105 protein-coding genes and 1 pseudogene (1 of these 106 running past the window's edge) are annotated in these 115,343 nt (G+C 48.6%); 58 read left to right on the top strand and 48 right to left on the bottom strand.

Annotated features, from left to right (window positions below):
* A protein-coding gene (locus tag B2U97_RS00820) for a sensor domain-containing diguanylate cyclase (RefSeq protein ID WP_110013523.1) crosses the window boundary here: on the bottom strand, positions 1-1,004 show its 5' portion. The gene continues 106 nt to the left of window position 1, outside the view; 1,004 of the gene's 1,110 nt are visible here — the first part of the coding sequence; the start codon lies at positions 1,002-1,004; its stop codon lies beyond the left edge, outside the window.
* Between the two features lie 88 nt (positions 1,005-1,092).
* Complete coding sequence (locus B2U97_RS00815) at positions 1,093-1,707, bottom strand: LysE family translocator (protein ID WP_110013522.1); 615 nt, start codon at positions 1,705-1,707, stop codon at positions 1,093-1,095.
* A gap of 98 nt (positions 1,708-1,805) precedes the next feature.
* Here B2U97_RS00815 and recC point away from each other — a divergent pair, with 98 nt between their 5' ends.
* Genes recC through recD form a run of 3 tightly spaced genes read left to right on the top strand, consistent with a single transcriptional unit; the run spans position 1,806 to position 10,902 of the window.
* On the top strand, positions 1,806-5,273 hold the full coding sequence (recC, locus tag B2U97_RS00810; protein ID WP_286823536.1) for an exodeoxyribonuclease V subunit gamma: 3,468 nt from the start codon (positions 1,806-1,808) through the stop codon (positions 5,271-5,273).
* Positions 5,270-8,983, top strand: coding sequence for an exodeoxyribonuclease V subunit beta (recB, locus tag B2U97_RS00805; RefSeq protein ID WP_286830139.1), 3,714 nt, complete (start codon positions 5,270-5,272; stop codon positions 8,981-8,983). The genes recC and recB overlap by 4 nt, the downstream gene beginning before the upstream one ends.
* Positions 8,980-10,902, top strand: coding sequence for an exodeoxyribonuclease V subunit alpha (gene recD, locus B2U97_RS00800; RefSeq protein WP_286823532.1), 1,923 nt, complete (start codon positions 8,980-8,982; stop codon positions 10,900-10,902). Before recB ends, recD begins: the two co-directional genes overlap by 4 nt.
* 7 nt (positions 10,903-10,909) lie before the next feature.
* Here the strand turns inward: recD and B2U97_RS00795 are convergent, their stop codons facing one another.
* Together B2U97_RS00795 and B2U97_RS00790 are read right to left on the bottom strand one after the other, a co-directional pair.
* Positions 10,910-13,213, bottom strand: coding sequence for a DUF2357 domain-containing protein (locus B2U97_RS00795; RefSeq protein WP_286823531.1), 2,304 nt, complete (start codon positions 13,211-13,213; stop codon positions 10,910-10,912).
* A gap of 3 nt (positions 13,214-13,216) precedes the next feature.
* Positions 13,217-15,055: an MrcB family domain-containing protein gene (locus tag B2U97_RS00790; protein ID WP_286823530.1), complete on the bottom strand. Its 1,839-nt coding sequence runs from the start codon at positions 15,053-15,055 to the stop codon at positions 13,217-13,219.
* Between the two features lie 302 nt (positions 15,056-15,357).
* Between B2U97_RS00790 and B2U97_RS00785 the strand changes: the two genes are divergently transcribed.
* The 3 genes from B2U97_RS00785 to B2U97_RS00775 all read left to right on the top strand — a co-directional run bounded on the left by B2U97_RS00785 (position 15,358) and on the right by B2U97_RS00775 (position 17,201).
* Positions 15,358-16,419 (top strand): alpha/beta hydrolase, encoded by a 1,062-nt coding sequence (locus tag B2U97_RS00785; RefSeq protein WP_235598962.1) that lies wholly within the window; start codon positions 15,358-15,360, stop codon positions 16,417-16,419.
* A gap of 93 nt (positions 16,420-16,512) precedes the next feature.
* A complete protein-coding gene (yafN, locus tag B2U97_RS00780; protein ID WP_286823529.1) occupies positions 16,513-16,806 on the top strand; it encodes a type I toxin-antitoxin system antitoxin YafN in 294 nt (97 codons plus the stop codon).
* On the top strand, positions 16,803-17,201 hold the full coding sequence (locus tag B2U97_RS00775; RefSeq protein ID WP_011235748.1) for a type II toxin-antitoxin system YafO family toxin: 399 nt from the start codon (positions 16,803-16,805) through the stop codon (positions 17,199-17,201). Before yafN ends, B2U97_RS00775 begins: the two co-directional genes overlap by 4 nt.
* On the opposite strand, the gene B2U97_RS00770 is transcribed toward B2U97_RS00775, so the two are convergent.
* The gene (locus tag B2U97_RS00770; protein WP_011235747.1) at positions 17,198-17,866 is read right to left on the bottom strand and encodes a hypothetical protein; all 669 of its coding nucleotides are present in this window, start codon (positions 17,864-17,866) and stop codon (positions 17,198-17,200) included. The genes B2U97_RS00775 and B2U97_RS00770 overlap by 4 nt on opposite strands.
* A gap of 191 nt (positions 17,867-18,057) precedes the next feature.
* Here B2U97_RS00770 and B2U97_RS00765 point away from each other — a divergent pair, with 191 nt between their 5' ends.
* Positions 18,058-18,546: a hypothetical protein gene (locus tag B2U97_RS00765; RefSeq protein ID WP_011235746.1), complete on the top strand. Its 489-nt coding sequence runs from the start codon at positions 18,058-18,060 to the stop codon at positions 18,544-18,546.
* A gap of 21 nt (positions 18,547-18,567) precedes the next feature.
* On the opposite strand, the gene B2U97_RS00760 is transcribed toward B2U97_RS00765, so the two are convergent.
* Complete coding sequence (locus tag B2U97_RS00760; protein ID WP_011235745.1) at positions 18,568-18,891, bottom strand: HigA family addiction module antitoxin; 324 nt, start codon at positions 18,889-18,891, stop codon at positions 18,568-18,570.
* Positions 18,892-18,902: 11 nt separating this feature from the next.
* Positions 18,903-19,196 (bottom strand): type II toxin-antitoxin system RelE/ParE family toxin, encoded by a 294-nt coding sequence (locus B2U97_RS00755; protein ID WP_011235744.1) that lies wholly within the window; start codon positions 19,194-19,196, stop codon positions 18,903-18,905.
* A gap of 204 nt (positions 19,197-19,400) precedes the next feature.
* Between B2U97_RS00755 and B2U97_RS00750 the strand changes: the two genes are divergently transcribed.
* Both B2U97_RS00750 and B2U97_RS00745 read left to right on the top strand, forming a co-directional pair.
* Entirely contained in the window at positions 19,401-20,681 is a 1,281-nt protein-coding gene (locus B2U97_RS00750) for an anti-phage deoxyguanosine triphosphatase (RefSeq protein ID WP_286830137.1), read from the top strand.
* Positions 20,682-20,683: 2 nt separating this feature from the next.
* Complete coding sequence (locus B2U97_RS00745; protein WP_011235742.1) at positions 20,684-21,391, top strand: ZIP family metal transporter; 708 nt, start codon at positions 20,684-20,686, stop codon at positions 21,389-21,391.
* Positions 21,392-21,405: 14 nt separating this feature from the next.
* Here the strand turns inward: B2U97_RS00745 and vapC are convergent, their stop codons facing one another.
* Together vapC and vapB are read right to left on the bottom strand one after the other, a co-directional pair.
* Entirely contained in the window at positions 21,406-21,855 is a 450-nt protein-coding gene (vapC, locus tag B2U97_RS00740) for a type II toxin-antitoxin system tRNA(fMet)-specific endonuclease VapC (protein WP_011235741.1), read from the bottom strand.
* Positions 21,852-22,082, bottom strand: coding sequence for a type II toxin-antitoxin system VapB family antitoxin (gene vapB / locus B2U97_RS00735; RefSeq protein WP_286823527.1), 231 nt, complete (start codon positions 22,080-22,082; stop codon positions 21,852-21,854). Before vapB ends, vapC begins: the two co-directional genes overlap by 4 nt.
* A 126-nt stretch (positions 22,083-22,208) precedes the next feature.
* Here vapB and B2U97_RS00730 point away from each other — a divergent pair, with 126 nt between their 5' ends.
* On the top strand, positions 22,209-22,865 hold the full coding sequence (locus B2U97_RS00730) for an epoxyqueuosine reductase QueH (protein ID WP_011235739.1): 657 nt from the start codon (positions 22,209-22,211) through the stop codon (positions 22,863-22,865).
* Positions 22,866-22,943: 78 nt separating this feature from the next.
* Here B2U97_RS00730 and B2U97_RS00725 read toward each other — a convergent pair whose 3' ends face one another.
* From B2U97_RS00725 to B2U97_RS00715, 3 genes are all read right to left on the bottom strand, one after another.
* Positions 22,944-25,085 carry a TonB-dependent siderophore receptor gene (locus tag B2U97_RS00725; protein ID WP_286830135.1) on the bottom strand — a complete coding sequence of 714 codons (2,142 nt, stop codon included), beginning with the start codon at positions 25,083-25,085 and terminating at the stop codon, positions 22,944-22,946.
* A gap of 72 nt (positions 25,086-25,157) precedes the next feature.
* Positions 25,158-25,628 (bottom strand): hypothetical protein, encoded by a 471-nt coding sequence (locus B2U97_RS00720; protein ID WP_011235737.1) that lies wholly within the window; start codon positions 25,626-25,628, stop codon positions 25,158-25,160.
* Positions 25,628-26,773: a PepSY-associated TM helix domain-containing protein gene (locus tag B2U97_RS00715; RefSeq protein WP_286823524.1), complete on the bottom strand. Its 1,146-nt coding sequence runs from the start codon at positions 26,771-26,773 to the stop codon at positions 25,628-25,630. Before B2U97_RS00715 ends, B2U97_RS00720 begins: the two co-directional genes overlap by 1 nt.
* A gap of 84 nt (positions 26,774-26,857) precedes the next feature.
* Here B2U97_RS00715 and B2U97_RS00710 point away from each other — a divergent pair.
* The 4 genes and pseudogenes from B2U97_RS00710 (at position 26,858) to B2U97_RS00695 (ending at position 33,470) form a co-directional block, all read left to right on the top strand.
* Positions 26,858-29,016 (top strand): annotated as a pseudogene (locus tag B2U97_RS00710) (TonB-dependent siderophore receptor).
* Positions 29,017-29,196: 180 nt separating this feature from the next.
* Positions 29,197-31,362, top strand: a complete 2,166-nt coding sequence (locus tag B2U97_RS00705) for a S46 family peptidase (protein WP_286823522.1) — start codon at positions 29,197-29,199, stop codon at positions 31,360-31,362.
* Positions 31,363-31,496: 134 nt separating this feature from the next.
* On the top strand, positions 31,497-32,333 hold the full coding sequence (locus tag B2U97_RS00700; RefSeq protein ID WP_286823521.1) for a putative RNA methyltransferase: 837 nt from the start codon (positions 31,497-31,499) through the stop codon (positions 32,331-32,333).
* Positions 32,334-32,336: 3 nt separating this feature from the next.
* A complete protein-coding gene (locus B2U97_RS00695; protein ID WP_034822860.1) occupies positions 32,337-33,470 on the top strand; it encodes a GNAT family N-acetyltransferase in 1,134 nt (377 codons plus the stop codon).
* On the opposite strand, the gene B2U97_RS00690 is transcribed toward B2U97_RS00695, so the two are convergent.
* Complete coding sequence (locus B2U97_RS00690; protein WP_011235729.1) at positions 33,467-35,242, bottom strand: SLC13 family permease; 1,776 nt, start codon at positions 35,240-35,242, stop codon at positions 33,467-33,469. The genes B2U97_RS00695 and B2U97_RS00690 overlap by 4 nt on opposite strands.
* A gap of 187 nt (positions 35,243-35,429) precedes the next feature.
* Between B2U97_RS00690 and B2U97_RS00685 the strand changes: the two genes are divergently transcribed.
* The gene (locus B2U97_RS00685) at positions 35,430-36,431 is read left to right on the top strand and encodes a virginiamycin B lyase family protein (protein ID WP_272989775.1); all 1,002 of its coding nucleotides are present in this window, start codon (positions 35,430-35,432) and stop codon (positions 36,429-36,431) included.
* A gap of 5 nt (positions 36,432-36,436) precedes the next feature.
* On the opposite strand, the gene B2U97_RS00680 is transcribed toward B2U97_RS00685, so the two are convergent.
* Positions 36,437-37,267, bottom strand: coding sequence for a DUF4198 domain-containing protein (locus B2U97_RS00680; RefSeq protein ID WP_114982314.1), 831 nt, complete (start codon positions 37,265-37,267; stop codon positions 36,437-36,439).
* A 2-nt stretch (positions 37,268-37,269) separates the two neighbouring features.
* Complete coding sequence (locus tag B2U97_RS00675) at positions 37,270-38,337, bottom strand: PepSY-associated TM helix domain-containing protein (protein WP_286823520.1); 1,068 nt, start codon at positions 38,335-38,337, stop codon at positions 37,270-37,272.
* A 143-nt stretch (positions 38,338-38,480) separates the two neighbouring features.
* On the opposite strand from B2U97_RS00675, the gene B2U97_RS00670 reads away from it, so the two are divergent.
* The 5 genes from B2U97_RS00670 (at position 38,481) to B2U97_RS00650 (ending at position 42,165) form a co-directional block, all read left to right on the top strand.
* Positions 38,481-39,263: a ferredoxin--NADP reductase gene (locus B2U97_RS00670; protein WP_011235725.1), complete on the top strand. Its 783-nt coding sequence runs from the start codon at positions 38,481-38,483 to the stop codon at positions 39,261-39,263.
* A gap of 59 nt (positions 39,264-39,322) precedes the next feature.
* A complete protein-coding gene (locus B2U97_RS00665) occupies positions 39,323-40,162 on the top strand; it encodes a patatin-like phospholipase family protein (RefSeq protein ID WP_286823519.1) in 840 nt (279 codons plus the stop codon).
* Positions 40,119-40,709, top strand: a complete 591-nt coding sequence (locus B2U97_RS00660) for a uracil-DNA glycosylase family protein (protein WP_286823518.1) — start codon at positions 40,119-40,121, stop codon at positions 40,707-40,709. Before B2U97_RS00665 ends, B2U97_RS00660 begins: the two co-directional genes overlap by 44 nt.
* A gap of 65 nt (positions 40,710-40,774) precedes the next feature.
* Entirely contained in the window at positions 40,775-41,491 is a 717-nt protein-coding gene (locus tag B2U97_RS00655) for a PepSY domain-containing protein (protein WP_286823517.1), read from the top strand.
* On the top strand, positions 41,488-42,165 hold the full coding sequence (locus tag B2U97_RS00650) for a PepSY domain-containing protein (RefSeq protein ID WP_286823516.1): 678 nt from the start codon (positions 41,488-41,490) through the stop codon (positions 42,163-42,165). Before B2U97_RS00655 ends, B2U97_RS00650 begins: the two co-directional genes overlap by 4 nt.
* Positions 42,166-42,174: 9 nt before the next feature.
* On the opposite strand, the gene B2U97_RS00645 is transcribed toward B2U97_RS00650, so the two are convergent.
* Entirely contained in the window at positions 42,175-42,636 is a 462-nt protein-coding gene (locus B2U97_RS00645) for a methyltransferase family protein (protein WP_273093306.1), read from the bottom strand.
* A gap of 36 nt (positions 42,637-42,672) precedes the next feature.
* Between B2U97_RS00645 and B2U97_RS00640 the strand changes: the two genes are divergently transcribed.
* The 5 genes from B2U97_RS00640 (at position 42,673) to B2U97_RS00620 (ending at position 45,899) form a co-directional block, all read left to right on the top strand.
* A complete protein-coding gene (locus tag B2U97_RS00640; RefSeq protein WP_114982320.1) occupies positions 42,673-43,212 on the top strand; it encodes a DUF1415 domain-containing protein in 540 nt (179 codons plus the stop codon).
* An 85-nt stretch (positions 43,213-43,297) separates the two neighbouring features.
* A complete protein-coding gene (locus B2U97_RS00635; protein ID WP_286823514.1) occupies positions 43,298-44,458 on the top strand; it encodes a sensor domain-containing diguanylate cyclase in 1,161 nt (386 codons plus the stop codon).
* Entirely contained in the window at positions 44,421-44,687 is a 267-nt protein-coding gene (locus tag B2U97_RS00630) for a diguanylate cyclase (protein WP_272989794.1), read from the top strand. The genes B2U97_RS00635 and B2U97_RS00630 overlap by 38 nt, the downstream gene beginning before the upstream one ends.
* A gap of 211 nt (positions 44,688-44,898) precedes the next feature.
* Positions 44,899-45,108: a cold-shock protein gene (locus B2U97_RS00625; protein WP_011235717.1), complete on the top strand. Its 210-nt coding sequence runs from the start codon at positions 44,899-44,901 to the stop codon at positions 45,106-45,108.
* Between the two features lie 134 nt (positions 45,109-45,242).
* Complete coding sequence (locus B2U97_RS00620; RefSeq protein WP_272989798.1) at positions 45,243-45,899, top strand: SDR family oxidoreductase; 657 nt, start codon at positions 45,243-45,245, stop codon at positions 45,897-45,899.
* Here B2U97_RS00620 and B2U97_RS00615 read toward each other — a convergent pair.
* Positions 45,873-46,730, bottom strand: a complete 858-nt coding sequence (locus B2U97_RS00615; protein ID WP_272989801.1) for a LysR family transcriptional regulator — start codon at positions 46,728-46,730, stop codon at positions 45,873-45,875. The genes B2U97_RS00620 and B2U97_RS00615 overlap by 27 nt on opposite strands.
* 114 nt (positions 46,731-46,844) lie before the next feature.
* Between B2U97_RS00615 and B2U97_RS00610 the strand changes: the two genes are divergently transcribed.
* Complete coding sequence (locus tag B2U97_RS00610) at positions 46,845-48,854, top strand: ligand-gated channel protein (protein ID WP_286823511.1); 2,010 nt, start codon at positions 46,845-46,847, stop codon at positions 48,852-48,854.
* Positions 48,855-48,858: 4 nt separating this feature from the next.
* Here B2U97_RS00610 and B2U97_RS00605 read toward each other — a convergent pair whose 3' ends face one another.
* From B2U97_RS00605 to B2U97_RS00585, 5 genes are all read right to left on the bottom strand, one after another.
* Complete coding sequence (locus B2U97_RS00605) at positions 48,859-49,887, bottom strand: phospholipase A (RefSeq protein WP_272990433.1); 1,029 nt, start codon at positions 49,885-49,887, stop codon at positions 48,859-48,861.
* Positions 49,888-50,003: 116 nt separating this feature from the next.
* Positions 50,004-52,616, bottom strand: a complete 2,613-nt coding sequence (locus tag B2U97_RS00600) for a TonB-dependent receptor plug domain-containing protein (protein ID WP_272990436.1) — start codon at positions 52,614-52,616, stop codon at positions 50,004-50,006.
* Between the two features lie 157 nt (positions 52,617-52,773).
* Positions 52,774-52,959 carry a YrhK family protein gene (locus B2U97_RS00595; RefSeq protein ID WP_272990438.1) on the bottom strand — a complete coding sequence of 62 codons (186 nt, stop codon included), beginning with the start codon at positions 52,957-52,959 and terminating at the stop codon, positions 52,774-52,776.
* An 11-nt stretch (positions 52,960-52,970) separates the two neighbouring features.
* Positions 52,971-53,423 (bottom strand): carboxymuconolactone decarboxylase family protein, encoded by a 453-nt coding sequence (locus B2U97_RS00590; RefSeq protein ID WP_272990441.1) that lies wholly within the window; start codon positions 53,421-53,423, stop codon positions 52,971-52,973.
* 47 nt (positions 53,424-53,470) lie between these two features.
* Positions 53,471-54,283, bottom strand: coding sequence for a helix-turn-helix transcriptional regulator (locus B2U97_RS00585; protein WP_114982327.1), 813 nt, complete (start codon positions 54,281-54,283; stop codon positions 53,471-53,473).
* Positions 54,284-54,385: 102 nt separating this feature from the next.
* On the opposite strand from B2U97_RS00585, the gene B2U97_RS00580 reads away from it, so the two are divergent.
* Together B2U97_RS00580 and B2U97_RS00575 are read left to right on the top strand one after the other, a co-directional pair.
* Entirely contained in the window at positions 54,386-55,510 is a 1,125-nt protein-coding gene (locus B2U97_RS00580) for a hypothetical protein (protein ID WP_286823508.1), read from the top strand.
* 300 nt (positions 55,511-55,810) lie between these two features.
* Complete coding sequence (locus B2U97_RS00575; RefSeq protein ID WP_114982329.1) at positions 55,811-56,677, top strand: AraC family transcriptional regulator; 867 nt, start codon at positions 55,811-55,813, stop codon at positions 56,675-56,677.
* Between the two features lie 90 nt (positions 56,678-56,767).
* Here B2U97_RS00575 and B2U97_RS00570 read toward each other — a convergent pair whose 3' ends face one another.
* From B2U97_RS00570 to B2U97_RS00515, 12 genes are all read right to left on the bottom strand, one after another.
* On the bottom strand, positions 56,768-57,949 hold the full coding sequence (locus B2U97_RS00570) for an NAD(P)/FAD-dependent oxidoreductase (RefSeq protein ID WP_272990445.1): 1,182 nt from the start codon (positions 57,947-57,949) through the stop codon (positions 56,768-56,770).
* Positions 57,949-58,440: a peroxiredoxin gene (locus tag B2U97_RS00565; RefSeq protein WP_272990448.1), complete on the bottom strand. Its 492-nt coding sequence runs from the start codon at positions 58,438-58,440 to the stop codon at positions 57,949-57,951. The genes B2U97_RS00570 and B2U97_RS00565 overlap by 1 nt, the downstream gene beginning before the upstream one ends.
* The gene (locus tag B2U97_RS00560) at positions 58,424-59,200 is read right to left on the bottom strand and encodes a class I SAM-dependent methyltransferase (protein ID WP_272990451.1); all 777 of its coding nucleotides are present in this window, start codon (positions 59,198-59,200) and stop codon (positions 58,424-58,426) included. Before B2U97_RS00560 ends, B2U97_RS00565 begins: the two co-directional genes overlap by 17 nt.
* The gene (locus B2U97_RS00555; protein ID WP_114982333.1) at positions 59,197-59,649 is read right to left on the bottom strand and encodes a GNAT family N-acetyltransferase; all 453 of its coding nucleotides are present in this window, start codon (positions 59,647-59,649) and stop codon (positions 59,197-59,199) included. Before B2U97_RS00555 ends, B2U97_RS00560 begins: the two co-directional genes overlap by 4 nt.
* Positions 59,646-60,518, bottom strand: coding sequence for a Dam family site-specific DNA-(adenine-N6)-methyltransferase (locus B2U97_RS00550; protein ID WP_114982334.1), 873 nt, complete (start codon positions 60,516-60,518; stop codon positions 59,646-59,648). The genes B2U97_RS00555 and B2U97_RS00550 overlap by 4 nt, the downstream gene beginning before the upstream one ends.
* A gap of 81 nt (positions 60,519-60,599) precedes the next feature.
* Positions 60,600-62,192, bottom strand: a complete 1,593-nt coding sequence (locus tag B2U97_RS00545) for an AAA family ATPase (protein WP_286823506.1) — start codon at positions 62,190-62,192, stop codon at positions 60,600-60,602.
* A 45-nt stretch (positions 62,193-62,237) separates the two neighbouring features.
* A complete protein-coding gene (aroB, locus tag B2U97_RS00540; RefSeq protein ID WP_286823505.1) occupies positions 62,238-63,311 on the bottom strand; it encodes a 3-dehydroquinate synthase in 1,074 nt (357 codons plus the stop codon).
* Positions 63,312-63,329: 18 nt separating this feature from the next.
* On the bottom strand, positions 63,330-63,863 hold the full coding sequence (gene aroK / locus B2U97_RS00535; RefSeq protein ID WP_011235696.1) for a shikimate kinase AroK: 534 nt from the start codon (positions 63,861-63,863) through the stop codon (positions 63,330-63,332).
* A gap of 137 nt (positions 63,864-64,000) precedes the next feature.
* Positions 64,001-65,284 (bottom strand): type IV pilus secretin PilQ, encoded by a 1,284-nt coding sequence (locus tag B2U97_RS00530; RefSeq protein WP_114982337.1) that lies wholly within the window; start codon positions 65,282-65,284, stop codon positions 64,001-64,003.
* Positions 65,281-66,108 (bottom strand): hypothetical protein, encoded by an 828-nt coding sequence (locus B2U97_RS00525; RefSeq protein ID WP_286823504.1) that lies wholly within the window; start codon positions 66,106-66,108, stop codon positions 65,281-65,283. Before B2U97_RS00525 ends, B2U97_RS00530 begins: the two co-directional genes overlap by 4 nt.
* Entirely contained in the window at positions 66,101-66,637 is a 537-nt protein-coding gene (locus B2U97_RS00520) for a hypothetical protein (protein ID WP_286823503.1), read from the bottom strand. Before B2U97_RS00520 ends, B2U97_RS00525 begins: the two co-directional genes overlap by 8 nt.
* A complete protein-coding gene (locus tag B2U97_RS00515) occupies positions 66,625-67,446 on the bottom strand; it encodes a hypothetical protein (RefSeq protein ID WP_286823502.1) in 822 nt (273 codons plus the stop codon). Before B2U97_RS00515 ends, B2U97_RS00520 begins: the two co-directional genes overlap by 13 nt.
* A gap of 190 nt (positions 67,447-67,636) precedes the next feature.
* Here B2U97_RS00515 and B2U97_RS00510 point away from each other — a divergent pair, with 190 nt between their 5' ends.
* Complete coding sequence (locus tag B2U97_RS00510) at positions 67,637-70,099, top strand: penicillin-binding protein 1A (RefSeq protein WP_286823501.1); 2,463 nt, start codon at positions 67,637-67,639, stop codon at positions 70,097-70,099.
* A gap of 38 nt (positions 70,100-70,137) precedes the next feature.
* On the opposite strand, the gene B2U97_RS00505 is transcribed toward B2U97_RS00510, so the two are convergent.
* Positions 70,138-72,579: a bifunctional aspartate kinase/homoserine dehydrogenase II gene (locus B2U97_RS00505; protein WP_114982342.1), complete on the bottom strand. Its 2,442-nt coding sequence runs from the start codon at positions 72,577-72,579 to the stop codon at positions 70,138-70,140.
* A 174-nt stretch (positions 72,580-72,753) separates the two neighbouring features.
* On the opposite strand from B2U97_RS00505, the gene metJ reads away from it, so the two are divergent.
* Entirely contained in the window at positions 72,754-73,077 is a 324-nt protein-coding gene (gene metJ, locus B2U97_RS00500; protein ID WP_011235689.1) for a met regulon transcriptional regulator MetJ, read from the top strand.
* Here the strand turns inward: metJ and B2U97_RS00495 are convergent.
* Entirely contained in the window at positions 73,074-74,318 is a 1,245-nt protein-coding gene (locus B2U97_RS00495; protein ID WP_034822770.1) for a malic enzyme-like NAD(P)-binding protein, read from the bottom strand. The two genes, metJ and B2U97_RS00495, sit on opposite strands and share 4 nt — an antisense overlap.
* Positions 74,319-74,565: 247 nt before the next feature.
* Positions 74,566-74,778: a 50S ribosomal protein L31 gene (gene rpmE, locus B2U97_RS00490; RefSeq protein WP_054490333.1), complete on the bottom strand. Its 213-nt coding sequence runs from the start codon at positions 74,776-74,778 to the stop codon at positions 74,566-74,568.
* 167 nt (positions 74,779-74,945) lie between these two features.
* On the opposite strand from rpmE, the gene priA reads away from it, so the two are divergent.
* The 5 genes from priA to hslU all read left to right on the top strand — a co-directional run bounded on the left by priA (position 74,946) and on the right by hslU (position 81,559).
* Positions 74,946-77,156: a primosomal protein N' gene (priA, locus tag B2U97_RS00485; RefSeq protein WP_272990185.1), complete on the top strand. Its 2,211-nt coding sequence runs from the start codon at positions 74,946-74,948 to the stop codon at positions 77,154-77,156.
* A 92-nt stretch (positions 77,157-77,248) separates the two neighbouring features.
* Entirely contained in the window at positions 77,249-78,991 is a 1,743-nt protein-coding gene (gene argS / locus B2U97_RS00480; RefSeq protein WP_153850163.1) for an arginine--tRNA ligase, read from the top strand.
* A gap of 6 nt (positions 78,992-78,997) precedes the next feature.
* A complete protein-coding gene (locus B2U97_RS00475) occupies positions 78,998-79,564 on the top strand; it encodes an SPOR domain-containing protein (protein WP_034822763.1) in 567 nt (188 codons plus the stop codon).
* Positions 79,565-79,647: 83 nt separating this feature from the next.
* Positions 79,648-80,205, top strand: a complete 558-nt coding sequence (gene hslV, locus B2U97_RS00470; RefSeq protein ID WP_011235683.1) for an ATP-dependent protease subunit HslV — start codon at positions 79,648-79,650, stop codon at positions 80,203-80,205.
* A 1-nt stretch (position 80,206) separates the two neighbouring features.
* Positions 80,207-81,559 (top strand): ATP-dependent protease ATPase subunit HslU, encoded by a 1,353-nt coding sequence (gene hslU / locus B2U97_RS00465; RefSeq protein ID WP_034822761.1) that lies wholly within the window; start codon positions 80,207-80,209, stop codon positions 81,557-81,559.
* A 24-nt stretch (positions 81,560-81,583) separates the two neighbouring features.
* Here the strand turns inward: hslU and B2U97_RS00460 are convergent, their stop codons facing one another.
* Complete coding sequence (locus tag B2U97_RS00460) at positions 81,584-83,656, bottom strand: putative bifunctional diguanylate cyclase/phosphodiesterase (RefSeq protein ID WP_034822759.1); 2,073 nt, start codon at positions 83,654-83,656, stop codon at positions 81,584-81,586.
* A gap of 160 nt (positions 83,657-83,816) precedes the next feature.
* Between B2U97_RS00460 and rraA the strand changes: the two genes are divergently transcribed.
* Both rraA and B2U97_RS00450 read left to right on the top strand, forming a co-directional pair.
* Positions 83,817-84,302 (top strand): ribonuclease E activity regulator RraA, encoded by a 486-nt coding sequence (rraA, locus tag B2U97_RS00455; RefSeq protein WP_034822757.1) that lies wholly within the window; start codon positions 83,817-83,819, stop codon positions 84,300-84,302.
* Entirely contained in the window at positions 84,299-85,348 is a 1,050-nt protein-coding gene (locus B2U97_RS00450; RefSeq protein WP_286830129.1) for a formimidoylglutamase, read from the top strand. The genes rraA and B2U97_RS00450 overlap by 4 nt, the downstream gene beginning before the upstream one ends.
* Here the strand turns inward: B2U97_RS00450 and hutI are convergent.
* Positions 85,299-86,525 carry an imidazolonepropionase gene (hutI, locus tag B2U97_RS00445; protein WP_011235678.1) on the bottom strand — a complete coding sequence of 409 codons (1,227 nt, stop codon included), beginning with the start codon at positions 86,523-86,525 and terminating at the stop codon, positions 85,299-85,301. The genes B2U97_RS00450 and hutI overlap by 50 nt on opposite strands.
* A 123-nt stretch (positions 86,526-86,648) precedes the next feature.
* Between hutI and hutC the strand changes: the two genes are divergently transcribed.
* Genes hutC through hutH form a run of 3 tightly spaced genes read left to right on the top strand, consistent with a single transcriptional unit; the run spans position 86,649 to position 90,575 of the window.
* The gene (hutC, locus tag B2U97_RS00440) at positions 86,649-87,350 is read left to right on the top strand and encodes a histidine utilization repressor (RefSeq protein ID WP_011235677.1); all 702 of its coding nucleotides are present in this window, start codon (positions 86,649-86,651) and stop codon (positions 87,348-87,350) included.
* A gap of 3 nt (positions 87,351-87,353) precedes the next feature.
* The gene (gene hutU / locus B2U97_RS00435; protein ID WP_034822753.1) at positions 87,354-89,030 is read left to right on the top strand and encodes a urocanate hydratase; all 1,677 of its coding nucleotides are present in this window, start codon (positions 87,354-87,356) and stop codon (positions 89,028-89,030) included.
* A gap of 9 nt (positions 89,031-89,039) precedes the next feature.
* Positions 89,040-90,575: a histidine ammonia-lyase gene (gene hutH, locus B2U97_RS00430; RefSeq protein WP_011235675.1), complete on the top strand. Its 1,536-nt coding sequence runs from the start codon at positions 89,040-89,042 to the stop codon at positions 90,573-90,575.
* 9 nt (positions 90,576-90,584) lie between these two features.
* On the opposite strand, the gene B2U97_RS00425 is transcribed toward hutH, so the two are convergent.
* Genes B2U97_RS00425 through B2U97_RS00415 form a run of 3 tightly spaced genes read right to left on the bottom strand, consistent with a single transcriptional unit; the run spans position 90,585 to position 92,840 of the window.
* Complete coding sequence (locus tag B2U97_RS00425; RefSeq protein WP_011235674.1) at positions 90,585-91,487, bottom strand: bifunctional GNAT family N-acetyltransferase/hotdog fold thioesterase; 903 nt, start codon at positions 91,485-91,487, stop codon at positions 90,585-90,587.
* 5 nt (positions 91,488-91,492) lie between these two features.
* On the bottom strand, positions 91,493-91,930 hold the full coding sequence (dtd, locus tag B2U97_RS00420) for a D-aminoacyl-tRNA deacylase (RefSeq protein ID WP_011235673.1): 438 nt from the start codon (positions 91,928-91,930) through the stop codon (positions 91,493-91,495).
* Between the two features lie 55 nt (positions 91,931-91,985).
* Entirely contained in the window at positions 91,986-92,840 is an 855-nt protein-coding gene (locus B2U97_RS00415) for a virulence factor BrkB family protein (RefSeq protein ID WP_011235672.1), read from the bottom strand.
* A gap of 69 nt (positions 92,841-92,909) precedes the next feature.
* Here B2U97_RS00415 and B2U97_RS00410 point away from each other — a divergent pair, with 69 nt between their 5' ends.
* The 5 genes from B2U97_RS00410 to B2U97_RS00390 all read left to right on the top strand — a co-directional run bounded on the left by B2U97_RS00410 (position 92,910) and on the right by B2U97_RS00390 (position 95,625).
* Positions 92,910-93,632: an SDR family NAD(P)-dependent oxidoreductase gene (locus tag B2U97_RS00410; RefSeq protein WP_011235671.1), complete on the top strand. Its 723-nt coding sequence runs from the start codon at positions 92,910-92,912 to the stop codon at positions 93,630-93,632.
* Between the two features lie 69 nt (positions 93,633-93,701).
* On the top strand, positions 93,702-93,941 hold the full coding sequence (locus B2U97_RS00405; RefSeq protein WP_011235670.1) for a hypothetical protein: 240 nt from the start codon (positions 93,702-93,704) through the stop codon (positions 93,939-93,941).
* Positions 93,938-94,588: a DUF2959 domain-containing protein gene (locus tag B2U97_RS00400; protein ID WP_011235669.1), complete on the top strand. Its 651-nt coding sequence runs from the start codon at positions 93,938-93,940 to the stop codon at positions 94,586-94,588. Before B2U97_RS00405 ends, B2U97_RS00400 begins: the two co-directional genes overlap by 4 nt.
* Positions 94,589-94,606: 18 nt before the next feature.
* Complete coding sequence (locus tag B2U97_RS00395) at positions 94,607-95,125, top strand: NADPH-dependent FMN reductase (protein ID WP_011235668.1); 519 nt, start codon at positions 94,607-94,609, stop codon at positions 95,123-95,125.
* A complete protein-coding gene (locus tag B2U97_RS00390) occupies positions 95,125-95,625 on the top strand; it encodes an MgtC/SapB family protein (protein WP_011235667.1) in 501 nt (166 codons plus the stop codon). Before B2U97_RS00395 ends, B2U97_RS00390 begins: the two co-directional genes overlap by 1 nt.
* Here B2U97_RS00390 and B2U97_RS00385 read toward each other — a convergent pair.
* On the bottom strand, positions 95,622-96,236 hold the full coding sequence (locus tag B2U97_RS00385) for a TetR family transcriptional regulator (protein WP_011235666.1): 615 nt from the start codon (positions 96,234-96,236) through the stop codon (positions 95,622-95,624). The two genes, B2U97_RS00390 and B2U97_RS00385, sit on opposite strands and share 4 nt — an antisense overlap.
* Before the next feature lie 180 nt (positions 96,237-96,416).
* On the opposite strand from B2U97_RS00385, the gene B2U97_RS00380 reads away from it, so the two are divergent.
* Together B2U97_RS00380 and trhA are read left to right on the top strand one after the other, a co-directional pair.
* On the top strand, positions 96,417-96,698 hold the full coding sequence (locus B2U97_RS00380) for a DUF3081 domain-containing protein (protein WP_011235665.1): 282 nt from the start codon (positions 96,417-96,419) through the stop codon (positions 96,696-96,698).
* The gene (trhA, locus tag B2U97_RS00375) at positions 96,695-97,363 is read left to right on the top strand and encodes a PAQR family membrane homeostasis protein TrhA (RefSeq protein WP_011235664.1); all 669 of its coding nucleotides are present in this window, start codon (positions 96,695-96,697) and stop codon (positions 97,361-97,363) included. The genes B2U97_RS00380 and trhA overlap by 4 nt, the downstream gene beginning before the upstream one ends.
* Before the next feature lie 75 nt (positions 97,364-97,438).
* Here trhA and typA read toward each other — a convergent pair whose 3' ends face one another.
* Entirely contained in the window at positions 97,439-99,280 is a 1,842-nt protein-coding gene (typA, locus tag B2U97_RS00370) for a translational GTPase TypA (protein ID WP_034822749.1), read from the bottom strand.
* A 310-nt stretch (positions 99,281-99,590) separates the two neighbouring features.
* Between typA and glnA the strand changes: the two genes are divergently transcribed.
* The 6 genes from glnA to B2U97_RS00340 all read left to right on the top strand — a co-directional run bounded on the left by glnA (position 99,591) and on the right by B2U97_RS00340 (position 106,657).
* Positions 99,591-101,000 carry a glutamate--ammonia ligase gene (gene glnA, locus B2U97_RS00365; protein ID WP_011235662.1) on the top strand — a complete coding sequence of 470 codons (1,410 nt, stop codon included), beginning with the start codon at positions 99,591-99,593 and terminating at the stop codon, positions 100,998-101,000.
* A 72-nt stretch (positions 101,001-101,072) separates the two neighbouring features.
* Positions 101,073-102,146, top strand: coding sequence for a nitrogen regulation protein NR(II) (glnL, locus tag B2U97_RS00360; protein ID WP_231378597.1), 1,074 nt, complete (start codon positions 101,073-101,075; stop codon positions 102,144-102,146).
* Positions 102,136-103,542 carry a nitrogen regulation protein NR(I) gene (gene ntrC, locus B2U97_RS00355; RefSeq protein WP_011235660.1) on the top strand — a complete coding sequence of 469 codons (1,407 nt, stop codon included), beginning with the start codon at positions 102,136-102,138 and terminating at the stop codon, positions 103,540-103,542. The genes glnL and ntrC overlap by 11 nt, the downstream gene beginning before the upstream one ends.
* Before the next feature lie 75 nt (positions 103,543-103,617).
* A complete protein-coding gene (locus B2U97_RS00350) occupies positions 103,618-104,298 on the top strand; it encodes a response regulator transcription factor (RefSeq protein WP_011235659.1) in 681 nt (226 codons plus the stop codon).
* 95 nt (positions 104,299-104,393) lie between these two features.
* Entirely contained in the window at positions 104,394-105,656 is a 1,263-nt protein-coding gene (locus tag B2U97_RS00345) for a sensor histidine kinase (RefSeq protein WP_227016379.1), read from the top strand.
* On the top strand, positions 105,653-106,657 hold the full coding sequence (locus B2U97_RS00340; RefSeq protein WP_011235657.1) for an alpha/beta hydrolase: 1,005 nt from the start codon (positions 105,653-105,655) through the stop codon (positions 106,655-106,657). The genes B2U97_RS00345 and B2U97_RS00340 overlap by 4 nt, the downstream gene beginning before the upstream one ends.
* Here the strand turns inward: B2U97_RS00340 and B2U97_RS00335 are convergent.
* Entirely contained in the window at positions 106,647-107,576 is a 930-nt protein-coding gene (locus tag B2U97_RS00335) for a cation diffusion facilitator family transporter (RefSeq protein WP_011235656.1), read from the bottom strand. The two genes, B2U97_RS00340 and B2U97_RS00335, sit on opposite strands and share 11 nt — an antisense overlap.
* A gap of 54 nt (positions 107,577-107,630) precedes the next feature.
* Here B2U97_RS00335 and trmL point away from each other — a divergent pair, with 54 nt between their 5' ends.
* The gene (gene trmL, locus B2U97_RS00330) at positions 107,631-108,095 is read left to right on the top strand and encodes a tRNA (uridine(34)/cytosine(34)/5-carboxymethylaminomethyluridine(34)-2'-O)-methyltransferase TrmL (RefSeq protein ID WP_011235655.1); all 465 of its coding nucleotides are present in this window, start codon (positions 107,631-107,633) and stop codon (positions 108,093-108,095) included.
* On the opposite strand, the gene B2U97_RS00325 is transcribed toward trmL, so the two are convergent.
* Positions 108,079-109,419: a hypothetical protein gene (locus B2U97_RS00325; RefSeq protein WP_016341407.1), complete on the bottom strand. Its 1,341-nt coding sequence runs from the start codon at positions 109,417-109,419 to the stop codon at positions 108,079-108,081. The two genes, trmL and B2U97_RS00325, sit on opposite strands and share 17 nt — an antisense overlap.
* Before the next feature lie 298 nt (positions 109,420-109,717).
* Between B2U97_RS00325 and B2U97_RS00320 the strand changes: the two genes are divergently transcribed.
* The gene (locus tag B2U97_RS00320; protein WP_034822746.1) at positions 109,718-111,394 is read left to right on the top strand and encodes a cyanophycinase; all 1,677 of its coding nucleotides are present in this window, start codon (positions 109,718-109,720) and stop codon (positions 111,392-111,394) included.
* Between the two features lie 102 nt (positions 111,395-111,496).
* On the opposite strand, the gene pyrE is transcribed toward B2U97_RS00320, so the two are convergent.
* Positions 111,497-112,141 (bottom strand): orotate phosphoribosyltransferase, encoded by a 645-nt coding sequence (pyrE, locus tag B2U97_RS00315; protein ID WP_034822744.1) that lies wholly within the window; start codon positions 112,139-112,141, stop codon positions 111,497-111,499.
* Positions 112,142-112,176: 35 nt separating this feature from the next.
* Positions 112,177-112,890 (bottom strand): ribonuclease PH, encoded by a 714-nt coding sequence (rph, locus tag B2U97_RS00310; protein WP_034822742.1) that lies wholly within the window; start codon positions 112,888-112,890, stop codon positions 112,177-112,179.
* 136 nt (positions 112,891-113,026) lie between these two features.
* Between rph and smrA the strand changes: the two genes are divergently transcribed.
* The 3 genes from smrA to B2U97_RS00295 all read left to right on the top strand — a co-directional run bounded on the left by smrA (position 113,027) and on the right by B2U97_RS00295 (position 115,329).
* Entirely contained in the window at positions 113,027-113,614 is a 588-nt protein-coding gene (gene smrA, locus B2U97_RS00305) for a DNA endonuclease SmrA (protein WP_034822740.1), read from the top strand.
* Between the two features lie 9 nt (positions 113,615-113,623).
* Positions 113,624-114,487, top strand: coding sequence for a YicC/YloC family endoribonuclease (locus B2U97_RS00300; protein ID WP_034822739.1), 864 nt, complete (start codon positions 113,624-113,626; stop codon positions 114,485-114,487).
* A gap of 182 nt (positions 114,488-114,669) precedes the next feature.
* Positions 114,670-115,329 (top strand): integrase arm-type DNA-binding domain-containing protein, encoded by a 660-nt coding sequence (locus B2U97_RS00295; RefSeq protein WP_272990154.1) that lies wholly within the window; start codon positions 114,670-114,672, stop codon positions 115,327-115,329.
* The last annotated feature ends 14 nt before the right edge of the window (positions 115,330-115,343 follow it).

Raw genomic sequence — 115,343 nt, 5'->3', positions numbered from 1 at the left:
GCCCCGGGCTTAAGAATGTAGCCCCCAATGCTTATGGTTAGATAATCTTCAACTTCCGAGGGCTTATGTTTTATCTTCAACTTCCGTACAGCTTCTAACAGCTGGTTCATACTTTCTTTCGTTTTTTCTTCATCGGTAGCCGAAATAACCGCAACGAACTCCTCGCCACCATAACGAGCCAGAAAATCGGTATTCCGCTGTAACTGATCAAACATGGCGTCAGCAACAGACTTCAGAGCCTGGTCACCCTGCAAATGCCCATAGTGGTCGTTATATGGTTTGAACTGGTCAATATCAATAATAAGCAAAGCTAATGGTGTTTTATGACGCGAGGCTCGCTGTATTTCGTTAGTAATACGCTCATCGAAAGCGCGGCGGTTAGCTATGCCGGTTAAGCCGTCCTGTGCTACTTGTGCTTGTAGCAGGCGGTTGGCCTTTTCCAATGCTCGTTGTGTATGGATGAGCTCGGAATAGGTGCGCTGGCGCTCCAGCGTATTCGCTACCATATCGGCAACCAGCCGTAGACGACGAATTTCTTCCGGTGTCCACTGCCGTTCTTGTCGCACCATGTCGCAACCGACAAAACCCAGCAGGTGCTGGTTTGCGACCAGCCCAACGCAAATAACTGATTTAATTTGCTCGCGCTCAAACTCGGCTCTTTCGGCTGTAGCCTCTGGAGGTAATAAATCAATATTATCTACAATGCATTTATGATGGGTTTTTATCTGCTCAAAAAACCAGGGAAGTTCTTCTAACGCAACCGATTGAAGATCGGTGATATGTGCTTGATAACCGTCTCTCACCCACTCATGGGTATTGGTCATATTTTGGATATTGTCGTCGAACTCAAATACGTAACAACGATCAGTGTCAGTGTAATTGCCGATAGCAGCAATTACCTCCTCTATACATTCGTAAGTTTCAGCCGGCTCGCTGTTAATAAGGCGGGTCGACAGTTCAGAGATAAGCTGATCAAAAGATATTTGCGCAGTTTTTGGATCCATGGCTCACCCCTGTTCTTTTCATAATCTTTCGATTAACCGTTAACGAGTTTAGCTTACATTGTTATTTTTATGTTAATCAAACAAAGATTTAAGCAAAATAAAATTGTAATATATCCTCTACGACAGGAAGCACAGAAAAGACCAGTAGTAAGGCCATGGAAATATTAAAAATTCTTTGTGCGGTGTGGTTGGTTAGCAATTGACGCAATCCGGCGCCTGCAATGAGCCAAATTCCTACACAAGGGAAGGCTACAGCCAAAAAGGCCGCTGTTATCTCTATTACTTCGGACCAAAGCGTTCCAGCTACGGTAGTAAATGCAGCAACCGCACCCGTTGCCATAACCCAGGCTTTACCGTTAACCCATTGAAACAACACCGCTTGCCAGAAAGTCAGGGGTTTGCGGTCGCCTTTTTCAATGGTTTTCGGTGTTTGTGAGCCAATAACCCAGGCCAGCCAGAGCAAATAAAGCGTGCCGGCAATCTTTATCAGTTGGTGCAGTAGTGGAAACTGTTCCAATATGGAACCGAAACCCATACCAACCACTAACACCATAGCCGGAAAGCCAAAACAGATGCCCAGAAAGTGCGGCAGGCTGGCTTTAATACCGTAGTTCACCCCCGACGACATGATCATAATGTTATTAGGGCCCGGTGTTATGGTGGTTGAGAAAGCGAAGAAAAATACAGCGATAAAGATTTCCATGAACTTGCCTTATTGCAACAGAATTGTTTAATGCTGGTTTCGTTTAAAAGATACGATACCATGGCTTTGTATGAAACCACATTTAGGGAGAGCAGCGAGTGAGTGAATTGACCCCCGGCTTTATTGTCGCGCATGGACATCGGCTGGAAGACCTAACCGATGTGGCGGTTACATTCACCCAAAACTACCCGCTGGCGCCGCTGGAGCAGGAAACCGTACTGGTGCAAAGTAACGGTATTGCCCAGTGGCTGAAAATTAATTTAGCCCAGGCCAGTGGCATTGCTGCCATGATAGATGTCACCCTGCCGGCAAGGTTTCAGTGGCAGGCATACAGAGCCGTGCTCGGTGACGACATCCCCAAAACCTCTCCCTTTGATAAAGACCGCCTAACCTGGCGATTAATGCGTCTTTTGCCTGAGCTTATCGAGCACAACCCACACTTTGCACCGCTTAAACACTATACCTCCGACGACAACGACGGTCGCAAGCTGTATCAGTTAAGCGGGCGATTGGCTGACTTGTTTGATCAGTACGCGGTGTACCGTGCCGACTGGCTGGATAACTGGGTGCGTGGTCAGGATGTGCTGGAGCAGGAACAACCAGTTGAAGCCGAACAGTTGTGGCAGCCGGAATTGTGGCGCGCAGTTAGTAACGACATTGGCATAGATGACTACTGGAATAACCGGGCCGAACTGCATCAGCGTTTTATTGATACGGCGCAGGCGCTGACTGAGCGTCCGGCGGGTTTGCCGCCCCGGGTGGTGGTGTTTGGTATTTCCTCGCTGCCGCAGCAAATGCTGCAGGTGCTGGATGCCATAAAAGGCTACACGCAAATTCTGTTGTGTGTGCATAACCCGTCGCAATACCACTGGGCCGACATTGTCGATGGCAAAGAAGCCTTGCGGCAGGCAGTCAAAGCCTCTTCGCGCTTAAAACACAAACCGGAACTGCCCGACGACCCCAATGACGACGAACTGCACCAGCTGGCGCATCCGTTGCTGGCCTCCTGGGGTAAGCAGGGTCGTGACTACATTCGCCTGCTGGATTTATACGACGAAACCCTGGCCAAACAGGAAGCGTTTAACACTATTAAACTGGAGCTGTTTGAGCCACATAATACGAACCATTTACTCGCCCAGTTGCAGGACGACATTCTAAATCTGCGCCCGGTTCAGGAAACCCGCGAGCTTTGGCCTACGCCGAATACCGCCGATAAGTCACTGCAATTTCATGTTTGCCACAGCCCGCAGCGGGAACTGGAAGTGTTGCATGACCAGCTACTGGACGCGTTTGCCAAAGACCCGGAACTCAAACCGCGTGATGTTATGGTGATGCTGCCCGATGTGAATACCTACGCGCCATACATTGATGCGGTATTTGGCCGGTATCACAACCGCTTTGGTGAGCGCGACCCACGTGCCATTCCTTATACCATTGCCGACCAGGGTGAGCGACATCAACGGCCGTTAATGATAGCGCTGGAACTATTGCTGCAAGTTGACCAACTGCGTTTTACTCAGACCGATTTATTCAATTTATTGTCGGTACCGGCGGTGCAGCAACGTTTTGACATAAGTGACGATGACCTGCCGCAGTTAAAGCGCTGGGTAAAAGAAGCCGGCGCACGGTGGGGACTTAATGCCGAGCAGCGCGGGCAGTTTTATATGCCGGCAGCAGAAGAAACCAACAGCTGGTGGTTTGGCTTAAAACGCATGATAGCCGGCTACGCCATGGGTGATTTGGCAGACGTTAATTTAGAAAACGATTCGCCCTGGGCCAATGTAGAGCCTTATACCGAAGTGGCCGGGCTAAGCGCCGCGCTGGTGGGCTGTTTGGCGGACGTGGTTCGCACCCTGGAACAATGGTGGCAGCACGCGCAGGGTGAACACACCTTACCGGAGTGGGTCACTCAGGGCGAGTGGTTGCTGGAACAGTTTTTCGAGGCCGAAGAAGACAGTGATCGCTTACTGTTAGCTAAGCTGGGTGATGAGCTGTATCAGCTGCGGGATATTTGCATAGAAGCGGATAACGAATCACAACTGCGCCTGCCCATATTCAAAGACGCCTGGTTAGAGCGCGTGGACCAGCAGAACCTAAACCAACGCTTTTTGGCGGGCGCGGTAAATTTTGCCACCTTAATGCCTATGCGGGCCATTCCGTTTAAGTACGTGTGTGTGCTGGGTATGAATGAAAGTGATTACCCACGTTCGGTGCCTCGCGTGGATTTTGATTTAATGACCGACCGGTATCGGCCGGGCGATCGCTCGCGGCGTGACGATGACCGCTATTTATTCCTGGAGGCTATGCTCTCAGCCCGCGACTGTTTTTACTTGAGCTGGGTAGGCTACAGCGCCAAAGACAACAGCGAGCGCACACCGTCGGTGCTGGTGGCGCAATTGCGTGATCACCTGCAACAGGGTTGGGAAGTGGACATTAACAGCCTGACCGTTGAGCACAAATTACAGCCGTTTAACCCCCATTACTTTAGCCAGGAAGACCCGGAATACTTTACCTATGCCAGTGAATGGGCGCAGGCGCATCAGGGCACGGTGGCTTCTACCAGCCGCGCGGCTTCGGAAACCGCCGCAGACGACGAGCTGGAACGCACCCTGAGCATTAATGATATTAAACGTTTTACTGAAGAGCCCGCCCGCCTGTACTTTAACTGGCGGCTGGATACTTACTTTAGCCGCAATAGTGAAGACCTGGACGACAGCGAAGCCTTTGTGATGGATAACCTGCAAAGCTGGTCACTGACTACGCGTTTGGTGGATGCGGGCAAGCGGGCGCTGCTGGCAGGGGCTGGTATTGAAGCCTCGCTACTAAAAGAGCTGAACCGCATAAAGCGCGAAGGGGCTTTAGGTATTGGCGCAATAGCTGAGCAAAATGGGTTTCAGTTGCTGGAGCAGTCGCAGGAGATACTGGAAACCTATCAGCAGAGCATTGCCGGTTACTCGGGTGTGAATGAGTTTCCGGTTGAGGTGTTTTTTGAGCACAGTGGGCTGACTATTGATGACACCCTAACCGGGCTGCATACCAATGAAAGCGGCGAGCGCCTATGGGTGGTTACCTCGGCCAGCAACATTGCTGCTAAAAACGGTAAAGGTATTAACAGCGGCGGCTGGAAGCACGCCAGCGCTTATTACCTTGGTCTGTTGTTATTGAATTTACAAAAGCCGACACGGCTTTTAATTGTGTCCAAAGGCGGGTGTCAGTTGCAGGTGGCACCAGTGCCGGCTGAGCTTGCGGTACAACAACTGGAACAAATACTGGAGCTGGTGGCTTTATCAGCGAGGCAGCCTCAACCTATGCATCTGGATGTGGGCATGGCCTGGCTAAGTGCAATGGACAAGAACGAGCATGATGAAACGCTGGCGCACGAAGCGGCGCGGCAGAAATACGAAGAAGAAGGGTTTCAAGACCCGGCGCTGGTCACCAAAAGCGATTATTGCGGGCGCGTTGCCGAAAGTTACCAGGCCATTCAGGCATCACCGCACTTCCGCCGCTTTATGGACGAACTTTATGACCCTATGCGCTTAACCCTGGTGCCGGAGGAAAAGTCATGAGCCAGTTACCGTCACATACCTCAGGACATACGCTAGAGAACCCGCTCGATTTTCCGCTGAACAGCAGCCGCTTAATTGAGGCCAGCGCCGGTACCGGTAAAACCTACACCATTGCTGCGCTTTATGTGCGTTTGGTTATTGGACATGGCTCGCATAACGGTACGGAAGAAACTGCGTTTGACCGCGAACTGGTGCCGAAAAACATTCTGGTCATGACCTTTACCAAAGCCGCCACCGAAGAGTTGAGTGATCGTATCCGCGCACGTTTAGCCGAAGCCGCAGCTTACTTCCGTGATCCGGAAGCCGTAGAAGGTGACCCTTTCTTAGCCAGCCTGCGCGACGACTGTGCAGCGCAGGGGCAAAACCTGATGCACTTGGCGCGTTTGCTTGATTTAGCCTCGCAGTCGATGGACGAAGCGGCGGTGAAAACCATTCACGGCTGGTGCCAGTCCATGCTGAAAGAGCACGCCTTTGCCAGCGGTAGTTTGTTCAGCCAAGACGTTGAAACCGACAACGAAGAACTGCGCCTTCAGGCCGCCGAAGACTACTTTCGGCGTTTTATTTACCCGGCCGATGCTGAACTCAGCAATCGATTACTGGAAGACTTTAAGTCACCCGAAACCTTGTTGGGGCTCACTTACAGCTTAAGCAAAAGCGGGCAGGCACCGGTCAATGGTGACTTGCACAGCCTGCTGAAGGAAGCTGAAAGCGCCCATCAGCAACGAATGGCCTCTATAAAGCAGGAAGTTGCGCCTATTGTGCAGGAGTTAGTCGATAAAACCTCGCAAGCCAAAGGCGCAGCAACCAAACTTAAGCAGTTTCAGAAATTTGCGGACTGGTGCGGAGATCCTGACCTAGTTGAGCCCGAAGCTACTGCAGCTAACTGGAAAAACATAAGCACCGGCGAGTTACAGAAGTTCGCCGATGCCAAACTCGGTGGCATGCCCCAAAGCTGGGCTATTTTAGGTGAGCTGCAGGATCGCATTAAACGTAGCAAAGTGCAGCAGCAGGAAGAGCTGGCCAAAGTAAAACAACACGCCGCTTTCTGGGTGAGCAGTCGCTTTGCCGAACTGCAAAACCAGCGTGCCGAAATGGGCCACGACGACATGCTGACCCGTTTACGTGATGCACTGAAGGGCCCTAGTGGTGAAGCCTTAGCTGCGGCTATTCGCAAGCAATATCCGGTGGCTATGGTGGACGAATTTCAGGACACCGACCCGGTGCAGTACGAGATTTTTAACCGCATTTATAACCTGGCAGAGCCGCACCCGGGCACCGGTATTTTCCTTATTGGTGACCCCAAACAGGCCATTTACAGCTTCCGTAACGCCGATATTTACACCTATTTAAAAGCCCGGCGCGATACCGAAGGCCGGCATTATAATCTGGCCCGAAACTTCCGTTCGTCGCAGGCCATGGTGGACGGCGTTAATGCGTTGTTTGAGCGCGCCGAAGAGCTGCCGAGCGGCGCGTTCCTGTTTAAAACCGAAGCAGAAAACCAGCTGCCCTTTAACCCAGTGGGTGCAAATGGGCTGAAGCGCACTTTCAAGCATTGCCTGTTATCCAGCAATTTAAAAACTGCACCGGCGCTCTTGTGGTCGGTGTCTGGCGAAGAAAAACGCAATAAAGACAGGTTCTTCCGCGCTGCCGCAAACCATCACGCTAACTTGATTGCCTCGCTGCTTAATGACCCGCAGGCCGGGTATTACAACGGCGACGACAAGCTCGAACAGCGCGTCAAAACCAGTGACATTGCAGTGCTGGTGAACAACTTTAATGAAGCCAATGCCATTAAAAAGGCGCTGAGCGACCGCGGACTGAAAAGCGTTTATTTGTCGGACAGAGAATCGGTATTTGCACAGCGCGTAACCAAAGACCTGCTGGCGCTGGTGAGTGCCTGCGCCGAACCACGCGACCCGTCGTTGATACGCAGCGCCCTGGCCACACAGGTGCTTGGCCTGCCGCTGAGTGAGCTGGAACATATTCACAGCCACGAGCGCGAGTGGGAACAGCGGGTAGAGCAGTTTTTAAGTTACCACGACCAGTGGCAGCGACAGGGCGTACTGGCCATGTTGCACAGCCTGTTACATGACCATCAGGTGCCGGCCAAGCTGATGGAAGACCGCATTCACGGTGAACGCCAACTGTCCGACGTACTGCACATTGCCGAGCTGCTGCAACAACAGAGCCTGGTGCTGGACGGTATTCCTGCGTTGGTGAACCATTTTGCCGAGCAGGTGAACGAACGCCATGGCTTTGGCAGCAACAGCCGCACCCAGAGTGACGAGCAGCAACTGCGCTTAGAAAGCGACGACGAACTGATAAAAATCATCACCATTCACAAGTCGAAAGGCCTGCAGTACCCGTTGGTGTTCATGCCTTTTGTGGCCTACACCCAGGCGGAAGCCTACCGGATAAAGCCACCGGCGGTGTACCACGATGAAAACGGTGAGCTACAGGTATTGTGGTCAAAAGACGACGACAATAAACAGCGTTTGAGTAATGAGATCCTCGCCGAAGACTTACGCAAAATGTACGTAGCCGTTACCCGCGCGCAATACGCGACCTTTATTGCGCTGGAAGCGGCGAAAGAGCATCGCAACAACCCGCTCTTTTACTTGCTGAACGGCGGCGAGTCATTAACCAATGAGCTGTACAACGAAGTTAGCGAGCGCTGGCAACGGGTGCCGCATACGCAGTTAACGCGACTGGAAGACGATGAGCCTTTAGTCCGTGCGCTGGAACAAGAGCAAACAACGCCTAAACTCACACCGCGCAGCATGCCCGCAGACCGTAAGCTGGAGCGCTGGTGGGTAGCCAGTTACAGCGCGCTTAAGTACGAAGGTGCCGTGACAAAAAGTGTGCAGGCACCGCAGTCGCCCGATGAAATGAACCTGTTGGACGAGCGCGATGATGACGACGTAGAAGTCGCCAGTGCCGCCGAGCCAAGCTCGGACAGTCTTCATCATTTACCCAAAGGCGCGGGGCCGGGTACGTTTTTGCATAACTTGCTGGAAGAGTCCGCCAATATCGGCTTTGCGAAAATCGCGAGTGACGCTGCCGAGCGTACCGGGCTGGTAGAGGGCTTTTGTGTCAGCCCGTATTGGCAGGAACACCAAAACAGCCTGGAGCATTGGCTGGATGCCTATTTGCACAACCAATTCCCCATTAATGACAGTGGTGACCGCATTAGCTTAAGCGCTCTGGAACAATACAAAGCCGAGCCGGAATTTTGGTTTGGTGCCAGCGAGGTTAACGCACAAAGGCTGGATGCTCTGGTTCGTGAACACATTCTGCCGGGGCACGAACGACCAGCGCTGGAGCCCAATGTGCTGAACGGCATGCTAAAAGGCTTTATCGATTTGGTGTTTGAGCACAAAGGCAAATACTACGTCGCGGATTATAAGTCCAACTGGCTGGGCGAAGACGACCACGCCTACACCGAACAAGCCATGCGCGAGAAAATACTGCACAGCCGTTACGACCTGCAATACGTCATTTACACCCTGGCACTGCATCGCCTGTTAAAGGCGCGGTTAGGCAGTGACTACGACTATGACACTCACGTAGGTGGTGCTGTGTATCTGTTTTTACGCGGGCACCGGGCGGAAACCGGCGGGGCATTTTGTGACAGGCCGCCACGGGAGTTAATAGAGCAGCTGGACGCACTTTTTGAGGGTAAGAACCTTTCAGATAAGGAGCCGGTATGACAGAAGTAACCTCGAACACCTTATTTGATGCCCTCCGTGAGTGGCGAGATGCCGGCTGGATACGCTCAATAGACCTGGCCTTTGTGGAGTTTTTGCAGCAAGCTGGAGAAACGCGCAGTGAGGTATTACTGGCCGCCCTGTGCGCCTCGCACGAAGCCGGCCGCGGGCATACCAGCACTGATGTCAAAGCGCTGCAGAATGAACCCGAAAGAGTACTGAATTTACCACCCGAGAACCGCTATTCACCAAACTGCGATACTCCCAGCGAGTTGTTCCGTCAGTTTGGTGCCGATGTGGAAACCGCATTAACCCAAAGCCACTGCGTAGACACCAACGGCAAAGGTAATCAGCCGCTGGTGTTAAGTGGCGGCAAACTGTATTTGCGTCGCTACTGGCAGTACGAAGCCTTTATAGAGAATGATTTACAGGCGCGCATGAGCGACCGGCCAGTTACCAACGACGACTTGCTGAAAAGCACGCTGGCAAAGCTGTTTGCTCAAGCAGGTGGTGAAAAGACGGATGAGATTAACTGGCAGCGTGTAGCCTGCGGGAATACCGTGCGCAATCGCTTTAGCGTAATAACCGGCGGGCCCGGGACCGGTAAAACCTATACCGTAGTGCGCTTGTTAACGGCTTTGCAGCATCAAACCTTATTCCTCGGCCTACCGCCGCTGCGCGTATCGCTGGCCGCGCCTACCGGTAAGGCCGCCGCGCGGCTCACCGAATCCATAGAAAGCGAGCTGAATACACTGCGGGGTGATGCAAAGCTCGCTAGCTTAAAAGACGCCTTAGACGCCATAAAACCCGAAGGTAAAACCCTGCATCGATTACTGGGTGTAAAACCGAATTCGCGCGCGTTTAAACACCACGCCGACAACCCACTGCGCACCGACGTGGTGATAGTTGATGAAGCCTCAATGATAGACATTGAAATGATGACCGCGCTGCTAAAAGCCACTCCCAAAAACGCGCGGCTGGTGCTCATTGGCGATAAAGATCAGCTGGCTTCCGTAGAAGCCGGCGCCGTGCTGGGCAACCTGTGTGAAGGTGCCGATGAAGGCCATTACCACAACGACACCGCTCAGTGGTTGCAGCAAGTAGCCGATACACCTGCGTTTCCAGACGACTTAATTGACGAAAGCGGCAAGCAACGCCTGCAACACGTCGTGAAATTCCGAAAAAGCTATCGCTTCAAAGGGCCTATTGCTGACCTGGCTAACGCCATTAACCGACAAGACAACGCCGTAACAAAACAGGAACTCGAAAAGGCTAGAAACGCTGATGAAGATTACCCAGTAAGCCTGTATGAAGTCAGCAGCTTAGACGATCCAGCATTCGAAGCTTTGGTTAAACGTAACCTGACGGCTTCGGGTAGCCTGACGTTCCACGTCAGGACCAATACCGAAACCACCAACGATGCCAACAACATCAACGATATCGCCCAAGAAGCCCTACAAAACCTAAGCAACTTCCAAATCCTGACCGCCCTGCGCGAAGGCCCCTGGGGCGTAAAAGCCGTTAACCAAAAAGTCGGCGACATACTCGGCGTAAACGCCAACACCTGGTACGAAGGCCGACCCGTTATGGTCACCAAAAACGACTACGGACTGAAGCTGAACAACGGCGACATCGGCCTAACCTTCAAAGACCCAGAACACGGCCACCTGCGCGTCGCCTTTCCCGACCAGAATCAGTCTGAAAATAACGGCGTGCGTTGGGTACTACCCAGTCGCCTAACCCATATAGAAACCGTGTACGCCATGACCGTGCATAAATCTCAAGGCTCCGAATTCAAACACACCGTCATGGTCCTGCCCGACCATGACAGCCCTGTGCTAAGCAAAGAGCTGCTGTATACCGGAATTACCCGGGCTAAAGAGCGGTTGAGTTTGGTGGGACAAAGATTTGAAAAGCTTTAAGCGTTTTTTAAATGAGTTCAGACAAAGGCTGAAACTTAAAATTATGGTGCTCCTGATCAAAATCAGTTGGCGGGCTCGTCAGTGCCTGCGGCTGACTGAGTTTGAATAGCCAATATTTTTCATCACGCTTTTTGCTAGGCGTTCCGGTGATCTCAGTTGTTAAGTCATGTCCTGATACTTCATCAACAGATTCGACATGCCAAACATAATTGGCTTTTAATTTGCTACCTTGCTCAATATCTGGGGCAGCAATAACAATAAACTGCATTTCCCTTATCTTGTGGTCGATAATATATTTTCGGGTAGATGCCTTTTTCTTCATGTGAAAAACCTTGGCTGAACCATTTAAAAATGACTCGTAATATCCAGGTTTACGCGGATCAGTTGCCGTTGAGGTAATTAGGGCTAAATCTGAGTGGCGGATACTCTTTAGCCCTGTCTGACTTATCCTTGCAGACTCTTGGAAAAAGTATCTATCAATATCCCTTTCGCTTTCTGCTTCTAGTAAGTTGGCTAATTGGTCAGTTAGGAAAGCTTTCAGCCAAGCATTCCCAGACTCATTCGATGCGCCGGGTAATAACGGAAATGCACCGACCCCAACTTCGTTAATAGCGTCCCAGTAGGGGTTAGCCGATATGTCCTCAGATGTTTGTGCGTAAAAACCTGGGTACAGTGCAAAAGCTCCAAAGACCGGCCTAGTCCTGTTGGTGCCTAAGCTATCGCTTTTAAGATAAATCAATGCGTCTCGGTATCTGTGCATTTGGTTAAGCGCATCAGTAGGAACACAATCCTTATCTGGTACTGTACTGTCGATGCGATATTTTGCATCAAACACCCAAACAAGGCGTTCTTTGTCACCAATGGATACCTCAAGGAAAATGTCGGGTTTTTGCATTGATGTCCAAGCCTTGTAAGGATCGCTTTGCAGGGAGATTCGAGGTTCATGGGCCACTCTTATGCTTACATCACCTTTTTTAAAGGATTGTGAAGAGCTTAATCCATCCTCGAATTCAACCTTGAGCCCTTTACGTTTTAGTTTGGGTTGCCCTGTATCACTAACCTTTTCGAAGCCTAGTTCTTCAACGATCTGGGTCACTTGTAAATAACACCAAACTTCATATAAGTCAGCGATAGAGCGCACGGATACCGAAGCATCAACACCAAACAAATCCAGGTACAGTTTAAGTTCTTGCCAGGCACGGTAAACTTTGGCGTATCCAGACTTCTGTTGCAGTACTAACGAGTCAGTATTTAATCCTCTAAAACGCCCGACTTCCTTAAAGAAAGGAGCGTTCAGGGCTTTGTTTAGAGGTTCGCACCACATCTCTAGCTTATTGAAAAAGTGATCCGACAAAATTTCTTTTTCTGGATCAACCAACTCGGCATCGAGACTGACTTGCTTGAGCTTAGCTACCAAGGTTTGAATGGCGAACTTTATAAATCTATTTTCAGGCGTGTCGACCTTTAACGTTCTTTGTTCGACCGCGTACCGCTTATCATAGCGCTTTTGCGCTAAACTCTCTTTAACTTGCTGCTCTAGTTTAGCTGATAATTTACCTTTAAGACGGTCTGCTTTTAAGTGCTTTGTCGAGTTCAGTAGCCTGGCGTGTGGCGAATGAGAAATACGCTTGATGCCATCATAAAACTGATTTCTTAAATGCTCAAAATGATTAAGCCACATGACGGGGAAGTGGCTGCGTTCAGTATTGTTTTGTGCGTCGTGGCTGGTCTTTTCCGTTAAGGTAAAACACCAGTCGCGGTATGGGTGTTGTAGTTGTTTTATAATGGATGTTAAGTCATCCCGCATATCCATTTTGGTGGGGAAAACTTCAAAGCTGACAGTATCAGTTTGTGCCGGCTGCCCTGGCAATTGATAACTGAGCGGTAGCTTTAACCAGCCCAAGCTATTACCTGTGTTCAGTGTGCCCCACAACACGTGTGTGTCACCGAACATCGAGTGATTAAACGATTCTGATACCGACTTTAAGTCATGCGTAATACGTGGTAGAAATTCATGAGCATTGGCTTTAAACGAAAATTCGAACCCATAGGTCGAGTTTTCGAACAGCACAGGGTGACTCAGTAAAAAGCTCGCGTCGAGCTTTTGCGAGCCATGAGCAAGGCTTTCCGTGTTATTACAGAAAACGGAGAACTCGCCAGCTTGTTCAGATAATATCTTTACCGAAGAGACAGGTATATCTTTTCCCCTGGCGGTTAATGCCTGCTTGAGCTGTCGGTATCGACTTTCGGTATGGTTAGATTTTACTGCCAAATCCCAAGTCGGTGTTTTTACCTTAATAAGTGTCTGCATGGACTAAGGCCAGAAGCTGGTGTATCCGTTAGTTCCCAAGCGACGCTGCATCCTCTCTAGTGTGCTAATACTCCGGCATCGTATCCTTTTAGCCTGTCCATCCCTGTCTTTCCTGAAAAAGTCTGTACGCTCAGTATCTACTATCTGTCGAAAGTTGGGGTGTTGCTTCAAAATAAGCTCTAAACCCGATAAAACGTTATCTGTACCGTTACCGGAGAGCGATAACTTGTCGCTGTCACCGTCAATACGAGGTAGCACTTTTGTCATTAAAAAATCATCCCAAACGGCTGTGAGTTCTTTTTCAGTCTTCGGATTAAAGCAATATACTGATACCAACAGTTCATTTAATGCCCTGAATGCTAGCTCGAAAGGGGTTCCTTTTAATACGCTATTCACTTCATCAAGAAACGAAACAGACTGATCTCGAAAAGCTTCGTTATCATCAAATAAGCCCGGCGCACGCGCATCAGAAACCGTCGAATAAGTTAGCGATTGAATATTTGGTTGCCCCTCAAAGAACTCATCAAAACGGTTCTCGAAAAAGAGCCCAAAGTCTATAGTGAATGCTCTATCTATGACTTTGCGTGAGAATCCATGTGTGGTTTCATCCATGTTTACAGTGCCGGCAATAATTAAATTAAACGGTAGTGGAATGCCGTGTTCTTTAAATTGCTCAAATAATTGGTCAGACACACCAAGTGCTTCTTTTAAGCTGCCTTCAGCTTTGTCTCCAAGTCCTTTGATGAGCTCAGACGATACGAGAGCATCGGAGCGATACCTAAGCGTTTCAGAGCTATGATCAAACTCACGTGTTTCCAGAACAGATAAATAGTCAGCAAAGTACTGTTCGACAGGTGCTAAATTCATCTCGTCAAGGCATAGCCAATAAGGGTTAACGACTTCCTTGGTTTGTGGGATCCACCACGCTCGACCTGACTCGTCCAACTCTATGGTTGGATTTAAATTAGCCCAGGCCTGAGCAATAAACGTGAGTACCTTGGTTGGCACGTATTCAGGTCGCTCGCCAAGCCGAGAAATATAACCCAGTAAATCTGAAGGCTCGTGCCAATCAGGGCGAACAGGAACAATCTCATAATTGTTTGTCCCTTGTCTGCTTGCTTTAGCTTGCTCGCGAACGAAGCGGGTTTTACCTGTGCCTGAAATACCGGCTAGGAGAAGAAAAGGTTTAGGTAGTGCTACCGAATGGCTAGTTGGCAAGGTGCTTTCTCCATCTTCTGAGCCCGGCAAAATGATGTCACCTGACAGAATGCTATCGACAAGCCTTTTATAAATTGATGTAAGTTCTTTTAAATCACTTTCAATGTGGTCATTGTTTTTCAGATCAGCTTGCGAGTAATACTTAGCTCCGGCAGTAGCCCAATTATAATTGGCACCGTTACGGTCAGGCTCGTTTACATAAACGTCTGAATTCCAGTGTGATAAGCCCGGGAGTGCCTTTCTAATTGTTTCTTTCCAACCCTTAGCAACTACTTTGGCTTCATTTAATCCATAAGTACGGATTAAAGTTGTTGCGCCAAAACCTAGTGATAGATATACCCCAGAACCATCAGCTTTGAACAAAAAGACCGGGTATACCCCGTTTTGTGCTGTTTCTGTGTACCGCCGATCAAAGATAGCGGACCACGGTACAGTCGCCCAATTGCCTTGGCCCGGGCTGCCAAAAAATTTTAAATTGACTATTTCACTCTCAGAGAAGGTTCCTTCTATTGAATTAGGTAAATCGTTTCTAATGCAATTAGCTATGTCATGGCCGGCAAAGGGTTGGCTTCGAGCTTCCGGCCAGGCATCTAGAATAGTAGAGAGGTTTTTACTTAATGACATGTAGTTACCTTTAACCACTTCCTGTGGATTTTTATCATTTTGATTACGATAACCTTTATCGCATTGTAGGAAAAGGATTACGACTCTTTACTACCAAATGCCAGATTTTACTCTGATTTAACTAATGTTAGGAATTCAAGTCAGCCTAAGTTGCTGCAAATCATTAATAGTTCTAACATACCCCCACGACCCAGTAACCTACTGATCTCATGCCTTTTTCCTTTAAAAGCCTAACCCGTTCATTTGCTTGTCTGCTCGTTCTATTCACCACTGCCAGCGTGTATGCGTCCGAAATCTTCACTATGGAATCTAAGCTCCTTGATGAAGGGATAACGGCGCGGGTCGCGTTGCCGGAAAGTTATGAGCATTCAGACAGTTTTCAGTATCCGGTGCTGCTGGTTATGGACGGTTCAACGCAGTTTGAGCACATAGCGGGTAATGTGAATTTTTTAAGTACGTTTTCTATTGTGCCGGAAATGATTGTTGTCGGGGTCAGTGCAAGGAACCGCTTAAAGCGTTTTACTCACACGAAAATGGAGGCCTACGCTGACCGCTCTGGCGGTGCTGAGCAGTACACCCAGTTTTTGCAAGATGAGCTGATGCCGGCGTTGCAGAAAAAGTACAGAGTGTCGCCTTATACAGTGGTTACCGGGCATTCGCTGTCAGGGCTCTACACCAGTTATCTGGCGACTCACCATTCAGATTTTATCAACGCGGCAATATCGGTTAGCCCAAGCCTTTGGTGGGATGACTTTGCGCTTATAAAAGACATAAAAGCGGTAGAGCAAGAGGAAGAAAAGCCGGCGGTACGTTGGTTTGTCAGTATGGCGAATGAGCCTAATGAAATGGCCGAGGCCTATGAACGTTTATTGAAGGTGCTTAAAGCGAAGTCGGAATCGGCTTTTAACTGGGAGTCAAAGCAGTTTCCCAACGAAACCCATGACAGCACGCCACTAATCGGCAATGTCGAGGGGCTTAAATCCGTTTTTCGTGGGTTTAACGCGGTGCCAAACATCGAAATTAAGTCGCTGGAGCAGTTGCAGGCGTTCTATGCTGATTACGAAAAGACGGTAGGTTACGACTTTCCTATGTCGGTTCAGCAATACAACGTGTATGGCTTAAAGGCCGCTTATGAAAGCCAAGTTGACTGGGGACAGGCTATTCTGGAGAAAGGTGTTGAGGTATTCGACCAGTCCGAAGTTTTATGGGACAGCCTGGCTACGGTTTATTCAATGAATGACAACAACGAGAGTGCGTTAAAGGCTTCGAATAAAGCCGTGCAATTCGCACGCGAGCATCAGTCAAAGTACATCAGTGAAATTGAAGCGCAGAATAGTGATTTGAAAAAACAGACAGAAAATTAAATTGTACATATTTATGTATATTATTTTGTTTGTAATTTCGTGTGTTTTGTGGCTATAATTTAGTCAATAGGTATAAAAGTGGTGAGGTAAAGTATGAACACACAAACTATATTGGCTGAAAAAACGGTATCTGCCAGTGACGTGCGCAAGCACCCCTGCCAGTATTTTGAAGCTGAGCCTGTGGCGGTACTTTCCCACAATAAAACCGCTGGTTACATGGTAGGTGCTGAGTTATTTGAAGCTATGGTGCGCCAGTTGGAAGCCTGTAACCCTAAAGTAGAGTCCCTTTTTAGGCCGACGACAGCGCGGCTAAAGGCTATTAGTGCCGACGCAGAGAAGCTTTTAGCTGAAGCGAAAAAGTCTGATCTGGATGACTTTGAAGAGTGATTCGGGTTTTTAAGAGCAAACAGATTCGTCAGCAATTAACTGATATTGAACTGGATGCATTAGTAAAAGACTTTAAGCGCTATAAAAGTGGCGAGGGCGTGCCTGACCTGTTCGGGCGCGATGAACGCTATGATCATCCAGATACCTTCCCGGTTCTTCGTGACAATGAAGTAATGCATTTGCATCTACAAGATCCCGATGAGCCTTGGCCTTTGCATTGCATTCAGTTTGCTAAGAAAAGTGATACGCACTTAGTCTATTGTCCGGCAGCTATGACGCCCAACTGCTATTTGCTTATGATAATTCTTGATCCTCCTGCTCACAACAAAGCATGGAGCAGTGCGGTTATGCTACCCCTAGGAATAATGGCAGAAAAATTCCGTAATCGGTATTAGACTTGCCGCAAAACGTCCAATACACCCTGGGCTAACGCCTTTTCCTGTGGTGACGCGTCGAAGTGTTCGTTGGCTTTGACGCGATCCTGCCAATGCTTCACAAAGTTCATGGGTTCATCCGGGTCAATTTGCTCTGGTTCTGACATTAAGGTGTTTTGCTGATCGGTTTTAGCCGTGTGAAAATCTATGCGATTGCGTTGCTGCGAGCTAATTGCACCGGCCTCAAACAACTGATTTGCAAGCTTACTCATGTCGTTAGGTGATATGTCCCGTGGGTTAAAGTCCTCGGTTATAATTTTTTGAATATCGCCAGGACTAACGGGTTGTTTACCGTCATTGCCGCCTTCAGCCTGGCGGCGCATAGCATCTTCAAAAAGCTGGTCTCGGGCTGACATTAAGCTTTCAAGTTTGTCCTTTTCTTCTTTGTTCAGGTTTTCTTTACTTTCCAGCTCTTCTATTTTCTGCTCAATTTCTTCGAGCTTTTCGGTATCAACACCCATGCGGTTCAGCAGCATGCTGCGATAAGCTTTGTCTATTAATGTCTCTTTCTCTTCTTGTGTTTTTTTCTGTTCAGCCTTGTTATCAAGTGGTTCTTGATTCGTTTCACTCTTAGTCATTGCAGGTGTTGACTGGCTTACGCTGTTGATTAATGAGTTAATGTTCATGATTCCTCCATACCAAAAGTTGCCTGCCGGGTGGCAAAAGCTTGCCTGTTTAGCGCATTATTTATGCGTTAACGGTGCTTTTGGATAAGAAACAGCAAGAGGTGTGCCATTAAACTTATGGTTGTCAATTGACAACCATAGGGTTGAGCTCTATTCTTCTGTTACTGAGATGATTAAAGGAGATGACGACAATGAATGAATATGACTTTACGTTGAAGTTTGTCATCCCTAAAGACTTGAAAACCGATGATCTTAGCAGCCAGATTTTTGCCGGCGGATGTGATGATGCAATTATTGGCGTGGGAGTTGCGGGTCGATTGGCGTTAAATTTTGTACGTGAATCAAGTAATGCAACAGAGGCAATTCGCTCTGCGTTATCTGATATTCGAAAAGTAATCCCTCAGGCTAAGCTGGTTGAAATAGGTCCGGATTTGGTTGGCTTGTCAGACGCTGGCGAGCAACTCAATATGAGCCGGCAATATCTGAGAAAAGTACGGGATCAGGAATTGGAAACGTTTCCTCTACCGGTGCATGAGGGCAACCCGTCACTTTGGCATTTATGCCACCTGCTTGAATATTTCCGTCAGGAAAAGCTACGCGATATTCCAGAATGTAAAATTGAACTAGCGAAAGCCGCTATGACACTTAATTACGAACAACAGAAGCAGCGGGTTTATTGAGGTTTTAAAGCCGCCGATCCCTCAAGCCTGCTGATAAGGCTTAGCGTGAGGTTTCAAGCGCTTTACGTTTTCAGCTTCTTGTTCGTATGCCCGGTGGCGTACGTCCCAGATTTCGACGGCGTGCTGAATGTTCAACCAGAACTCCGGGGTGTTACCCAAAGCGGCAGCTAATTTAATAGCCATAGGTGCGGTCAAGGCTCCTTTGTCATGAACAATTCGGCTGAGCGTGTTTCTGTGTACTCTCATGGCATCAGCGAGCTCTTTTATTTCAATGTTCATCGGTTCAAGAAACTCGGTTATTAGCATCTGGCCAACGGATACCGGGCGACGTTTTGTATCTCTCATAATTATCCTTTTTAACTTTGGTAAACGTGTGGATCCAGGTATGTATCTTGGGCGATACCGTCTTCCCAGTGGAAAATAAGTCGATACTGTTTGTTAACCCGGATAGAACAATACCCCGAAAGTTTTCCTTTTAAATATTCGAAGCGATTACCTGGGGGAACCCTTAAATCTGACTCCTGCGTTGCAGCATCCAAAATTTCGAGCTTCCTGAAGAGCGCTCCTTTGATGATCTTCGGTATTTTCTTGTGGCTGATATCATCTTCGTAGAATCGTTCTAGCCAATCGTCCCTGAATGTAACGGCCATGGTTTACTGATCACTTTGCATTTATTCTATGCACAACAGTGTTGTGCGTCAAGTTGGTGTATTTATACTAAATTTGAGTTCTTAAACTATCAATTGGTAGGGCATTGATATAAATGTCTTACATTGGCGGTATTAAAACTGGGCAAACCCGCAAAAATTTGTTTTGCTGTGAGTAACTGAAAAAACAAACGAAGACATTTTGCTATGCTTAAACGCCGCTCAGGAAAAATCACGACCTTTAATGCCGCTACGCCGGACAGCGATGCCCAGCGTGACAGGGCGCGTATTATTCATTCGTCGGCGTTTCGCCGCTTGCAGGCAAAAACTCAGGTGTTGGGTGTGGGCGAGAGTGCCTTTTACCGTACGCGCTTAACCCACTCTATGGAAGTGGCACAGATTGGTTCGGGCATTTGTGAGAAGTTAAAGCAAAAGTATGCAGAGAACGATGCTATTTCGACGCATATTCCGTCTTACTTTCAAATTGAAGCTATTTGTCTGGCGCATGATATTGGTCACCCTCCGTTCGGGCATGGTGGCGAAGTGGCACTGAACTACCACATGCACAGCAACGGTGGTTTTGAAGGTAACGGTCAGACGCTGCGTATTATTTCAAAGCTGGGTGAGTATTCCGACCACGATGGTTTGGATTTAACCCGACGCACTTTACTCGGTGTGCTTAAATATCCGGTTTTGCATAGCGAAGTTAGTACTTGCTCACTATCTGCCGAAGACCACTTAAGTGCTTTTAAACCGCCTAAATCCATTCATGACGACGAACAGGATGTGCTGGATTGGATACTGGAACCGCTGATTCCCAACGACAAAGCGACCTTTCGCTCCACTAAAATGAAAGAGGGTAAAACCAAAGCACAGTACAAAGCTTTTGATACCTCCATTATGGAGCTGGCCGACGACATATCGTACGGCGTGCACGATTTGGAAGACTCGCTGGCACTGAACCTGGTAACTGAAAAGCAGTGGCGCGAAGACGTACTCGCTGTTTTGGACGACAACAGCGTTATTATGCTGGAAGAGCGGTTTTATACCGAGGCGCTTTTTTCAGGCCAAAGCCGTGCGCGTAAGCACGCAATTAGTAAGCTTGTCGGGCATTTTGTCGATGCCATCGAAGTTGCAGAACAGAACCTGTTTGAATCTCCCTGGCTGGATCTGCAGGCGAGCCTTCCGGAGCATATTGAACATACTCTGCAAGTGTTGAAGGACTTTGTGTTTAAGCATGTTATTCGGAGCTCTTCGGTGCAGGTTTTGGAGTACAAAGGCCAGATGATGATCTTGAAGCTGTTTCAGGTACTGAGCGAAAACCCTGAGCAACTGCTGCCTGGCTCTACTTTGCAAAAGTATAAAAACGCAGAAAACCCCAAGCGCGTTATTTGCGACTATATTTCGGGCATGACGGACAACTACGCGACCAAGCTTTACAGTAAACTGTTCAGCCCAGACACCGGCTCTGTATTTGATAAGGTTTAGTTATGAATGTTTACATGATGCTGTTACTGGCCTGGGGAGCGGGGCTTTCTGCCTTTTTAGGTGGTGTATTTGCCCGTTACGAAGGCACGCCAAGAACTACCACGAAACGTGAGTTTATTCATGGCATTACCGCCTTTGGTGGGGGCATTTTAGTGTCCGCGGTCGCCTTTGCTCTGGTTCCGGAGGGAATGAAAGAACTGAATGCCTGGTCGCTGACCCTGTTGTTTGCGGGCGGTGGTATAGTCTTTTGCTGTATTGATGCGTGGTTGGCTAAACAGGGCGGAAATGCCTCTCAATTTCTTGCCATGCTAATGGACTTTGTTCCCGAGGCTTTGTCATTGGGGGCCGTTTTTGCGGTCAGTCCGCAGACTGGGATTTTACTCGCCGTGTTTATTGGCGCCCAAAACTTTCCCGAGGGCTTTAATGCCTACCGTGAACTGAAGGCGGCAGGGCTCACCAAAAAAATGGCACTGGGCGGGCTGTTTGCAGCCTCATTTTTCGGCCCTCTTGCAGCAATTTCGGGCTATTTATGGTTGAGCGACACCCCGGCAATTACGGCTATGATAATGAGTTTCGCCGCCGGCGGTATCCTTTACTTAGTATTTCAGGATATTGCCCCGCAAGCAAAAATGCGACGTCACTGGACGCCTTCACTCGGAGCTGTATTGGGCTTTATTATTGGCATGCTGAGTAAGCAGTTGCTGGGTTAGTCGTCCTGCTTAAGTCAACGATAGGCCGGAGTTGGCTCATTGATTGATGATTGCGGTGGTTGTTGCAGCCAGTTTTCGGTAATAAGTCCGGGAACTCGTTCAAATTCTTTGGTGTTATTGGTAACAACCGTGAGTCCATGGCATCGGGCATGGCCAGCTATCATCTGATCATAGGAACCAATTGGTGTGCCTTCCTGTTTCAGTTTGTGACGAATAAGTGCTGTGTGATAAGCCGCGTCAGTATCGTAATTTAATATTTTTAAACGAGCCAAAAAGCTGTCGAGTTTGTCGGCATTAGTTGTACGTTGCTGCGAGTTTTCGACACCATATTGCAGTTCCATTACTGTAACTGAACTGATGCAGAGCTCGCGCGAGTGCTCATCAAAAATAGGGGCTAAATATGTTGGCCTATTTTTCATAATATAGATGCAGATATTCGTATCGAGCATATAACGCAAGTTCATAGCGGGTCACGCTCCTGCTCCTCGGGCTGCTCGCGTTCAATCATAAAGTCATCACTTGCTGGTTCGCCGTTAAACCAGGATGCCCAGCTTGTTTTGGCTGGGGTAATAATTCGGCTTTCACCAACCACTAAAACTTCCACCTCTTTAACGTCTTCGGAAAAGGCAACGTCTTTTGGCAGCCTTACTGCCTGTGTTTGATTACTTTTAAATAAGCTTGTTTTAGTCATTGGTCTTCCTGTATATCCAAAATGGATATACCTATTTTAGTCTAAATTTTAATCTTGTCAAAACCGTGATCACCCCCGCCTGTTTGAGTTATAATTCGCACAAATTTCAGCCGCGAAGAGAGAATTATGGCTAGAAACAAGAAAGAATCCATTGTTTTGGAGACCCCGACGGGGTCTGATCATGTGCTGCTGCATTCGTGCTGCGCGCCATGCTCAGGCGAGGTTATGGAGCGCATGGCGGAAGCTGGGATTAAATTTACCATTTTCTTCTATAACCCGAATATTCATCCGGAAAAAGAGTATCTACTGCGTAAAGAAGAGAACATTCGTTTTGCTGAGAAGCTGGGTGTGGACTTTATTGACTGCGATTACGACTCTAAAAACTGGTTCGAACGGGTTAAAGGCCTGGAGTGGGAGCCGGAGCGCGGTGAACGTTGCACTGAATGTTTTGATATGCGCTTTGAGCGTACAGCGTTGTATGCCCACGAAAACGGTTTTGACACCATTACCAGTTGCTTAGGTATTTCACGCTGGAAAAACATGGACCAGATTAACGACTGTGGTAAGCGTGCGGTAGCACCATACCCGGGTCTGCATTACTGGACCTTTAACTGGCGTAAGCAGGGTGGCGCTGCGCGTATGATAGAAATCTCCAAGCGTGAACGTTTTTACCAACAGGAATATTGCGGCTGCGTTTACTCATTACGAGACATGAACCGCTGGCGCCTGAAGAATGGCCGTGACCGCATAGAGATAGGCGTTCAGTACTATACCAACGAATAAATGACACCTAAAAAAAAGCCCCGGACGCTGGGAAGAGAGACGCCCGGGGCTACACGTGAAACCTACACTCAGTAAGCTTTAAAAGTTATAACGGAAGTTCGCCATAATCGTGCGTTGCTGTCCGTAAAAACAATCGCCACGAGACAAGCACGAGGTTAATACGGTTTTGTCGGTCAGGTTGTCCACATCCAGGCTCAAACTGTAGTTATCCCAGTCGTATCCGATCATAGCGTCAAAGACAGTGTAGCTCGGAGTTTCTAAGTGCAGCTGATTGCCACTAAAGGTTACATAACCGTCGGAAGTATTACCGACATAACGCGCACCGGCACCAATCTTAAAGCCGTTCCAATTATCTGGCCGGTACGTGGTCCAGATAGATGCTTGATGGTCCGGTGTTGCGGATAAAGGCTTACCGACTTCAGTTGGCTCGCTGCTTTCGCTTATAGCTGCATCGGTGTGCGCGTAGCTGGCATAAACATCAAGAGAGTCCCAAGCCAGCTGAGCCTCCAGCTCTACCCCTTCGATTTCAACTTCTCCAACCTGAATTTGGCGATCTGGAAATGGTGCACTGCCGTCGTTATTCGGGTTTTTACGGTTTTTCTCGGTAATGCGATAGGCTGAAGCCGTAAATAAATGTTCTGTACCCTGGGGCTGAAACTTCATACCGGCCTCCCACTGCCTGCCTTCCAAAGGCACGAACGGGTTGTCGTAGGCGTTTCGGCCAATGACCGGAGAAAATGACTCGCTATAGCTGAGGTAAGGTGATAAACCACCGTCCATCAGATACATAAAACCTAAGCGACCGGTTGTTGCGTATTGGTCTGTTGCCAGGCTATCTTCCGGGTTATTAGTTGCACGGTCACGACGTAACGCTGCAGAAATAAGCCACTTATCATGTATGCGTAAGTTGTCCTGAACGTAAATTCCGATTTGATGAGTGGTGAGAGAAGGAAGGTCAACGAGATCTGCTTCTGTCGGTAGATCGGTCGCCTGACCGTATATGGGATCATATAAATCTAGAGCGTTTCGTTGATTTGTTCGTGTAACAGTATCTCTATCGGCATCGTTATCCGTGTACGCATCTTGATAGTCGACTCCAAAAACCACGTCGTGCTCAATTGCACCGCTGACAATGTTTCCATGAATTTGAACATCGCCGGTCCAGGTTCTGGCATCGGCACGATATAACGACGATATTCGGCTAACCGAGCGGTCATCCGGACCAAAAACAGGTGGCCATCCATACATGGTATTGTAATCGGCGCTGCTGTCGCTATAGCGGCCAGCAAACTTTATGCGCCAGTCCAGATTAATGTCGTGTTCAACAATCGCTGTTAGCGCGTCTTGTTCCGTATCGTATTTATCAAAGCCGGGTTCTGACACAAAAGTTGAGCTGTCAATTTGGTCAAATTCGTTTGGTAACAAGGTGCCCTGCCAGGGGAAAAATTGCGTGCTAGAGCCTGACTCATTGCGCTGAATGTTGCCAATTAAGGTAATTTTCGTATCTTCAGAGGCATGCCAGCTCAATGACGGATTTAGCACCAGGCTGTTATCCGGAACGTAATCGGTTTGCGTATCGCTGTCGCGGTATAAGCCTACAAAGCGGCCGGTTAACGAAGCATCATCGTTCAATGCACCAGTAATATCGCCGGCAACTTGCTTACGTGAGTAGTTACCCAATTGAGCCCAGAACTGGCCTTCAGTTTCTGCCTTCGGACGCTTACTTACCAGGTTGATGATACCGCCGGTAGAGCCTTGTCCGTATAGAACTGAGCTAGGTCCTTTTAAAACTTCAATTTGACCGAGAGAATAAGGGTTAACGCGAACGTTGTTGTAGTTACCAAACAGAGATTTAAGGCCATCAAGGTACTGAACTGGAGCAACGCCACGAATCTGAGCCCAGTCGCCACGAGTGTCAACGCCGTATGGACCGTTGTACAAGCCTGCAACGTAGCCGATAGCATCCTGCACGGTAACAGCACCTAAGTCCTGAATACGGGCTTCGGTAAGAACCGAAACCGATAAAGGCGTTTCAATAATTGGCGTGTCAGATTTGGAGCCAGTGGCACTAACGTAAGAGATAAGTCCGCGAGAGCTGACATTGATGGTTTCCATCATCTCTTCTTGCGTTTTTTCTTGTTTTTCTTCTTGTGCGTAGCTGCTGGTGGAAGCTAAAGCGGCCAGGATGCTAGCCGCCAATACAGTCTTTTGAATGTTCATGATTCCCCTCGAATCTTAGATTTGGTCTAAATCGAGATGGATCCTAAATGAAAACGATTCGCGTTTAAAGTGTTATTTCACCCAAGTTTCTGGAAGTTCCCAATGAGCTTGATGAACGTCACCATTCCAGGTTTGCAAAGTGACCCAAACGCGCTGTTGTGAATTGAGTTTTTGTGGCGCTATAGCATGTACGTGCTGCAATAACTCACTGCCGTGCAAAATGCCGACATCATCTTGTTGCAGTTCTTCAATAGCTATTGGCTCCTCGCCAATGTTCACGTAACCCTGACGAATATCTCTGACTTTTCCTTCGTTAACGTACGCTGAAAAGTCTTTTACCCAGTCTTCATGATGTGCGTAAGGCGCGTCATTATTGGCTGGTTGCAAGGCCACTTTAAATGGGCCTGCGGCCTTTTCATCCCAGACAGGAGGGAATTCAGGTGGCTGCAACTGCTCATATAAAAAGTAAAAGGGCAGAATAAGAATTAAGCCACTGAGCTTAAATTTATTTCGGTTCCAGAAGGTATTTTTACGGCGTGCCATTAGTTAGCTCCTTCATTCTGTAACGACTCTTGCAGCGGTGTGCGTTTGGCTTTTGCCGCTTTCACTGTGCGAGAACCCCAAATCAAAAATCCGGTAATGGACATGGCCGACAAAATAAGTCCAAAAATAAACCAGATAGCTTTAGTCCAGATACCGCCAATAGTGCCGTAGTGCAGCGGATCAACAATATGCTGAATGGTTTGCACGGTATTCATATTGTCGGGCGAAACGGCTCGCGCTATCTCACCATTCCACGGGTTAATATCCAGCCGGTAAGAGTATTGGTCGTAGAAAATGAAGTCGCCACCGCCCATAATTTTGAACATGTCACGGTTATGCTCAGGCATCATAATGAAGCTGGGACGGATATCAGGGAAGCGCTGCTCCGCTATAAGCAAAGCGTCTTCAAAAGACACCGGAGCCTGTGCTTTTTCTCCCATAGGAATGTCAGATACTTCAACCAGCGGAGCGTGTTCTTCAATATCAATGTCTGCGTGCCAGAGCACTTGCTGAGTAAAGTACCAGAGGCCAGTTAAACTCATAACAATGAGGAACCAGATGGACCACGCGCCGCCGTGCTTGTGTAAGTCGGTTAAGAGGGTTTTTTTGCCTTGCTTGGCACGAATTTTAGGTTGCGAGTAAGCACGCCAGAACCTTTTATAAATGACCAGGCCGGTAACCAGAGCGCCAATCATGACAAAGGACATGCCCGAAACCAGATAATAACCCACGCTGTAGCCGTCTTGCCAGGGGAATAGCAACCAGCTATGCAGTGAGCGCATAAAGTTAATAAAAGTGATGCCCTGATTAACTTCCTGAATTTCGCCGGTGTACTGGTTTACATAGGCAATGCCCATCGGGATGTTTTCATCAGAGAAAACGACAGCGTTAATAATATAAGGCTCAAAAGTCATTACCGTCGTAACGTTGGCCGTTGGAAACTGGTCTTTAACGGTAGCAACTAGCTCGGAAATTGGCTGAGCTGGCAAATTCTCGGGATTAACCGCGCGCGCATTTTCGTTGAACAACCAGGTTAGCTCGTGACTGAATACGGCGATGGTACCGGTAATGCAGATAAAGCAAAACAGGATCCATATTGGCAGCGAGCACCACCCATGTAATTTAAACCATTGCCTTTGTGTCATTCGAACTCCCCCGAGAAATTTTCCGAAATGATATTGTAAATACGAACAATTATCAAATACAATGATTTGGTAGGGAGGCGATTCATGAAGGCATTTGCCAGAAATTTCATAGCCACAGCGGTAGCATCCGCGCTGTTAAGCTCCGCTGCTGTAGCCGCACAAAACGAAGCTTCTGCTGAAGAAAACAAAGAAAAAGCGGGAACGCAGGAAAAGATTTTTGAACACATTAAGGTTACCGGCAGTTCTTTAGATCAGGCGACTACTGCAACAGGGCTGCCGCTAACACTGCGTCAGACTCCACAGTCGATTTCAATTATTGACCGCACCTTTATAGACAGCTTCTCACTCGATACGGTTGCCGATGTGATGCAGTTTGCACCGGGTATTCAGGCGCAACAGGCCGAAACTGACCGATTTTTCTTCCGTGCCCGTGGCCGCGATGTGACCAACTTCCAGTTTGACGGTGTGCCTATTGCGTACAACAGCTTCTTTAGTGAAGCATTGGCGGACTCCGTTATTTTTGAACGCGTTGAAATTGTGCGTGGCGCTACGGGTTTGTTAACCGGTGTCGGCGAACCTTCTGCTGCCATTAACCTTATTCGTAAGCGCCCTAAAGCGGAAGATGGTGGTTATGCGAGCCTGGGGATTGGCTCGTGGAGTAATTACAGATTAGAAGCTGATCACTCTCAAACTTTGTCTGAGGATGGAAACGTAAAAGGACGTGTTGCGCTTGCCTATGAAGAAGGTGACAGTTACGTCAATTTGTCCGAAAAAGAAAACGCGCAAATCTATGCCGTTGTAACTGCTGATTTAACGACACAAACGCGTTTAACCATGGGCGCTGATTATAGCGAGCGTAACCCCAAAGGAAGTATGTGGGGCGCACTGCCTCTGTTTTATGACGATGGTACGCAGGCTGATGATTTGCCAGTTAGTACAACGACAGCATCGACCTGGAATCGATGGGATAGAGAAAGTACTAGTGTATTCGTTCAGTTAGAGCATGCTTTTGATAACGGCTGGGATATTCAACTGGATGTTGAGCGTCGTAAAGATGATATGGACGGGTATTTGCTGTACTTTGAATTCTTCCCCGATAAGACGACAGGTAAGACTCCAAATTCCGACTTTCAACCCTCACCAAATCATTATGTTGCTGAACGTGAGCAAACGTCATATCGCTTTTTGGCGTCAGGTCCTTTCGAGCTATTTGGTCGTGAGCACCAATTAACCGCTGGTGCTTTGAGTTCTGAACAAAATGTTGATTCCGTTTCTTATAGCAGTGCTGACGCCATAGACGTTCCTAGTTTGTTTGACTGGGGGAATGGAGTCGATCCCATTAACTTTAGCGACACTCCCGCTTATGGAACTTATGAATCATATAAACAAAAAGGGGTATACGCTGCAGCTCAATTGAGTTTAACGGATGACTTAACTGCTATTCTAGGCAATAGAATTACAACCTACGATACCTTTGTACAATCACCGTGGTCGCCAAGCGATTATAAAAACTCAGGCGTTAACACCCCTTATTTCGGGCTGGTTTATGATGTCACAGACGTTATTTCAACCTATGCCAGCTACACGGAAATTTTTAAACCTCAAAGCGCGCGAAATGCAGACAATGAACTCATCGGTCCGGTGGAAGGTTCAAACGCAGAATTGGGCGTTAAAGGCGACTTCTTTAATGAAGCTTTAACAGCCAGTGTTGCCGTCTTTAAAGTGAAAGAAGATAACCTTGCAATTAGTGACCCCAATAATGCGGACTTCCTGCCAGGTACGACTATTCGCCCTTCTATTGGAGTCGATGGTGCCGAGAGTGAAGGTTATGAGTTTGAGTTAAATGGTAAGCCAACCGATTCACTGAATATTTTCTTCAGTTATACGCACAACGAGTCGGAAGATCGTGATGGTTCAGACTATGCGCCTTATTTACCCGAAGACATGGTGAAAGCCAGCGTACTTTATACTGCCACAGATGAATTGAAAGTCGGTGTGAACGCCAACTGGCAGAGCAAAATATCGTCTAACCCGAATATAGGCCCAAATGGCGAAACCTTTACTCAGGACAGCTACACCGTCGTGAATGCCATGGCCAACTATAAGCTAAGCCAAAACTGGGATCTGAGCTTTAACGTCAACACCTGTTCGATAAAAAGTACTATTCCAGCATCGACTTTTATAATCAGGGCTTTTTCGGTGCTCCGCGCAATGTGGAACTGAGTGTTAAATACGCTTGGTAAAAACAGCAAGCTTTACTTGTAAGAGGCTGTGCTTTTGCACGGCCTTTTTTGTGCCTAAATTTTGACACTGTTATTTTGTAACATTACTTGTCTGATTATTGACAAGTTTCGGCAAGACTATAACTATAGCTTTTATCAGAGTTTATTGTTCCCTCCCTAACAATTAACAGAAGAGATACTATGAAAAAGTTATTGATTGCTTTGTCTGTAGTCAGCTGTTTTGCGGCAGCCGACGAAGGTATGTGGATGCCCAAACAGTTACCGGAAATTGCCGATAAGCTGAAGGCGGCAGGTCTGACTATTGACCCTAATGATATTTCTAAATTAACCGAGTTCCCCGCTGCTGCCATTGTCAGCCTGGGTGGTTGCTCGGCCTCGTTTGTGTCACCAGACGGGTTAGTAGCAACTAACCATCATTGTGCTTACAACAGCATTGCTCATAACTCGACGCCAGACAACGATTTGCTCGCTAATGGCTTTTTAGCCAAAGACTTAAGTGCAGAAGTACCGGCGGCACCGGGCAGCCGCATTTTTGTGACTAAAGCGGTCGATGAAGTCACTAATAAGGTGATTGATGCCAAGGTAACCGAGTTAACGGGCAAAGCGCGTCTGGACGCGATAGAAGATAACCAGAAAGCTTTGGTAGCAGAGTGTGAAGAGGACGAAGGGCATCGTTGCACGGTAGCTGCATACTACGGCAGCCTCGAGTATTACCTTATTAAGCAACTGGAAATTAAGGACGTTCGCTTAGTCCATGCACCGGCAAGCGGCGTGGGGAAATTTGGTGGCGACACCGATAACTGGATGTGGCCACGTCATACTGGCGACTACAGCTTTTTACGCGCTTATGTCAGCCCGGAAGGTGAGTCAGCGGATTACAGTGAGGACAACGTACCTTATAAACCGGATTACCACTTAACGATAGCCAGTGAAGGCCTGGAAGAAGGTGACTTTGTTATGGCCCTGGGTTATCCGGGCCGCACGAACCGCCACCGCCTGCCGTCTGAAGTAAAAGAAACCTTTGAATGGAGCTACCCTAAAACAGTTGAACAGTTTCAGGATTCACTGGACATTATTGCCCGAGAAACAGCCGACGATAAAGATGCAGAGCTCAAGTACGCCAGCCGTGTTGCCGGCCTGAACAATTACCTGAAAAACCGTCAGGGTATGCTGGACAGCTTTGCGAACAGCGACTTGCTGGAACGTAAGCAACAGGAACATAAAAAACTGACTGAGTGGGTAAACAGCGACCGCACGAAAAAAGCGTTGTATGCCGATGGGCTTAATACCATTGATACGTTGCTACAGCAGCGCCATAAGAAAAGTCGTGCTGATTACCAACTGAATAATGCAACGCCGCGTTTGCTTTCTGTTGCCCGCGCTGTGCACCGTTTGGCTCAGGAAGGCACCAAGCCCGACGCCGAACGCAAAGCCGGTTACCAGGAACGTGATATTCCGCGCTTTGAGTCATATTTAGCGGGTATGGATCGCAATTTTGACGCTAAGGTTGAGAAGGCATTAGATCTGCACAATCTGAGCAGCTACATGGCACAGCCTAAGTCAGAGCGCGATGCCGCTTTCGATAAAGCTATGGGTCTGCGTGATGGCATGAGCAACGACGAGTTAAGCGCGTTAATTGATGGTTGGTATGAAAGCACTAGCTTACTTGACCGAGATAACCGTATGGCGTTGTTGGAATTTGACCCGGAACAGTTTGAGCAAAGCGAAGATCCGTTCGTTAAAGCCGCTGTCGCACTTTATCCTTCCGATTTAGAAGATGAGAAAAAGAGCGAAGAGCTTTCCGGTAAAATTCAGCAAGCCTACGCCGACTACATGCGCGCAAAAATTGCCTTTATGCAAAGTAAAGGAGAGGCCGTGTACCCTGATGCGAACAGCACGCTGAGAATTACTTACGGTAACGTTGCAGGCCGCGACCATGGTACCGAAGACGGTAATGCCTGGGCACCTTTTACCACCTTGCGTGGTGTAACAGAAAAAGCCACTGGTGAAGGGGAGTTTAATGCGCCGGAAGAACAACTGAAGGCGATTGAAGCCGGTGACTTCGGTCCTTATGAGAAAGCGGATTTAAATTCTGTACCTGTGAACTACCTTGCTACTTTGGATATTACCGGTGGTAATTCAGGTTCTGCGGTTTTGAACCATAAAGGCGAGTTTGTTGGTCTGGCTTTCGACGGCACGCTGGATTCCATTATTTCCGATTGGGATTTCAACTTGGAGAACACCCGTTCTATTCAGGTGGATACTCGCTACATGCTGTGGCAGATGGAATACGTTGACCACGCGGATAACTTGCTGAAAGAGCTGGGTGTTAGTACAAGCCAGTAGTTATTATTTAACGTATTAGCTATAGCAAAACCACCATCGTTAATTTTTAGCGGTGGTGGTTTTTTTGTTGTGCTGGCAGAAGGCGAGCAGGAAGAATAAGATGGTCGCAAAATAGCGTTGTAAAAGTAGATGGTATGCCAATAACAAAAATATCCGCCTTACGTTGCCCAATAGAGCAGTCACCTTTGCAGTTGGTGGACGGCAGCTGGCGCTGTGAAAATGGTCACAGCTATGATGTGGCTAAACAGGGCTACGTAAATTTGTTGCCGGTGCAGAATAAGCGCTCGAAAGACCCCGGCGACAGCAAAGCCATGGTGCAGGCACGGCGGGAGTTTCTGGAACAGGGTTATTATGAACCACTGGCGCAGGTTCTGGCTGATACTGTGTTAGCACAGGGTGAGCAGACGGTGCTTGATGCCGGTTGCGGCGAAGGCTACTACCTACGTTACTTGGTTGAGCAGGCGGAACAAAACGGTACCGATTTAAGCATGGCCGCTCTGGATATTTCAAAATGGGCAGTGCAGGCTGCGGCAAAACGCGATAAACGGCTCAGCTGGATGGTCGCTTCCAATAATTCTATTCCACTGGACGATAACAGTGTCGATACCATTTTGTGCGTGTTTGGCTTCCCTGTTGAAGCTGAATTTAAGCGGGTTCTAAAGCCCGGCGGACGGCTAATTATGGTAGACCCAACTGGTGATCACCTAAAAGAGCTAAAAGCCATTATTTATTCTGAGATAAAAAGTAAAAATGAGACCTTACCGATAACCGCCTCCGAATTTGAACTGATTTCCGAACAACGAGAGACTTTTCCGGTATCACTGACATCGAATGAAGCCATAAAAGATTTACTGACTATGACTCCGCACCTATACCGCAGCAGCGCCGAAGGCCGTGAACGCGCCGAAGCTATGAGCTTTTTACAGCTCACCGCTGATGTCTGGGTGCGGGTTTTTACTTTGAGCGCCTAACGCATGCGAGCAGTTATTCACGCAACAATCACCACTGTAGCTAAAAACGACTGGGATCGCCTATTCGGGAACCATTATCCTTTTACGCGCTATGATTTTCTGCTGGCGCTTGAGCAGGGTGGCAGTCTTGGGCTGCAGCGCGGCTGGTTGCCGCAATATGCTGTTGTTTATGATGATAATGACACCATGGTTGCGGCTATGCCGTGGTTTAAGAAAACGCATTCCTATGGTGAGTATCTGTTCGACTGGGCCTTCGCCGAAGCCTTTGAGCGCTATGGTTTTCAATATTACCCCAAGCTGATTAACGCCATACCTTTTACCCCATGTCAGGGACCGCGTTTGGCTATTAGCGAGGGTGTTAACCGCGGCGAAATGTTGTCCATTATTGAGTCGGAGTTGTTAAAGCAACATGACGTCAGTAACTTGCAGAGTTTGTACGTTGAACCTGACTTGAGCCATGCTTTCGCCGACGAAGGTTGGTGGCAGCGTTTTGATATCCAGTTTCTCTGGCAGAACCGGGACTACGGCAGCTTTGATGATTTTTTAGCGGCTCTGGTGTCGCGTAAGCGTAAGACGATTCGCAAAGAGCGGCAGAAAGTATCAGAACAAAATGTGCAAATGGGAACCCTGCAGGGTAATGAGTTAACTGCGGGGTTTTGGCAGCAATTTACTCTGTTCTACCAGCGTACTTATTTAAAACGTTCGGGGCATGGCGGCTATTTAACCCCTGCTACCTTCAAGCTCTGGGCTGAACATTTAGCCGATTATATTGTGGTATTCGCTGCCTACAAAGACGACAACCTGCTGGCTGCTTCTTTGTGTTTTAAAGGAGAAGATACACTTTACGGACGCTACTGGGGCTGCCGGGAAGAGCTTGAATTTCTGCACTTTGAAGCCTGTTATTATCAGGGAATTGAGTTTTGCATAAACCACGGGCTACAGTATTTTGACGCGGGCGCTCAGGGTGAGCACAAATTGCATCGTGGTTTTGAGCCTGTTCTGCGCGAAGGCTTTTACCGTTTTATGGAGGCGCCTCTTAGCGACGCCATTGAGCAGTATTGTCAGGATGAACGCAGTGCGTTACGCGAACACCTGAAAACACTGCAAACCTATCTGCCTTATAAAATCAGCGATTAATACAACGGCCATACCAGCAGTATCATGACCAGCGCAACCGCCGAAACCAGCAGGGACAACGGTAGTCCAAGCCGCCAGTAGTCGCTAAAATTGTAACCCCCCGGGCCCATAACCAATATATTCGACTGGTGGCCTATCGGGGTTAAGAAAGGCACAGCGGCACCAATAGCAACCGCCATTAAAAACGGATCCATACTGGCGCCGAAGCTGCTGGCCATACTGATGCCAATAGGCGCCATCAATACGGCCGCGGCGGCGTTGTTAACTATGTTCGACAGCAGCATCGTAACTATTAGCAGTAAGCCCACGGCAACAAAATCGGGTGACCCCTGACTCACATAAAGCACCGCGTTGGCAATGGTATCGGCAGCACCGCTGCGCTCCAGCGCAGACCCCAGTGGAATTGTCGCTCCCAGCAAGACAATAATAGGCCAGTCTATGGCGTCATAGAGTTCCCGAAGAGGCAGAATATTGGTAATAACCATAAGGCCGGCCGCAAGAGAGAACGCAACCGGCACTGAGATAAAGCCGAGTGCTGCTGCCAGAATCGCTGCCGAGAATATCCCCAGTGGCTGAATCAGTTGTTTTGGTGAGCCCAGTCGCAAGCTACGTTGAGCTAGAGGGAAGCAGCCAAAGCGCTGAAATACGTCATTAAGCACTTCAGCGTCGCCCTGCAGTAATAAAACATCACCCGGCTTAAAGCGAATATTCGCCAGTTTTGTTCCCAGCTTTTGGCCCTCGCGGGCAACGCCCAGTACATTAATACCGTAGCGGCTGCGTAATTTTATGTCGCCAGCCGAGCGGCCGATAAGGCGTGAATCGTGCCCGACAATCCCTTCAATAACGGTAATGTCGTCGGACTTTAAAAAGCGCTCGTCAATTTCTTCCTCGGCGTTAAGCTCAAGCCCTGTTCCGTCAATAACTTGCTGAATGGTCTCCGCGTTGGCTTCAACTATTAATACATCCTCAGGTTTCAATCGCAAGTATCGGGCCGGTGCAGACCAGCGCTTTTCGCCACGTTGTAGTGCAACAATTACAAAGTCCTCTTCGCTACGGTTTTCCAGCTCATAGAGAGTTTCACCAACAAAGTTAGAGCCTTCAGGTACATAGAGTTCGGTCAGGTAGCTACTGACATCGTAAAGTGACTGCGATTTGGATTTCCCAGCTTTTTCTGGCACCAACCAGTGACTTAGCAGCCACATAAAGAGTAAGCCCGCGATGGCGATGCTGAGACCAACCGGAGTAAATTCAAAAATACCGAAAGACTCACCCATAGCCTCGCGACGAATATCGGCAATAATAATGTTCGGCGGCGTACCCACCATAGTAATAGTGCCCCCCAGTAAGGAGCCAAAGGCCATAGGCATTAACACTTTGGAGGGGTTATTGCCACTGCTGCGGGCGAGTTGAAGGGCGACTGGTATCATTATCGCCATGGTGCCTGTATTGCTGATAAAAGCTGAGCAGATCGTAGTGACTGAGGTCAGGGCTATCATCTGTAACCAGCGTTTATCGCCTATGTTTTTCATAGCCGATGCCAGTGCATCGACAACGCCGGAGCGCCAAAGTGCCTGGCTAATAATCAATACCGCCGCAACAGTAATGACAGCAGCGTTACCAAAACCACTGAACACCTCGGCAGTTGGAACCAGACCAAGAATAGCCGCGGACAATAGCGCCATCATGGCAACCAGGTCGTAACGCCATTTATCTATGACGAAAAGCACCAACATGGCGACTAAGATTATTCCAATAAGCCATTGATCCAGCATGTAACAGGTACCGTTTAGTGTTTAAAGGTTGAAGATTGCACAGTGTTGGGTTTGAAGCAATAGCGTCTATACTGATAAATCAGTTAGTTGCCTGACATCCCATTGTAGTAGTCTGACGTTTACGTCAGGAGCGATATCTCACCTGACATGAATGTCAGGCTACGAAATTATTTACGGAGGCCATAAAATGAAATACTTAAGCTTAACAAGTGCGGTAATTATTGGTCTGGCGGGAATAAGCAGTGCGCCGGCTAACAGCGATGACCACAAAGACAGTGGACTGGCTAAAGCGGAAATTCAGGAGTGGCAGGTTCCCTGGGAGGACTCCCGGCCTCGTGACCCCTGGGTGCACAATAATACGGTCTGGTTCGTGGGTCAGGGAAGTGATTACGCGGCAACATTTAACCCCGAAACCGAAGAGTTTAAACGCTACGATCTACCCGATGGAGCGGGTCCGCATACTGTTATTGTCGATGATCGTGGCGCTTGGTACACCGGCAATCTTATGAACCATATTGGCTTAATTGATCCGGTTTCAGGCGACATTAAAAAGTTTGAATTACCCGGAGATGGAATGCGCGACAGCCACACCATGGACTTCACTAGCGATGGCAATATTTGGTTTACGGTGCAGGGCGGTAACCAAATAGGCTTTCTGGAAACAGATGACGGTGAAATAGAACTTTGGGATGTGCCCACGGATTCGGCCCGGCCTTACGGTTTAATTGTTGAAAACGACAAACCCTGGGCAACGCTCTTTGGTACCAATAAGTTGGCGACTGTTGAAAGCGGAAAGCTGCGGGAAATTGAGCTTGAACGGAAAGACAATAGGCCACGCAGGCTTGGTATGACTGACGACGGTACCATCTGGTACGTCGATTATAATAAAGGTTACGTGGGTAGCTACGACCCGGCTAGCGGTGAGAATAAAGACTGGCGGGCACCAGCTGAAGAAAATTCACGGCCTTATGGTATGGCGGTGGATAAACGTAATGACGTCTGGTTTGTAGAGACCGGTGTGCAGCCAAACCGGCTGGTGGGCTTCGATACCGAAACCCACGAGTTTTCAGAGCCAATTGAGCTGGAGAGTGGCGGCGGTACTGTTCGTCATATGTTCTATGATGAAGCTACCGATTCCATTTGGTTCGGCACCGACGCCAACACCCTGGGAGTGGTTCGTCTTCAGTAGCCAGGTTACATAGGCAGAACTTCTAATACGGCAACGTAAGAGCCCTGGCGTTTGGTAGCCGGGGCTTCGCCGTTGTCGTCAGCGTATTCTGCTTCTAACCAGTACATGCCTGGTTCATCCAGAGTGAAGGTGACTTCGCCTTTCTCGTTGGTCGTTAACTTGGTTGGTTGTGCCTGATCTCGGTAACGCTCACCGCCTTTTACCAAGAAAATTTCAGTTCTCGCTGCTGCGGCACCGTCAATATTGAACTTAAAGGTAATGTTTTCACCAGTGTATAAATCGTTCGGGTGGGTCACTGGTTCAAGTTCCAGACCTTTACCTGTTGGACCCAGGGTGTCATAAGTTGGTGCACCAGAAGTTACAAATGTTTCAACTCGACGTGAGCGCTCACTAACTTCTAACTCTTTAGCGTCCTGAGGCACTTCTTTGTAGAAGTCTTCATTGGTTTTTTGCGCACCACGTGGTGGCCAGTATTGGCGTTCACCTTCGTCATCTATCCAGCGCGCAGATAACCCTGAACTGGCTGAATAAATGGTGTAAGTGCCTTCTTTTTCCAGTTCAATATCAAATACCGAGCGGTATTTGCCTTTATGACCATTCTCCAGAGTCACATCGGAGCCGTCTGGCGCCATGGCTTTTACGTAATCCAGGCTAAGCGGGTAGTGATCTGGATAAAAAATGCCATTGGCTATAGCGGCATCAAAAGTCACCCATTCGGAATCGCCGGAAACGACGGTGGCGCTGGGTTTAATCCAGACCCGGTGAGCTTCACTGCTGGTGCTGGCAAATAAGGTCAGCACAGCCAGGCTGGTTGTAAGTACAGAAGATAATTTCATGATTAAGGCTCCAGTTTTAATGACACTCGGCCAAGCTCGTGCTCGCCGGTCTCTGAGATGGATATTGGGCTATCGATAGGTAAAGACAATGGCAGGCGCAGCATTTCGCGACCGCCGACTTCGCGCGCGGCTTCTACATACAAGTAGTACTGGCCGGGCTCAAGTTCCGGTAGTTTGGTTAATAAAGGCGTTAAGTCCACCTTGTGAGTGCCGGGGCGGCGAGTTGCACCCGATACACCGTCGATAGGCATGTCGGCCATACGACCACTGCGACGCCACCACTGGCGCATGTCTTTAAGCCACTTTTCGCCTTCGCTATCTTTTAGGTTAACGTCGTACCAGACTGCAATATCAGCTACCCGTTGGCTACGTTCATTTGCCAGCCATACCGCCAGGTAAGGTGCGTGATATTCAGCCACTGACAGGCGGGGAATTTCGACGTTGAGCTCGTTTTCAGCAGCATGTGCTGATCCCATAACGGCGAACAAAGGAATGATGAAGCCAGCCAGAACCAGTGGCCAGGTGGACTTGCGCCCCTTACTGTATTTTTTCAAAAGTAATAACCCCGTAATTGTGAATAAAATGCTGGCAACGGCAAATACGTCAATGAAAAGACTCCAGAGAAAACCGGTGTTGCGGGCTTTGTGGAGGTCATTGAAATAGGCTATCCAGCCGCGATCGGTGGTTTCCGAATAAAAAGCACCACTGGTTAAATCGACGCTGAACCAGCTGTCCCCGCCAGGGCGAGGCATGGCGACGTACAATTCGTAGTCACTCCATTCGATTTCGGCATTTGAACTGATGCTGTTTTGCGTCTTATCTTCGTACCAGCGGTGGAAAAAAGTTGGTAGAGCGTCATTCCCTGAAGCATTCGCCAACCGGTCCAATTCCGTTTGTGGGAGAGAGCTTTCATGGCTTTCGACGCTGGGTGCGGATTCTATCCAGCCAGCATGGTTTAGCGTTATACCGGTGACTGAAAACAACAACATGCCAATGAGGCAAACGGCAGAGCTTATCCAATGCCAGTCTTTTAAAGACCACCCTCTGCGGCCACCCGAACGTCGAGCCATTAACTTTTCTTCCTTTACAAACAACAGTGCATGTATCTTATATAAAAACCGTTCTCATTTTCAATAGTTAATGATAAAAATTCTCATTTAGATTTAGTTTTTTTATGTTATTATGCGCACAAAATCGCCAATGAGGAATTGTTATGAGAAGTATCATTGCGGAAAAAGTGACTCAGGTACGCCACTGGAACGACACCCTGTTTAGCTTTAGAACCACGCGTCAGCCAAGCTTTACCTTCGAAAACGGTCAGTTTGTAATGATGGGACTGCAACTGGAAGACAAGCCGCTGCTCAGAGCTTACAGCATTGCCAGCGCAAACCACGAAGAAGAGCTTGAGTTCTTTAGTATTAAAGTGCCGGACGGTGCCTTAACGTCACGCCTGCAACATATTAAGGTGGGCGACGAAGTGGTGTTGTCGACACGCCCTACAGGCACGTTAGTACCGGGGCACTTACTGCCAGGCAAAAACTTGTACTTGCTCAGTACCGGCACCGGTTTAGCGCCTTTTATGAGCGTTATTAAAGACCCCGACATATACGAACAGTACGATAAAGTCGTGTTGGTTCACGGTGTGCGCTGGGTGTCTGAGTTGGCGTATCAAAAGGAAATCTCTGAGATTCTGCCAAATAACGAATACTTTGGTGACTGGGTGCGGGAAAAGCTCATTTATTACCCGACAGTGACCCGCGAGCCATTCCGTGATGAAGCGCATCAGCAACGTATTACCGATTTGCTGGAGTCTGGTACCTTAACCAAAACCATTGGTATGCCAGATCTGAACCCTGAACACGATCGCTTTATGTTGTGCGGTAATGACGCTATGCTTCAAGATCTGATGGTTATTCTCAATGAACGAGGCTTTAGTAAAGCAACATCACGTAAGCAAGGCAGCTACGTGATTGAGCAGGCCTTTATTGAGAAGTAGAGAGTATTGAAAAATAAAGAGTATTGAGAAGTAGAGAGTATTGAAAAATAAGCAGGTGTATGACCCAGGAGCAAAGTAAAAAAGCACTAGTGGTAGAAGGTGGCGCCATGCGCGGTATCTTCGCCGCTGGTGTGCTGGACGGCTTTCTTGAAACCGGACAAACCGACTTTGATTTTGCAATTGGGGTGTCGGCAGGTTCAACCAACCTAATTGGTTTTCTTGCCGGCGACCACGGACGTAACCGTAAAATTCTCTTGCAGCATGCGCTACAGCCCGAGTTTTTGAACTGGCGACGCTTTTTAAAAGGCGGACATTTTTGCGATGTGAGCTGGCTTTGGCACGCTTCGTTTGAACAAGTACCACTGAATACCCGTCATTACCTGGAGCAGAACCGGCCTTTATACGTTGTAACGACCAATGTCGATACAGGGTTTCCGGTGTATACCAGGGTGACAGCCGATAACTTACACGAACTATTTCCTGCTTCCTGTGCTATTCCGCTGGCTTACCGCGAGTTTCCGGCCGTTGGTGGAGCGCCTATGACGGATGGCGGACTGGGTGACTCTATTCCGGTGATTAAAGCCTATGAAATGGGTGCGCTGGATATAACCGTTATTTTGTCCCGGCCGCGAGGTTTCCGAAAGAAGATAAGACCCCTGCCTAAGTTTACTAAGCGCTTTTTTAAACACCATCCTGCCTTATTTGACGCAGTAGCCCGCCGCTCGGCCGTTTACAATGACGCTATTAACTTTATTGATAACCCTCCTGCGGACTGTAAAATGACCGTTCTGGCTCCGCCGGAGGATTTCCCGGTAGGACGTTTCACTCAGGATAAAAAGCTGCTGGAGCAAGGTTATGAAATGGGAAGAGCCGCCGCATTGGCAACAAATTCTGCGTGATGTCCGTGCCTGTACCTTATGTGAACCAGAGCTGCCGTTTGGTGCCCGCCCCGTTGTTCAGTTGCACCCTAAAGCCAGAATTCTAGTTGCCGGACAAGCCCCCGGAAAGCGCGTTCATGCCTCCGGTAAGCCTTTCGATGACCCCAGTGGCGACAGGCTTCGTCAGTGGATGGGCATTGATAAAGACACTTTTTACAATGCCGAAGAACTGGCTATTATTCCTATGGGCTTTTGTTATCCGGGCACTGGTAAGTCCGGTGACTTGCCGCCCCGCCCCGAATGCGCGCCCACCTGGCGCGAGCAAATACTGCAACAGCTACCCAATTTAGAATTAACACTGGCTATTGGTCAATACGCGCAACAGTGGCATTTGCAGGAACCTAAGCGCAGCCTGACCGAACGTGTCAGAGACTGGCGAAGTTACTGGCCGCAGTTATTACCATTACCTCATCCGAGCCCCCGCAACAATATCTGGATGAAGCGTAACCCATGGTTTGAAACTGAGGTTATTCCGGAGTTAAGGCAAAGAGTGAAAGAACTGCTTTGACTTTTACAGGGCAAGTCGATAATTTTAGAGGCTTAACTTAAACGCAGCGGGCACGGATAACCCTGATGAAATTACGACAATGGCGTATCTGGCACCGCTGGTTATCTCTTCTTTTTGGCCTGCAGTTAGTGGTATGGAGCATTAGTGGCGCCTATATGGTGTTCTTTGATTTAAGCTTCATTCACGGCGACCATCTGGTGAAAAAGCTTGAGCAACCTATAGCTGAGAACACGTTAATTTCGCCGGTAAGCTGGGTCTTAGAGCAACATCCGCAAGCCACGTCGGTGCGACTTATGCGCCAGTGGGTAAAGGGCTCTTTGCAGACGGTTTACCGCGTTGAAAGCCAAACCGGTACGCAATTGCTGAGCGCCGAATCCTTGGAGCCGATCACACTTGACCGCATGGATATTGGCTACATTGCCCGTCAACATTACAGTGGAAATGAAGACGCAAAAGCCCAGGTTAGCTTTATTGAAGATCGTGCTCCGGGTGAGCTTAACTCCGCTTTGTTACCCGTATGGCGAGTAGACTTTAATGATTGGGCCGGTGCTACCTTGTACTTCTCGGCGACAACCGGGGAGCTGGTGACCAAACGACATAACTTCTGGCGAGTGTTCGACTTTTTCTGGATGCTTCACATAATGGATTACCAAGACCGAGTGGATATTGAAACCTGGTGGTTAAAGGCGTTTAGCATAGCGAATATACTTTTTGTGATAACTGGCACGGCTCTGCTTTACTTCCACTTCCGGCCGCGCAGAAGAAGCAGGCGAGCTGCATGAGGTTTGTGCGTAAGCTGCATCGCTGGCTGAGTTTGGTCATTCTTATACAAGTGCTTATCTGGCTGGTTAGTGGCTTGTACTTCGGCTGGGTGGGTCACCAGAGCCTGGCGGCTCATGACTACTTTCAAAGCGCTCCTAAAGCGCCGGTCGGGCCTGTTTTTTATCCTGAAAACGCCTTAATGGAACGCTTCGAAAATATTAAAAGTGTGGAAATACGCTCAATTTCGGAAACGGCTCAGTACCTTGTTCTGACAATTGAGGGTGCCAGACATTATGTGAATGCCCAGACCGGAGAGCGCTGGCAAACGTCCGCGCCGCTGGCCGCAAAACTGGCACGACAAAGCTATAACGGGCCGGGTTCAGTTAACGAAGTACAGGCTGTAACGGGCAGTGAAGAGATTATTGACTGGAACAAGCCCGGTTACAGAGTCACTTTTACCGATGACATTCATACGCGTGTGTATGTAGACGCTGCCTCTGGTGAAGTGGTTGATCACCGTAATCATAGTTGGTGGCTAAGTGACTGGATGTTCCGTTTACACTTTATGGATTACAGTGGTGAACGCGACTTTAACAGCTTACTGAACATTATTGCCGCTACCATCGCGTTATGGTTTAGTTTATCAGGCTTAATTTTACTCGGTCGCAGCTTAAAACACCGGCAGTTATTCTAAAGCTGCCGGTTACCACCAGCGCCCGGTTTTACGACAATAGCTTTTGTAAGCTTCACCAAACGTTTCAGTTAACATACGTTCTTCCGGCAGAATTTGAAAGCGGTGCATATAGGCCACATATAACGCCAGCCCCCATAAAGAAAAGACACTTCCCAGAAACACACCCCAGGCCATAAGCAAAAAGAAAAAGCCTAAATACATTGGGTTACGTGTTCTTTGGTATATTCCGGTAGTGACAAGTTCGGTGCTTTTGTTCGGAGCGCGTGGGTCTACCGTAGTTTGTGCTCTGCGAAACCCAATAACGCCTAACAAGGGCAGCAAGACTCCTAATACCAATAGAAAAATAGCTGCGGCGCGCTGGCCGACATAAAATTGGTTAAAGACCTGCGTATAGTGAGCCGTTAACCACATTAAACCGGCGACTATGGCAACAACCAGCAAAGGTGGTATTTTGAGTTCAAGTGATTTCATGGCAAAGTGGCGCCCCTTTTAGCGAAGACAAGAAATATGACGACCGATACCCATCAGATTATTGAGCAAACCCGGCACTGGGTGCAACAGCTGATTGTAAAGTACAACATCTGCCCTTTTGCACGCCGCGAAGTTGAGCGCAAGAGTATTCGCTATAGTGTAGCCGAAAATCGCAAGCCACAAGCTGTTTTACAGCAGCTGCTGGATGAAGCTAAACACCTGGATACCACACCTGAAACCGAAACCACGCTGCTTATTCTGCCGTCGGGGTTTGAAGGGTTTTACGAATTTCTGAATTTGGTTGATGTAGCCGATGCTTTGCTTATTGAGGAAGGCTACGAAGGCGTGTACCAGCTGGCGCATTTTCACCCCGACTACTGCTTTGAGGGCGAGCCCCAGGACGACCCGGCAAATTATACCAACCGTGCCCCGTATCCAACTTTACATTTATTGCGTGAGGCCAGTATTGAAGAGGCTCTGAGAGATTATGACGACCCTGAATCGATTCCTGAGCGCAATATTGAATTTGCCCGGCGTAAAGGTGCTGGATTTTTTAAAGCAATCTTGCCAGTTTAACTTCTGAGTCCTTGCTACACTATTAATTATAGTAACAATTGTTAATTGCAGACCGCTCTGTCGGGCAAAGAAGTGATGAGGCGTCATGAGAAAACATCATATTACTCACAGAATTATTGAACAGCTACCAACTATGGTGGCTTATGTCGACAGAGACCGGCTGTTTCGCTATGTAAATACGTCGTATGCGGGGTTCTTTGACCTGACCCCGCAGGAAATGCTGGGCAAACCGTTAACCGATGTACTTAGCGAAGAGTCTTATCAACGCATAAAGCCCAATCATGACCATATTTTTGCCACCGGCGAGAAGATGGAGTTTTCAGATTCGGTCACTTTTCGCAATGGACGCAAAAGCTTCTTAGATATTCGCTACCTTCCTGAAATTGATGAGCAAGACAAGGTTACTGGTATCTACGTGCTTGTCGAAGATGTCAGTGACTATTACGCGTCGGTTGATGTTATGCGCACGATTCATGAAGTTATCCATAAGCGTGGACGGCGCATTGACCCGGCTTCTATTGATGAGCTGTTAAAAGTGGGTGTTGAATATTTAGGTGTTGATATAGGAACGGCCAGCTCCATTCAAAACGGCACTTATACCATTGAGTGGGTGCAAACCGCGAAAATGGACTTTTCGGCCGGAACGCAGCTGCCGCTGGCAACCACCTATTGTTCCGTTGTGCTTGAGGCTAACCATCTAATTTATACCAATGACGCGTCAAAAGACTCACGCTTTAAAGAGCACGCGAGTTATCAAACTTATGGTTTGGAGACTTATATAGGTACGCCACTTATTATTAATGATCAGGTATGGGGAATTTTGGGTTTCGCCCGTAAAAGCAAAAGAGCAGAGCCTTTTACTGAGCTGGAAATTGAAATGGTGCGAATGATGGGCACCGCACTGGAGACCGTTATTACGGAACAGAAAGTTCGCTCCGATTTAATCCGCCAGCGCGACGATATGGCACTAATTGCCTACACCGATGCGCTAACCGGATTAAAAAATCGCTCAGCGGGTATGGAAATACTTGAACAGAGCCTGGTTCGGCAACATGGAGGGCAGGGTTTTGTTGTCTCAGTTATTGACTTTGACCACTTTAAAACCATTAACGATACCTATGGCCACGATATTGGTGACAAAGTATTAATTGCAGGCTCTGAAGCTATGTCAGCGGCGGTTCGTAGCAGTGACAGTGTGGTTAGAGTGGGTGGCGAAGAGTTTATGGTGGTTACTTGCCTATGCTGACCATGAAAGTGCCGTACAGGTACTGGAAAGGGTGCGGGCGGCCGTTGAGGAAACGGTAGTTACCTTAGATTCAGGTGAAATCATTAATCCGACGGTAAGTGTCGGTGCGTCAGAAAGCCACCCCGATGACGATGTTTCCAGTATCTACAGAAGAGCGGATCAGGCGCTGTATAAGGCTAAGCGAGAAGGTCGCAATCGTGTTGTCTGGGCCAGTGAAAGCGATGTTTAAACTTATTATGAAAATAACTTGGTAAATGGTTTGACTCGCAGTGGAATAAGCGTAGACTTCACGGTGTCGGATAGAAAGACAGTTAGTTAAAAGACTCCACTTCGTTGACCTATTATTATTAATACCATCGTCCTGTAGTTCTAAGTTCTTATTTTTACCCGCATCATCGGCCTAAATGGCCACATACTTAAAAGTTACAGGAAGATATATTATGTCAGAGAAAATTACTGGTTCAGTAAAATGGTTTAACGAAGCAAAAGGCTTCGGTTTCATCGAACGTGAAAACGGCGCAGACGTTTTCGCACATTTCAGCGCTATTTCTAGCGACGGTTTCAAAACCTTAACTGAAGGCCAGCGCGTTGAGTTCGCAGTAACTCAAGGCCCTAAAGGTCCTCAGGCTGAGAACATCGTAGCGCTGTAATTACGCGCCTCGAAGTCTAAAAGGGCAACCCTCGGGTTGCCTTTTTTTGTGCCTGTAAATCGGTGTAAATGAGCGATCTAAACTAAGCTTTTGTTACGTAAGCTCAAACAACGAAATATTTAAGGAGGTCGTTAATGAAAGTAGCAGTTATAGGCGCAAATGGAAAAATTGGTCAGCATTTAGTTGAACAGATGCAGCACGCAAAAACGCATGAAGTGATTGCGGTGGTGCGCAAGGAAGAACAGCAAAAAGCCTGGGAAGACCGAGGCGTTACGACCAAATTAGGTGATTTAGAAGGCCCCGTTTCACAACTGGAAGAACTGCTTCAGGGCGTTGACGCTGTGGTATTTACCGCAGGCTCCGGTGGAAGCTCTGGTGACGATAAAACCTTGTTAGTCGACTTAGACGGCGCAGTTAAAACCATGGAAGCAGCGGAATCGGTGGGCGTAAAACGTTTTGTCATGGTCAGTGCCTGGCAGTCGAATAACCGTGAGAACTGGGCTGACGCTCTGCTTCCTTATTATGCCGCCAAACATTACGCCGACCGCGAGTTAATGCGCACCAAACTCAACTGGACCATTGTACGTCCGGGAGCGCTAACCGACGAAGAAGCCACCGGTAAAGTGGTTGTTGGCGAATCGCTTGCACCGGGATCTATCCCGCGTGAGGATGTTGCCAGTGTGCTGCGCCGCTGCCTGGATGAAAGCGGCACTGAGATGAGAGCTTTTGACCTAATGGCAGGCGAAAGTGAAGTAGAACATTCATTACAGTCGATGAAAGAAATGGCTTAGCACTTCAATCGTCCGTTCAGTTTTCGCCGGTATGTTGTCTTTAATCGGCAGTACCGCGTGAACACTGTACGGGCTGCCTTCCCATTCAGGCAACAAACGCAGTAAACGCCCACTCTCAATATAATGCTTAATTTCCGGCTCCGGAAGTAGCGCATAGCCAACACCATCAAGCGTTAACTGGACGACCGTCTGCATGTTGTTCAGCAGCACTTTTGGCTTGGGGAAATCCTTATTGGGTAAGCTGGGTATGTGCCCAATAAAACAACCTTCGGGTAAATCATCAAAGCTTTTTATCGAGTTCTCAGCCGCAGGATGCTCAGCAGCAATGCAAGGAACCATGTGCCAGTCTGCTAAATGTCTGGCGTATAAGGTTGAATCGGCCAGCGGACCAATGCGAATAGCCAGATCTGCCCCGGCGGTAATGAGGTCAATAGGCTCGTCGGTCATATGCAGCTGAAAGCTTACGTTAGTAAACTCGTCTTGTAGCTGCTTTAAGGGTTCGCTCAGTAAGCCTCCGCCAAAACCCACGGGCGCAATAATTTTTATTTGCCCTTGCGGCTGATTCGTTAGCTGATCCCAACGCTCCTGGTTTTTCGCTGCAATAGCCAGCATATCGAGACACGATTGATAAAAAACCTGACCGGCTTCGGTAAGTGAAAGCGAACGTGTGTTGCGATGAAATAACGAAATGCCGTTGTCGTTTTCCAGTCGCTGCAGCTGCTGGCTAATAGCAGATACCGTCATGTGCAATTCATTTGCCGCTGCACTCATGCTGTTGAGTTCTACGGTGCGGGTAAAGGCTTTTAATGAGCGAATCATTTTCGGATTCATGTGTTAAGTCCTGCTAAAAGAGCTTTCAACATTTTTGAAGTTGCTGTTCGCATAGTACCAGTTAAAATCGCCAATGAAAATAATTCGCATTTAATAATTCATTAGGGGATGAACATGAATTGCAGCGTCAGTGGCTTTAAATTGAGCATATTAGCATTAACCGTAGCGTCAGCTGTAGGGGTTGCTCAGGCGCAGGAACAGGAAAGGCCGGAAAGAAGGCATCATAAGCACAAAGATATGGAAGTTATGGTGGTTACTGCTTCGGGTGTTGAACAACATATTAAAGAAGCCCCGGCTTCAATCTCCGTTATTGACAGAAAAGACCTTTCGCAGCGTTTTTATAAAGACTTAACCGACGCGATGACCGATGTACCGGGTGTTATTGTGACTGGCGGCGGCGACCGTCAGGATATTAGCCTGCGCGGTATGGGAGCAGACTACACGCTAATTCTAGTCGATGGTCAGCGTCAGAGCTCACGCGAAACCCGTCCAAACAGTGACGGCCCCGGCGTTGAAGGTGCCTGGACACCGCCACTTGCGTCAATCGATCGTATAGAAGTCATTCGCGGACCCATGTCGTCACTTTACGGTTCGGACGCAATAGGCGGCGTTATTAATATTATTACCCGTAAAACGCCGGAGGAATGGCGCTCGGAGATCCGCGTTGATGGCACTTTGCAGGAACGCTCGGAGTCAGGCAACAGTTACCAAACCAACTTGTTCACCTCTGGCTCGTTAATTAAAGATACTTTGGGTATCCAGTTGTCCGCCGGTTATACGCGTCGCCTGGAAGATGAAATTGTTTCTGGCTACCGGGATAAAACCGCAGAAGATGCGGACTTAAAACTGGCTTACACACCGAACCGGGATCACGAAATTCTGTTTGAGGTGGGTACTGCTAAGCAAAGCATCGACGCCTCTGTCGGCAAAACTATTGAGCCGCTGGCACCGGGGGAGGAGTGTGGTCGCCGTGGATGCCCCGAGTCATCAATCACCGAATACGATAATACCAGCGTATCTATTGCTCATAATGGCCAGTGGGGCCTGGTGGGCGCCCGCAGTTATTTAAAGCGCGATGAGTATGAAAACAAAGCGCGTCTCATGACTATTAAAAACACCGATTTTCAGAGTCACTGGAACGTGCCGCTGCTTGAAGAAAGCTCTATGAACCTTGGCGTGGCGTACCAAAAAGAAGAGCTGGAAGACTTAACCAGTAACCAAATTAGCGATGTGACTAAGGTGGATGGGTCACAGTGGTCGGTATTTGCCGAAACAGCCTGGCCTGTATTTGACAGCTTTAGTCTGACCACAGGTATTCGCTACGATGATGACGACATTTTTGGTGGACACTGGAGCCCCCGCGTATACGGTGTGTATACATTAAGCCACGCAACCACAATAAAAGGTGGTGTATCTACGGGGTTCCGGGCACCAGGTTTACGTGAAACAACAGCTGAATGGGGACAGGTAAGCCGTGGTGGTAACGTTTACGGGAACCCCGACTTGAAGGCTGAAACATCGACCAACTACGAGTTGGGTTTATACACAGACTGGGGACGTCGTAGTTCAACTTCAATAACCGTGTTCTATAATCAGTTTGACGACAAAATCACGCGTGTCGATTGTCCTCAAACAATCTGTGATGCGGGGCCTAATCAATTTGGATCTATGCCGACCACCCGGATTAACGTTGATGAAGCTGTTACTCGCGGTATTGAAATGACCTTAAGTACTCACTTCAGCCGGGAATGGTCTCTGAAAGGTAATTATACTTACACCGATTCTGAGCAGAAGTCCGGCGAATACAAAGGTGAACCGTTAAACCAGCTACCTAAGCACTTAGTGCAAACGTCATTAAACTGGAAGCCAAGTAAGCGTTGGAACAGTTGGCTGCGTGTGCATTATCGCGGTGAAGAGAGCCAACCGACAACCGGACCTTCACAGGGCTCTTTGGTTGCGCCTTCGTACACCTTAGCTGACGTTGGTGTTAACTACTTTGTCACGCGTGACTTAAAGCTGGCTGCGGGTGTTTACAACTTATTCGACAAAGAGATTGGCGTGGAAGAGTACGGCTATGTTGAAGACGGCCGACGCTTATGGTTGTCAGCCGCCTACAGCTTCTAAACTCTTATAGAACGTTATTTAGGGCTATACCGATACCAAAACGAGTCTGTTTGTGGTTGTAATCAATCAGGCTTTCTCCGTAACCGGTGAAAATAGAGGTATAGCCAATAAACTTACCACCAAGAGGGAAAGTCCAGTTCAGTTCGGCTGACCCTCTTCCGGTATCTACGGCATGACGAAGCCTGAGAATGTATTCGAAATCACCATCGTTATAGGCGGTGGTGAATTCATAGTCACCCACGTAATCAGTAATATCCGGGTTGTCATCACCGCTGGATTGCAAAGGGTCTGTTTTTGGGTCTTCCTGAAAACGTAACCAGGGCTTCAGTGAGAAAACAAAGCGCCCTTTCTCCACCACAAACTGCATATAACCGCGGTTCCAGCTACGGGACAAAGGCTGGCTGCGCCCGTTGGACAAATGCTCTAAACCAAAAACCAGCGCTGTATTAGTACCAAAAGGATGCCAGCCGGTTGAAGTGGCATAAAACACCTCCGGCATGTAATTGGTTTCCCGGAATGGTTTAGAAATATCACTGGAGTAGACTTGCCACCAGGACTGCACGGTTAAGCCAAAAAACAACTTGTCGTCTTCGAATAACAAGCTTTCTTTGTTAAAAGGCACTTTGAAACTGAGCTGGAACTTTGCCTCGTAGTCTTCTAAATTGTCCTGGTAACCTTCAATATCGGCGTACTGCAAGCGGTTGATGTTATTACTGGTAATAACCGGTAATAAGTAATTACGGCGATGCGGGGTTAAAACGTACGGGTCAAATTGGGTGACCTGTTCACTTTTCATTCGGCTGGTTAAAGCGCCGGGCTCTTCGACGGCATCCACTTCTACAATGTCTTCATCGTCAGCAGAGCGAAGTTTCTCCTCGCATTTAGACCTTACATCGGCAATAGTGGTCTCCGCTTTCGTGCTGTTCATTTCATCCAGCAGACACTGCTGCATATCAGACAGTTCTTGCGCCTGGACATTAACCGCTGCTAGTGCGGTAACTCCCGATGCAATTATCCAGATCCATTTTTTCATAAGCGCAAGCTTCCTTTATTGAGACTCCTTGTACTATAGCGTAAGAGGGGTGTTTAGATCACACGTTTACAAAATAGGGCCAGAAGAAGAATTTCTGACCCTGCTGACATTATCAGTTAAAAGTTATGAACAATGGATAAATTAGCTGTACGACCGCGCAGATTGTACTGGGTCATATCGTATCCGTAGGCCCCGCCAACTGGATCAAACGGCGGCTGCTCGTCAAACAGATTGCTGATATTCAGGGTCAGCTGAGTGTCACCAAAACCCTGATAAACCAGTTGTGAATCAACCTGCCAGTAACTATCAACCTTTTCATCTAAGCCCGGGTTGCTGCTTTGTGTGGCAACCTGTTGCTCATAGCTGCTGGTGTAGTTAAGGCTGACGCCCCATTGCCAGTCGCTAACAAGCCAGCGTAGCTGATTGTTACCTTTCCACTTGGGCAGAGCACCTAAAATATTACCACCGGCACCATCAATAGGATCCTGACCCGCAACTAACGCCTGTTCGTACTCTAAAAGCCGTGACCATGTGCTTTGAAACTGAAGTGTAGAATTGCTTAACTGCACTTGGTAGTTTGCATCAACATCGAAGCCGCGGGTCGAGCGGGTGCCCTGGTTGCGGTACTGGTTGCTGATAATTTGCAGTCGCTCGGCGTCGTCGCGCTGAATGCGGTCTGCGTACTGGTCTTCATTATTGATAATGAACTGCGCGTTGTCGGGCGCAATAATGTCGTCCTGCTCAATTTCGAATACATCCACAGCTATGCTGGCACCTTTTTGCGGAGACCAGATAATACCGGCATTGAGGTTGGTTGAGCGTTCGGCATCAAGCTCAGAGTTACCCGTGCGCACTTGCGTAAAACCACGGCGCACGCCCGGATCAATAGGGTCATTAGAGTCAATGACCGAGCCATAACTGATGGTGTTACTTTCTGCGATTTCTGGAAGCGATGGCGCACGGAAGCCGCGTGACCACGAGCCGCGCAGAAGCCAGTCGTCGCCTAATACATAGTGAAACGCCACTTTAGGTGACCAGGCTGAGCCAAAATCGTCATAATGATCATAACGGCCGGCCAAGTTTACGTTTAGGTTTTCCACGACAGGAACCTCCAGCTCAACAAAGCCTGCGGCAACTTGTCGCTTCCCTTTAACCAGGTTGATAGCCGGGCGCAGTTCGGTGCCCGATAACACTTCCGGTGAAGTTCCCGCATCCATTTCTTCTTCACGCCAGTCGACCCCAAAGGCAACGCTTAGCGGGCCGTTATCCAGCTCTTTTAAAATGGTGCTGGCATTAGCGTTAATACTGTTTAGCTCGTAAAAGCCCGGACGACGCGTATCAATGCGCAACGCTTCAATGGTTTCCGGGTCATTGTTGCCGTTAAAGAAGTCATACTCGCCACTGGCCAGCACATCTTCAAAAGTGTAGCGGTTAATAAAGTTATCAACGTACTCGCGCTGGCGGCTTTGTGAGTTCAGCACATTGACTGACCAGTCCCAGTCTAAGCCACGGTAGTTCACACCGGCCAGAAAGCGGTGAAAGTCCTGCTTATTGGCTTTGACGCGCTCGCCCACGTCAAAAAATGTGTATTCAAAAGGTAAGGGTTGCGAGCCAGGGTTGTCCGGATGGCCGATCGGCAATTCCACCGGAATATCCACTAAACTGCCGGTTTCCTGATTGTAAGCCCGGAGCCCGGCCCCAACGCTTAACGGCGCACCAAATACGTGGCTTGAACGGTTATTGCTATACAGAAAGTCGCTGTAGGCCTGTATGTCGTCAGTGAGTTGCAAAGTGCCCTGTAATGAGAACTGGTGCCGCTCAACTTCTGGCTGAAGCGTGTTGTATGGCTGAGCGTTAAAGGCACACACCTGCCCGTCTGCCCCAGGGGTGAAATCGCTTCGGTCTCTTTTCTCAGAAATGCCCGGGCAGTTCTCAAAAGCCTGAGGGTTCTGCGGATCACTTAAATAGTTACCGCCCTGCGACGACCAACCAGCCAGGCGGCCGCCGGGCTTGTCGCGAAAGTCTCCGGAACGGGTAAAGTCGCGGTCATTGGCGTTTAACCGCTCGCGGGTCAGATAATCGTAGCTGAATGTCAGGTTATAGCCGTCGTCTGCTATGTCGCCAAACCCGCTGATAACGCCCGCACTGTATTGCGTTAATGAACCTTCGCTGGCACCGCCGACACCCGCCCGAAATTGCGTGCTTTGTACGTTGTTACGCAAAATAATGTTGATAACCCCGGCAATAGCGTCCGAGCCATATACTGCGGAAGCGCCGTCTTTCAGTACCTCTATGCGCTCTACCGCGCCTAAAGGTAATGCGTTTAAGTCAACGAAGGTGTCCTGAGTGCCCAGCGCAAAACCGTAGTTTGAGACCCGCTGACCATTCACTAGAATAAGCGTGTTTTTGGGGCTTAAGCCGCGTAAGCCAACCGACGCCGACCCCGCCGAAAAGCTGCTGGTGTATTGCTCGTCGTAACTGTTACCGGTGTTCACCGTTAAGTCACGCAGTAAGTCTGTCAGCGTAATTTCACCGCTGGCCGATATGTCGCTGGCATCAATAATTTGCAACGGCGTGGCGTCTTCATTCTGGGCCCGTTTAATGTAGGAACCCGTGACACTAATGCGTTCCAGCTCGGAGCTAGCATCATTGGCTAACAGAGCTGGGGATGCCGATGCAGCGATAAGCCCAGCGGCAACAGTTGATAACGTAAAGAACTTTGATTTCATTAAATACCTCACAAAATGAACGAACAAGCCGTTTAGACGTCTAAGCGGCTATTCAGCATAAGCGAGATGTGTGGTGGAGGTAAAGGGAAAATTGTTGATTAGGGGAAAAGTTTATTTGGTGTCATAGGAGAGCGCTCGGCGGATAGCCATTCACCCACTAATCATTTAGTGGGCGAATAATATCGATAAACATCAACGCTGACCCTGTCATGAAGAGCCACACACCTACTGTTGCATAGCTTGCGAAGGTGGGTAGAAATAACATGCTTCCAAAGAAGAACGACAAGCTAGCCAATATACCTAATGTGTTGTTTTGAAGGCGCTGTAAGAAAGTTGCTTTCATACTACGACCCATTATTTTATGTCGGGTTGGAAACGGAAACTCACCGCAATTCGATTCCAGCTATTTATCTGTACTATGACCGCGGTCAATTCAATTAACCCGCTTTCTCCAAAATTGTCCAGTGCCGACTGAAAGACAGCATGTGTGATTTCTACATGGTTGATTAGCGTTAGTGCTTCCGTCCAGGCCAACGCAGCCCGCTCTTCTGCGGTAAAACACGATAACTCCTTCCACGCCGGAAGCACATCTAGCCTTGACTGGAGTTCACCATCAGCTCGGGCTTCATCAGCATGCATTTTCTGACAAAAACCGCAGTGATTTAATTGTGATGCGCGCAGTCTAACGAGATGCAGAAGTTGCGGGGGGAGCTTTGCTGATTCCGGTACATCACCTAAGGCGGTTAAATGAGTCACCAGGCGCGGGCATTGTTTATAAAGTGACGATTGTGAAATTCGGTGTTGCATAATGTCCTCCAAAGAATAACTTCGGATACTTTAGGAACATTCGCTAGTTATCGATTGGAGATTTGCGACATTTTTCTTTGGCGGTATTGCAGTGGCGTTTCCAGGGCTCGCTCACGGAAAGCATTCGTAAAATGCGCTTGATCGAAGTAGCCGCAGGCAAGAGCAATGTCGCTGAGACTGTCTGGCGTCATAATCAAATATTGTCGGGCGGCTCGAATTTGAGCAAAGCCGTGCAGCTGATTTGGGGTAAAACCCAAGTATTTGCGTAATTGCCTTTCCAGTGTGCGTCGACTAAACCCGTTCTGTAAAGCCAGTTGCTGAGGCGGTATTAAAGACGCGGACGCATGAGCCAATAGAGTTGACCACTTACGATTCGGTTCTTGAGCGCGATAACTCAGCGTCAGTAACCAGTTCTGCACAGCCTGTACTTGCTGGTCTGCCGTTAGAGTGGACAGTATGTCCATTAATGGCTGTAAACTTAGTTGTTGAGGAAAGGGTGTGTCGAGTAACTCTATTTCGATGTTCTGCGAAGCATCGAGATCCAGTCCCAGCAGTGCTTTCGCGCCTCCCGGGCGGAACCGTACGCTAATGTGTCTCGTTGATATATCCCAACGATGAGTAACGACCCGAGTATGGTGAAAATAACGAGCATTGATCCGAGTATTACGTATTTCAAAAGTTAAACTGGACCCCGCATCGGGGTACAGTTTTTCTTCAATATGGCGCGAATTGTTCTTCGAGTCGTCAGTAACCCACAAGCACTGAACCCAGCTGGAGAGGCTTGGAAACGGTGAGATCATTTCTAACCCAATATTAGAGAAGCTGGCAGCAGGTATTACGTCAAATTTGCTGTGTGACATGCTGATGACCTTCGAAGTGTACGTGAGTAAATAATAACCGATTGTTTAATAAAACACAGTAGGCTATCGTTGGGTAACAACTTAACAACAAAATTCTGTGTTATGCGTCATTTTCTAGCGTTGTTACTGTGTGTACCTTTAATGGTGTCTGCAGAAAAAAAAGAACCCCCTCTTTCTGATATCGCTCCTTACCTCGAACAGGGGCGCATTAATACGTTACTTGATTACGTCAGAAACCCGCAAAACGAAGCGCAAATTTATACCATGCTGGGTCGCTCTGATAAGGTCTATGAGTTCCTGACTAAATATACTGAGAAGAGTCACTGCAAGCTGGATAGCTCGGTCAAAAAAATGCCAGCAACGCCTTTGGTGAAAAAGCGCGTCGCGGATCACCAGGTTGTTATGGTGAATGAAAACCACTTCAACGTGGCTTCAAGAGCGCTGGTCGCCAAGTGGCTGCCTTGGTTTAAAGATCAAGGGTTTACACACGTTGGCTTTGAAGCTTTTGGGCCTGGTGAGAAAGCAGCCAGGGAGTTTTACTTTCAGGAGTCGATGATGTCTAACCTCATCCAAAAGGCTGAGGCGCTAGGCTTTAAGGTGTTCGGGTACGAGGCAGAAAAGAGCACGCCGGACGAGATGGACTTTGCTGAAGGCTTTGCATTCAGAGATAAGCAGCAAGCTGAGAACATCTTAGAACAAATAGCCCAGGCAGATGACAACGCCCGGTTCCTGATATTTGCCGGTTGGGCGCACATTGCCGAAGCACCACTTAAATACCCCGGCGGTAAGTACCGCACAATGAGTGACTTCTTGAAAAACGACCATGGTATTAATCCGCTGACTATCGATACAACAGCCTGCCCGTACAGCGGCGACGAAAATAATCCACTAGCCAGTTATGCGTACATGCAGGATGGCGATATCATCAATGTCGGAAGCGTGCAAAACGTTGATATCCAAATACGGGTACCTAAAGCACCACCAACAACCATCGGCTATTTTAGGAAGGCTCTGGGAGACGCCTATATTCCAAATGAAGCGGACTGGCCTGAGAATACACCCGTCATACTTCAGGCTTACAATACTGATAAAGGCTATGTTGCCGACCGTATTCAGTCCGATGCCGGTGAGCAATTACCACTTTATCTTCCTTCCGGTAATTACCGAGTGACCTTGCATAGTCTCGACGGTGAGCTGATTTGGGAAGACAGGGTAGAGTTGAATTAGTTTTTAGGTTGTATCTATGAGCAGTATTTTGCACATGTAACACCGTAATGTGGATATCGGGAGCTTAACGTTGATCTACGTATGGCACTCACTTTTTATCGAAGAAATTAACATTTGGCCTAAGTTCGCTCTTCAAATGTTCGGACAATTATTTGTTGTTACGGCTGTGGCGATGCTGTGTGTTGGTATTGCTAAAAAGCTGCTGCGTAGAACAAATTTTCCTCGATATTGAGCAACCTTAGTCAAGATTAACCCTCTATTAAGTTTTAGTATTAAACCGCTAAGGGGAGAATTACTTATATGTCGAACTATCAAGGTCGGTTTGAGAAAGTTATTAGTCACATTGAGGCGAATCTGGACGCTGATCTTGATATTGATACGCTGTGCAAGCTTGCGCATTTGTCCAAGTATCACTTTCACAGGCAGTGTTCGGCATTCATGGGAATGTCGGTAATAAAACTGGTACGGTTGCTTAGGCTCAAAAGGGCTGCTTATCAGTTGGCCTACAGAGATCATGAAAGAGTTCTGGATATAGCGCTGGCAAATGGCTACGAGAGTCATGAAGCCTTTTCTCGGGTGTTTAAAAAGCACTTTGATAAAAGTCCATCCGAATTCAGAAAGGCGGCTAATTGGACCCCTTGGCACGAGAAATATGAACCTATATTAATGCTAAGGAAAAATATTATGGATAACGGCACAAAATTTAACGTTGATATTAAAGCGTTTCCCGCAACGTTAATCGCGGTAATGGAACATCGCGGGGCGCCAAGTTTATTGGGGGCTTCGCTACAAAAATTTATTGAATGGAGAAAGCTTAATCATCTCCCGCCAAGCAAAAGTAAGACATTTAACTTGGTTTACGATGACCCGAATGTTACCGCACCAGACGACTATCGACTCGATATCGCCTGCTCTGTCGATAAGCCTGTCGCCGCCAATGACTACGGCATAGTCAACAAAGTTATTCCTGCGGGACGATGCGCGGTGATTAGGCATATTGGTAGCGACGACTCTATCGGTGTGATAGTAAGCTTTCTTTATACCCAATGGCTGCCAAAGTCTAAGGTTGAAGTGCGGGATTTTCCTATTTACTTCGAGCGAGTCAGCTTTTTCCCGGATGTGCCAGAGAACGAAATGATAACCGATATTTATTTACCCATTGAATAAAATATAGTTGTCGGCTAATTAGTCTGATCCCGGTCCGCCTCCTGGCACCAAGCGGAACTAAACAGCACAAGTGATCGCTCTGGCAATCACTTAAACCTCCGACCCACAAGCAAAACCACTGCTCCACGCCCACTGGAAATTAAAGCCTCCCAACCAGCCGGTTACGTCCAGCACTTCGCCAATAAAGTACAGGCCGGGTTGTTTCTGGCTTTCCATGGTTTTAGAGCTGATTTCGTCGACGTTTACGCCGCCTAAGGTGACTTCGGCGGTGCGGTAACCTTCGGTGCCGTTGGGTTTTAGCTGCCAGCGGTTAAGGTTGTCGGCTATAGCCTGAAACTGTGCGTTAGAGGTATCGGCCAGTTTGTTGTGTAGCGGCCATTGGTGGTGCTCTGCCAGCGCAGTAACCACTCGCTTAGGGAAGTGTTGCTGTAATACGGTATTGAGCTGGGTTTTGGGTTGTTGCTGTTGTTGGCTTTGCAGCCATTCAAAAGCGTCTAAGTCGGGCAACAGGTTAATGGTAACGGCTTCGCCGGGCTGCCAGTAGGAGGAAACCTGCAAAATTGCCGGTCCGCTGACGCCGCGGTGGGTAAACAGCATGGCTTCGCGGAAATAGCCGCCATGAGCCTCTGCACTGACGGGTACAGCCACACCGGAAAGCTCGGCAAAGCGGGCTTTTTCGTCATCTTGCAGGGTAAAAGGCACTAAACCGGCGCGTACCGGCACAATGGAATGTCCAAACTGCTCGGCAATTTGATACCCCAGCGGAGTCGCACCCAGTTTGGGCATAGACAACCCACCACAAGCGATAACCAGTTTGTCGCAGCGGTAGTCGCCGCGGCTGGTTTCAATGCGGTAGTTGTCGTCATAATCTACCGAGACAATGTCGGTACGTAACTGTACCTTGGCACCGTGGCGGTCGCATTCGCTCATCAGCATGCGTACAATGTCTTTGGCAGAGTCGTCGCAAAACAACTGGCCTAAGGTTTTCTCGTGGTAGGCAATGCCGTATTCAGCCACCAGGCCAATAAAGTCCCATTGGGTGTAGCGGCTGAGTGCCGATTTGCAAAAATGCGGGTTGGAAGACAGAAAGTTTTCCGGGCCGGCGTACATATTGGTGAAATTGCAGCGACCGCCGCCGGAAATCAGAATTTTCTTGCCTGCCTGCTTGGCGTGATCCAATACCAGCACCGACTTACCGCGCTGTGCGGCATGGGCGGCGCAATGCAACCCCGCCGCGCCGGCACCAATAATAATCACATCCCAGTTCGACATTATTTCTGCAGTTGCTCCAGTATGTATTCGGCTTTGCTCACTTCAAAGGACTTGTCCTCTTCTACAAACACGCCTTTGACTTTGCCGTCGGTGATGATCATCGCGTAGCGCTTAGAACGTATGCCGCCGAAGTTACCAGTGTCCATGCTCAGGCCCATTGTCTGGTTGTACGCGCCGTTGCCGTCGGACAATAACCGAACCTTTTCTCCGATCCCTAATGATTCGCCCCAGGCCTTCATAACAAAGGCGTCATTTACAGCCACACAATTAATGCTCAGAACACCCGCTTCTTTTAATGCTTCGGCGTGTTCTACGTAGCCGGGCAGGTGTTTCTCCGAACAGGTCGGAGTAAATGCGCCAGGCACTGAAAACAGTACGTGTGTGCCTTTGGCAAAAATCTCTGCCGGGTCGTAGTTCTGAATGCCAAGATCACCTTTGCTGGTCAGTGAACCTGATGGAATTTTATCGCCTTCTTTAATTTGCTGACTCATGAAAACCTCGTTTTATGTAAACATCAAAGCGATGTTTTTTACTCTTAATTTGACTGTTTGGTTCACGCCCGGCCAGAAAAGGTGCGCTGTTGGGGCGCTTTACTACGACCCTATATTTGGCCAGAGCGAGGGCGGGTTCCAGCAGGGTATCGGCGTCTTCGTCACTGCCGACCAACTGCTGGAACATTTGCATGTCTTTTTTTACCTGTGCCTTCTGCTTGCCGGTTTTTGGGTACATGGGGTCTAAATAAACCACATCGGGCTCTTGAGTATAACCATGACCGGTAAACAGGTTGTCGGTGCCAATTAGCTGCATGCGTTGGCAGGTTTCACCAATGAAGTCGGCTTCCTGCTGGGCCCTGTGCAGGCCATTATCGAGCAGTGCCGCGACAACCGGGTGTCGCTCTATGAGTTGCACGTTACAACCTAAGCCCGCCAGTACAAAAGCATCCCGCCCCAGGCCGGCGGTGCCATCGACAACCGATGGCTTAAACTGCCCACTAACACCAACCGCTTTGGCGATGGCTTCGTTTTTTAACTGCGTGTTCTGCGCTCGGTAGGCCGCTTTACCCTGATGAAAGTCCACCACTAAAGGCGACATTTTCTGGGGACTTTGCAGCCAGTGCAATGCCAGCACGCCCTCGGTCAGCCAAAGCTGAAAGGCATCCTGCTCGCTTGCCTTGGTAGGCAGGCCCCAGCGCTTTGCAATGTCAGCGGCTGCTTCAGCATCACTTTGACAAAGTACGGGGGCGACGATCACTGCGCAGCCTTACGTTGCATATCAATGTGCGGAATATCGTCTTCCAGATACTCTTCGCTAATGGCTTCAAAACCAAAGCTTTGGTAGAACTTCAACAAATAAACCTGAGCGCCGACCCGAATTGGGGCTTTGGGGGCATATTCTTCAAGATAGTCGATGCTGCGTTGCATGACTTCAACACCCAGCTTCTGACCTCGCACTTTCTCGTGGGTTATTACCCGACCAATACGAGAATAGCCGGTATCGGCGGTGGCCAGGTATAGCCGGGCGTAGGCGATCATTTCATCGGCATTGTTGCGGGCGTACAAATGTAAGGCCTGCTCATCGGCGCCGTCAGCGTCCAGGTAAGGACAGGTTTGCTCCACCACGAAAACTTCTTGTCTAAGTTTCAGTAAGTCGTAAAGATCACGCAGTGAAAGGTCGTTAAATGCTTTTAAATGCCAGTTCATGTGCCTACTTTCTTCAATGAGTTGCTAAGAGAAACCACGTTGCTTTTATTGACTTCGCTATCATATAAGGCGAGCAGCTCGGCCACGGGTTTGCGGCCGTCGCCTTTTTGGCTAATGCTGCGCGAAACCGACAAGCTACTGATATCGGCGTGCTTGTACAAGGCGCGGGTGAGGTCGGTGTCGTGGTTGCTGATCAGTACCGGAATATGGCGTTTCTTTGCAACCTGTACCGCGCGGCGAGCTAACTCGTCCTGATCGGTCAGGCCAAAGCCACCGGTGGCGTAGCTGGTAAAGTTAGAGGTCTGGTCCAGCGGTGCGTAGGGTGGGTCGCAGTAAATCACATCGCCTTGTCGTGCACGTCGAAAAACCTGTTCAAATGGACGGCAAATAAACTTGGCTTTGCGCGCTTTCTCGGAAAAATGCTCGAGTTCTTTTTCCGGGAAGTACGGTTTGCGGTAGTCACCAAAAGGCACGTTAAAAATGCCTTTGCTGTTATAACGACACAAGCCGTTGTAGCCGTGGCGGTTCATATACAAAAAAAGCAATGAACGAAAGTATGGGTCGCTGCTGGCATTAAAGGCGGCGCGCAGGGCGTAATAGGCGTCGGCCTGGTTGTTGCGGTCAACGAACAGTTTGCGGGCGTCCTGAATAAAAGTTTTAGGACGGCGCTTCACAAACTGATACAGGGTAATGAGATCCTGATTAATGTCGTTAAGTAGGTAGCTGTCGTAGTCGGTATTCAGAAAGACTGAACCGGCGCCCACAAAAGGCTCGATGAGCTTTTTACCTTGCGGCAAGCGTGCTGTTATCGGCTCGATAAGTGAGTACTTACCGCCTGCCCATTTTAAAAATGCCCGATTCTTCTTCATGCGCCGGCCGTTGGTTTATCCTTTGCGGATTGTAACCCAAAGGCCGGGGGATGAAAATTGCTGACTGAGCTATTCGTCCCGCTACTGGTTATTAATGTCGCTTTGTACACTGGCAAACGACTTAGCCCAGGGTTCCATTTGCTGCACTTCAGCTGGCAACTGCGTGGCGGCTGCACGTGCTTGCTCAATGCTGGGGTAGCTGCCAAAGATAACCACATAACGTTGGTCGGCACGCTGGTAAACCTGGGTATTACCGGCTATGCCGTAGTCGTTACGGAAATTGCGCAGTAGCTGCGGGTCGCTAATAATGCTGATTTGCAGTGTATAGTTGCCTGAGCCCTGATCCAGCGCCCATTGGGTCTGGAACGGCAACGCACGTTGGGGCTGTTGCGGTTGCGGCTCAGGTTGTTCTGCTTTAACTTCTGGTTCTGGTTGGGCTACAACGGTATCAATGCCTGCCTCGGCTGGCGACTGCTCGTTAGATTGTCCGACAGGCTCGGCTTCCTGAGGCTGTTGTTGCTTTATGAAGCCAAGTGAGATTTCGCCTTCTGATATTTCAGAGGCAGCGACAGTATTCAGTGTGCCCAGAGCGTTCCGGTAAGACGCCGCTAATTCTGCAGGAACCAGTTCTAAAGAACGCTCGGTTAAAGGCTCAAAACTTGGCAGGCTGGCGGCTTGCTCTGTTGCTTCTGCTGTTGTTTCAGGCACGCTTTCTGTCGTGTTGTTTGCAGCGTCTCCGGCGGTTGTTTCTGCCGGTGCCGCTGATTCAGGGTTCACTTGCTGCCAATAGGCGGTTAACTGTTCTTTATTCAAAAAAGCGGCAAAAGCCAGACTAATAACCACTGTAACTAAAATAATAGGCCAAAGGCGCATTTTCCGACGGTTGTTTTGTTCCGGGCTATGTTTCGCTGTGCTCTGTTCGTTGGCGTCTTTCCCGTCGGCATTCTTGTGGGAATTCTCGTCTGTCGTGGTATCGCGATAACGGGCAGCCTGAGTGGTCAGAGTAAATTGCAGACGTTGCTGAATTTCTCCGGGAAACCCATGAATGGAATTTAAAAATTGCTGAATGCGTTCCAGATTCCAGAAGCTGCGCTGTTTTTCTGGTAATAACGCCTGCACAAAACGTATTTGTTCGTCGTGGTTCAGTGGCTGGACTTCTATCATGGTTGGCCCCTGCACCCGCAAGTGCGGTGCCGGACGTTGCTGTTGAGCCCAGCGACTATCTCCGGTAATGATAATACTGGTGCGCTGACCAATGGCACTCAGTTGGGTAACGGTAGAAATGCACTCGGCCATAAAGCTTTCGGATAGCTGTTCGCCGTTATCAATAACAACAATGGCGTGCTTTAGCGGGCGCTGGCGTTGAATTTGGCGACTTAACGACTCGTCGTTAATGCTGATAGTACCGAACAGTTGGTTCAGAATTTGCGCGCGGAGGCGGTCATTGGTAGAGCGCTCGTTGGCGCTGATAAACGCGACTTCAGCGTATTCTGACGCTTGTTCAAGAAAGACTTCAGCAATGGTGGTTTTGCCGCTGCCTTCTTTACCGTGCAGCATAATAAGCGACACGCTCTGCTGGCACTGCTCGTGGAGCTGGTCAATAACCTGTTGTTGACTCGGTTTGGTTTTTACCGGCGCGGCAACAATATGTTGTGGGCTTGCAAGTGCTTGCATCTGTCTGTTCCTGTCTGTCAACCGAATAGAGATAACGCCCTGGCGTTAGCAACATTCAGTGATCACAGCAGCAACGGTATTGTGTTCTACAGTACTGACAACTTCAGCCTGACCAATAGCAACCGGAAGAACAAAATGCAGCTGACCGTCTTTTACTTTCTTATCGCGCTGCATGTAATCTAACCAGTCCTGCCAGGGCATTTGCGGGCCCTTTGTTGGCAAGCTAAGTGCCAGCAGTAAATCTTTAATGCGTCGAAAATCTGACGAATTGAGCCGCTGTGTCACTTCTGACAGCTTAGATGCAATTATAATGCCAGCAGCAACTGCCTCGCCGTGTGTCCATGCACCGTATTCGGTGGCGGCTTCAATGGCATGGCCAAAGGTGTGACCTAAATTCAGCAATGCCCGCAGGCCTTTTTCGCGCTCGTCTAACGCCACAACTTCGGCTTTAATTTCGCAACTGCGTTGAATAGCGTAGGTCAGTGCGGCCGGATCTTGCAGATTTAATTCTTCGGTATGTTGTTCCAGCCATTGGAAAAAGTCAGCGTCGTAGATAACGCCGTATTTTACTATTTCGGCTAAACCGCTACGGTAGTCACGTTCGGTCAGGGTTTGCAGGCAGTCAATGTCGATAACCACAGACTTAGGCTGATAAAAAGCGCCAATCAGGTTTTTGCCCTGGGGGTGATTAACCGCTGTTTTTCCGCCCACGGAAGAGTCGACCTGCGACAATAAGGTGGTTGGAATTTGGTAAAAATCGACACCGCGTTGAAAAGTTGACGCCACAAAACCGGCTAAATCACCGACCACACCGCCGCCTAAGGCGATGATGCCACAGTCGCGGTTAAAACCTGCGTCTATCAGAATATCCATGGCTTCGGCGCAGCTGTCCAGGCTTTTGAACTGCTCGCCGTCGCGCATTTCAAACACTTTCACCTGGTGACCAGCTAGGTTTTTTAATAACGGCTTAAGGTAGTACTGACTAATGGTCGGGTTGGTGATGACCAGCAGTTGTTGATTCAGTTTGTGCGGAAGGCGCTCTACATAGTTGGGTAACAGGGCGTTACCAATGTAGATAGTGTAGCTGCGTTCACCTAAAGAGACGTTAACCTCAGCCATGAACGCAGCTCCTGTTACTTACCCAAGACCGTTAATGGACTCAAGCTGTTCGATAATGTCGTTGACCACAAACTTTGCACTTTGCTCATCGGTTTGCACCGTAATGTCGGCAATTTCTTCGTACAAAGGATCGCGCTCTTGTGCCAGCTCTTCAAGCACTTTGCGTGGGTCTTCAGCTTCGGCAATTAGAGGCCGGCGTTTATCACGCTGGGTACGAGCCAACTGCTTCTCGATAGGGGTCTTTAAATAAACCACCACACCCCGAGCCGATAACCGGTTACGGCTTTCTTTGCTCATGACCGAGCCGCCACCTGTCGCTAAGACGATGCCCATGTTTTCGGTAAGCTCTTCGATCACTTTTTCTTCGCGTGCACGAAAGCCTTCTTCACCTTCAAGCTCGAACACCCAACTGATTTCGGCACCTGTGCGGCGCTCAATTTCAGAATCTGAGTCGTAGAACTCTAAATGTAATTGTCTGGCGATTTGACGGCCAATCGTACTTTTGCCAGCCCCCATGGGCCCAACAAGAAAAATATTACGTTTCTCAGCCATATTCCTGCTTACATCATTGGTTAAAATTAGCTGTAACTCACGAATCCGGAGTGTCTGGAGACGTCCCCCAACCCAACGAAAAGAAGCGCGATTATCGCAACTTGAGCCCACTTTAGCAATAGTAATCGGCTTTTGGACTAACTTTGTGGCAATATCGTTGGTGTTACAAAAATCATAAGTTCCCGCTTTTCATCGCGTTGCTGCTGATGAGAGAACAATTTCCCGATTAATGGCAGCGACCCTAAGATGGGGACGCGACTGTCATCATTCAAGTTATGTTCCTGAAAGATTCCGCCCAGAACGATAGTTTCGCCATTTTTTGCCAGCACACGGGTGGACATTTCCTGAGTGTCGATAGCAACAGCTGGGCCGGTTGGGGTGGCAATGGTATCGCCGCGCGTGTTTTGAGTTATGGTCAGCTCCATTAAAACATGGTTGTTGGGAGTAATTTGCGGTGTAACGCTTAAGCCCATTACCGCTTTTTTAAACTGCACTGCAGTAGCGCCGTGTGCGGCGGTTTCTACATAAGGTATTTCGGTGCCCTGCTCTATGTAGGCGGGTTGTTGGTTCGACGTGAAAATTTTTGGGCTGGTAATAATTTCTGCTTTGTTCTCCTGCTCCAGTGCAGTTAGTTCGAGATCCAGCAGAATATCGTCACTCAGCCGCGCTAAATTAGCAGAAAAAGTGCCGGCGGGTGCGGCGGTAGGCAAGTCTACCTGCATGCCTTTAACAAAACTTCCGGCGTCTTCGGGTATTGCCAGACCGTATTCCGAAACACCCCAGCGAATGCCCAGTTCTTTACTAACATTCGCTTTTACGGTGACCATGCGGGCTTCAATCAGTACCTGTTTAACCGGCACGTCCAGATCATTAACCAGTTGCCGGATAGTTGCCAGTTGCTCTGGTGTATCCCGTAGAATAAGTGTATTGGTACGTGCATCGACGCTTACCGCACCGTTTGGTGACAGAAAGCTCTGCTGCTCGTTTTTTAGTAGCTTGGCTAAGTCGCTGGCCTTTGCGAAGTTAACGCTGAGTAAAATCGAGCGATACTCGTTGCTATCTGTGGTGTGTTCACCGGCAACATCAATGCGCAGCATAGAGCCCTGCAGACGAATAGCGAGATCATGGCTGGCGATTAACGTAGCAAATGCGTCCTGCCATGCCACACCATTCAGCTTCAGACTGGACTCACCCTTCACGTTGTCGGTCATCAATATGTTCAGTTGGTGCTGATCCGCTAATAGCTGTATGAGGTCGCGCAGCGGCATTTTACGGGTGTTGAGAGATACCGGTTGTAAGCGCTGTTGTTCGCTAAGCAGGCTTTGCCAGTTCTTGTCGGCTGCATAGACTGCAGACACGGGCTGGAAACTCAGAATAGCCAGCAGCAAAAAGACATAAAAAGAGAGTCGTGTTGGTATCATTGTGAGGAATTGTCCTTAGTTAAATGGATTTTCAACGATTTTGCTGACCAGCATCCGGATTGCTTTTCCCAAAGCTGAAATTCGGCGTATTCGCCGTTAACGCTTTGTAGCTGCATGAGAGGGGCCGCTATCCAGCTACTTGCCGCGAGTGTCAGCAGTGGTTGGTTCGGTATTTTCAGCAGGGCTTTTTTAACCGGAGAGGTTTGAGTGGCAATTAACTGCACCAGAGACCAGTCGTTAATGTGAATATCGCTTTGCATTTCAGGTTTGCCCAAGCACTCGATAGGCTCTGCGATAACGTCCGGGAAGTCTGATTTAAACAACGAATGGGCGCTAAGTTCTGAGAGCGCTGGGCTGCCAGCCGTTAACCAGAGAAATTGCCAGCTTAATTTGCCGCTGTTTTCCCCGGTGTCGCGCCACTTTAGTGTTTGCGTAAATGGAAACGGCTGTCGCACTTCCTGCTGCTCCTGCATGATAGAAGCGACCAGCCGTAGCGCGTTCTGGTAAGCGCCGGTAACACCAACCAGCCATTGCTCAGCGTTTTCCGGGCTTTGTTGATAATAGAGGTCGACGTTGTGTTGCCTTGCCGCCTGCGTTAATAAAGTGGAGACATCCGTCTCTGCGTGCTTCGTTACAACTGACTCGGCTTGCTCAGGAACCCCGGGAACGTACCGCTGCAGTTGCTTCTCTTGCTTTCGAAGCAGCTCATTTAGCTGGCTTGCCTGATAGCCGGTAAGAAAGTAACTGACACCAATAGCTGCCACCGTGAAAAGCAGAACAGCAGCGACCCATAACCACAGCGGTTTTTTAAGTGACTCAGCCATTAGGTTCAGCTCCGCTATTCACGTTTTTCTGAGAACGAATGTAGGAGAACACCACACCTTGCTGAGGCAATAGTTGTTGTTTTAGTCCGGGCTCTACTAACTGTTTTTCCAGCCATAAATACTGTTCATTAACCTGCGGTATCTGCCGGTAGATGGCGGTGAGTTTCATTTGAGACTGGCTAAGGGAAAACTCGCGCTGCCGGAGTTGGTGCTGTGTTCGCTCAAGCAGAGCGTAAAATGCGTTGAGCATCTCGTGGCTAGTATGCTTTCGGTGGGTAAAGGCTTTTTGCAACTGTTGCTGTTTTTGGTAGAGCTTCCAGCGCTTTAGCTGAATGTTCTGCTCTTCCAGTGCCAGCTTTTGCTCCGCTAGTTGATGCTTTAAGTTGCTCAGGTAACTCTCATAAGAAATGACCCATTGCACGGATACAGCGCCGACAATAAGCAGCAGGAGAATCCCCAGACAATGCAGCGCACGGTAACGTAGCCATAGGCTTTGTTCCCGCCATTGCAACAGGTTTAGCGATGCCATTGACTGAACCCCCGCAAAGCTAAACCCAGCAGCACTAATTCGTTATCTAAGGCCGAAACAATAGGGGCAACATTGTTCTGGAAAAAGGGTGCTGTAGAAAGCGCCAGGTGCTTCAGTTGTTGATTAGAAAGTTGCCGTTCAAGTTGCGACTGAATGGCTTTATCGCCAAAACTCATTACCCAGCTGAATTGATGAGACAGCTGAGCCTTAAGCAAAAAGCCCACCAAATTGTTGGTGTCGACAGAGTCGAGCCGCTGAAAGACGCCGTTCTTGCAATAAAGCAAAATGGATTGTTGCTGACGGAGCTCAACGACTATCCACGCCATGTCAGTCTCGAACTTGGTATTGTCAGGCCAAAGGTAAGGCAAAACCGCATTAGCTGCCCGTACTACTGACTGATAAACGGGTTCAACCACTTGCACCGGCATTTTCAGCGGGGCCAGTAAGACCAGCAATTCCTCCAGTGCTGAACGCTGGCCAATAACCGCTTCTGCTTCTTGCCCGTGGTTATGGGTGCAGTAGTCGTAGCTTATACCGGTATTGCGTTTTAGCTGGGGCGGTAATTTTTCCAGTAATTGCTCTTCAACCTGCTGGTTATTGTCTAACGGAATTTTCTGATAGTGGGTTGCGCTGTAGTCCAGTGCCGAGACAATACTGTCTGGTTTTAAGCCCTTGCCGGTTAAGCTGCTATGGTGCTGCTGAGAAAAGTGTTCGACAACAAAATGCCGACCCCGGCGGGACAATTGTAAAACCAGACAATTTTCACGATTAATTTGCACAGCAAGTGGTTGTTGCCGAAGTAATGACATTAGACAATATCCTTATTGTAGAAAAGCCAGATGCAAGCGTAGTGTTGTGAACAAAAATCCTCCATAATAGTCAGTAAGAGTTATGAGCTAATTTATGTCGGTGATTTCGGTTTCAACACTCTGGCGTGATTCTGGAGTAAGTTCTGGCGTAAGTTCTGACGTAGTAAAAATGAAGTCATGGAGCAGATAATTGAAGTGGTTTAAGCGGCTAATCTACACCTTGCTGGTGTGTATTATTCTTGGCGGGGTAACGGTTGGCAGCCTTTACTTATACGTTAAGCCCGAGTTACCCAGTGTGGAAACCTTGCGGGACGTGCGTTTGCAAACACCCATGCAGGTGTTTAGCGCTGACGGTGAACTGATCTCGCAGTTTGGCGAAAAGCGCCGAATTCCGGTAAAACTGGAAGATGTACCTCAACCGCTTATTGATGCTTTTCTCGCTACCGAAGACAGCCGTTTTTATCAGCACTTTGGGGTTGATCCAATAGGTGTTGCCAGGGCTTTTAGCGTGTTGCTCACCACCGGTGAAATTCAGGAAGGTGCCAGTACCATTACCATGCAACTGGCGCGAAACTTCTTCTTAAGCTTTGACCGTGCCTGGATGCGTAAGGTGAAAGAGTCTTTTATCGCTGTCCACATTGAACAGTTGTTGAGTAAAGACGAAATTCTTGAACTTTATTTGAATAAAATTACCTTTGGTCATCGTGCCCACGGTGTCGGTGCAGCCGCGCAGGTGTACTACGGTAAGCCGTTAAACGAACTGACGCTGGCGCAAATGGCAACCATTGCCGGTTTGCCTAAAGCACCGTCTAACCTGAACCCTATTTCAAACCCTACTGCCTCTAAAGCTCGTCGACGCGTTGTCTTATTGCGCATGCTGGACGAGAAGAAAATTACTCGTGCTGAGTTTGAAGAAGCCGCAAATGCTCCTGTCACAGCTCGACGCCATGGCGCTGAGGTGACAGTGCACGCGCCTTACCTGGCAGAAATGGTGCGTCAGGAAATGGTTGATCGCTATGGTGAAGATAAAGCCTATAACGAAGGTTATCAGGTGTACACAACCATCAGAAGCGACGTACAGTTGGCTGCGCGCCAGGCTATATGGGATAACCTGCACAGCTATGATGAGCGACACGGTTATCGCGGTCCTGTTAGTTTATTGTGGTCAGCAGAGAAGAATGAAGAGCCGGTTAAAGAACTAGCCATACGCAAGTACCTGGAGCAACTGCGTGTTATTGGTGCGGTAACGCCGGCGGTTGTGACCGCAGTCGAGGAGCAAACGGCTGACGTATTAGTGAAGGGAGAGGGCAAACTTACCCTGCCATGGGAAGCTATGCACTGGGCTCGCGAGTACTTAAACGAAGAACGTCAGGGCCCGCCTCCGGAAACCGCAGCTGACATTATGCAGCCGGGTCATGTTATTTGGTTGCGTCGGGTAAATGACGGCAGCGAATGGCGACTGGCGCAAATTCCCGAACCCAGTTCCGCTATTGTCTCTTTACGACCCGACGATGGTGCCGTTGCCGCGGTTGTTGGTGGGTACAGTTTCCAGCTGAGCCAGTACAACCGCGCTTTGCAGGCAGAGCGTCAGGTCGGTTCAAACATTAAACCTCTGATTTATTCAGCCGCATTTGAAGAGGGCTTAACTCTGGCTACTTTGGTGAATGATGCCCCCATTAACCAATGGAACCCGGGTTCCGGTGTCGCCTGGCGACCGAAGAACTCGCCGGAAGTCTATGAAGGCCCTATCCGTTTGCGTAAAGCTCTGGCTAAGTCAAAGAACGTGGTCTCGGTGCGCTTAATTCGCGAACTGGGAGTTAAAAAAGTGGCGGATCACCTGGCCAAATTTGGTCTGGATCGCTCAAAAATTCCCGAGAACGAATCGCTTTCTCTGGGTTCTCTTTCAATGACACCCATGCAAGTAGCTCGCGCTTATGCGGCGTTCTCGAACGGTGGATTTCTGATAGAGCCCTACTTTATCAAACGTATTGAAGACGCCGATGGTAATGTGATTAAAGAAACCGACCCGGTGCGCGCTTGTTTCGACTGTGACAACCCGGCTCCGCAGGTGATTAGCGAACAAAATGCGTTCCTGGTTGAGCAGGCAATGAACTCAGCGGTCTGGGGCGGCGGCAGCTGGGCAAATGGCACAGGCTGGAACGGTACGTCCTGGCGTATTCAGCGCTCTAAACCCATTACTGAAGCTGTTGGTCGCAACATTGCCGGTAAAACCGGTACCACCAACGATGTTCGTGATACATGGTTCTCAGGTTTTACCTCGGACCTTGCGACAACTGTCTGGGTTGGGTTTGATGATGTTTCCCGTAAATTAGGACGCACGTCAAAGCATCCTGAAGTCGACTCCAGTCAGCAGGCAATAACTGGCGGTGAAGCGGGTGCGAAAACTGCGTTGCCGGGCTGGATCCTGTTTATGGAGAAGGCGCTACCGCTGTTTCCGTCACGCGATTTTGGTATTCCGCCGGGTGTGGTGAATGTCCGTATCGACTTAGAAAGCGGCAAGTTATCACACAAAAGTGACTACACCACGCGGTTTGAATACTTTATACGTGGTACCGAACCCACTGAGTACAGTCGCGATAACGGTCAGTCTAATGGCGATATCTTTCAAGAAGATGATGACGACTTATTCTAGTCAGGCAAAATCTGTGCAATAACAAATTAGTGGGAGCATTAAGCTCCCACTGCCAGTTTACTCAGTAACTGATTGAGATCCGATTGCACGCCGCCGGCGGTAACGTGTTTACCCGCACCAGGTCCGCTAATAACTAACGGCATTTCTGAATACCAGTCGGTGTAGATAACGAAGATGTTTTCACCGGGTATTAAGTTGGCCAGCATGTCCCCTTCCGGAATGTATTCAATACCAACCTGAGCAGTAACTCTTTGCTCGTCACTGACGGTAAAGCTGGCCAGCAGTCGCGGCACTTTGCCGTCTTTAGCCGCTTCGTCCAGCATCGCCGCCATGGGCTCATCAAGTTCGGATAAGCGTTGCATAAACTCGCTAAGTGGTAGATCACGTAAATGCTCCGGTACCAGGCTTTTTACTTCAATGTCCTGCCAGTCCAGTTTTAAGCCAATTTCGCGTGCCAGAATCAGTAATTTACGCACCAAGTCCTGACAGGACAGGTCTTCACGAGGGTCAGGCTCGCTGTAACCCCGCTCTTTGGCTTCTTTTACCAATGAACTGAAAGTGACTCCTTTGGTAAAATTCTCAAACAGCCACGACATGGTACCCGAGAAAATACCGGAGATACTGCGAATTTCGTCGCCGGAATTTCGCAAATCGTTTATGGCATAATTCAGCGGCAACCCGGCACCCACCGTGGTGTTGTATAGCCATTCACGCTCGTACTCGTGCTGAATGGTACGAATTTCGCGGTACAGCGCTTCGTCGGCGGAGCCCGCGCGCTTATTGGCGCTGATAATATGCAGGCCGTTTGCGAACAAGCTGGGATACAGTTGCGCGACTTGTTTGGCGTCAGTCAAGTCAATGACGACCATCTCGTCGTATGGTGCATTTGGCAACTCGCGCAACAGTTCCGTGAGTACATAAGGCCGCGCCAGACGATCGAAGTCTTCTGCCCACTGAGTGAGCTCGACGCCATTGTAATCCAGCCATAAACGCCGCGAGTTGGCAATGCCCATAACCCGAACGTCCATCACTTGGTTAATGCGGTCGCGCTGCTGTCGGAACAGTTCCAGCCAGGCCGTACCAATGTTGCCGCGGCCAATGACTAAAACGCCCAGGCTGCGACGGTAATTGAATAATTGGCTGTGCAAGCGATTAAGTAAGCGGTTATCAAGCTTTTGCTCCAGAATAGCAACAGCAGAGTCACCGTTTTGCGTCAGCGCAAAGCGCCGCACTTTTTGTTCGGAAAGTTGCAGTTTAAAGGTCGAGAACTGGTCGGTTTCCTGAATGCGGTTACCGACAATGGCCAGCATGGAATAGCCGCGAATTTGAGTAATGGCATCACCCGCGCCCAGACTGTCTAACCAGCCGGTCAGGTAGTCTAAGTGGTTTTGGTGAAACACCAGATACTGCTGATGATTTTCCGGCTCGGTCCAGCTGACCAGCGGCTCTAATTCCAGTTCATCCAGACGTTTTACTAAGGCTTTATCGTGCAGCTCAACCTTAAACAGCACCACCTCAGACAGAGAAGTGAAGACTTTTCCGCGGGGCTGGGTATTCTGGAACTGACCAATGCGAGTTTGCTGATTTTCTACTTTTAAACTGGAGCGAACGGAAATGACCATGCGTTGACGGTCAACCGGCTGAAAGGTTCTTGGGTGCAGAACCGGACTGCCAAGACGCGCCAGTTCTTCGGCTTCGGTCCAGTCTAATGTCGGTAAGCTCACCACGCGCTCAACTTTGCGCGGGTCTGCCGAGTAAACGCCGGCAACATCTTTCCAGATAGTAACCTGACGTGTATCCAGCAGGCTGCCGACTAAGGTTGCTGAATAGTCGCTGCCGTTACGCCCCAGAGTTAAACTCTCGCCGTTTAAACCGCGGGCAATAAAGCCGGTAACAATAAAGCGGGTGCCCGAGTGAGGAGCCACTCTTTGTAATAGTTTTTCACGCGAGTGTTCTACCTGAATAACGGGTTCAGGAGCGTCTGCCGCGAGTAAAAAGTCCCGGGCATCAATGTGGTCGGCGCGGGTACCCTGTTTTTGCAGTAAAGCTGATAACAAGCGGGCAGACCAGAGTTCGCCGTACGACAGTAACTCGGCGTTATGGCTAATGGCTTCGTCGCCGACTAACCAACGACGCCAGCGGGTGAAGTCTTTTTGCGATTGCAGTAGCAACTGTTTTTGTAAGTCGCCGCTTAATAATTCGGTGATCAGTCCTTGCTGAAAACTCTCTAATTGATCGAGCAGAATGCTGGCGGTGTCGCCCGGCTGCGCTTTGGCATTAATAATGGCAAGAATGCGGTTGGTTGTATCTCCGGCTGCGGAAACAACGACTAAGTCGCTGGCACCCGCGTACTCGGTTACAATTCTGGCAACGCGGCGATAGCAGAACGCATCGGCAAGACTGCTGCCGCCAAACTTATGCACCTGAACGCTGTCGGCAACGGCTTGCTTTTGCTCTTCTGTGAGCTGAGTTGTGGTCATTCCGCCTTCCTTAACTACTCGCTTGAATTAGATTACTGCTACTAAGGCTAAAATATTGTCAGGCAAATGTCAGCAACTTTTAGCCATCTAGACGGATAAAATTTGACGGGGTCGTTCATTCGGGTACAATTCATTATAACTTATGTGGTTTTGTTATATAGCGGGACAATAACAATGAAATGGAACGGCGAATATATTTACCCTTATGCTGAACACGGTCGTAAGAGTCAGCAGGTGAAAAAAGTTACGGTCTCAATACCCACGCGCGTGTTAAAAGTATTGACCGATGAACGAACCCGTCGCCAAATTAATAATCTGCGCCATGCTACCAACAGCGAACTGCTGTGTGAGGCGTTTTTACACGCTTTTACCGGTCAGCCGCTGCCGGAAGATGAAGATTTGCAAAAATCCAACCCGAATAAAATCCCCAAAGCTGTGCGTGAAGAGCTGGAAGCCCGGGGATTACCTATTCCAACCGACGAAGAGCTCGACGATTAATCCTGCATATAATTTTTCGGTAAATCGATTTTAGCTGCGCCGGACTTCACCGCAGCTTCGGCAACGGCGCGCGATACCCGTGGGCACAAGCGCGGGTCAATTGGCTTGGGAATAATATAATCACGACCGAAGGTTAACTCTTTGACACCGGCCGCTTTTAATACTGATTCCGGAACAGGCTCTTTCGCCAGCTGGCGAATGGCCTCCACCGCTGCAACCTTCATTTCGTCATTAATAGCAGTAGCGCGCACATCTAATGCACCGCGGAACATAAACGGGAAGCATAAAACGTTGTTCACCTGGTTCGGGTAGTCCGAGCGTCCGGTTCCCATTATCAGGTCATCACGCGCCGCCATAGCGGTTTCTGGTTTAATCTCCGGGTCTGGGTTAGAGCAGGCAAACAGAACCGGGTTAGGCGCCATAAGTTTCAACTCTTCTGCGCTGAGTAAGTTTGGCCCTGAAACCCCCACGAAGATATCGGCACCTTCAATAACGTCTTTTAGTGTCCGTTTGTCGGTGTTGTTGGCAAACAGCTGCTTGTATTCGTTTAAGTCATCGCGACGAGTATGGATAACGCCCTTTGAGTCGAGCATATAAATGTGCTCGCGTTGTGCGCCACATTTAATTAAAAGCTCCATACAGGCAATGGCGGCAGCACCGGCACCAAGACAAACAATGCGAGACTCCGCCAGGTCTTTACCCTGAATTTCCAACGCATTAAGCATACCTGCGGCCGTCACAATGGCAGTACCGTGTTGATCATCATGGAATACCGGTACATTGCAGCGCTCTATTAACGCCTGTTCTATTTCGAAACATTCAGGCGCTTTAATGTCTTCTAAGTTGATGCCACCAAAGGTATCGGCAATGTTAGCAACGGTATTGATAAAGTCCTGAGTAGTACGATGATTCACTTCAATATCAATAGAGTCCAGTCCGGCGAAGCGCTTAAATAGAAGAGCTTTACCTTCCATGACCGGTTTTGATGCCAGTGGCCCTAAATTGCCCAGACCAAGAATGGCGGTTCCGTTAGTAATAACCGCAACCATATTGCCTTTGGCTGTATAACGGTAGGCGGCGTCCGGGTCCTGAGCTATTTCCCGAACCGGTTCTGCAACGCCCGGGCTGTAGGCCAGCGCTAAATCTTTACTGGTTTCAGCAGGGGTGGTGAGTTCAACGGAAATTTTACCCGGGGTCGGGTATTCGTGGTAATCCAGTGCCTGTTGGCGAAAGTCTGTCATGCGGTGATACCTGAGTCTGGTGATCAGAATGCCGATCAGTCTATCGCTTTTGTGCTAATAAACAAATCTTACCTCCGCCTTTGAGGGTCATGAGGTGAATGAAATTTCCAATGTGTTTAAAAGTACACCAGTTAACTTTTCTTTAACAATAGGCCGCTTAGCGAAACAGGCACAAAAAAAGGCACTGTTTAGCGCCTTTTTCTTAAAATCTGCTGTTAAGCAGCGTTTTCTATAAGTTTTCTTAGGCTTATTTCTTGCCCAGAGCACCAAAACGCTTCTTAAATTTGTCAACACGACCACCAGTGTCCATTACACGCTGCTTACCAGTGTAGAACGGGTGGCACTCTGAACAGACGTCCAGGTGAAGATCTTCTGAGCGGGTTGAACGCGTTTCGAACGTGTGACCGCAAGAACAGCTGACTTTTAAAGTCTCGTACTTAGGATGAATACCTTGTTTCATGGGGTTACCTCAGTTATGGGCCGCATCGCCATTCGATCCAAAGCCGAACACCATGCGCAAAAAAACATCAATGAATTAAGAGCCGCGCATTTTATGTGATCCTGCGCCTGTGATCAAGCAGAATCTGCTGCCTTGTATTCTGCGCGGTAGCGTTCCAGAATAGAGCCATGAAGCAAGCCAGCACCGGCAGCGAACGACGTTATAAAGTCGCACTGCCGTTACCTCTTCGACAAACCTATGATTATCTGTGCAAAAGTGCCGAGCCGCTGCCGCAGGGAGTCCGCGTGCGCGTGCCTTTTGGCCAGCGTCAGTTAGTGGGTTACGTGGTTGCCGAAGCCAATGACGAACCGCCAACATTTGAATTGAAGTTCGTCGCTTCGGTTCTGGATGAGCAGCGGCTGTGGCCTGATGATATCTGGCAGCTAGTACGCTGGTCTTCTGACTACTATCACCATTCATTGGGGGACGTAGCCGCCAATAGCCTGCCGGTTTTGTTGCGCAAAGGCGATGCGCCGGAATACCTGACCGAAACTTTTTATGCGCTGACCGATTTAGGCCGGGCGCAGTCCATTAATGATTTAAAAGGGGCCGCGCGGCAGCAGCAAGTGCTGGCAGCGCTTAAACATCAGCCGCTCAGGCGCAGCGACTTAACCGATATAGGTGTGACCTCAGCCGTGCTGCGCACCTTGCAGGATAAAGGCTGGATTGAAGTGCGCGAGCAGGCACCGACTAAGAATCAGGGCTGGCAAAAGCAGTCATCGGTGTTAAGAGAGCAGGGCCATGCGTTAAATACCGAGCAGGCGGTGGCGGTTTCTACCATTAACCAGCAGCAAAAGCACAGCACTTTGCTGCTGGAAGGCGTTACCGGTAGTGGTAAAACCGAAGTGTACTTACAAGCCATGGAGCCGGTACTGGAGCGCGGCGAGCAGGTATTAGTGCTGGTACCGGAAATTGGCCTTACCCCACAGACCTTGCAGCGCTTTAAAGAACGCTTTGACGCACCGGTGGTCATGCTGCACTCGGGCATGAGTGACAGAGAACGTTTGAATACCTGGCTGGACGCAAAGCACGGACATGCAGCAATTATTATCGGCACTCGTTCAGCTGTGTTTACGCCCTGCCAGAAGCTAGGGCTTATTGTGGTCGATGAAGAACATGACTTGTCCTACAAACAACAGGACGGCTTTCGCTACCATGCCCGGGACATTGCCATTAAACGGGCGGCGTTGCTGGATATTCCGCTGGTGCTCGGTAGTGCAACTGCCTCGCTGGAAACGCTGAATAACGCGGTCAGCAAACGCTTTCACTGGCTTAAGCTGGGGCAGCGCGCTGGTGGCGCGCAAATGGTTAAACACGAGCTTATTGACCTGAAGCAGCAGCCCATAAAAGCCGGTGTTTCTAAAGCATTGCAGGAGCAAATTCAGGTAGAAATTGAACGCGGTAATCAGGTACTGCTGTTCCTTAACCGTCGTGGTTTTGCACCAGCGTTAATGTGTCACGAGTGTGGCTGGCTGGCGCAGTGTCATCGTTGTGACGCTTATTACACCGTACATAAAGCTCATCAGCAGCTGCAGTGTCACCATTGTGGCAGCCAGCAACGGATACCTAAGCAATGCGGCTCCTGCGGCTCCACACACTTAATTTCCCACGGTGTGGGTACCGAACAGTTAGAGCACAGTCTGAAAGAAATGTTTCCGGGGCGTGGGGTGCTGCGCATTGACCGGGATTCCACCCGCCGTAAAGGTCAGTTGGACGATTACCTGCAAAAAGCCACAAATAACGAGTACCCGTTGCTGGTTGGCACGCAGATGCTGGCAAAAGGCCATCACTTTCCCCATGTCACTCTGGTGGCGCTGCTAGATGTTGATGGCGCGCTTTACAGCGCGGACTTCCGGGCAGCAGAGCGTTTAGGACAGCTTTATACTCAGGTCGCTGGTCGCGCCGGGCGAGAGCACAAAGCCGGTAAAGTTGTATTGCAAACCCACCATCCGGAGCACGACTTAATTCAGGATTTACTCAACAACGGCTATTCGCACTTTGCCCTGACGGCACTTGCTGAACGCCAACAAAGTGACTTGCCGCCGTTCTCTTATTTGGCGCTGTTCCGTGGCGAAGCAACCGACAGAGACTCTGTGGTGCAGGCCATGACCCAAATTCAGCAGTTAATGCCGCAGGTGGAAGGTGCATTTTTGCTGGGCCCCATGCCAGCTTTAATGGAACGTAAAGCCGGTCGTTACCGCTACCAATTGCTGTTACATTGTCAGTCACGTAAATTGCGATTTCAGCTTATTGAACACTTGTTACCGCAGATTAACGCCTTGCCGTTATTGAAAAAAGTGCGCTGGTCGCTGGATATTGATCCGCAAGACTTTAGCTGATCGACAACTAAGCGGTTTTTTTTATCGGGCGTAGCGATTAAACTAAGCGTCTTGAATTTCCTCTTCGATTTTTCATACAGGTAGTCGCATTAATGAAAGAACAACTTGAACAGTTACTGGCCGAAGCCATTGGTCAACTTAAAACACAGGGAAAAATCCCTGCTGATCACCCAGTAAAGATTCAGTTGGATCGCCCTCGAGACAAATCACACGGTGACTTTGCGACAAACCTGGCATTGATGCTAGCCAAACCAGCAAAATCGAACCCACGTCAGCTGGCTGAAGCCATTGTCGAAGCGGTTCCGGAGAACTCCCTGTTGTCGAAAATGGATATTGCCGGGCCGGGCTTTATTAACTTCACCATTTCGCAGGACCAGCTGAAAGACCAGCTAACCGCAATGCTCAGCAGCGACAGCCTGAACGTCGATGTGGCAGAAGAAAGCAAAACCATTGTTATTGACTACTCGTCGCCTAACCTGGCGAAAGAAATGCACGTAGGGCATTTGCGTTCTGCCATTATTGGCGACGCCGTGTCGCGCGTGTGTGAGTTTTTAGGGCATAAAGTCATTCGCCAGAACCACGTGGGCGACTGGGGCACGCAGTTCGGCATGCTCTTAGCGTACATGGAAGCGCTGGATAATCAGTCTGCTGAATATGAGCTGAGCAACCTGGAGACTTTCTATAAAGCCGCCAAGCAACGTTTTGACGAAAGCGAAGAGTTTGCTGACCGTGCACGTCAGCTAGTCGTAAAACTGCAGTCGGGCGACGAATACTGCCTGAAGCTGTGGAACCAATTTATTGATGTGTCACTGAGCCATTGTCAGGACGTTTACGACCGTTTAGGCGTTAAACTGACTCGTGACGATGTGATGGCTGAAAGCGCCTACAACGACAAGTTACCGGGCGTTATTGAGCACCTGCGAGAAAAAGGTCTGTTGACGGAAGATCAGGGTGCACAATGCGTGTTTCTTGAAGAATACAAAGGTAAAGAAGGCGAACCGCTGCCTATTATTGTGCAGAAAAAAGGCGGCGGCTACCTTTATGCCACCACCGATTTAGCCGCTATTGAATACCGTCAGAAAGAACTGGGTGGTGACCACCTGATGTACTTTGTGGATGCGCGTCAGTCGCTGCATTTCGACCAAATTTTTACGCTGGCACGCAAAGCCGGTTTTGTGGAAGGCGAGATACAGCTCGACCATTACGGCTTTGGTACCGTGATGGGCAAAGACGGCAAACCTTACAAAAGCCGTGACGGTGGTGTGACTAAGCTGGCTGACTTATTAGATGAAGCTGAACGTCGCGCACTAGAGCTACTGCAGCAGAAAACGACTGATTTAACAGATGAGCAGCAAAAACGCGTTGCTGAAGTGGTGGGTATTAGCTCGGTTAAGTACGCGGACTTATCAAAAAACCGTACCAGCGACTACGTTTTCGACTGGAACCACATGCTGACTTTTGAAGGCAACACGGCACCTTACCTACTTTATGCTTACACCCGCGTGAACAGTATTTTTGATCGTTTAGGCGACACAGCGTTTGACCGCAACGCCGACATTATTCTGGATGACGAACGCGAGCTGGCGTTGGCGAATCAGCTGGTGCGTTTTAACGAAGTGCTGCATCAGGTTCAGGATAAAGCCATGCCGCATTTCTTATGTGGTTTCCTGTTTGATTTGGCCGGTCGCTTCTCCAGTTTTTATGAAGCCTGCCCAATTTTGAATCAGGAAGACGAAGCCCTTCGTAACAGTCGTCTGAAGTTGTCGATGTTAACCGCCAACGTGCTGAAGCAAGGCCTGGAATTACTGGGTATTCCAACCCTGGAGAAGATGTAACGCACTATGGATTACGCGAATCGTAAGCCAAAACCGCCAAAACGTAAGCCGGCTAAGAAAAAGGGAACCAATAAAAAGCAGCAACGCGGTGCAAAACCCGTTGCTGAGCGTAAGCCGGTGCCCTGGTTCGTGGTCGCTGTTGCCATTGTCCTGATAGCATTTTTTACCTATATTCTGCTGCAAATTAACGGTAAATCTGAACAGGTTGAACAACCAAAGGTACAACCGCCACCGGCTGACTTATTGCCAGAGAAATCGGCTGAACGCTGGCGCTATATAGAAGAGCTAAAAAGTAAAGAGGTGGAAGTTGATGTGCCTGAACGCGAACTGGGTCCACCGAAACTGATGCAATGTGGCTCTTTCCGTCAGCAGGAAGACGCTGAAAGGTTACGTGCACAAATTGCGATGGCGGGGCTTGAATCTCAGGTACGCTCGACTGAAGGGAGCAATGGGCTTTGGTACCGGGTTATTCTGGGCCCTTATGAAACCAAGCGAGATGCTGAAAGTGATCGTCATAAACTTCAACGCAATCAAGTGTTTGGTTGTGCTATCTGGAACTGGAATCTGGATTAATCGGCTGACACCATTGAAAAATACGATATAGACCCTCAAATACTTGTCATCGACGTCACTAAGACAAAAAAGAGGGTCTTGCTTTGACTACTATCGTATCTGTTCGCCGCGGCGATAAAGTTGTAATTGGCGGAGACGGCCAGGTTTCCTTAGGTAATACCGTAATGAAAGGTAATGCGCGTAAAGTGCGTCGCCTATACCACGATAAAGTGCTGGCAGGTTTTGCCGGCGGAACCGCAGACGCTTTCACACTGTTCGAACGTTTTGAATCCAAACTTGAACAACATCAGGGGAACCTGATGCGTGCGGCTGTGGAATTGGCAAAAGATTGGCGTACCGACCGTGCTTTGCGCCGACTGGAGGCATTGCTCGCGGTTGCTGATAAAGAAACGTCATTAATTATTACCGGTAATGGTGACGTTGTGCAGCCGGAGAATGACCTTATTGCGATTGGCTCGGGTGGGCCGTTTGCGCAGTCGGCAGCAAGAGCTTTGCTGGAAAATACCGACTTGAATGCCCGCGACATTGTGCAAAAAGCACTGACCATTGCAGGCGATATTTGCGTGTACACCAACGGCAACCAGACCATTGAAGAAGAAGAGTCTATTGCTGAAGACAAAACGAAGCAGGGGAAAAAATAAGATGTCTGAGATGACCCCAAGAGAAATTGTAGACGAATTAAACCGACATATTATTGGCCAGGATAAAGCAAAACGCGCTGTCGCGGTTGCTTTGCGTAATCGCTGGCGCCGGATGCAGCTGGATGACGAGCTGCGTCAGGAAGTAACGCCTAAGAATATCTTAATGATAGGCCCTACCGGTGTGGGTAAAACGGAAATTGCCCGCCGCCTGGCGAAATTAGCGAGAGCGCCTTTCATTAAAGTTGAAGCGACTAAGTTCACAGAAGTGGGTTACGTGGGCAAAGAAATTGAATCCATTATTAAGGATTTAACCGACGTTGCGGTGAAGCAAACGCGCGAAGAAATGATGCAAAAGGTACGTTACCGCGCTGAAGAAGCGGCGGAAGAGCGTATTTTGGATGTGCTGTTACCACCGGCGAAGCAGTCTTCTTCTGGTTGGGCTCAGCAACAGGAAGAGACGCCGGAAAATGATGACCAGCGTGGTACGCGTCAGGTATTCCGTAAGAAGTTACGTGAAGGCCAGCTGGATGACAAAGAAATTGAAATTGATTTAGCCATGCCGCAAATGGGTGTTGAAATTATGGCGCCTCCGGGTATGGAAGAAATGACGTCGCAGTTGCAGAACATGTTCCAGAACATGGGCAGCGATAAGACAAAAGCACGCAAAATGCGCATTAAAGATGCTTACAAGCAGCTAGTCGAGGAAGAAGCGGCGAAATTGCTGAACCCCGACGAAGTAAAAGAAGCTGCTATTGAGTCGGTTGAGCAAAACGGCATTGTCTTTTTAGATGAAATTGACAAGATTTGTAAGCGTGGCGATACCAGCGGGCCAGATGTTTCCCGCGAAGGCGTGCAGCGCGACTTGCTGCCTTTGGTTGAAGGGACCACGGTGAATACCAAGCACGGTATGATAAAAACTGATCATATTCTGTTTATTGCCTCTGGTGCATTCCAGATGAGTAAGCCGTCAGATCTTATTCCTGAATTACAGGGGCGTTTGCCTATTCGGGTTGAGCTGGAAGCACTGACCAGTGGCGACTTCGTGCGTATTCTGACAGAGCCAAGTGCGTCGCTGACGACTCAGTACCATGCTCTGCTGAACACTGAAGGCGTTGAAGTGAGCTTTACTGAAGAAGGCATTCAGCGTATTGCTGAAGTGGCATTCCATGTAAACGAAACGACAGAAAACATTGGTGCGCGTCGCTTACATACGGTGCTGGAGCGTTTAATGGAAGAAATTTCCTTCCATGCTACTGACCACAGCGGTGAGAAACTGGTTGTTGATGCCGATTACGTGAATGAACATGTCGGTGAGCTATCGCAGGACGAAGACCTAAGCCGCTTCATCCTGTAAAAATACTCTGCTGAAATTGTAGAGCTAGAAGGCCGTTGCAAACTCTCCGGGTGGCAACGGCTTTTTGTCGCCCTGAATTTGGCGTTCAATCAACTGTTCAGCAAATTGCAGGCGCATTGGGGGTGAGTAAAAATAGCCCTGCATCATGTCGCAACCCAGCTTTTGCAACATGTCCTGCTGTTCTTGGGTTTCAATGCCCTCGGCAATAACGCGTTTACCCAGGCCATGAGACAAGCGGATCATGGCTTTTAAAATGGTGACATCGTTATTATTTTGCTGCAGTTCGCTGACAAAGCTGCGGTCTATTTTAATTTTGTTAATAGGTAATGAGCGAAGGTAAGCCAGGGAGGAGTGCCCGGTACCAAAGTCATCAATAGAAATACCAAAACCCATTTCCCGTAACCGCTGGATAACACTCATGCCGTTGTGTAAATCGGACATGGCCACGTTTTCGGTGATCTCAAGCTCTAGCCATTCGGGCGATATATTGTAGTCTTCCAGTAACCGCTGCATTTTTTCTATTAACTGAAAATGCTGAAATTGTGGCGCTGATAAATTCACCGCTATGGGCCAGCAGAGACCAAACTTTTGTTTCCAGGAAGCAAGGATAGCAGCCGCGTGGTTCAGTACCCAGTCATCCAGTTCGGTGGAAAGCCCCAATTGCTCGATATAAGGCAGAAATTCCGCCGGACTCAGCAGACCGCGTTCCGGGTGCTGCCAACGGATCAGGGCTTCAAAACCACAAAGCTGTTGATGGTCAAAGTCAAACTGCGGCTGAAGATACAGAGTGAACTCATTCTCTTGCATAGCGCGGCGTAAAATTGGCTCCATATCAACCAGATAGGAGTACATCTCATCCATACCCCGCTCATAAACGGTAACACTGGGCTGGTGTGACTGCTTTGCCTGAGTCAGCGCAATGGTTGCTTTATTGAGTAGAACTTCCGATCGACTGCCGTGCTGAGGGTAGCGTGCAATACCAATACCCGCGGCAATATTCAGCGTTTTTTCGCCCACTTCAATGGGGTTACTCAGTGTGTCCTGAAGCTCTGTAGCTAAATCTTTTATAAGACTGCGGCTTTTTAAATGATCAAAGGCAAGAGCAAAGACATCGCCACTGATACGGGATACCGCCAGAGGCTGTTTGCGAAAGTTTTGCAGGCGTCGCGCAATTTCTTTTAGCACCTGGTCACCACCGCGAATACCAATGTTTTCGTTAACCACTTTAAAGCGACTGACGCCAACAAGCATAATGGTTAATTGACGGTTGTTACTGCGGCAGTACTCGATGAATAAAGGAATTTTACTGACCAGCTGGTCACGGTTAGAGACTCCGGTCAGCGCGTCATGGGTGTGCAGATACTCGGCTCTTTGGATGGCGCGCACTGCGGTATTGCGCTCAGATTCCAGCAACCAAATGATAATACCGACGATAATCGCCGCAATGATAATGATATTTAAAAGCGCCTGAAAGCTGAGAGCCCAGTCCACAGCGTTTCCGGGTAAAGAAAAAATAACGCTAAGTACGACTAAATTCTTAAAACCGATACTGAAAAAGCCACCGGACACCAATTTGGGGCCGATACCGCTTCCTAATTTCCGCCACATAAGCAAGCTGATAGCGATTAACGCTACGCCAGTGACCAGAAACCGCATAAATCCGGCATTGGGCGTGTTACCCGCATCGCTTATGGTGGGATCTAGCCAAAAATAGGAAATAATACCGCCAACCAACGACACCCCATAAGCTATATATTGCCAGTAGTGTTGCGGTTTTTTATTAAACGCGGCACAAGAGGCACCGAGGGCAATAAACGAAATGGCTAGGTACTGGCAGGTTAAAGCGACCCCTTGTAAACCACTGGACCAGCTAAGCGCAGACTCGGGCGCGACCATTGCGCTTCCGGCCAAAAAGGCTCTGATGATTTCTCCAGGACCAAATGCACAGCAGGCGAAAGCCCAGTAACCTAGATAATCGCGTTGATAGTATCTATGGTAATACATCAGTAAAGCGGCAAATCCGAGCAGAAAAACTGCCTGTATTGAATGCGCAAAGGTCTCTATAGCCAGACTGGTCATGAGGTCGAGCTGGGGCATGAAAATAGCAATTCACTTTATTATTATTATGGTTAGTTAGATTAAACGGGTTTTTATTCTATAATTCAAGGGTTTCGTTACCGCTATCAGGTTGCTTTTGTCCGCACCGGATAGCAGGTATACTGCCAGCTACTGCTATAGCAACGTCAGGAATACAATCATGGAATACAACACTTCAGAACTTTGCGATTTATACCCCGATATGGTCGATGTGGTTGAACCCATGTTTGAGTCTTACGGAGGCCGCAACTCTTTTGGTGGTAGTTTGGTTATTATCAAGTGCCATGAAGATAAAGGGCTTATTGAGGAAACCATTGCTGCCGACGGTGGTGGGAAGATTTTATTGATTGATGGTGGTGGCTCATCACGCCGTGCTCTGGTTGATGCAGCTATTGCTGAGCAAGCCATGGATAACGACTGGGAAGGCATTGTCTGTTACGGCGCCGTGCGCGAAGTTGACGCGCTGGAAGAGCTGGATATTGGGATTCTGGGTGTTGCTTCTATTCCGGTTGGCGCTATTAGCGAAGGCGTAGGTGAACTGAATGTGCCGGTAAACTTTGGCGGCGTAACCTTTTTGCCGGAAGACCACCTTTATATCGATACTACTGGCGTTATCTTGTCTCCGGAACCATTAGATATTGAATGATGAGTGACATCTCTTACTTAGAACTGACCGACCCGGCAAAATGGGTCACGGTACGTGAACAGGAAACTAAAATTGGCCAGGCCATTCGGGTGCTCTCTGAACAGGGCACTTACGAAGAAAGCCTGGCGGCAGCCTGGGAAGACGGCCAGCGTGTAGCATTAGTCGGTATTCCCGAGAGTATCGGTGTGCGAGCCAACCTTGGTCGCGCCGGTGCCGATGACGGCTGGCAGGCTTTTTTGAAAAGCTTCTTAAACCTGCAAAAAACGGGGTTACTTTCCACGCACGAGATGTTGTTGGTTGGAGCGGTTAATTGCGACGACTTAAACGAAAAGGCCGCTGAACTCGATGCTACAGACGCCCATGATCTGGCCACTTTACGTGAACTTTGCGCGCAGGTTGATGCCCGCGTCGAGAAAATTCTGACGCCGTTATTCGAGCAGGGTTTTGAGGTGATTGTTATTGGCGGGGGTCACAATAATGCGTATCCGCTGCTGAAGAGTTTGCATAAAGTGACAGAGGAAGCTTGTGGTGCGGTCAATTTAGACCCTCATGCAGACTTTCGTCCGCGCGAAGGCCGCCACTCCGGCAATGGCTTTAGTTACGCTTATATGGAAGGTGCGCTGGAGTTTTACCATATTGTTGGTTTGCATCAGGGCAAAAACTCTGCCAGTAGCCTGCGTCAGCTGCAAGACGCTGGCATGCGTTACCATACACTGCATCGCTTATATGAGCGTCCATTTGTTGAGGTGATGGACGAAGTGGTAGCAAAAGCCGTGTCCTGGCAGAGGCCGCTAGGTATTGAAGTTGATGTTGATGCATTAAATGCCGTACCAGCCAGCGCCGTAAACTATGTTGGTTTGAGTCTGGGGCAGGGTTTTCAGTACGTTAAGCGCTTAGCAGAGGTGAACGAAGCGCGTTATTTACACCTTGCCGAAGCCGCTCCTTCTATGTGCAGTACCGGCTTCGACGAAGGCATGAAAATATGCGGACAGTTGCTTAGCGAGCTGACCACGGCTTACTTACACGGTCGTGAGCGACGCCGTTAAACCATAAGGTTTTTAACGGGTTCACACCAAACTGGTACGTGAGCTCAGCGGCGTCTTTGCAACTCCATAGTGCTAAATCTGCGTAACAGCCTTCTGCAATAACGCCGCGCTGGTTTTCGCCTAATGCTTTTGCTGCATTGACGGTAACGCCCCGCAGACACTCTTCCGGTGTCATGTGGAAAAAAGTCGCAGCCATTTGCAGCATTAACGGTAAGTTATGAATCGGTGATGAACCCGGGTTTGCATCGGTGGCAATAGCCATAGGCACCCCGTGTTTGCGCAGTAACTCAACTGGCGGTTTTTGCGTGTCGCGCAGGAAGTAAAATGCGCCGGGCAATAACACCGCCACCGTGCCATTTTCGGCCATGGCCTTAACACCTTCTTCATCCAGTTGCTCAAGATGATCAGCCGATAATGCCTGATAATCCGCGGCCAGCTTGGCACCTTTCTGGTTGGTGATTTGCTCGGCGTGAAGCTTAATTGGCAGTTCTAAGTCTTTTGCCGTTTTAAATACTTTTTCGGTTTGTGCCGGGCTAAATCCAATACTTTCACAAAAAGCATCAACCGCGTCGACCAGGCCTTCATTAGCCAGCGTTGGTAAAATGTTTTGGATAATTTCTTCAATATAGCCGTCGGCGTTATCCTTGAACTCAGGTGGCACTGCGTGTGCCGCCAGCAAAGTGGTTTTAATGTTCACCGGTAACTGTTCGGCTAACTGACGCGCTACGGTTAATTGTTTGCGCTCATTTTCCAGATCCAAGCCGTAACCGGACTTCACTTCTATGGTGGTAACTCCTTGTGACATGAGCGTTTCTGCGCGCTCTAACGCCAGTGTCAGTAACTCTTCTGCGGAGGCCTCGCGGGTGGCTTTAACCGTACTTTTGATACCGCCGCCCTGCTCAGCAATTTCCTGATAGCTGGCGCCATGCAGGCGTTGCGCGAATTCGTTAGCGCGGGATCCGGCCCATACCAGGTGAGTGTGGCAATCAATTAACCCGGGAGTCAGCAGACCACCGTTACCGTCAATGACTTCTGCAGTCGGGGTGGCGGGGGCGTCAAAAGCGGCACCCACAAATTCAATTTTGCCCTTATTAATAATGACTGTAGCGTCCTGGATAAGGCCATAACCCTTATCATCAGTCATTGTCGCTGCGTTGATATTTTCTATGCGTTGCATAACAGTCCTTTAAGGTTGGTTCTGATAAAAGAGTAGCAAAAGCTGCTTGTATATACAATTATTCTGAACTAGACTTTTAGCCTCAAAAACATCGAATCATGTCATTTACATGTTGGGGTCGGGATGAACAAGTTCTCAAAGATAAAACAGCATATTTATCTGAAGATAGAATCCGGTGAGTGGCCTGAAAACCACCCTGTCAGTTCAGAAAATGCCTTGTCGGCGCAGTTTTCTGTCAGTCGAATGACGGCAAGACGCGCGCTACAGGAACTGGCCGATGAGGGGCTGGTCATTCGGACTCAGGGCTCTGGTACCTACGTTGCGCCAATTAAATCGCAAACCTCGTTCATGGCCATTCGCAATATTGCCGATGAAGTGCGTTCACGTGGCCACGATTACCGCGCCAAAGTGCATATGCTGAAAGAACAACCCGCCTCGACTCAGGTAGCTGAAGCGCTGGAGCTGGAAGAAGGGAGCCCGGTATTTCATTCGCTAATCACTCACTATGAAAATGACTTGCCGGTGCAGCTGGAAGAACGTTTTGTTAACCCCAAACTGGTTCCCGATTATCTTAAGCAGGACTACAGCAAGGTAACCCCGCACGAATATTTGTGTGTGGTTAGTCCGCTCACCGAAGCCAGTCATCAAATTGAAGCTATTCTGCCGGTCAATACTCTCTGCCAATACTTAAGTATCGACCGTCACGAACCTTGTCTCAGAATTTTGCGCCGCACCTGGAGCTCAGGTGGCGTGGTGACTTTCGCCACGCTGACCCATCCGGGCTCCCGCTTTAAGTTAGGCGGCCATTTAACCTTTAAGGAGTAAGTCATGTCATTCACCCGTTTGGATAAAAGCCGCAAAATTAGCGCCCCTCATGGAACCGAGCTAACCACCTGCAACTGGCAGGTGGAAGCTGCAAAGCGGATGCTGATGAACAATCTGGATGATGAAGTGGCGGAACACCCACAGGCGCTGGTTGTATACGGTGGCATTGGTCGTGCAGCGCGCAGCTGGGAATGCTATGACAAAATTATTGAAACTTTAGAGCGCCTGAAACCAAACGAATCCCTGTTGATTCAGTCAGGTAAACCAGTGGGTGTGTTTCCTACCCATGAAGATGCGCCGCGAGTATTGATTGCGAACTCTAACCTGGTACCGGAATGGGCTAACTGGGAACACTTTAACGAGCTCGATAAAAAAGGCCTGATGATGTACGGCCAGATGACCGCAGGCTCCTGGATTTACATTGGTTCACAAGGCATTGTGCAGGGCACTTACGAAACCTTTGGTTCGGTTTCGCGTCAACACTTTAACGGTGACGCAAAAGGTAAGTGGGTACTTACTGGTGGCCTTGGTGGCATGGGTGGAGCTCAGCCATTAGCGGCAACCATGGCCGGTTTTTGTATGTTGGCTGTTGAATGTGACGAGTCACGTATCGATTTTCGCCTGCGTACCGGCTATGTGGACCATAAAGCTACTAACTTAGACGATGCGTTAAAACTGATTAATGATGCGATGGCAAAAGGCGAAGCCATTTCAGTGGGCTTACTGGGTAATGCCGCTGACGTTTATTCGGAATTGCAGCAGCAAGGCGTGACGCCGGACGTAGTGACTGACCAGACCTCAGCCCACGACCCTCTGCATGGTTATTTGCCACAGGGTTGGACACTGGAAGAATACAAAGCGAAGCAGGAAAGCGATGCCACTGGTACGGTAAATGCTGCGAAAGAATCTATGGCGGTGCAGGTGCGCGCTATGTTGCACTTCCAGAAAGAAGGCGCGGCAGTACTGGATTACGGTAACAACATTCGCCAGATGGCCAAAGACGTAGGTGTTGATAACGCCTTTGACTTCCCGGGCTTTGTGCCGGCTTATATTCGTCCGCTGTTCTGTGAAGGTATTGGCCCATTCCGTTGGGTTGCGCTTTCGGGTGACCCGGAAGACATCTACAAAACCGACGAGAAAGTGAAAGAGCTGATTCCGGATAACGAGCACTTACACAACTGGCTGGACATGGCTAAAGAACGCATTAGCTTCCAGGGCCTGCCGTCACGTATTTGCTGGATTGGCCTTAAAGACCGGGCCCGCATTGCCCGCGCGTTTAACGACATGGTTAAAAGCGGCGAGCTGAAAGCGCCGGTTGTTATCGGCCGTGACCACTTGGATTCTGGCTCAGTTGCCAGCCCTAACCGTGAAACCGAAGCGATGCAGGACGGATCTGACGCGGTATCGGACTGGCCTCTGCTGAATGCTTTGCTGAATACAGCAGGCGGCGCGACCTGGGTCAGCCTGCACCACGGTGGTGGCGTTGGCATGGGTTACTCACAGCACGCCGGTGTGGTGATTGTAGCCGACGGTACCGAAGAAGCTGACAAGCGGTTAGGCCGGGTGCTGTGGAACGACCCGGGTACGGGCGTTATGCGCCACGCTGATGCCGGATACGATATTGCGAAAAACTGCGCCCGTGAACAAGGGCTTGATTTACCTATGCTGGATACGAAGTAAGGAGGTTGCATGAGTCATTTTGAATTACAGCCAGGACAATTGCAGTTAAGTGAACTGCGCGACTGGTTTTATCAGCATCAGACACTAAAGCTATCTGATGAAGCTAAGGACAACATTGCGACTTCGGCGAAAACCGTTGCAGATGTACTTGAGCAAGGGCGAGTAGTTTACGGTATTAATACCGGTTTTGGGCTGCTGGCGAATACCCGTATTCCACCTGAGCGCTTGACTGATCTCCAGCGTCGTATTGTGTTATCGCACGCTGCGGGAACCGGCGATTTAATGGAAGACTCCGTTGTGCGTCTAATGCTGCTACTGAAAATTAACTCTCTGTCGCGCGGGTTTTCTGGCGTACGGCAAGTGTTGGTTGATGCGCTGATCAAGCTATTGAACGCCGAAGTGTACCCCTGCATTCCGGAAAAAGGGTCTGTGGGCGCATCCGGTGATTTAGCGCCGTTAGCGCACATGGTATTGCCATTAGTGGGTGAAGGTACGGTTCGTCACAACGGAAAGGTGCTAAACGCTGAGGAAGGTCTGAAAATAGCGGGTATTGAGCCGTTTGAGTTGGCACCGAAAGAAGGTCTGGCTTTACTGAACGGCACTCAAGCATCGACTGCGTTAGCTCTAGCCGGACTGTTCCGCATTGAGCGTAATTTCCATGCCGCCATTGTGGTGGGTGCGACTTCTGTGGAAGCCGCTATGGGCTCGCGTGCGCCGTTTGATGAACGTGTTCACGCAGTACGCGGCCAACCGGGGCAGATTAAAGCCGCCGAAATGCTTCGTCACGTGCTGACCGACAGTTCTGAAATTGCTAAAGACCACGAGAATTGCGAAAAAGTGCAGGACCCGTATTCTCTGCGTTGTCAGCCTCAGGTAATGGGTGCGGTGTTAGACCAAATTGAGCATGCCTCGGGTATTTTAGTGCGCGAAGCCAACGGAGTTACTGACAACCCACTGGTGTTCAGCGAAGAGCAGGACATTATTTCCGGTGGTAACTTCCACGCAGAGCCTGTCGCTATGGCAGCCGATATTCTGGCCATTGCTGCCAGCGAAATTGGTGCCTTGTCAGAGCGTCGTAGTGCCCTGCTCATAGACAGCCATTTAAGCAAGTTACCGGCGTTTTTGGTCAATGACGGCGGAGTTAACTCGGGCTTTATGCTGGCACAAGTTACCGCTGCGGCATTGGCGTCAGAGAATAAAACCCTGGCGCATCCGGCGTCTGTGGACAGTCTGCCAACGTCTGCCAACCAGGAAGACCATGTGTCTATGGCAACCTTTGCGGCGCGTCGGTTAACGGATATCGCTAAAAACGTCAGTGACATTATTGCGATTGAGTGGTTAGAAGCCGCACAAGGACTGGATTTCCGTCGCCCGTTGAAAGGTGCTGCTGCGGTTGAAACGGCGTTTAACTGTTTGCGTGAGCAAGTGGCGTACTATGCTGAAGACCGCTTCTTCGCGCCGGATATTAAAGCGGCTAGTGACCTGATTCAAAATGGTGAGCTGGCGGCAGTGGTGAAACTACCGCATATTTTGTCTGAAGTTTAATTCTGCGGGCTAGTCCCGTTTTGCCAGAACCACAAAGCGGCCGGTAAATTCTGCTACCGGCTGCTCTTCATCCAGTATCTGAGCCTTAATCGTTAAACGCGCATTTTTTCCTTGTTTTAACGCGGAAAAGTCACCGGTAACGTCGCTCAAACGCGCTATTGCCCGGGGTTCCTGGGTAACTGGCTTGTGATAGTGAATGTTACCATCGCCTAATACCACGGCTCCTTCCAGTTCCCGCTCTAACAGCTGTAAATGCAGCAATCCCCAGCAGGTTAAGGTACCCAGTGAGTAAATGCTGCCGGCAAACATGGTGCCGTGCACATTAATGTTTCGCGAGAGTACCGCGCGGGTTTCGAATACGCGACCGGTATACTGATGGATTTTAATGCCCATGGCGTCGGAAATAGGTATGTCTTCCTGCCAGGTTTTCTGTAGCTCGGTACACCACTCAGGCCGATAAATAATGCGGTTGTACTCAGTGAAGGACTTGCGTAAATGGTGTTCTGCCATGGGGTTATTTACGGTATCGGCTTCTTCCGCTACGTCGTAACCACACTTTTTATAAAAGCCAATGGTGTTGTCGCGTGAGTTGATCACCACATGCGTTGCGCCTTCTTTGCGCGCAGCAAGCTCAAGAGCGTAGATAATAGCGACCCCATGCCCTTCCCCCCGGTATTCAGGAGCAACCGCCATAAAGCGTATTTGAGCTTCTTCCGGGCTGTTAAAGTGAAGCCGGCCAACCGCAACGGGTTCCTCTGCTTCATTGACTACCATTCGGTGATGACCAACTTGATCGTATTCGTCTTGTTCAGAGCCTAAAGGGCGTTGAAAAGGCTCGCGCAGAACCCGCCAGCGAAGGTAGTAATAACGCTCGAGTTGTTCGTCTGTTTCCGGAGTAATAACGCGATACATAGGTGTTATACCTTCAATTCAAATGTGACCGGGCCGTCATTGACCAACTCAACCTGCATATCTGCTGCAAAGCGCCCGGTTTTTACCGGCAAGCCTTGCGCAGCCATTTGCTCACAAAAAACCTGATACAAATGCTGTGCCTGGTCGGGCGTTGCCGCTGAAGAAAAGCTGGGACGCCGTCCTTTACGAGTATCGGCCGCTAAGGTGAATTGAGAAACCACCAAAACTTCGCCCTGCGCATCGATAACACTATTATTCATTTTGTCTTCAACGTCACTAAACACGCGATAATTGGCTATGCGCTGAGCTAATTTGGCAGCACTGGCTTCGTCGTCTTTGTGTTCAACACCTAATAAGATTAACAGCCCGGGCCCGATAGAACCGACCAGTTCATCGGCAACAGTGACTTTGGCACGGCTAACGCGCTGAATGAGTCCGATCATGAGTACATACCTTTCAAAAACAGAACGGCTATGGTCGGCGAAAATGCAAAGCAGGTCAATCAGACTTCGGCTCAGGCTGCTGTAACTGGTACTCCTCTAAACTGACGGTTAAAACCGCACCAATGAGTACAATTAACCATGACAGATATATCCATACGATAAGAATTGGGATGGTTGCCAGTGCGCCGTAAATGGCCTGATAAGTCGGGAAAAAAGTAATGTACAGTGAAAACAGTTGTTTACTCAGCTCGAACAGAAGCGCGGCAATAACCGCCCCAAAGGCCGCGTAGCGGAATTTAACCTGACGGTTAGGCACTAACTGATACATGAGCACAAAGAATACAAAGGAGGTCACAATGGGTACGAACCACAAGACAAAGCTTTGTATGCCGGAAACATATTCATCAGCAAACTGGCTGAGCGACATCAAGTAAGAGGTTGCAGCCAAGCCCGATCCAATAAGCACCGGACCTAGGGTAAGTAGCATCCAGTAAACAGCAAAAGAAACCAACCAATGTCTGCTGCTGGAATCCCGCCATATGCTGTTCAATGCTTTATCGATGGCTGACATGAGCATAATGGCGACAATAAACAGGAAACCGACGCCAATTGCAGTCATTTTGGAGGCATTAGTCACAAACTCGTTAAGATATTCTTCCAGTTGTTCACCGGAAGTGGGTAAGAGATTCGCAAAAAGTGCCTGCTCAAGATTCTCTTTCAGCTCATCAAACATTGGAAATGCTGAGAAAACCGTAAACATAACGACTAGAAGGGGTACCAGCGACAGCATGCTGACGTAGGTCAGGTGACCGGCGGTGATATTGGTATTGTCGCTATTAAACCTTTGCCCAAAGTACTTTAGAAAGCCTAAGGTGTGGTTGAAATACGATTTCCATTCAATTTGCTTCATGGTGTATTGAGCTAATCCAGTTTTATTCACGTAGGGAAGTAATAACTATCATGATAGAGAGTCGTGCAAATGGCAATGGTGGTATTAGGTGCTGGCGGCGGATTAGGTCGGGCCATCACTCTGGAATTAAGCAAGCAATATCCCGATGAGAGGATATTCGCGTTGTCGCGGCAGCCTGAGGTGCCGGAAACAGACTCGTCAGATGTAACTTATTGCCGAATAGAAGACTACGATGAGAAAGCACTGGGCGCCTGGGTTAGTGAGTTTAAAAATAACGGTGAACAGTTAAGTGGCGTCGTCTCAACCATAGGTATGTTGCATGACGAAGAAACCTTTCCGGAGAAAAAGTTGACCGATATTACGGCAGACAACTTGAATAAGTTATTTTCCGTTAACGCAGTGAAACCCATGCTGGCGCTTAAGGCGTTTTTGCCAATTCTTGACAGAAAGAAGACCCGCTTTTGGGTACAGTTGTCAGCGAAAGTCGGCAGTATTGAGGATAACTATTTAGGCGGCTGGTACGCCTACCGCTCAAGCAAGGCCGGGTTAAATATGCTGTTGAAAACGGCGTCAATAGAGTTAAAGCGTACTCATAAAAACCTGATCGTGGCGGCAATACATCCGGGGACAACGGACACTCGTTTGTCTGAACCTTTTCAGGAGCGAATATCCACCGACAAACTGTATTCGCCTGAACTCTCTGCAGAGCGGATTGTGGCTGTAGTGAAAAACTTAAAACCGGAAAATACCGGAGCGTTATGGCATTGGGATGGTAGTCGTTTACCTTACTGATTTAGTTTGCTTTTTCTAAAGTAATGGCTCTTAATTGGTAAGCTGCATGTTAAGTGCAAGGAGAACACAATGTTGTATATTTTAGCTATTTTACTTCCCCCCGTCGCTATTTTACTGACGGGTAAAATTTTTCAGGCGATATTTAATGCGGTTATCGCTATTGTCGGCGTAGTACTTTTTATTGTCTCGCTTGGTGCGCTGGGAGCTCTTTATATTATCGCTATTCTTCACGCCATTATTGCGGTGCATGGTTATCACCGTGACAAACGCGACGAACGTATTATTAAAGCTGCACGAGGTGACAAATGAGAAAATGGACATTGCCGTTGGTAACGGTCTTCATGCTGTCAGCATGTCAAAGTGCTTACTATGGCACTATGGAAAAATTTGGCGTAGAAAAGCGCGATATTTTAGTCGATAGAGTGGATGATGCACGTGACTCACAAACCGATGCTCAGGAAGAGTTCCGTTCTGCATTAGAGCGTCTGGACGCTATGCTAAACATTGATGGTGGTAATCTGGAAAAGCAATATAACGCGCTGCTTGATGATTACGAAGACAGTAAATCTGCAGCAGAGAGCGTTCGTAGCCGTATCGACGAAGTTGACGAAGTAGCTAATGACTTATTCGACGAATGGAGCGAAGAGCTGGGTGAATACAGTAACGACACTATGCGTCGCGAAAGTGAGCGACAGTTACGCCAGACGGAACGCCGTTATGCCGAGTTGCTGAGGGTGATGGAGCGCGCGGCAGATAAGATGCAGCCGGTGCTGGATAAAATGCAGGATAACGTGCTTTATCTGAAACATAACCTGAATGCTAAGGCCATTGATGCTATTCGCGGTGAGTTTGGTAATCTGCAGAATGATATTTCCGCATTAATTAAAGACATGGAAGCGGCGGTAAGTGAGTCAAACCGCTTTATTGAAGCAATGAAGAGTTCTCAATCCGAATAATCAGGAGATAGTAATCGTATGACCGTTGTATTCATTGGTGGTAGCCGTCGTAAAGACTCGCTTAATGCCAAACTCAAACATCGTTTGGCTGAAGTTGCAGATAAGCATGGCATTCGACATGACATCGTTGATGCCGATGCGCTGGACGCGCCGATCTACCATGGCGACTTAGAGGCCGCAGATGGTGTTCCCGAGTCGATGAAAAAGTTGGCTGAAAAGATTCAGTCAGCCTCAAAAGTGGTTTTAGTCAGCCCTGAATATAATTCGTCGGTCTCTCCACTGATAAAAAATGCGATTGACTGGGTGTCGCGGGTTGAGACGCAGGCCTGGGCCGGTAAAACGGTATTATTGGCTGCTGCTTCACCCGGGGGGTTAGGGGGCATTCGGGGGCTAAGCCACTTGCGGGACATTCTTGGCAATGTGAAGGCATGGACTGCGCCGTTGTTTGCCTGCTGTCCGAATGCCAATGACGAAAGCATTGCGGCAATGGATGAAAGTTTTCTTAAGCAATTTTTAGAGCAAGGAGAGGCCAGCTAGTGATTGACTGGCAAGTTGTTCAGGAACTGGGTCCTTACTCATGGAATGGCATCGGCACTGCCCTGCTCTGTGGTGCCATTGTCGGGCTCGAGCGACAGGTTAGAGGCAAACCGGTTGGTATAAGGACCGCTGCACTTATCATCTTAGGTACCTATCTATTTTTAACTGGTGGCTCCTCGGTTGTCAGTCAGGGCGGCGATCCATCCCGCGTCATTGGACAAATTATTACCGGCATTGGCTTTCTTGGTGCAGGCGTTATGTTGGCTCGGGACGGTGTTGTAGTTGGTGTCACATCGGCGGCGACAATCTGGGCCCTGGCGGCAATTGGCATTGCAGTCGGTCTTGGTATGTACGGGGTTAGTATTGTGTTGTCGATGGTAATTGTTGGTGTATTGCTTGGTGTCGACTTACTGGAAGATACTTTTCAATCTTTGACCCGCGGCGTGCACCGAAAATACAATGGCTGGCGCCGCGGACGTGCAGACAGCAACGAGCCTTAGCGTGCTAACCCGTTAATATAGCTATCGATAGCCTGGTTGCCGTACTCCACTAAAGGAAAGTAATCCGGAGCAAGCAGCCAGTTATAAATAAGGCCGTCCACTAATGAAAACAAGCCAATAACCGCAACCCTGGGGCTAGCTTTTGAGGACAACTGACCTTTTTGGATAGCTGATTCAAACAACTTTTCGACTTCACAAATGCATTCGTTACGACCGCTAACATGCCGTAATTTTATAGGATTTACTTCGTCAATGTACTCGCACTTGTGAAGAAGGATGCTGGCAATAGAACGTACCTGGGGCTCATTTTGAACGCGAGCTAAAAATTCTTTAGAGCGGGCTTTTACTTCTTCTAAGGCATCGAATTCTAAACTCTCGGCTATTTGTTCCCGCATTTCATCGATCGGAAGAGAAATTCTTCCCATTAACGATTCAATGAGATCCATTTTATTTTCAAAATGGTGATAGATAGCACCGCGAGTGACACCCGCTTTTTCAGCCACTTGCATCATCGACGTTTGAGTCACACCATTCTCGCTGAATAAAGCCTCAGCAGCGTCTAATAACTTGGCGCGGGTCTCCATTGCGTCTTCTTTTGTGCGTCGAACCATGTTCGGCTCCTATTTCTTAACATCCGTTCATTATTATAGCGGCTTTTGCCTAATCATGCACCTATGTATGTATATTCTGATACAAGGTTTTTGAAACAAATAGGTAAAAGCGGTTGTGGAATGGACATTCGACCCTAATAATAAGGGTATACATTTAGTTAGAAAACGCTGAGGTGTGTGATGAAAAACGAACTTGATAACAAACTGATGTTGGATGCGTACGAAAAGATCCACACTCATGGCGAAGCTCGTCAGGGACGTCACTACTTGGACGGAATAGAAGCTTATACCGACCATGACGGTTATACCGTTTTTTTGGAAGGGCATGGTGTCACGCTAACCCTGCAGTTTCATAACTCATATAACTTAAAATACGACAATGAAAGACAGTATGACCAGTTTATAAGGGCACTCAAGAATATCAGTAAAGGTTATGAGACGCCGGGAATGGAACGAGGATGAGCAATCAGCATAAAGTCTATACCGTAAAGGAAGAGGTGGCTCATGCATTAACTCATGGCATTGGTGCCGTTTTAAGTATTGTTGCTTTAGTTTTCATGTTGATTTGGGCGGCGGCTTACGGTGATGGTTGGCATGTTGTTGCTGCGAGTATCTACGGTGCTAGTCTTATTCTGCTTTATACCGCTTCAACGCTTTATCATGCGTTTCCCTGGCCAAAAATGAAAGCGGTGTTTCAACAGCTTGATCATGCCGCTATTTACATTTTAATTGCTGGTACTTATACGCCATTTGCTTTAATCAATTTAAGAGATGCCTGGGGCTGGACCTTATTGGGCGTGGCTTGGGGAATTGCTTTGGTGGGTGTCGTGCTTGAGCTGACGCTGAAAAAGCGAATTGCCTGGCTGTCGCTTACTCTCTACCTTGGAATGGGCTGGATGGCGATTATTGCGATTAACCCGATGATTGATAATGTGGATGCAGGTGGCTTGATGTTGCTTGTCGCCGGCGGTTTAGCTTATACGCTGGGTGTTATCTTTTATGTCTGGAAATCTCTGCCTTATCATCATGCCATCTGGCATTTGTTTGTATTGGCGGGCAGCGTCTTCCATTTCTTCTCGATTTTCTACTTTGTATTGCCGCAACCGGAGTTGCTGAGTGCGAACTAGCTGATAAGCTGAATTTTGGTTATAAAAAACGCCCGCTAAAGTAGCGGGCGTCTTTTTATAACAGCTCTGCAAATCTTAACCGTTCTTCGGCTCACGACCTAAACGTTTACGATCGTTTTCTGTCAGTGCGCGTTTACGAATACGAATAGACTCAGGTGTCACTTCGACCAGTTCATCGTCATTGATGAATTCCAGTGCTTGCTCCAACGTTAAACGAATTGGTGTACTTAAGGTCTGTGCTTCGTCAGTACCAGAAGCGCGTACGTTAGTCAGCTGTTTACCTTTCAGGCAGTTTACTGTCAGGTCGTTTGAACGGTTATGAATACCGATGATCTGGCCTTCATAAACTTCATCACCGTGTGATGCAAATAACTTACCGCGCTCCTGCAGGTTAAACAGTGAGTAAGTCAGAGCTTTACCCTGAGCATTTGAAATCAGTACACCGTTACTACGCTGACCGATGGTTCCGCCTTTGTGCGGACCGTAGTGGTCAAACGTATGGTACATAAGGCCAGTACCTGAAGTCAGTGTCATGAATTCTGTCTGGAAGCCAATCAAACCACGGCTTGGTACTTCAAAATCAACGCGAACGCGACCTTTACCGTCTGGTGTCATGTTGGTCATTTCGGCTTTACGCAAGCCTAATTTTTCCATAACCGCACCTTGATGCTGCTCTTCAATATCAACCGTCATGGTTTCATAAGGTTCCATTTTCTTACCATCTTCGTACTTGATGATAACTTCTGGACGAGAAACGGCTAATTCAAAACCTTCACGACGCATGTTTTCAATAAGAACACCTAAGTGAAGCTCACCACGGCCAGATACGCGGAAACGATCCGGGTTGTCAGTTTCTTCAACACGTAAAGCTACGTTATGAACCAACTCTTGTTGCAAACGTTCAAGAATTTGACGAGAAGTAACAAACTTTCCTTCTTTACCTGCGAAAGGTGAGGTGTTTACCTGGAAGGTCATAGTTACTGTTGGCTCGTCAACGGTCAGTGGCTTCATAGCTTCAGCTTTACCAACTGCACACACGGTGTCGGAGATTTTTAGCTCGCCCAGACCGGTAATGGCGCAGATGTCGCCTGCTGCAGCTTTGTCCGCTTCAATGTGGTCAAGACCCAGGTAGCTAAAGACTTTACCAATTTTTCCGTTACGTTCTTTGCCGTCGGCACCAACAATAGTCACTTGCTGGTTCACTTTAACGCTACCGCGGGTAACGCGACCAATACCAATAACGCCTAAGTAGCTCGAGTAATCAAGCTGTGACACCTGCATTTGCAGGTCGCTTTCAGGGTCAGCATCGGGATGGCTTACCTTACTAACGATAGTTTCGAACAATGGCGTCATGTCGCCGTCTTGATCTTCTATGTCTAATGATGCCCAGCCGTTAAGCGCTGATGCGTAAACTACCGGAAAGTCCAGCTGTTCGTCAGTAGCGCCCAGGTTATCAAATAAGTCGAATACCTGATCCATCACCCAGTCAGGGCGTGCACCAGGACGGTCAACTTTGTTAATAACAAGAATAGGGTTCAAACCATGAGAGAAAGCTTTCTGCGTGACAAATCGAGTTTGAGGCATAGGACCGTCAACGGCATCAACCACTAACAATACGGAGTCTGCCATAGAAAGTACGCGTTCAACTTCGCCACCGAAATCGGCGTGTCCCGGAGTATCCAGAATGTTGATGCGGTAATCTTGCCAGTTAACCGCGGTGTTTTTGGCGAGGATAGTAATACCACGTTCTTTTTCAAGATCGTTGGAATCCATAATACGGTCTTCTATTTCGCCACGGCTTTCTAAAGTGCCAGATTGTTGCAACAACTTGTCGACTAGGGTGGTTTTACCATGGTCAACGTGCGCGATAATCGCGATGTTGCGTAATTTTTCTATATCAAATACCTGAATTGTCATTAAGAACTGCCTGTAGTTGTCCGGGAATGAAACCCGTCCAAGGGGTTTTGTGAAAAATAGCGGCGTATTCTACCTTTTTGAGTTGGATTAAGAAAGACCTGATTGTTTTTTGTTCGTTATATTTTTATGACGTTATCTTAGAATGTTACTTTTGCACCAATTTTGTGCGTTATGCGCTATACTGGTGCGTATTAATTTACGCATTATAGTGCTAAATGAACTAACTTTATGAATATAAACAAAAAAGTCAGTTGGCACAGGCTTTGCTATACTCAAGCTGTATTTTTAGACGCTGTCTACGGAGGACAACATGTCAGCTAATAAGATTTTCGATACCATCAAAGAACACGACGTAAAATTCGTCGATTTACGCTTTACCGATACTAAAGGTAAAGAGCAACACGTCACTATTCCGGTGTCGCAAATCGATGAAGACTTCTTTGAAGAAGGTAAAATGTTTGATGGTTCATCTATTTCCGGCTGGAAAGGCATTAACGAATCAGACATGGTACTGATGCCAGACAACGAGTCTGCGGTGATTGATCCCTTTACTGATGAAGTCACATTGAATGTACGTTGTGACATTCTTGAGCCGGAAACTATGCAGGGCTATAGCCGTGACCCTCGTTCAATTGCAAAGCGTGCGGAAGATTTCCTGCGCTCATCAGGCATTGCAGACGACGCTTACTTCGGTCCGGAACCTGAGTTCTTCCTGTTCAACGACGTACGTTTCCACACAGACATGAGTGGTTCGTTCTACAAGATTGACGCGGAAGAAGCGAAGTGGAACTCAGGCCGTGAATATTCAGAAGGTAACCTGGCTCACCGTCCTGGAGTAAAAGGCGGCTACTTCCCGGTACCTCCGGTAGACTCAGCGCACGACATTCGTGGCACCATGAGCTTAGTAATGGAAGACATGGGTATGGTTGTTGAAGCCCATCACCACGAAGTAGCAACAGCAGGTCAGAACGAAGTGGCTACACGCTTCAATACTCTGACTAAGAAAGCTGATGAACTGCAGGTTTATAAGTATGTGGTGCATAACGTCGCGCACTCTTACGGCATGACCGCAACCTTTATGCCGAAGCCACTGGTTGGCGATAACGGCTCTGGCATGCACGTGCATATGTCACTGAACAAAGGCGGCGAAAACTTATTTGCCGGCGACCAGTACGCAGGCTTGAGCGAAACCGCGCTGTTCTATATTGGCGGTATTATTAAGCACGCACGTGCCATTAACGCTTTTGCGAACGCCTCTACTAACTCGTACAAGCGTCTGGTTCCTGGTTTTGAAGCACCGGTGATGCTGGCTTATTCCGCCCGTAACCGTTCGGCTTCTATCCGTATTCCATTGGTTTCCAGCGCGAAAGGTCGCCGTATTGAAGTGCGCTTCCCTGACCCAAGTGCGAACCCGTACCTGGCCTTTACTGCGCTGTTAATGGCTGGCCTTGACGGTATCCGTAACAAGATCCACCCTGGCGATGCCATGGACAAAGATTTATACAATCTGCCTCCTGAAGAAGCGAAAGACATTCCGACCGTTTGTCACTCACTGGAAATGGCTCTGGACGCGCTGGATAAAGACCGCGACTTCCTTAAGCAAGGCGGCGTTATGGACGACGACATGATTGATGCCTACATCGATCTTAAGTACAACGAAGTAGAGACATTGAAGAAGACTACCCACCCGGTAGAATTCGATATGTACTACAGCGTTTAATGGTTACTGGCCGGGTAAGGTGTCTTGCCTTACCCGGTTGCACCAACTTGGTGCGTAATTTATCCTGCCTTCGTGAACGATAGCGCGCTACTTAACCAACTACTCACAGGCATACTCATCCTCGATGATCGCCTGACCATCCGTTACGTCAATTCGTCTGCTGAATCCTTACTCGATCACAGTGCAAAACGCCTGTTGGGCGAACCTTTCACTGCGGCTTTTTATCAGTGTTCGCTGGCGTCAGAAACGCTGATGGAGTGCCTGAATAGCGAGCAAACGGTGCTGAATGCGGAAGCTCAGTTCGCGCTGCATTCCGGGCACAATATTCGGGTGGAAACCAGTATTCAAACAGTAGAGCAACCTTTTGGACGTGCTTTGCTACTGGAATTAAAACAAGTAGACCAGTTGCGGCGAATAAATCAGGAAGATCAACAGCGTAATCAGCTATTCGCTACCCAGCACTTATTGCGCGGTATGGCGCATGAAATAAAGAACCCTCTGGGAGGTTTACGCGGCGCTGCGCAGTTACTGGCACGGCAACTTCCGGACGAGAGCCTGACAGAGTATACGGACTTGATCATCACCCAGTCGGACCGGTTAAGGTATTTGGTCGACAGGTTATTAGGGCCGGTAAAAAGGGGCGAGTCGAAGGAAACCAATATTCATGAAGTGTTGGAAAGAGTTGCCAGAACTTTGGTGTACGAATATGGAGACTCGCTGAATTTAGTTCGGGATTACGACCCGTCGCTGCCGGATATTCAGGTGGTTGCGGAAGCTTGTGAACAGGTGTTTTTGAATATTGCCCAAAATGCAGCACAAGCTATGTCAGGCGAAGGCACTATTACAATTAAAACGCGGGTAGAACACCAATTGACTCTGTTTGGACAGCGCTATCGACAATGTGCGGTGGTTACTTTGACCGATAATGGGCCCGGTATTCCGGCCGAGTTGCGCGAAACCCTGTTTTATCCGTTGATAAGCGGCCGTGCTGAAGGAACCGGACTCGGCTTGTCGCTGGCACAAAATTTAGTGCATCAGCATAAAGGGAAAATTGATTTTGATTCCAGTCCCGGAAAAACCCGATTTTCAGTGTATTTGCCTTATCTTTCAGCAGAAAATGGTAATGAGGTGACGGATGACCACTAATGCTCAGTTATGGATAATTGATGATGACGACTCTATTCGCTGGGTACTGGAAAAAGCCTTTGCTGATAGCCGTTATCACGTGCGCAGTTTTGCCAATGGCGAAGACTTTTTCATGGCTCTAAAGAGCGATAAACCAACCGTTGTGCTCACCGATATCCGTATGCCGGGAGAAAACGGCCTGGCTGTACTGGAGCGGCTGCATCAGACCGAGGCGCATTTGCCTGTTGTGGTTATGACCGCGCATTCCGATCTCGAGACAACGGTAAAAGCGTTTCAGGGCGGCGCATTTGAGTATCTGGCAAAGCCCTTTGACATTGATGAAGCTATTACCGCCGTTGACCGTGCTCTGCAGCATGCCAGACAAAGTGAAAATGCGCCCGCGCAAATAGACGCAAATTCAGTTCCCGAGCTTATTGGTGAAGCCACGCCTATGCAGGATGTGTTTCGTGCTATCGGTCGCTTGTCGGGCTCAAGCGTTAGTGTGCTGCTTACCGGAGAAACCGGTACTGGCAAAGAAGTTGTCGCGCGAGCTCTGCATAAACACAGCCCACGGGCGGATAAACCTTTTATTGCGCTTAACATGGCAGCAATACCCGCCGATTTAATTGAGTCGGAGCTGTTCGGGCACGAACGCGGGGCCTTTACCGGAGCCGACCGTAAACGCGTCGGGCGTTTTCAGCAAGCTGACGGTGGTACTTTGTTTCTGGATGAAATTGGCGATATGCCTTTACCAGTTCAGACACGGCTGTTGAGAGTTCTGGCCGAAGGACAGTTTTACCCGGTGGGAGCGTTGCAACCGGTAAAAGTGGATGTGCGCGTTATTGCCGCCACCCACCGGGAACTAGAACACTTGGTTAACCAGGGCACATTCAGGGATGACCTTTATCATCGTCTTAACGTTATCCGTTTGCGGCTGCCGCCTCTGCGTGAGCGGGCGGAAGATATCGATACTCTGGCAAGACACTTTCTTAAAAAGTCGGCCGAAGAGTTGAATGTCACACCAAAAACATTGTTAAATGAAACGCTTAGCACATTAAAGAGTTACAATTGGCCAGGTAACGTCCGACAACTGGAAAATACCTGTCGCTGGCTAACCGTTATGGCGCCCGGGCAGCAAATAAGTCCCCGGGACTTGCCTGAAGACATTCTGGTGACTTCAGAGCCAGGTTCGACAGAGCCAGGCGGTGAGCTTACCTGGTTACACTTTTTGCAAACTGAGCTGGAACAGCAGCCGTTAAACTCGCAGGATGTTCTGCAAAGTTATCAGCAGCAGCTGGAGCAGGTTGCGTTACAGACTGCTTTAAAACGTTTTTCCGGACATAAACAAAAAGCAGCCGCATGGCTGGGCTGGGGAAGGAATACCTTAACCCGAAAGTTGAAAACTCTGCTAAAGTAAAAGTTATGTAAAGAGGGTCGTATCCATCCCCGGCATTTTGGATCATGGATTTATTTCTGGAGAGAACAACAAGTTATGAGACATTCCGTACTACTCATTGACGATGATACTGAAATGTCTGTCATGCTGACAGAATTGTTTAAACGTGAATCTGTGGATTTAAGTGTCGCCGAAGATGGTGTCACTGGTCTTGATAAAGCACTTAACGGTGACTACGAACTTATTTTGCTGGACGTTATGCTACCCGGCATTGATGGTATGCAGCTTTTGCAGCGGTTACGCCAACAACATCGTGATACCGCGGTGCTGATGCTGACGGCTCGTGGTGACGATGATGACAGAGTCATGGGGCTGGAGCTTGGCGCAGATGATTATCTGCCAAAGCCTTTTAATCCACGTGAGCTGATTGCCCGTGTAAGAGCTTTGCTGCGTCGCACGCCAAACACAACCATGCAGAATGAAAGCCTGAACGTTTGTGGCATAGTGCTGGATCCGGCTACTACGGAAGTAAAATGCGATGATGCTGAACTGATTCTGACACCAACTGAGTTTGATATTTTGCGTTGTCTGATGCAGCAAGCCGGTCAAATGGTCAGTAAAGATCAGCTTTCTGTTGCGGCACTGGGACGAAAAATGGAGCCTTTTGACCGCAGTCTTGACGTGCATATTAGTAACATCCGGAAGAAATTCCCGGCAAAACCTGATCGTATTCAAACTATACGAGGTCGCGGCTACCGACTGATTGCAAGCTTATGAAGAACCGGCGTACGCGGTGGTACCGATCGCTTGCTCTGAGATTACTTTTCATTTTTTGGGCGCTGCTTTCGGTCACAGCGGCCAGTGGTTATTTGTTGGCGGTTTGGAACAAACCTAAAGCTGAACTTAAACCACTGGAGCCGGAGATTTATCAGACGTTACAGCCTTTATTGAGCGATGCGTTAACCTTTCACTCTCTACAACCCGGCCGGCTTATTGCTGGCGACTACCGCGTTGCCGCACAGTTGTCGGTGCAGGGCAGCGAAAAGCTATTAATGGACGAGATGCTGCGCGTAAGTCACGGTTCCACGCTATTGCGTATGCTGGGTCAAGAGTCTCCGCAGCAGATTCCTCTGGACGAGCGTTTGTTAATGGGTCCGTTCGAGCTCGACGGCAATAAAATTCTGGTGACTAAGCCCTTAGGCATTGAAGAGCAGGTTGACCGTGAGCGGTTGGAAGCAGAATCGACCCGCGCGCGCATACTGACCTTAATGGTTGGTAGCGGTTTACTCGCAGTATTACTGGGTATTTGGCTTATTCGACCTATACGACGAATGATTCTGGCAATGCGCGAAGTGGCTGATGGTAGTGCAACGCCTGAACTTAAACGTTTACCTAAACGTGGTGATGAAATTGGTGAACTGGCACGGGCTTTATCGCAAGGGGCGGTCGACTTAGCAACTTCGCGTGACGCGCAACGGCGATTACTCAGCGATGTATCGCACGAATTACGTTCACCTATGGCGCGTATGCAGGTGGCTCTGGATTTAGCCGATTGCAATGAGGACGACCCTAATTGGCAACAATTGCGCCGCGATACGGAACGTCTCAGTGTGATTATTGAGCGAATTCTTTCGCTGTCGAGACTGGAGAATGGGCTGGTTGATCTGAACCATGAAAGCCTGGATAGCGGTGAACTGGTGCAGCAGCTTATTAATGATATGTGTTATCAGCATCCAGAAGTACGCGAGCGCTTGCTGCGGCATGGTAGCAACTGGCCGGTTATTGATACTGACCCTGAATTGCTGCGGCTGGTTCTGGAAAATATTGTCCGTAATGCACTGCACTACACCGAAGATAACGTAGAGCTTTCCTGTGACGATTACGGCAAAGGCTGTCATATTCGCATTCGGGATCACGGCCCGGGGGTTGATGAGAGCACCATAAGTAAACTGTTTGTGCCTTTTTATCGCGGCGATCCGGCGCGACACCATAAAGCCGGCGTTGGTCTTGGTTTAGCCTTGAGTCATCGCGCGGCGGCTGTTCTGGGTGGTGAATTAAAAGCTCATAATCACTCTGAAGGGGGACTTGAAGTCGTGTTAGACTTACCCAAAAGTCAGCCCGAACAGAAAGAATGAAGCAACCGCCTACTACACAACAACGCCCTGCAGACGACACGCCCGAATGGCTGGAGTTTTTTAAGGCTCAAGTCGAAGTCTTTTGGGAACAACAAGTTACCTCTGAGTATTTTGCTGCGTTTGATGGTCTCAAATTACATTTTGCCTATTACCGACATAGTGACTCCGCACCCTTAGTGGTTATTGCTCCGGGGCGAATAGAGTCGGCACTGAAGTATCAGGAACTGTTTTGGGAGCTGGCACAGCAGGGCTTTTCTGTTGCGGCACTGGATCACCGTGGGCAGGGATTGTCGGGGCGCCTGACGGCGAACCCTCATCAGGGACATGTCGAAAACTTTAATGACTTTGTACGTGACTTTTCGGACTTTACCAACCTGTTAGTGGCACGATTTGGCGATGTACCCAAAACACTGTTTTCTCACTCGATGGGCGGAACAATAGCGACCATTTACTGTGCCACTTACCAGCATCCTTATAAAAAACTCATACTCTCTGCTCCTATGTTTTCTATAGAAACAGGAATAGTGCCTTATTGGTTCGCGCGTTGGATAGTTTTTGCGGGAGCCTGGTTAAACCGCTGGCTGGCAAAACCGTGGTATTTTCTCGGTATGGGAAATTATAAGCCGGTGCCTTTTGAAGAGAACGTTCTGACACATAGCCGACAGCGATATAAGGCGTTTCGGGATGCTTATGATAATGTTTCGGATGTTCAGCTAGGCGGGCCCACATTTAATTGGCTGTATGAGGCCATCAGTGCCGCTATCAACGCGCAGAAACTGGCAAATGACATTACCATTTCGGTCATTCTGTTTCAGGCAGGGAATGATAAAGTGGTTTCCGCGTCAGGACAAAAGAAAGTAGCTGCTGCGGTTACCCGGGACCACTTTAGGTTTGAGACCATTAAAGGTGCATCGCACGAGCTTATGATGGAAACTGACAAGTTTCGTCAACCTGTGCTGGACGCTCTTATTGAAGAAACCCGGAAACTTGCTAACGCTTAAGTGAACCTTCTACCACGGCGACAATTTCAGGATCCATGTGGACAATAATATCGGCGCCCGGGAAAGCTTTCATCAGCTGTGCTTCAACATCATCGGCAATGGCGTGAGCCCGTAATAAAGACAATTCGTTGGCCAGCTCAATGTGTAACTGAATAAAGCGCACCGGGCCTGCCTCCCGTGTGCGTAGACCGTGAAAGCCTTTAACGCCGTTTACCGCCATTGTGATATTAGCAATCTGCTCTTGCAGCTCTTCTGACAACTCACGATCCATCAGTGCCTGAAATGCATCCCAGCCAATACGAACTGCGCCAATAATGAGGTAAACGGCAATGCCCATGGCAAAAATACTGTCAGCCCAGAGCCAGCCATAGCTACTTAAAATTAACGCCACAATAACGGCTAAGTTCAGCAGTATGTCCGACTGATAGTGAAGATTATCGGCCTGCACGGCCTGAGAGTTGGTATGACGAATAGCCATACGCTGTATAACAATTAAAACAAAGGTAATGACAATAGCAATGGCAGAAACCGCGATACCGTAACCCACTTTAGGCACACTGCCGCCCTGCATAAACTGTTGAACGCTGTGAAAAATAAGCAGCATGCTGGAACCGGAAATAAAGGCGCTTTGCGCTAACGCCGCCAGGGATTCGGCTTTACCGTGACCGAATCGATGCTCTTCATCTGCTGGTTGCAAAGCGTAGCGAATCGCAAAAAAGCTGAATATGGAAGCGCCGCTGTCTAAAATTGAATCGGTGAGAGATGCCAGCATACTGGCGGATTCTGTCTGGAACCAGGCAAAAAGCTTAATGGTAATTAGGATTATGGCAACGATAACCGACGCTGTACTAGCCAGTCGTACCCAAAAAGCATAATTCTGTTGGTAGTTTTTCTGATTTGCCACAGTACCGGTACACATTTATAAAAGATATTCTGCTATTCTACCGCTTTTACCCAAGTGATGAAAACGACCATGTTGCACCTTGTACTGTTTGAGCCTGAAATTCCCCCTAATACCGGCAACGTTATTCGTTTGGCGGCGAACACGGGCATGTCCTTGCATTTAATTGAGCCCTTAGGGTTTGAGCTGGATGAAAAAAAAGTACGTCGGGCGGGTCTTGATTATCACGATTTAGCTTCTGTAAATATCCATAAAGACTGGCAGAGCTTTCTGAATAGTACCTCGTTTAACCGCATTTTTGCGTGCACAACCAAAGGTAAGACAAATTACTCTGCAGTGGCTTATGAGGCCGGCGATGTTTTGTTGTTTGGCCCTGAAACTCGCGGGCTGCCAATGGAGGTCCTGGAAACTTTTCCACAAGAGAACTGGTTGCGGTTGCCAATGGCGGACACCAGCCGAAGCCTGAATTTATCCAATTCAGTGGCTATTTTTGCTTATGAAGCCTGGCGCCAGAACGATTTTACAGGCGCTCGTTAATTTGCTGTTTAGCCCTTTTTTCAATTGTCTGTTCGAACAGCGTGTTATCAAATAGTTGACGAAGTGCACGGCCTCTGTTGTTGTCGAGAAAGGCCATGAATAAAGGTTGTGGTCCCGACAGCTTCTGTTTCTTGTAGGGCTTTTCGGTCCAGTCAGGCAGGTTGTCCTTGTAGTCTATTACCGCACTGACCCTTTCCATATCCAGCAGTGCAAAGCAGTCCAGTGAATTCGAGGCCCGGTAAAAGGGTCGGTCGGTATCCACTAAGGTTTGCATGAAGCGAGGGCCGGATACACAAATAGGACCATCATTCGGTTGTTCAAGGGTGAAAAGAAAAATGCTGTCGTCGTAGCCAATATGATATTTAGACAGAATGATATTTTTTATTTTCTGATCAGGACGAACACCGATTAACGCATCTGCACGGCCTTCCTGTAGTAATTGAATACTTCGCTGCCAACTGCTGACAACCGTATTGAGCCGGGAGGTAAAAGTCGGAAATACGGATTTAGCCAAATTCCATAATTTGCCCGTGCCGTCGGCATTCAGTAAGCCCTGGTGTATGGCTCCTACAACCGTCAGTTGCTCAGGACGCTTTATGGGCTGTATTGGTGTTTCCAGGGTGACACCATACTGCTCGCGCAGTGCCTTCATCCGGCCGTTGTCGCGCATAGTTTGCAGGTGATAAGTCAGTTGAGGTATCAGTCTCGCATGCTCTTCATTCAGATAATGAAAACCAACCTCTGTCGATAACTTATGAGTAATTAAATGAGGGTTATCTTTCAGATCTGAATTTTCAAATTGAAAATCCCCCATAAATGCCATTTGAATGCGCCCCGAATCGAGTAATTTTACCACTTGCTCAATATCAATAGGGGTGACAATAGACGGTTCGTAAGGCAGGTTTTCGACCAATTTGGTAATTGAGTCCATACCGTTAACATAGGCCAGACTTTTCATTTCTGACAATGGGCAGTAACCACAGTTACGACGATCGGCTACCGCGATAATATCGAAAGTGAATAGTGGAAAAGGCACCCGGCGCAGGTGCCGGCGCTTGTCTTCAAGTAGCGCTGTTCTTCCCAGCTCCCCGGCGATGGTACCTTCAGCAGCCAACTGCTCACCTCGTAAGCGGGGAAGTTCGATGTACTCGAGTTCAATACCGAGTTTTTCGTATGCCTCTTCAAGCACCGCTGTTACATATTGCGTAAAGGGACCTTCCTCGGGAGCACGGAAAGTCAGTTTCTGCTCTGAGAAGGCAAAACTGGTCATCGGGAGCAGGCCCGCGAGCAGTAACAGAACGCAAAAACGTAACGGTGACTTCATAACAACACGTGTGATCTTATTTCATAAAAGAGAGATTAGTATAGCAGTGTTCGGATGCTCGTCACGAGCCCTGAAAATTATTTATTTTCATAGGTTTACGCTTATTAACAGTGAGTTTACTATGCCGTATCACATAAGTTAATTCTGCGAGAATGTTAGGTCTGTCTATAATAAATGCGTTAATCTATTGTCCTATATTTGACAGTTGGGTTGTTAACGCTCTAGCGTTGCAGCCTGTTGATTTTGTTAGTTGAAATATTCTAGCGGTGAAAGCCGTCGGTAACTAGGGGTTTTATTTATGGTTAAGTCGTTGTTTTCCTTGCTCTCTTTGGCGGCATTGTCATCAGCTTTTGCGGCGCCGTCAAATGCTGCCGATGACGATACATACCGACATTTATTGTTGGCTGGTGGCGGTCTGACGGCCTGTTCCAGTTTCGCGTCGGATAACTGTGATGACGTTGACTGGATTGATAAGGAAACGATGCGCACCGACAGGTATTTAAACCTGTCGAAAAAATTTCGTTCGAGAGCAACGGCAGAGTCGGTTTGGCCTAGTTACCGTGAAGAAACTCGCAAAAAAGTTGCTGATGCGCTGGAATTAATTCACGAGCGTTTAAAAGAAGACATTGTTCCTGAGCGCGTTTTTCTGCGTGAGTTTACCCGGCGGGCGACACAACAGCTTTATAACTCGTTGTCAGATGCTGAGTGGAACCGGATTATTGACTTAATTGAGCTACCGGTTCCGGATTCCGCACGTGAAGTGGTTAATCTGGATGAAAACCTCAAAGGTGAGTCAAAAGCAATTTTTCAGCGCTTTGTTGAAATGGCGCAGTCAGTTGCCGGAGATGAACGGAAGCCAAAGGTGTATTTCCTGACCTCTGCATCACGTAATCCGTACGATAAGATAGATTTTTACAATAGTGTATTTGAACAGCTGGGAGCAGAAGTGCATTGGCTGCCACTGGATTCTGCTGTAGTAAAAGCTCAGCGGGAAGGTCGTTGCGATGAACTGGCAAAAATTCAGCAAAAGCAATTAGGTGCTTATGAACGTGACCGGGTGCATAAAGACTGGTATCAGGAGCAAGTCGCTTTTTGCAAAGATTCTGATGCGGCCGCAGAGATGCTGGCCGATGCCGATGGACTGTTTTTTAATGATGGTGATCAGAACCTGACTCGTTCAACCTTTATTAAGGCGAATAATGAACCCGGCGATGTGCTGAAGACGATTATTGCAGCTGTGCAACAAAAGGAAGTGGTTATTGGCGGAACGGGTGCCGGCACTGCGGTTATGACTTCTAAGCCTATGATTTCTAATGGCACAACCGCTGAGGCCATAAAAGAGGGAGCGATTGCTTCCGATCCTCCTCCATTTGGTTGCAATTTAGACACCACCTGTCCGCCGAATGTTGGACCTGATAGCCTGACTTACCATCCGCTGGGCGGCTTAAGTTTGTTTCACTATGCCACATTGGATACTGAGTTTTCTGAGCGCGGGCGGCAGGGGCGCTTAATGCGTCTGGCAGCTGCGAGTTCCACACCATTATCTATTGGTATTGACGAAAATACCGCAATGGAAGTGAATTTAGAGAGTGGTGCTTTCAACATTATTGGTGAGCGTGGTGCGTTTATGGTGGAAGATGCACAAGGAACCGATAATGCCGTAGCTGCTACGTTTCATTATCTGGTCGCCGGAGCATCGGGGGTTATCTCTCCGTATGGATTACAAACCGCCGAGTTTGCGGAGGGTGATGATGTGGTTCAGGAAGAGCCAACAACAAACTTTCTCAGTGATCGTGGCTTAATTGATTCTATGCGCATTTTGTGTGGCGAGCGTAAGCAGGTTAGCTTGCTGAATAAAGACTTCCGTTTAATTGCACAGCGCGGGGAATCCAGTCGCGTGCAGTCTTCAGGTGGCGAATGCCAGATTGTAAACGGCAGCATTGGTATTGCCTGGCAGCCACAGGAAAAGCTGTAACGGCTGGGAAACTGGGGAAACGAGTGCTGAGGTGCGTAGCCTGACATTCATGTCAGGTGAGATATTGGACCTGACGTAAACGTCAGGCTACGCACATTCGGATCAGGCGACGCCGAATTCGGCGCGATACGCTTCAACTTTGGGTAAATATTCCTTAAAGGTGTCGTCATCTTTCAAAAAGGTGATGACATCATTCAGGCTCACAATACTAACTACCTGAGCGCCAAAATCACGCTCAACTTCTTGAATGGCTGATAACTCGCCTTTGCCTTTTTCCTGACGGTCTAGAGCAATCAGAACACCGGACAATTCGGCGCCGTTCGTTTCGACAATCTCCATGGCTTCGCGAATTGCTGTGCCGGCGGTGATCACGTCATCCACCAGCATCACTTTGCCTTCCAGCGCTGAGCCCACCAGGTTACCGCCTTCGCCGTGGTCTTTCTTTTCTTTACGGTTAAAGCAATATGGGGTGTCCTGCTGATGGTGGTCGTATAAAGCAACGGCTGTGGCGGTGGCAATTGGAATGCCTTTGTAGGCCGGGCCAAAAAGCACATCAAAATCGATACCGGAGTCGACCAGCGCGGCGGCATAAAAGCGGCCTAAGCGAGCCAGGTCAGACCCTTTATTAAACAGCCCGGCATTAAAAAAGTAGGGGCTGGTGCGGCCGGACTTTAAGGTAAACTCACCAAACTTTAATACGCCACGCTCTATGGCAAACTCAATAAACTCTTTTTGATACGCTTTCATTGCTGAAGGGTTCCTCACCTACTGTTACACCAAATTTATGCTAAAGCTTGTTTCTGAATATCAATTAACTCGCGAATGCTGTGACGAGCCATTTCGACCAGCCTGTTCATTTCGTCAAAACTGAAGGCTTCGCCCTCGGCTGTGCCCTGAATTTCGATAAACTTACCGGCTTCTGTCATCACTATGTTCATGTCGGTATCGGCTTTTGAGTCTTCAATGTATTCAAGATCGCTGACCGGTTCGCCATCTAAAATACCGACTGAAATTGCCGCGACCATTTCTTTTAACGGGTTCACTTTAACCATACCTTGCGCCCGCATCCAGTTCAGCGCGTCAACTAAGGCGACACAAGCGCCAGTGATAGACGCGGTACGTGTGCCACCGTCGGCCTGAATCACGTCACAGTCGATAGTAATGGTGTGTTCGCCTAATGCGCTCATGTCGATGCAGGTACGCAGCGAGCGACCAATTAGGCGCTGAATTTCTAAGGTGCGACCACCTTGCTTACCGCGGGAAGCTTCGCGGGCGGAACGGGTATGAGTTGCGCGTGGTAACATGCTGTATTCAGCGGTAACCCAGCCCTGGCCTTTACCTTTTAAAAAGCGCGGAACGCCGCGCTCTACCGATGCATTACAAAGCACCTTGGTTTCGCCAAACTCGATTAAAACCGAGCCTTCTGCGTGTTTGGTAAAGTTACGGGTAATGGTTACCGGTCGAATTTGTTGTGCCGTACGGCCACTTGGACGCATGTCATCTCCTTACTGAGTGAATGTCGCAATGTATAAATTGAGCGCAATTGTAGCAGAATTGCACGATTAATGGATCGCGATTCGCGCAGCAACGTATTACACTAGACCGATTAGAAAAATATGGACGGGAGGCAGTATGTCGCGTTCAGATGATGAAGAATTTGAGCTGTTTCGTCAGGAAATGACTGACGTAACGCCCTTGGCGGGGGAAGAAGTTGCTGATATTAAGCAGGCTTTTGAACCGACGCTGGCGCAAAAAGAGCGGCGCCGGGCGGCGGAAGCAGAGGAAGAAGAAAATGCTAACTTCTTGTCGACTGAATATGTCGATTTAGTGGAGCCGGGTGAAGCTATCGAGTTTCACCGCGACGGGGTGCAAGCCGGTGTGTTTAAACGCCTGAAACAAGGCCGCTACACCATGGAGGCCAGCCTGAACTTGCATCACCACACGTTGCGTGAAGCACGCACGGCGGTATTTAACTTTGTGCAGGATTGTCATCAGGCGGGTATTCGCACTGCGCTAATTATTCATGGGCAAGGTAAACACTCGAAGCCACATCCGGCGTTGATAAAGAGCTATGTGAATAAGTGGCTGCGCGAAATGGCGCCGGTACTAGCATTCCATAGCGCGCAACGACCGCACGGCGGCCGCGGCGCAGCCTATGTAATGCTCAAGAAAAATGCTGAGCAAAAGCAAAAGAATCGCGAAAAACACGCGAAAAAATAAGGAATTGCAATGATTCAAAGCATGACAGGATACGCACGTTACGAGCATAAAGCTGATTGGGGCTCTGCCACGTGGGAAATTCGTTCCGTTAACCAGCGCTATTTAGAAACCTATTTTCGCCTGCCGGAAGCGTTCCGTTCGCTGGAAAACACCTTACGTGAACAGTTTCGTAAGAAACTGCAACGCGGCAAGGTTGAATGCAAACTCTATATACACATGGACGAAGCACGCCAGACAGAATTAAACATCAATGAACCGCTGGCTAAAAGTGTTATCGCTGGCGCTAAATGGGTCAGTCAGCAATCAGCCGCTGGTCAGCTGAATCCAATTGATGTGCTCAAGTGGCCGGGGGTAGTGAGTAATGATGAACAAGACATGGATGAAGTGCAAAAGGAAGTGTTAGCTGCGCTCGATAAAGCCACTGCTGATTTCATCGACAACCGCAAAAGTGAAGGCAGTGCCATCGATCGCATGCTGCAGGAGCGCTTAGACGGTGTGACCACGCAGGTGGCCTTTGTGCGTGAACGTATGCCCGAAGTTATGGCCTGGCAACGTGAGCGCTTACTAACTCGTTTTGAAGAAGCTAAAGTGGAGCTGGACCAGCAACGCGTTGAACAGGAAATGGTCATGCTGGCGCAGAAAACCGACGTAGCCGAAGAGCTCGATCGCTTAGACGCGCACGTGGAAGAAGCCCGCAAAATTCTGAAAAAAGGCGGCCCTTGTGGACGTCGTCTGGACTTCATGATGCAAGAGTTTAACCGTGAAGCAAACACCCTGGCCTCAAAGTCGATTAATGCCGATATCACCGCCGCTGCGGTAGAGCTTAAGGTGTTGATTGAGCAAATGAGAGAACAGATCCAGAATATTGAGTGAGTATTAATCCAGATTAATATTTATTTAAAATCTTTAATATTCAAATGCTTGCGCTTACACCTATAACCTAGTTAAATCTAATTTAATCTTTTTAAGTTAAATTTATAGTATGACATAAGGTTTGACATAAAGGCTCTGCTTAACATATTGTTGGCTTTTATGTCATACTTTGCGGGTGCTGTTTGAACAAGAATCATAACGACATAACAGAAGAACACAAAAACTACATCAGCTTTATAGATGGGTTTAAGAAGAAAAAAAAAGACTTTAATAATGCTGAAATCAACAGCCTACTCGGCACAGCTCACCCAAGCCTTACACGCATCGAAAAAAATTTATATTTTCGGATAACTCCAGCTGGTACAGGCTCATGGGTTTATCAATATAAAATTCACAATAAACCTAAGCGCATGACATTGGGAACATATGGGAAAAGACCTGATGGTATGCCGCTGGTTGATGCTCGTGACGCTTTGGCTGAAGCTAGAGCACTAGTCAATAAGGGGACTGATCCCTTAGCGGAGAAGAAAAGAGCTTCAAAAAACGATTACAATACTGTTGATGATCTTGCTAAAGATTGGCTCGAAGAAGTAACAGGTCGTTTGGAACATCCAAAGATTCCAATTAGGGTATACAGTCAAGAGATCAAACCAATTATCGGTGGGATATCATTAAATGATGTCACAGGATTAGATATACGAAGTGTTTTGAAGTCTGTTAAAGATAGAAAGAAAACTCCGAGGCCGACCGTTGTCAATGACACGTTAACTTATATGAAGCAACTATTTGATCATGGGGTGACCGGCGTTTTTCAACCTAGTTGTCCAAAAAACCTGTTTTAAGCAACCGCCGTATT

Source organism: Idiomarina sp. UBA3176, from assembly GCF_002364295.1.
Lineage (GTDB): Bacteria > Pseudomonadota > Gammaproteobacteria > Enterobacterales > Alteromonadaceae > Idiomarina > Idiomarina loihiensis.
Note: the sequence above shows the minus strand (reverse complement) of the source record. Positions and strands in the feature narration are given on the sequence as shown.

Excerpts from the sequence above, each read along its gene's own strand:
- B2U97_RS00815 (WP_110013522.1), bottom strand. The coding sequence starts at position 1,707 with ATGGAAATCTTTATCGCTGTATTTTTCTTCGCTTTCTCAACCACCATA.
- recB (WP_286830139.1), top strand. The coding sequence starts at position 5,270 with ATGAGCCAGTTACCGTCACATACCTCAGGACATACGCTAGAGAACCCG.
- recD (WP_286823532.1), top strand. The coding sequence starts at position 8,980 with ATGACAGAAGTAACCTCGAACACCTTATTTGATGCCCTCCGTGAGTGG.
- B2U97_RS00795 (WP_286823531.1), bottom strand. The coding sequence starts at position 13,213 with ATGCAGACACTTATTAAGGTAAAAACACCGACTTGGGATTTGGCAGTA.
- B2U97_RS00790 (WP_286823530.1), bottom strand. The coding sequence starts at position 15,055 with ATGTCATTAAGTAAAAACCTCTCTACTATTCTAGATGCCTGGCCGGAA.
- B2U97_RS00785 (WP_235598962.1), top strand. The coding sequence starts at position 15,358 with ATGGAATCTAAGCTCCTTGATGAAGGGATAACGGCGCGGGTCGCGTTG.
- yafN (WP_286823529.1), top strand. The coding sequence starts at position 16,513 with ATGAACACACAAACTATATTGGCTGAAAAAACGGTATCTGCCAGTGAC.
- B2U97_RS00770 (WP_011235747.1), bottom strand. The coding sequence starts at position 17,866 with ATGAACATTAACTCATTAATCAACAGCGTAAGCCAGTCAACACCTGCA.
- B2U97_RS00765 (WP_011235746.1), top strand. The coding sequence starts at position 18,058 with ATGAATGAATATGACTTTACGTTGAAGTTTGTCATCCCTAAAGACTTG.
- B2U97_RS00760 (WP_011235745.1), bottom strand. The coding sequence starts at position 18,891 with ATGAGAGATACAAAACGTCGCCCGGTATCCGTTGGCCAGATGCTAATA.
- B2U97_RS00755 (WP_011235744.1), bottom strand. The coding sequence starts at position 19,196 with ATGGCCGTTACATTCAGGGACGATTGGCTAGAACGATTCTACGAAGAT.
- B2U97_RS00750 (WP_286830137.1), top strand. The coding sequence starts at position 19,401 with ATGCTTAAACGCCGCTCAGGAAAAATCACGACCTTTAATGCCGCTACG.
- B2U97_RS00745 (WP_011235742.1), top strand. The coding sequence starts at position 20,684 with ATGAATGTTTACATGATGCTGTTACTGGCCTGGGGAGCGGGGCTTTCT.
- vapC (WP_011235741.1), bottom strand. The coding sequence starts at position 21,855 with ATGAACTTGCGTTATATGCTCGATACGAATATCTGCATCTATATTATG.
- vapB (WP_286823527.1), bottom strand. The coding sequence starts at position 22,082 with ATGACTAAAACAAGCTTATTTAAAAGTAATCAAACACAGGCAGTAAGG.
- B2U97_RS00730 (WP_011235739.1), top strand. The coding sequence starts at position 22,209 with ATGGCTAGAAACAAGAAAGAATCCATTGTTTTGGAGACCCCGACGGGG.
- B2U97_RS00725 (WP_286830135.1), bottom strand. The coding sequence starts at position 25,085 with ATGAACATTCAAAAGACTGTATTGGCGGCTAGCATCCTGGCCGCTTTA.
- B2U97_RS00720 (WP_011235737.1), bottom strand. The coding sequence starts at position 25,628 with ATGGCACGCCGTAAAAATACCTTCTGGAACCGAAATAAATTTAAGCTC.
- B2U97_RS00715 (WP_286823524.1), bottom strand. The coding sequence starts at position 26,773 with ATGACACAAAGGCAATGGTTTAAATTACATGGGTGGTGCTCGCTGCCA.
- B2U97_RS00705 (WP_286823522.1), top strand. The coding sequence starts at position 29,197 with ATGAAAAAGTTATTGATTGCTTTGTCTGTAGTCAGCTGTTTTGCGGCA.
- B2U97_RS00700 (WP_286823521.1), top strand. The coding sequence starts at position 31,497 with ATGCCAATAACAAAAATATCCGCCTTACGTTGCCCAATAGAGCAGTCA.
- B2U97_RS00695 (WP_034822860.1), top strand. The coding sequence starts at position 32,337 with ATGCGAGCAGTTATTCACGCAACAATCACCACTGTAGCTAAAAACGAC.
- B2U97_RS00690 (WP_011235729.1), bottom strand. The coding sequence starts at position 35,242 with ATGCTGGATCAATGGCTTATTGGAATAATCTTAGTCGCCATGTTGGTG.
- B2U97_RS00685 (WP_272989775.1), top strand. The coding sequence starts at position 35,430 with ATGAAATACTTAAGCTTAACAAGTGCGGTAATTATTGGTCTGGCGGGA.
- B2U97_RS00680 (WP_114982314.1), bottom strand. The coding sequence starts at position 37,267 with ATGAAATTATCTTCTGTACTTACAACCAGCCTGGCTGTGCTGACCTTA.
- B2U97_RS00675 (WP_286823520.1), bottom strand. The coding sequence starts at position 38,337 with ATGGCTCGACGTTCGGGTGGCCGCAGAGGGTGGTCTTTAAAAGACTGG.
- B2U97_RS00670 (WP_011235725.1), top strand. The coding sequence starts at position 38,481 with ATGAGAAGTATCATTGCGGAAAAAGTGACTCAGGTACGCCACTGGAAC.
- B2U97_RS00665 (WP_286823519.1), top strand. The coding sequence starts at position 39,323 with ATGACCCAGGAGCAAAGTAAAAAAGCACTAGTGGTAGAAGGTGGCGCC.
- B2U97_RS00660 (WP_286823518.1), top strand. The coding sequence starts at position 40,119 with ATGAAATGGGAAGAGCCGCCGCATTGGCAACAAATTCTGCGTGATGTC.
- B2U97_RS00655 (WP_286823517.1), top strand. The coding sequence starts at position 40,775 with ATGAAATTACGACAATGGCGTATCTGGCACCGCTGGTTATCTCTTCTT.
- B2U97_RS00650 (WP_286823516.1), top strand. The coding sequence starts at position 41,488 with ATGAGGTTTGTGCGTAAGCTGCATCGCTGGCTGAGTTTGGTCATTCTT.
- B2U97_RS00645 (WP_273093306.1), bottom strand. The coding sequence starts at position 42,636 with ATGAAATCACTTGAACTCAAAATACCACCTTTGCTGGTTGTTGCCATA.
- B2U97_RS00640 (WP_114982320.1), top strand. The coding sequence starts at position 42,673 with ATGACGACCGATACCCATCAGATTATTGAGCAAACCCGGCACTGGGTG.
- B2U97_RS00635 (WP_286823514.1), top strand. The coding sequence starts at position 43,298 with ATGAGAAAACATCATATTACTCACAGAATTATTGAACAGCTACCAACT.
- B2U97_RS00625 (WP_011235717.1), top strand. The coding sequence starts at position 44,899 with ATGTCAGAGAAAATTACTGGTTCAGTAAAATGGTTTAACGAAGCAAAA.
- B2U97_RS00620 (WP_272989798.1), top strand. The coding sequence starts at position 45,243 with ATGAAAGTAGCAGTTATAGGCGCAAATGGAAAAATTGGTCAGCATTTA.
- B2U97_RS00615 (WP_272989801.1), bottom strand. The coding sequence starts at position 46,730 with ATGAATCCGAAAATGATTCGCTCATTAAAAGCCTTTACCCGCACCGTA.
- B2U97_RS00610 (WP_286823511.1), top strand. The coding sequence starts at position 46,845 with ATGAATTGCAGCGTCAGTGGCTTTAAATTGAGCATATTAGCATTAACC.
- B2U97_RS00605 (WP_272990433.1), bottom strand. The coding sequence starts at position 49,887 with ATGAAAAAATGGATCTGGATAATTGCATCGGGAGTTACCGCACTAGCA.
- B2U97_RS00600 (WP_272990436.1), bottom strand. The coding sequence starts at position 52,616 with ATGAAATCAAAGTTCTTTACGTTATCAACTGTTGCCGCTGGGCTTATC.
- B2U97_RS00595 (WP_272990438.1), bottom strand. The coding sequence starts at position 52,959 with ATGAAAGCAACTTTCTTACAGCGCCTTCAAAACAACACATTAGGTATA.
- B2U97_RS00590 (WP_272990441.1), bottom strand. The coding sequence starts at position 53,423 with ATGCAACACCGAATTTCACAATCGTCACTTTATAAACAATGCCCGCGC.
- B2U97_RS00585 (WP_114982327.1), bottom strand. The coding sequence starts at position 54,283 with ATGTCACACAGCAAATTTGACGTAATACCTGCTGCCAGCTTCTCTAAT.
- B2U97_RS00580 (WP_286823508.1), top strand. The coding sequence starts at position 54,386 with ATGCGTCATTTTCTAGCGTTGTTACTGTGTGTACCTTTAATGGTGTCT.
- B2U97_RS00575 (WP_114982329.1), top strand. The coding sequence starts at position 55,811 with ATGTCGAACTATCAAGGTCGGTTTGAGAAAGTTATTAGTCACATTGAG.
- B2U97_RS00570 (WP_272990445.1), bottom strand. The coding sequence starts at position 57,949 with ATGTCGAACTGGGATGTGATTATTATTGGTGCCGGCGCGGCGGGGTTG.
- B2U97_RS00565 (WP_272990448.1), bottom strand. The coding sequence starts at position 58,440 with ATGAGTCAGCAAATTAAAGAAGGCGATAAAATTCCATCAGGTTCACTG.
- B2U97_RS00555 (WP_114982333.1), bottom strand. The coding sequence starts at position 59,649 with ATGAACTGGCATTTAAAAGCATTTAACGACCTTTCACTGCGTGATCTT.
- B2U97_RS00550 (WP_114982334.1), bottom strand. The coding sequence starts at position 60,518 with ATGAAGAAGAATCGGGCATTTTTAAAATGGGCAGGCGGTAAGTACTCA.
- B2U97_RS00545 (WP_286823506.1), bottom strand. The coding sequence starts at position 62,192 with ATGCAAGCACTTGCAAGCCCACAACATATTGTTGCCGCGCCGGTAAAA.
- aroB (WP_286823505.1), bottom strand. The coding sequence starts at position 63,311 with ATGGCTGAGGTTAACGTCTCTTTAGGTGAACGCAGCTACACTATCTAC.
- aroK (WP_011235696.1), bottom strand. The coding sequence starts at position 63,863 with ATGGCTGAGAAACGTAATATTTTTCTTGTTGGGCCCATGGGGGCTGGC.
- B2U97_RS00530 (WP_114982337.1), bottom strand. The coding sequence starts at position 65,284 with ATGATACCAACACGACTCTCTTTTTATGTCTTTTTGCTGCTGGCTATT.
- B2U97_RS00525 (WP_286823504.1), bottom strand. The coding sequence starts at position 66,108 with ATGGCTGAGTCACTTAAAAAACCGCTGTGGTTATGGGTCGCTGCTGTT.
- B2U97_RS00520 (WP_286823503.1), bottom strand. The coding sequence starts at position 66,637 with ATGGCATCGCTAAACCTGTTGCAATGGCGGGAACAAAGCCTATGGCTA.
- B2U97_RS00515 (WP_286823502.1), bottom strand. The coding sequence starts at position 67,446 with ATGTCATTACTTCGGCAACAACCACTTGCTGTGCAAATTAATCGTGAA.
- B2U97_RS00505 (WP_114982342.1), bottom strand. The coding sequence starts at position 72,579 with ATGACCACAACTCAGCTCACAGAAGAGCAAAAGCAAGCCGTTGCCGAC.
- metJ (WP_011235689.1), top strand. The coding sequence starts at position 72,754 with ATGAAATGGAACGGCGAATATATTTACCCTTATGCTGAACACGGTCGT.
- B2U97_RS00495 (WP_034822770.1), bottom strand. The coding sequence starts at position 74,318 with ATGACAGACTTTCGCCAACAGGCACTGGATTACCACGAATACCCGACC.
- rpmE (WP_054490333.1), bottom strand. The coding sequence starts at position 74,778 with ATGAAACAAGGTATTCATCCTAAGTACGAGACTTTAAAAGTCAGCTGT.
- priA (WP_272990185.1), top strand. The coding sequence starts at position 74,946 with ATGAAGCAAGCCAGCACCGGCAGCGAACGACGTTATAAAGTCGCACTG.
- argS (WP_153850163.1), top strand. The coding sequence starts at position 77,249 with ATGAAAGAACAACTTGAACAGTTACTGGCCGAAGCCATTGGTCAACTT.
- B2U97_RS00475 (WP_034822763.1), top strand. The coding sequence starts at position 78,998 with ATGGATTACGCGAATCGTAAGCCAAAACCGCCAAAACGTAAGCCGGCT.
- hslU (WP_034822761.1), top strand. The coding sequence starts at position 80,207 with ATGTCTGAGATGACCCCAAGAGAAATTGTAGACGAATTAAACCGACAT.
- B2U97_RS00460 (WP_034822759.1), bottom strand. The coding sequence starts at position 83,656 with ATGCCCCAGCTCGACCTCATGACCAGTCTGGCTATAGAGACCTTTGCG.
- rraA (WP_034822757.1), top strand. The coding sequence starts at position 83,817 with ATGGAATACAACACTTCAGAACTTTGCGATTTATACCCCGATATGGTC.
- B2U97_RS00450 (WP_286830129.1), top strand. The coding sequence starts at position 84,299 with ATGATGAGTGACATCTCTTACTTAGAACTGACCGACCCGGCAAAATGG.
- hutI (WP_011235678.1), bottom strand. The coding sequence starts at position 86,525 with ATGCAACGCATAGAAAATATCAACGCAGCGACAATGACTGATGATAAG.
- hutC (WP_011235677.1), top strand. The coding sequence starts at position 86,649 with ATGAACAAGTTCTCAAAGATAAAACAGCATATTTATCTGAAGATAGAA.
- hutU (WP_034822753.1), top strand. The coding sequence starts at position 87,354 with ATGTCATTCACCCGTTTGGATAAAAGCCGCAAAATTAGCGCCCCTCAT.
- hutH (WP_011235675.1), top strand. The coding sequence starts at position 89,040 with ATGAGTCATTTTGAATTACAGCCAGGACAATTGCAGTTAAGTGAACTG.
- B2U97_RS00425 (WP_011235674.1), bottom strand. The coding sequence starts at position 91,487 with ATGTATCGCGTTATTACTCCGGAAACAGACGAACAACTCGAGCGTTAT.
- dtd (WP_011235673.1), bottom strand. The coding sequence starts at position 91,930 with ATGATCGGACTCATTCAGCGCGTTAGCCGTGCCAAAGTCACTGTTGCC.
- B2U97_RS00415 (WP_011235672.1), bottom strand. The coding sequence starts at position 92,840 with ATGAAGCAAATTGAATGGAAATCGTATTTCAACCACACCTTAGGCTTT.
- B2U97_RS00410 (WP_011235671.1), top strand. The coding sequence starts at position 92,910 with ATGGCAATGGTGGTATTAGGTGCTGGCGGCGGATTAGGTCGGGCCATC.
- B2U97_RS00405 (WP_011235670.1), top strand. The coding sequence starts at position 93,702 with ATGTTGTATATTTTAGCTATTTTACTTCCCCCCGTCGCTATTTTACTG.
- B2U97_RS00400 (WP_011235669.1), top strand. The coding sequence starts at position 93,938 with ATGAGAAAATGGACATTGCCGTTGGTAACGGTCTTCATGCTGTCAGCA.
- B2U97_RS00395 (WP_011235668.1), top strand. The coding sequence starts at position 94,607 with ATGACCGTTGTATTCATTGGTGGTAGCCGTCGTAAAGACTCGCTTAAT.
- B2U97_RS00385 (WP_011235666.1), bottom strand. The coding sequence starts at position 96,236 with ATGGTTCGACGCACAAAAGAAGACGCAATGGAGACCCGCGCCAAGTTA.
- B2U97_RS00380 (WP_011235665.1), top strand. The coding sequence starts at position 96,417 with ATGAAAAACGAACTTGATAACAAACTGATGTTGGATGCGTACGAAAAG.
- trhA (WP_011235664.1), top strand. The coding sequence starts at position 96,695 with ATGAGCAATCAGCATAAAGTCTATACCGTAAAGGAAGAGGTGGCTCAT.
- typA (WP_034822749.1), bottom strand. The coding sequence starts at position 99,280 with ATGACAATTCAGGTATTTGATATAGAAAAATTACGCAACATCGCGATT.
- glnA (WP_011235662.1), top strand. The coding sequence starts at position 99,591 with ATGTCAGCTAATAAGATTTTCGATACCATCAAAGAACACGACGTAAAA.
- ntrC (WP_011235660.1), top strand. The coding sequence starts at position 102,136 with ATGACCACTAATGCTCAGTTATGGATAATTGATGATGACGACTCTATT.
- B2U97_RS00350 (WP_011235659.1), top strand. The coding sequence starts at position 103,618 with ATGAGACATTCCGTACTACTCATTGACGATGATACTGAAATGTCTGTC.
- B2U97_RS00340 (WP_011235657.1), top strand. The coding sequence starts at position 105,653 with ATGAAGCAACCGCCTACTACACAACAACGCCCTGCAGACGACACGCCC.
- B2U97_RS00335 (WP_011235656.1), bottom strand. The coding sequence starts at position 107,576 with ATGTGTACCGGTACTGTGGCAAATCAGAAAAACTACCAACAGAATTAT.
- trmL (WP_011235655.1), top strand. The coding sequence starts at position 107,631 with ATGTTGCACCTTGTACTGTTTGAGCCTGAAATTCCCCCTAATACCGGC.
- B2U97_RS00325 (WP_016341407.1), bottom strand. The coding sequence starts at position 109,419 with ATGAAGTCACCGTTACGTTTTTGCGTTCTGTTACTGCTCGCGGGCCTG.
- B2U97_RS00320 (WP_034822746.1), top strand. The coding sequence starts at position 109,718 with ATGGTTAAGTCGTTGTTTTCCTTGCTCTCTTTGGCGGCATTGTCATCA.
- pyrE (WP_034822744.1), bottom strand. The coding sequence starts at position 112,141 with ATGAAAGCGTATCAAAAAGAGTTTATTGAGTTTGCCATAGAGCGTGGC.
- rph (WP_034822742.1), bottom strand. The coding sequence starts at position 112,890 with ATGCGTCCAAGTGGCCGTACGGCACAACAAATTCGACCGGTAACCATT.
- smrA (WP_034822740.1), top strand. The coding sequence starts at position 113,027 with ATGTCGCGTTCAGATGATGAAGAATTTGAGCTGTTTCGTCAGGAAATG.
- B2U97_RS00300 (WP_034822739.1), top strand. The coding sequence starts at position 113,624 with ATGATTCAAAGCATGACAGGATACGCACGTTACGAGCATAAAGCTGAT.